Here is a 115,343-nt window from a genome sequence, read left to right on the forward strand (position 1 = left end):
GATATTGGTTATGGAGTAATAATAAGGGGGATACGCCATGAGAGGGGGGAGGTCTCTCATGGCTGGTATGTATGTAATTGTTGCAGGCGTCGGAAAGAAGACAAGATTTGTGAAAATATAATTATGAAATATAGAAAAATAATATAGAGTTTATGTCATGAGTCAGATTGAAGAAATACGTGCTTTTGTGACGGTTGTGGAAACAGGAAGCCTTACGCAGGCAGCGGAACGTCTTGGTATCGCTGTTTCTGCTGTAAGTCGTCGTCTGAAAGATTTGGAGCTTCGTCTTGGGGCGCCATTGATCCAGCGTTCGACGCGCCGTATGTATCTGAACGAGACAGGTCAAAGATTTTTCAGCCGTTGCCGTACTATTCTGGACGAGTTGGAAGCGGCGCAGCAGGAAGTCCAGAATACCGAAGGTATTTTGAGTGGTGTCTTGCGACTGAATGCGCCTTTATCATTTGGCATCACGCATATCACACCACTGATTACTGACTTCATGAAGGAAAACCCAGACGTGCGGATCGATATAGATCTGTCGGATAAACGCATTGATCTGATCGCCGAGGGATTTGATCTGGCGATACGTATTGGTGCGTTGCAGGATTCCAGCCTGATTGCCAAAAAAATATCAACCGCACGGCAGGTGCCTTGTGCATCGCCAGATTTTATTGCCAAACATGGTGCGCTAGACAATCCAGAAGCTCTCAATGATATGCCTGGGCTAATCTATGCAAATTCCCGAACACCATCGGATTGGACTTATGTAACACCCGAAGGTAAGGCAGGAACAGTGCATGTAAGCCAGCGTCTGTCGGCTACGAATGGTGATGTGTTGCGCGATGCGGCCATTGCCGGACTTGGTGTGGTTAATTTACCGACATTTCTGCTTTTTGAAGCCATTAATGATGGCACGCTGGTACCGTTGATGGCTGACCATGACTGGTCCGAGCTTGATATTTTTGCCGTTTATCCAAAAACAACAATCTTGCCGCGCCGGACGCGTGCATTCGTTGATTTTATGGCCTGGCGTTTTGATAAGAACCCGCATTGGAACCAGATCACGCCAAAAGCCTAAAATTTGCTAGGCAGTGATGTTGACAAATCTGTCGCCAGAGGCCAAGTCTTCGGCCTATGTTAAAGCTTCAGAACCTATTTTTTGCTATTGATGGCAAACCCCTGCTCGAAAATGCGTCGGCCACAATTCCGGCTGGCCATAAAGTGGGCATCGTCGGGCGTAATGGAACTGGCAAGACAAGCCTGTTCAGATTGATCCGAAATGAATGGGCGCTTGATTCAGGTAACATCGAATATCCAAGTTATTTTCGGGTTGGTGGCGTTGATCAGGAAGCCCCCGCATCCAGCATTAGCCTTCTTGATACGGTTTTGGCGGCTGATCTGGAGCGCGATGCCTTACTTCGTGAAGCCGAAAGTGCAACGGACCCTATGCGGATTGCTGACATTCATATGCGCCTAACTGATATTGATGCGCATTCTGCCGAGTCACGGGCGGCGACAATTCTGGCTGGTCTTGGGTTTGATGCGGTGGCACAAGCACGTGCCTGTGCCGAATTTTCAGGTGGTTGGCGGATGCGGGTTGCGCTTGGTGCGGTGCTGTTTTCACAACCCGATCTGTTGCTTCTCGATGAGCCAACAAACTATTTGGATCTGGAAGGTGCCGTATGGCTGGAAACCTTTCTGGCCAAATATAGCAAAACCGTTTTGGTGATTTCGCATGATCGCGGTTTGCTGAATAGATCGGTGACCGGTATTTTGCATTTAACCGATCGTAAATTGACATATTACGGCGGCAGCTATGACCAGTTTGATGCCGAGCGCCGGTTGAAACTGGAACAACAGCAATCAATGAAACGTAAACAGGACGCCCAGCGTGCACATATCCAGAGTTTTGTTGATCGCTTCCGTTATAAAGCGTCCAAGGCTCGTCAGGCACAATCACGTCTGAAACAACTGGAAAAAATGCAACCTATTGCCGCCTTGTCGGAAAGTGCTGTATCCGAATTTCAGTTTCCGTCACCAACGCCACTCCCGCCGCCACTTATGGTGATCGAAAATGCGTCAGTTGGCTATGATGGCAAAGCTGTATTGCGTAAAATTGATATCCGGCTTGATCAGGATGACCGTATTGCTTTACTGGGCGCTAATGGCGAAGGCAAATCAACCCTGTCAAAATTAATTGCTGATCGGTTGGCGCCGCTTGAAGGTGATATTCAGAAATCAGGCAAGTTACGCATAGGTTTCTTTGCCCAGCATCAGTTGGATGAGCTGGTTCCAGGTGAAACGCCGTTCCAGCATATGGCGCGGTTGCGTCCGGATGAATTACCAACCAAATTACGCGGCCGTCTTGGGGCGGCAGGGATTGGCGCAGACATTGTCGAAAACCCGGTTGAACGTCTGTCAGGCGGCCAGAAAGCCCGATTGTTGATGGCTATGGCGGCAATTGATGCGCCGCATATATTGATCCTTGATGAGCCAACCAACCACCTTGACATAGAAAGCCGAGAAGCGCTTATCCATGCGCTGAATGATTATAACGGCGCGGTCATTCTAGTGAGCCATGATCCGCATCTGGTTGAAACGGTTGCTGATATCTTGTGGATTGTGCGCGATGGTGCGGTTGTGCCATTTGATGGTGATATGGATGATTATCGCAAATTGCTTTTGAAACAGCGATCGGGCAAAGGCAAAACGGCAAGGCACGACACGAACGCTCTTAAAACGGCAGATATAGACAGCCTGCCGCCAGCCCGGGCTTTATCCGGCAAAGAAAAGCGACAAAATACGGCGCAGGTTCGAAGCGCCATTACTAAAACCGAAAAGATGCTGGAAAAACTGACAAAACGGAAAGCTGATATTGAGCAGGAAATGGCAGAGCCCGGTTTCTTTGAGACGAAAAATCAAAGTCGGGCAGCTGATGCAGGTAAAATGCTTGCTGATGTGGATGAGGCCATAGCGCGGGGCGAAGAAGAATGGCTTTCATTACAGGAAACTCTGGCCATCGCACTCGAAGCATAAGCATGCACAATCCTGTTACCACTTTTGTAATTTAGCTATGTGGGCTTTGACCTCTGTTATTACTTGACCTTACGCTTGCGTCTCTAACTTTTAGTCAGGGGGGCTCTGCTGGCCACATAACAGAGGAGGATGAAATGCCAGCTCATCATAAAATTGACTATGTTGAATTTTCCGCAAGTGACATTCCGGCAAGCAAAGCTTTTTTTGAATGTGTCTTTGGCTGGATATTTGAAGATTTTGGTGCCGAATATGTTGCCTTTGCCAATGCCGGCATTGAAGGTGGTTTTTTTGCTAATAATGCCTATAGCCGCACCGAGCATGGTAGCGCACTGATTGTTCTATATAGCGACGATCTGGAGCAAAGCTATGCCGATATCGTGGCGGCGGGGGGGATCATTGCAAAACCGATTTTTGCGTTTCCGGGTGGCCGTCGGTTTCATTTTTTCGAGCCATCAGGCAATGAATTGGCAATCTGGTCGGACGTGTCGCGATAAAGGCTTTCGCCCGGTAAAAAAGTGGCGTTAGATAGCACCTTGTTTGTCTGGTGGATGCCAGATGACCGGGTGGTGAAAGGCGCGAACATACATGCAGTCAATGATCGATGTGATCCGTTTTGGTTTGCTATGTGCGATATGGCTGGTGGCTTTGATCCAGATTATTGCGGGTGAGCAAGCCACAGCTTTGAGTGATGTTGGCGTTATAATGTTTGTGATTTTCGGTCTTTTGACAGTGCCGAAGATGCGGCGTGACAGTTTTATAATTCTGCTGTTATTGGGATTTGTGGCATGGCTGTTACTCGATCATCTGCCGACAAGCGATGAATGGTTTGAAGCGGGACGAAGAATACTCATTTTTGCCGCGTTATTGCCAACCATGATCCTTGTCCGCGCGACAGCTGAGACCATGCCGTCGGTTCACAAGACCCAGCAAGCGTTGGCAACCTTACCGCCTGAGGCGTCATCAGGTGGCTTGCAAATGGCCGGCCATGTATTTGGTGGCGTTATCAATACGGGTGCCTTTGCGATGTTATCGGCGGCTTTGCCGCCTAACAGCGATATGCGGCGTCGGCGCATGGCTGCCGAGGCGGCGTTGCGGGGCATGGTGTCATCCTGTGTCTGGTCGCCCTTTTTTGTGGCCTTTGCCATCGGCCAGATATTTGTGCCGGTTGCGCAGTCATGGATTGCGATTGCGCTGGGCTTGGTCACGGCGATTATTTTTGCCTTGATAACGGTACCTTTGTTCAGTCAGCAATTCAGCTTTGCGCAACTACGGATGTCACTGGCATGTTTGCAACCGGTCAGTATGCGTTTGTTGGTTGTGTTGATGACCGTTATTGCGGCAGCGGTTATGTTTAATCTGACAGCTTTATCAACTGTTGTGATTGTGATGCCATGTCTGGTTGCGATCCAATTTGTGCGGCACCGAGCCAATATTCCCGTGATCATGACACAAACGCGGCACGCGATGACAAATATTGGTGATGATATAATTATTATTACGGTTGCCATGATTGTGGGTTTTTTCGCCACCCAGACCAATGTCCTGCAAACATTAGTGGCATCCTTTTATGTGGGGGTCATTCCGGGTTGGTTTGCCTTGATTGCGACACCGACTTTGATGATGATGGCATCGGTGGTGGGGGTGCATCCCGTTATAACAAGCACGGCGCTTTTAGCGATATTCAGTCGTGGTGGTGCCGATGTACAACCTGCCTTGCTCATGCAATCACATCTGATTGGGTGGGGCGCGGGAACAATGGCGTCAGTTGCATCTTTATCAGTGATCACCTGCGCTAGTTTGTATAATGTAACCTCGCGGGACTTGGTGTTGGGGTCAAATTTGCCAACAGCTTTCTGCTATGCTTTTGGTGGGGGAATCATTTTGGCACTGGTCAATATGTTTGTTTAACGGATAAACTATGAAGACGTAAAAGTTTCTGGCACGATGCCAGTGGTAAAGAGGTAATCAAGCCATGATTTTTAGACAACTTTTTGACAATGTGTCATCAACCTATACCTATTTGATCGCCAGCCGCAAAGGCGGTGAAGCGTTATTGATTGATCCGGTACTCGAAAAAACCGAGCATTATCTAACCTTGATGGAACAACTAGATCTCAAACTTGTTAAAGTTCTGGATACGCATGTTCATGCTGATCATATTACAGCGATGGGGGCTTTGCGGGACCGGACAAGCTGCGTGACTGTGATGGGTGAACAATCGCCGGTTGATGTTGTATCGATGCGCGTATCCGATGGCGATGCTGTAGATATCGAAGGGTTCAGTCTGACCGCGATGTACACACCTGGCCATACTGATGACAGTTATTGCTTTCGAACCGATGATAGGATTTTCACAGGCGATACCTTGTTGATTCGCGGAACTGGACGTACTGATTTTCAAAATGGTGATGCAGGGCGACAATATGACTCGCTATTTAATGGCGTTTTGAAACTGCCGGAATCGATGCTGGTCTATCCGGCGCATGATTATAAAGGTGATACGGTTTCAACACTTGGCGAAGAGATTGCCTATAACCCGCGTTTGCAGGTCAAGTCGCGTGAAGAATATATTGATGTGATGAACCAGCTCAATCTTCCCAATCCAAAAATGATGGATGTAGCGGTTCCTGAAAATATGAAAGTTGGCCTGAATTTAGAGCGACAAAGACAGGTGCCAACGATTGAAGCTGGCGCTTTGCTTGGCCGCGAGGTGGACAAGCTTATTCTTGTTGATCTGCGCGAGGATACTGAGCGCGCGCGGTTTGGCGTGATTCCGGATTCGATTCATGTCCCCTATGGTCAGCTTGAAATGCAACTTGCGACATTGGCGCAGACCGATGGCCGACCTGTGGTCTTTTATTGTGCGGTTGGTGAACGCTCAGCGATGGCGACGCGTCTTGCTCATGCCAATGGTATTGATCATTGTGCGCATGTGCCTGGTGGCTTTCAGGCATGGCAGTCTGTTGGCGGTGCTATCAAAGAGGTTTAGAAAATGCGGGCTGAGCACAGCAGAATAATGTCGCATTAACATTGCCGTGTGCAGACGAACAGGAGTCGTCAATGGGAAAAAATATAGCCGTTATAGGTGGTGGTATTGTTGGCGTTTGTTCGGCACTTGATCTGCAGCAAGCCGGGCATCACGTGACGCTTATCGATCGCAAGCAACCTGGTCGCGAGACCTCGTATGGGAATGCAGGCGTTCTATCAGAATCGTCGGTGCTGGTTATGAATAATCCCGTGCTGTTACGCAAACTTCCGGGCTTGTTGCGTAACCAAAGTACGGGGTTGCGTTACAATCCCTTATTCGTACTGAAACGGTTACCCTGGGTGCTTAAATTTCTGTCCTATTGTACCAAGTCGCACGCGAAGCACGCCGCCAAGGCGTTGCGTGCCTTGCAAGTGCTTTCACTTGGACATCATAAAGCATGGATTAATGAAGCAAATGTCACTCATTTGCTTCGCTATGCAGGCTGGATGAAACTGTTCCGCACGCAGAAAGGATTTGACGGATTTGCAGCGGAAATAGAAGCGATGCAGGAAACGGGTGTAAAATTCACCATTTATGAGCGTGAACAGATACGCCAACTTGAGCCCGGTTTAGAACCGATCTACGAAAAAGCCGTGCTGATGGATGAAACATGCGGCGTTTCCAGTCCCGCCGAATTGACCGATGCCTATATAGCCATGTTTATCGCCGCAGGTGGCACAGTTACAAAAGCCGATGTCACCGGTCTGGTGCCGCAAAATCCCGGATTTGAGGTGAAGCATAGCGAAGGCGCTTTGGTCTTTGACCAGGTTGTTGTGGCGGCAGGGCCATGGTCGGCAGATGTTGCAAAATGGCTTGGATATAATGTGCCGTTGGGTTGGGAACGGGGCTATCATATGCATCTTGAGCCTGGTGACGTGCCGCAGCTTGGCCGCGCCGCATATGATGTCGAGGGTGGCTTTGCTATAGCACCGATGCGCCAAGGTGTGCGGATTACCTCTGGCGTTGAATTTGAACATCGTGATGCCCCGCCAAATTATACACAAATCAGGAAGGCTGTCGCCGAAGCCCGCAAAATACATAAAATGAAGGGCGAGATTGATGCCGAGCCATGGATGGGTCGTCGCCCGACATTGATCGACTCACTCCCCATTGTCGGACCAGCACCGCGTCATAAAGGATTATGGTTCAATTTTGGGCATCAGCATCTAGGGCTGTCGATGGCGCCCGGTTCGGCCAAATTGATTACATCGATGATTGACGGTGGAACGCCGCCGATTGATGCAAGTCCCTATCGGGCTGATCGCTTTCCGGTTTAGCGTGGAGTCAATTATGGGTGTGGCAAAATCAGAACATGCCAGATCTGCCCTATTTGCGCACCAACCCCGCACATCCAGCTATGATGTGATCATTATCGGAGGCGCGATGCTGGGCTCATCAGTTGCCTGGTTTTTATCGCAAAATTCTGATTTCAACGGATCAGTGCTGGTCATCGAAAAGGATGCAAGCTATTCGATGTGTTCTACCGCGCACACAAATAGTTGTATGCGTCAGCAATTTTCCACCGAACTCAATATCCGTATTTCGCAGTTTGGTGCTGATTTTGTGCGCAATTTCCAAAGCTATATGGGGGATGATCCAGACATACCCGAATTAGCCTTTCAGACTTTTGGCTATATGTATTTGGCAGATAATCAAGGTTTTGCTGATATCTTGCGCGCCAATCAGAAAATTCAGCAGACATGCGGTGCGGGCACCAAAATCATGTCCCCTGACGCGATCGCCGAAGCTTACCCCTTTTATAAGCTGGATGACATTATCCTTGGCAGTCATAACCTTGTTGACGAAGGTTACTTTGATGGGCATTCGCTTTTTGACTGGTGGAAACGCAAAGCGCGCAAGAACGGTGTCGAATATATCGAGAATGAAGTGATCGGCATCGATGTCGAGGGTGAAAAAGTTATCGGCGTTAGGCTGGCATCTGGCGAGCAGATCAGTGCCGGCCATATTGTCAATGCGTCTGGCCCACGTGCCGTTTTGACGGCGCGAATGGCGGGGCTAAACCTGCCAGTGGAACCGCGTCGGCGCTATAGTTTTATTTTTGATGCTGAAACACGCCTTGACCGTGATTTGCCGCTAACCATTGATCCGTCAGGTGTGCATGTGCGATCGGACAGTGTCTATTATCTGGCTGGTTGTCCACCCGATCATGACACTGATGTTGATTATGATGATTTTGCAATGGATCACGACATATGGATTGATAAAGCATGGCCAGCGATAGCAAACCGTGTGCCTGCATTTGAAGCTGTTAAATTGATCAATAGCTGGGTTGGACATTATGCTTATAACAAGCTTGATCAGAACGCGATTATCGGCGCGCATCCTGAACGCCCAAATTTCATGTTTATCAATGGCTTTTCTGGACATGGGTTACAGCAATCACCCGCGATGGGGCGGGCAATGTCCGAATTATTGACCTATGGTGAATATCGTACGCTTGATCTTAGCCCGCTTGGATATGAACGTGTTATGCGGAATGAACCCTTGCTGGAAAAGGCCGTTATTTAGGTGCGTGAATAGCATTGGCAACATCCAAAGTGCTGGTTTGATCATTATCAAAGCGAATCACGAAAGCTGATTTACTAAACCCCTAAATTATATTGAATGTGAGTAGCTTTGTCTTTTATTGCAAAAATATTTCAGTAATTGATTTATCTTCAATGATTCCCCCAACGTTCAAAAATGCAAACTAAACTGGCGGTTTTATGCCATTTTTTGGGACTATGCGTTCATTTTTATCACGTGAATAAACGTTTTTGCCAAAAACGGCACAATCAATTTCAAAATAAGTAATTGATTGGATTATCGAGAGTGTTAGTTTTGCTTAACTAATAATCCGGTTTTAAGATCGGAAATTTCAAACGGAGGAATTATAATGAGCGATAGTCGTAGAAATTTTCTTACTGGAGCGGCTGTGATAGGCGCAGCTGCTGCGGGTTACGCGGTTGGTATTGGTGGCAAAGACGAAAAAAAAGATACGCTATCTGCACCGGCTGTAAACAAAAATGAAGGTGTCAGTCTCAAGATGCAAGCATCTTGGGGCGGTGGTATTTTCTTGGAAAATGCCAAGTCATATGTTGACCGCGTGCATGCCATGGCTGGTAAAGATCTGAAGATTGATCTGCTTGCTGTTAACGCCGTGGTAAAAACAAGCCAGATGCAGGATGCTGTTCATCGCGGCGTTCTTGACGCAGCGCATTATGTACCTGCTTACTGGTATTCAAAGTCAAAATCAGCTTCTTTGTTTGGAACTGGTCCTTGCTTTGGCTGGTCTTCACAGGAAGTTCTTGGCTGGGCGCATTATGGCGGCGGTATGGAGCTGTTTAATGAGCTTATGGAAAGCCTCGGCTTGAACGTTGTTTCATTCTTTAACAGTCCAATGCCTGCACAGCCACTTGGTTGGTTCAAAGAAGAAATCAAAGACGCATCACAGATGGACGGACTTAAGTATCGTACAGTTGGACTTGCGGCTGACGTGCTTATGGAAATGGGTATGTCTGTTGTGCAGCTTCCAGGTGGTGAAATTCAGCCAGCAATGAAGTCTGGTCTGATCGATGCGGCTGAGTTTAACAACCCGACATCTGACCGTGACTTTGGTATGCAGGACGTGTCAAAGGATTACCATTTGGCATCATTCCACCAGTCACAGGAATTCTTCGAAGTGACCTTCAACAAGGAGAAGTATAACTCGCTTCCATCAGAGCTTCAGGCAATCTTGAAGCATGCGTCAGAAGCCGAAAGTTCAAACTTCTATTGGCACAACACAAAGCGTTATGCTGATGACCTGGTTCGTCTGCAGAACGAAAGTGGCGTTAAAGTCCACCGGACACCTGACTCAGTGATGGCTGCCCAGCTTAAAGCTTGGGACGTTGTTGTAGATCGTATTTCGGCTGAAGATCCTTTCTTTGCAAAGGTTATTGAATCACAGAAGGCCTATGCCAAAGACGTGATGAACTATCTGAATCTGAATCAGCCTGACTACAAGCTGGCTTACAACCACCACTTTGGCTAGGTTGTAATTTCGAAAGATTATTTATCAGGAGGCCTAATGGCCTCCTGACTTTTATTTAATTTTAGAACTATTAGCGGAGCCTGCCATGACGCAGTTCATCTATGCTATCGAAAGCCTTAGTGTCTGGGTGGGTCGTGCCTTCGGATGGTGTATTCTGGTACTTACCTTCTCGGTATCTTACGAGGTGTTTGTTCGCTACGTATTGAACTCACCAACAGTCTGGGCCTTTGATGTGATGGTACAGATGTATGGCGCGCTATTTCTTATGGCTGGCCCCTATGCGCTGGCACAAGATTCGCATGTGCGCGGTGATGTCTTATACCGTTTATTTTCGGTAAAATGGCAAGCGCGGGTCGATTTCGTTCTGTATTTGCTATTTTTCTTCCCTGGTATTCTGGCGTTGTTCTGGTTTGGATGGGAAATCGCCTCGGATAGCTGGCGCTATGAGGAAGTGAGCTGGAATTCACCAGCCCGTATCCAGATTTATTTCTTCAAGACATTGATTCCATTAGCAGGTTTTCTGCTCATTCTGCAGGGTCTCGCCGAGCTGGCGCGGTGTTGGCGGGCAATGCAATCAGGTGTCTGGATGGAACGTCTTTCCGATGTCAAGGAAACCGAAGACATGCTGATGGAACAATCTAACTAGGTGATGACGCCTGTGTCATGCACGTTACATATTGCCAATAGGGCAGATTATTTTTGAAAGTTAAGTTGAGATGACCGATCCACAAGTTGCCATTTTAATGTTGTGCCTGTTTATTGTGCTGGTACTGCTCGGGTTTCCCATTGCATTCACTTTGTTGGCGATGGGTGTTGGGTTTGGTTACTATGCCTATTATCAGGGCGGTATCGAAACCTTTGGTGATTTATTCAACAATAACATTTTCTATCTGTTGAACCAGAATACCTATTCGGTCATGGAAAATGATACGCTCGTGGCAATACCGCTATTCCTGTTTATGGGCTATGTGGTTGAACGTGCAAATATTGTTAACCGCTTATTTTATTCATTGCAGATGGCCGCACGAAATTTGCCTGGTTCAATGGCGATTGCGGCACTTATTACCTGTGCTGTGTTTTCAACCGCGTCAGGTATTGTTGGTGCGGTGGTAACCTTGATGGGATTGCTGGCTTTTCCAGCGATGGCAAGCGCTGGATATAACAAGCAGTTTGCATCAGGCGTGATCTGCGCTGGTGGTACGCTTGGTATTCTTATTCCACCATCAATCATGCTGATCGTTTATGCCGCTATTGCCGAATTATCGCCTTTACGTCTCTATGCGGCGGCCATGTTCCCCGGGCTCTTACTTGCCAGCCTTTATATACTTTATGTGGTTGTGCGGGTGATGTCGCAACCAAGTCTGGCGCCGAAACCGCGTGATGAGGACGTGCCGCCTGCCAGTAAAATATATTGGGATTTGATCGTTTCCTTTGTGCCGCTAACAGCCCTTATTGCCACCGTTCTGGGGTCAATTCTGGGAGGGCTTGCCACCCCTGCCGAAGCGGCTGCTATGGGCGCGCTAGGCGGTTTATTTCTTGCGCTTCTATATCGCTCTCTTAGCTGGGAAAAGGTCAAGGAGTCAGTATTCCTGACAGCCAAGGCCACCGCGATGGTGTGTTGGCTATTTATCGGTTCATGGACATTTGCGTCGGTGTTTTCATATCTTGGCGGGCATGATGTGATCGAACATTGGGTGTTGTCATTCGATCTGGAGCCTTGGCAGTTCCTGGTGCTTGTTCAGATCATCATCTTTGTTCTGGGCTGGCCACTGGAATGGTCCGAAATTCTGATTATCTTCGTGCCTATCTTCCTGCCGATGCTCGATAATTTCGGTGTTAATCCATATTTCTTTGCGATGCTGGTGGCACTCAATCTGCAGACGTCCTTCCTGACGCCGCCAATGGCGATGTCGGCCTACTATCTAAAAGGCGTACTGAAAGACCAGATTGAATTGATGGACATTTTCAAGGGTATTTTGCCGTATCTGGCAATTGTTATCTTCTCGATGGTGTTGCTCTATCAATTCCCGGGTATCGCTTTGTGGCTTCCGGACTATCTGTTTGGTGAATATATTCAATAAGGTTGGCAAGATCACAACTTTATCAGAAACGGAAACGATATGACATCTGCTGTGGAAATGGTGCGCATGGTGCGTGACGGGCAGGTAACGTCAGTTCAGCTTGTTACTGCCTGTCTTGACAAGATCGAAGCGGAAAATGACCAGCTCAAGGCATGGGCGCATATTGACCGTGAAGCGGCATTGGCGCGTGCTGGCGAGATGGACTACATCCGTTTAACTGGCCGGCCTATGGGTGCCCTGCATGGCGTGCCGGTCGGGGTAAAGGATATTGTCGATACACGTGCCTTTCCAACTGAATATGGCACACCTGTTATGTCGGGACGTCAGCCAGATCATGATGCCCGCGTCATTGCCCAACTTCTTGATGCTGGTGCGATCATTATAGGTAAAACGGTGACAACGCCATTCGCGTTTCTTGATCCATCCGCAACGCGTAACCCGCATAATATAGCCTTTTCGCCAGGTGGATCATCATCGGGTTCGGCGGCGGCTGTTGCGGCGGGGCATGTACCGATTGCGATTGGGTCACAAACCAATGGGTCAGTGATCAGGCCAGCGTCTTATTGCGGGGTATTTGGGTTCAAACCAACTTCTGGCATTCTGCCGCGCACAGGGGTTTTGCAAACCTCGCAAACATTGGACCAACTAGGCGTGTTCTCGCTATATCTAGAAGATACGGCCTTGCTTGCGGACGTTCTGGCTATGTATGACCCTGCCGATACAGCTTCATATCCATGGCCACGGCCACATATGCTGTCAGGTGTGCAAGAAGATGTGCCAATCGAACCGAATTTTGTCTGGCTTGAAATGCCATATTTCGGAACGCTTGATGATGATGCCCGCAAAGGCATGAACGAAGTCATTGATGCGCTTGGTGGACAAATCGAAGTCATTGATGCCGAACAGTCGTTCAAGGACATGCCTGAGGCGCATAAAATCATTCAGGACTATGAAATTTCGCGTAACCTTGAATGGGCGTTGCGCGACCATGAAGACCAGCTATTTGACAAATTTGCAGATATGTTACGTCGTGGCACCAAGATCAGCGACGAAGATTATCAGGAAGCTTTGAAATTCCGCACGGCGATGATTGGCTATTTTGCGGCATTTTTCAAAGATTATGATGCAATCTTGACGCCAAGCTCATCTGGACAAGCAACCAAATTTGACGACGGCACGGGTGATCCAATTTTCTGTACCTATTGGACCCTGTGCGGCTTACCATGCGTAACCTTGCCCATTTTAACCTCAGGCGAGGGTATGCCGGTTGGTGTGCAGCTTGTGGGTAATCGCGAAGAAGATAATCGATTAATGCGGTCAGCACGGTGGATGTTGAATAAGTTATCTGCTCCACTTGACGAACATGACGGCACCAGTGAAACTGGTGAAAGGAGCGGATTATGATTTCAAGAACCACAAAAATGATATCAACTTTTATTGCAACCATTCTGGTTATGACATTTGTCTTTGGCCTTGCTGAAAGCATTAGTTCAGGCTTTGCCGGCTTTTATGGCGGGCTTCCATTCTGGATTATTGCAATTGTGGTGATGGGTATGGCGTTTTACGACATGTATGATGAGGCCTTCAAAAAGAAGTAGGCTTCTCACGCCAAGATTATTCGAGGCTTTTATATATGTTGAGCTCGTTCCAGTATTTTTCAGTCAGAATATTGGTGTCTTTCAAACGCAGTGAAAGGCTTCTTATTATGGCAATGATGACAGGGTCGCTTTCTTTGAGTTTCTGACGCACCTGCTCGCTATCGATAATGTTTATGATGCAATTGGTATCGGCAATAACCGTCGCTGACCGCGCAGAATTGGTGACTGGTGCAGTTTCACCGAAAATTTCACCAGGCCCAAGTACGGATAACAGCAAACCATTTTTGCTGATGATCGATACATTGCCGCTATGGATGAGATATAGCTCGTCGCCTGCATCACCAACGTTATAGACCACGTCCCCTTTTTTGAACGGACGAGACTGATATTTGCGAGATGATCGGCTCATAGGCCTGCCCCTGTAAAATTAATACTAGCTGGGTTTCGAATGATTATCTTCATATATCCCCTACATTCTGAGATTAACATATTACATTTGATTAATACACAGATTGAAACAAAACCTTCATAAAGCTGGCTGTTATTCAACCCATGTACGGCTTCTGCGCGGGCCTAGATCACGGCTCATCCATTCGCTCATGGCATCAGCAAGATTCTTTGTGCGTTCCCGGTTTTTCTTCAAATCAACATCAAGCGGGATGACGATATCGCCGTCCAGACGAACGCGGGGTGGCGTATAGTCAGAGAAGTTTTTTAACAGAACCACCAAAGCGTCCATAAGCGCAGATTCCTGCGTCGCTAGATCACTGGTTGTATCATCAAAATCGGCATCGGGTAATAAGGCGTTGGTGGCGCGGCGACTATCAGTTGTCATAATATCTCCTATCTTAATATCGGTCGTTATTCAGCCCAGATAAAGTCTATGTTACTCAGATAAGATGGTTGCGAACATTGAATTATGACGCGCGCACCATATCTATAAATCATCAATTAGTCATGGCGTATGCAAAAAATGATCCAAATCTATTATGATGGAAAATGTGGGCTCTGTAGCAAGGAAATCCAGCATTATAAGCATATCGCGCCAGCGGGTATCTTTGCTTGGCATGATGTTGCTACCGACCCGTCACCATTAATGCCGCTTGGGGTTGCGCAAGCCGATGCGTTGCGTCGCCTTCATGCCAAGGATAGCCAAGACAAAATGCATATTGGTGTTGATGCGTTTATTGTGATTTGGCGACATCTGCCACGCTGGCATTTGCTGGCGACATTCATATCAATTCCCGGGATCAGGCATGTTACGAATTTTGCCTATGCACGCTTTGCCGATTACCGGTTTAAACGGTTACCACATTGCCAGTTATCCTAGGCAATATTGACCGGATCGCTTATTGCCAACATGTTTGATGAGTGACTTTTCGGTCAAGGTACGAAGGCAGCGGAACAAGGTTGCGCGCGGTATTAATCGGATGTCGGTTTTTGATAACGTTAAATCAGCAAGTGATGTATTGGCGCCACTAGACAATTCATTATAGGCAATAGCCAATAAGATAGCTGTTTCTGATGCTGTTAAGTGACTTATCCCTAAATGATTATTTAAGTTATCAAGTGATCTAACAAGATCTAAATATTCGGCAATTACGTTACTAGCTACCATAATTTGAAATTCCAGAATTAAGCCCTTTTATGATTATTTCAAAATAATGCAAAAGACGACATTTTTCTAGATAAAATACGTTAAAGACCGATAATTATTAGCCATTTTGGTCGTTTTTATTGTCATTTTTTGCATGGTTAAGTGAATTTTTGGCTATGTATCAAAGCTTGTATTAACCTCAAAATATGCCTAGGATTTTTCCATGACGAATAAAGATTGGTTGCGTATTGTCACACTTGGCGTTTTATGGGGAAGTAGCTTTCTATATGCCGAAATACTTCTGCGCTATTTAAACCCACTTATGATCGTGTTTCTGCGCGTTAGTCTGGCGGGCTTAATCCTGCTTCTGATATGTTTGATAAAACGCATGCCAATACAGCTGACAGGTACTGATCTGTTCACTATTGGTGTTATGGGCGCCTTAAATAATGTCATCCCTTTCAGCCTGATTGTATGGGGTCAGCAAACTACAACAGGTGGACTGGCTTCGATTATCAATGCCTCGACAGCTTTCTTTTCGATTTTGCTGGCGGCGCTTTTTATTCCACAGGAACGCTTGACCTGGAATCGGGTTGGCGGGGTGCTGATTGGCGTAACGGGTGTTGCCATGGCGGTTGGCCCAGCAAACATACTGCAATTTTCCGGAAGCGATAGCGGTAAATATATGATTTTACTAGCAACGATTTCCTATGCCATTGCCGGCGTTTGGGCCAAGATGAGAATGCAGAATTTACCATCAATGATATCGGCAACAGGTATGTTGGTGGCTAGCGCAATGATGATGGTGCCGTTATTATTTGTGACAGATACTTTTCAGATCGCGCCAATCGACTTGTATGTGTTTTTCATAGCGTTTCAATTTGCGGTGATCTGCTCAGTTTTAGCCTATCTGCTATATTTCAAAATTCTGGAAACGATGGGTGCGGGCAATTTATTGATATGTACGATTATTGTGCCGCCGTCAGCCATTCTTCTTGAGGTGCTGGTGCTGGATGAGGTGATTGGCCTGAATGAACTGGCTGGGCTTGCGATTGTGACAGCTGGGATGATTGTGCTGGATGGACGCCTTTTACCTCGCAGATAATTTTCAAAGATCGCTCGCATGTAAAACCCGTTATTTGTATTTGGCTTTTTCCATATTTGAGTCATGCTGATAGGTAACCATTCAGGGTGGAGTCAGCATCTCTTTACCAAGCTGACCTTGCTGTCAGGTAAGAATCAAATGTTGGTTGCAAGGCGCAGTGTGACACAGGTCACCATCTTTTTACGGGGGAGACAATAGGTTTCTTCGGTACCTGTTTCCTGAAAGCCAAGCTTGTTCAATACATGCGCTGACGCTTCATTGCCGGTGATGTAGCTGGCTTTGATATAGGTGGCATCTAGCGTCTTTTGCACAATATCAAGAAAAGCCCTTGCGGCTTCGGTTGCATATCCATGTCCCCAATGTGACGCGCCAAGCCAATAGCCCAGTTCATAAGATTGGGTATCGGCATCGGTGGTTAGCACAACACCACCAATTAATTTATGCTGTCTGAAAATATTAATATTGAATGGCTGGTCTTTTATGATGTGCAGAAATTCGTCAGCATGATGCTCGGTATAGGGATAGGGAACCCGTGTAAGCCATCTGGCAACATCCCATGCGCCAATTTCCCTGACAAGAGTGCTTTTATCGCGCGATGTCGCTTGACGCAATATGAGGCGTTTGGTGGTGATTTCAGTCATATTACAAGCTAGTTTAAGGGTATTAATATTTGATGGAACCGGTTTGTGCTATGACGGGCATAAAGCCACAATGTCGGATTCATATTCCGGAAAATAGCGCGCAATTACGGGCAATTCAAAGCATGCCAAAATGGATGTGTTTGGTTCGCGTGCCAATAGAAAATCAAACGACAAAGCTACAAGCTGTTCTTTGGATATAACACCCTTGGTCAGTGTGTGATGATACTCATCGCTGACGGTTACGATATGTGACGTGCGGGTGGATGCGGTGATCGTGACCGCAAAGGTGACGTCGCTCTGGGCTTTTATATCAATAGACATGCTTCATGGTACCGCTATATGTAAATATACAGGTTCATAATAAGGGAGGCCATAATGTTTAAAAACCCGAAATATCTTGAATGGTTTGGTGTTGTCACCGCCATCACCTATTCGATGCTGGTCGCCCTGAATATAGGCCAAGAATTTGTTGGTTTTACATTGCTATTTATATCTGCCATTTCAATTGGTTTATGGGCCTATGCAGGCAAGCATAGAGGCATTTTGTTTCTGCAGTTTTTTTATGCCGCCGCCGGAATTGTTGGCATGTTGCGATGGTTTTAGGTTTTTGTAAAAATTTGCCCAGCGTTAATGTTGTCATTTTAGACCTTCCTAACTTGGCGAAGGCCACGTCCACGTTGTTCCTATTATAAACAGACTTCTGTTTTGGTGCCTAAAACGCTAGCATATAGAGCGTGCTGGTTTGATGGCATGCTTTGCTGTGCGAAATCGCCCCGTTAGGAGAAACAGATGCTAGAAGACATTATACCAGATCACATTATCCGTAACGGTCTGGTCATTGATGGCAGTGGCACTGCGGGTGTGAAGGCTGATATCGCTATTGCGGGTGACCGGATTGTTGCCATTGGTGATCTGGCGCATAGTGACGCCGTACAGGTGACCGATGCAAGCGGGCTGGTGGTTGCGCCGGGTTTTATCGATGTGCATACGCATGATGATGCCGCGCTGATTATCAGGCCTGATATGGAAGCCAAGCTAAGCCAGGGCGTGACCACGGTGATCTGTGGTAATTGCGGCATTAGCGGTGCACCCTATGATCTGGATAGAGAGCCCCCCGGTTTGCTTCGGCTGGTGTTCAAATCCGAAGAATTTGTCGCGCCTGATCTTGCCAGCTATATGGCCAAGGTCGATGCTGCACAGCCCTCGGTCAATAGTGCGTTTCTGACTGGCCATACAACATTGCGTATGAATGCGATGGGCGAGGATCTGGATCGTCCCGCCACGCCTGATGAAATTGACTATATGAAAAGACAGCTTGCACAGGCACTGCGTGACGGGTCTATCGGCCTGTCAACGGGACTATTCTATGATCCGGCACATGCCGCGCCAACCGAGGAAGTTGTCGCCCTTGCTAGCGTGCTGGCGGATTATGACGGTATTTATACAACGCATATGCGTGACGAAGCCGATCATGTTGTCGAAAGTGTCGAAGAATCTCTCTATATTGGTGCCAGCGCCAACGTACCTGTGGTCATTTCGCATCATAAATGTCAGGGGAAACAGAATTTCGGACGTAGTGCCGAAACCCTGAAAATTATGGCGGCGGCGCGTAAAACCCAATCCGTAGCGCTGGATATATATCCCTATGAAGCCTGTTCAACTGTATTGAATGAAACCAATGTCATGGGCGCGTTACGCACCATCGTTACATGGTCTGATCCACATCCCGAGATGAGTGGTCGTGATCTGGATGATATCGCCGATGAGCTTGGCCTGAGTCCGCTTGAAGCGATGAAAAAGCTGATGCCAGGTGGTGCTATATATTTCATGATGGATGAAGCTGATATTGACCGGATCATGACGTCTGAAAATGCGATGATAGGGTCAGACGGCCTGCCTGAGGACGCACATCCGCACCCTCGCTTATGGGGTACCTTTCCGCGGGTGCTTGGGCATTATGTGCGTGAAAAGCAGCTTATGCCGCTATATGAAGCGGTGCATCGTATGACTGGCTTATCGGCAGGTAATTTCATGCTGAAAGACCGCGGTCTGATCATGCCTAGCTATTATGCCGACATCACGATTTTTGATCCTGATACAGTGATTGATAAAGCAACCTATGAAAAGCCAAAGCAATATGCATCGGGTATTGAAGTGGTTATTGTCAATGGTCAGATAGCCTGGCAGAATGGTAGCGCCTCAAATGCGCGTGCTGGTAAAGTGTTAAAACGAACCGCTGCCTGATTGGCTGATTCAGGAATTGCGGGTGATTAAAAAGGTGTAATCCTCTTTCACCTCGCGCGTGGCGATCGCACGGGTAGGGCCAAAACGGGCACTTGCCTTGCTGATAAAATCATCGCGGTTAGCGTAAAAAATATTGTTGCTGATCTTGGTTTCAGGCGCGCATAGAAGATTAAGCGCCATGCCCATGCGGCTGTTCTGCCAGCAGGAATCCAAACAGGCAAACATATAGGCTTCCCAGCGCCGGGTATCGTCAATATGGCACAGGTTGAAGGTGCCTGAAAACACACTGAAATCGACAATTGAAACGGGCTTTTTGCCACATGTGAACAGATGTGACGCGGTTGGAAAATTATCCTGACATGCGGCGATCATCACTGGATTAATATCTAGCCCCATATAGCGAAGATGGGCAAATTGTGGATGTGTGTTGATAAATTCTAGCATGGCACCGTATCCACAGCCGATATCAGCGATGCTAAGGGTGCGGGGGGCTGGCTTTTTCCATGCCACATGCCCGGTCACAACGGATAAAAGCGCTGCAAAGCGTACCATCTGATTTTGTCGTGAATTCCAGAACACGCCTTGCGGGGTACTGCCGCGTTCGTCTAACCGATCAGCATAGGCCTTGTTGAGGCTTCGTTCGATAAATGACTGGCTGATAGTGCGAAAGAGAGTTGGGAGCATATTTTGCCTAACCTGACTTTAGTGGCAGGGCATAATCGTCAAGCCGGTCTCGCAGGAATGCATAGTCACGGCGCGCATCACGCATCATGCCTTTATTGAGCGTCACGAATTTGAAATCTTCATGTGTTTCTGCAAATGTGACAGGCGCAATGGTGTCATCCATCCACGGCCAGCAGAATAGAGAATGGCCATAATCTGAACCTGCACGATTAAGCGACATAAAAAACACCTGGTTCTCAATAGCGCGGGTTGTTGCAAAGGCATGCCACGACGGAAATGATGGATCACGGAAATAGGCGCCAGAATGCAAGATGACATCGACATCATGATCAACTGCCAAAGTACGAGTTAGTTCGGGCATACGAATATCATAGCAGATGATCGGGGCAAGACAGAATCCCTTTACCCTGAAGGTGAATAAATGCGAACCACATGAGAAATAGTCCTTTTCCATCGACGCACCATAATGTGCTAAATGGAGTTTGTCATAATGCCCGATGAGTTCACCATCCGGATTGACAATTGCCACGCAAATGAAATAGCCGTTCTGATCCTTTCGGGCAAAGCTGTAGCTGATAAATACGCCAAATTCGCGGGCGACATCGCGCCAAATTTCAAAAGATACACCCGTTAGTGGCTCGGCAAGCTGGTCTAAACAGTCAAAGCTTGCACGTGCGTAATCAATGCTTGAAAGTTCAGGCAAAACAACAAGGTCAGCATGCTGATGTGATAACTGGTGCCGAATTTTTTTAGCCGTTACGGCTAAGTGCGTATCGCGCTCGGCGGCTAAGGTCATTGCCGGGATGTCAATTTGGCATCCCAACAGTGTCATTGTATCTTTCGCTGTCATATCTGTTACCCTCTAAAGTGATAGAGTAGCTATGATTTTGCGGCGATTATCGTGATTTCGACAAGTAGTTCTTCCGAGGCCATTTCGACACGGCCACAGGCACGTGCAGGCGCGGCGCCATCGGGAACCCAGGCTTCCCAGACTTTATTCATGGCATCAAAATCTTCCATTGATTTTAACCATACGACCGCCTGTAACAGATGCCGCTTTGAACTACCGGCTTCGGCTAGCAAGGCATCGACTCGTGACAAAGCTTCGGTGGTTTGGGCTTCGATTGTGTCACCGCGATTGCCAACCTGGCCACATAGATAGATGGTTTCATTATGCGTTACGATTTTGCTCATACGCTGGCTGGTATGCATACGTTCAATGGTCATCTGGTAAACTCCTGTAACAGCTAACTGCTTTTTAATGGTAAAAGCCAAGCTATACTAATGTGAAAGATATGCCTAGATTGTGTTTGATATGCGAAAAGGGAAACGCATCTCGAGTAGCTGATGACCTTTCATAATAATTTAATAATGCGGTGGTGGCACGTCCTCATCGGCGGTCAGAATACCACTGTCAGTTGGAACATTTTGTAATTTGCTTTTGAGGTTGCCTATGTCTATGCGCAGGCGTTCAATTTCCTTTTGCTGGGCATAAAGCTCGTCGCTCATCTGCGATAGTTCAGCTTGCAGGATGGCAGTTTGCTCTTCAAGGTTTTTGATTTTTGTGTCCATAGCCCTTTTTAGCATTGTTCAGCGACTGTGCAAGATGTGACATATATAACCAAGCGCCAAATGGTAATGTTTTTTGCGTGACTTGACGGCGCGCATAACCATATGGTTTTTGTAATCATGCCGGATGTCCGGTGACTGACATAGGAAATCGATATGGACTGGCGTACTAAATTACTTGATCCAACCCCACAAGCACGTAATGACTTCACCGCTTTGACCACACCTATCTATCGGGGCTCAACGGTTGTTTTTGACAGTCAGGAAAAGGTAAGTGACGATTGGCAACATGCTGAGAATGGCTATTCCTATGGGCTTTATGGAACGCCAACAACACTTGAACTTGCCGCGCGCATCGCCACTATCGAGGGGGCGCATCGCACCTTTATCGTCCCTGGTGGGCAGGCCGCCATTGCGCTTGTCTATATGGCATTCTGCAAAGCGGGGAGTCATGCGCTTGTCCCTTTTTCAGCCTACGGCCCTAACCGAGAAATGGCCGAAGGGATGTTGCGTGATTTTGGCGTAGAGGTTGAAGCTTATGATCCGTTAATCGGTGGTGATATCAGCACTCTGATCCGGGATAATACAACGCTGATCTGGTGTGAAAGTCCCGGGTCGGTGACGATGGAAGTTCAGGATGTCCCCGCCATTGTTGCGGCAGCCCATAGCCGAGACGTTTCGGTGGCGCTTGATAATACCTATGCCGCTGGCGTGCTGTTTGATGCCTTTGCGCATGATGTTGATGTCAGTATTCAGGCCTTAACCAAATATGTTGGCGGGCATAGCGACTTGCTTTTAGGGTCAGTATCATCACGTGATGCGCGCGCTTATAATGCACTAGGTTCAGTTTATCGCCAGCTGGGTCTGGCGGTATCGCCAGATGATTGTTCACTGGCGTTACGTGGCTTGCAGACGTTGGCGGTGCGCCTTGAACATCTTGAAAAATCGACATTGAAGGTGGCGCACTGGCTGGCGGATCATAAAAGTATCGCCAAGGTGTTTCATCCTGCCTTGCCAACCTGTCCGGGGCATGCACAGTGGCAACGCGATTTCAAAGGCTCGGCAAGCGTATTTTCTTTTCTATTTAATGATGATGCTACCCCACAACAGGTCGTGAATTTTTTGAATGCCTTGGCTATTTTCAAAATAGGCCTTAGCTGGGGTGGTGTAACAAGCCTTGCGGTTGTTTATCCTGACCTTGATCGACCGGGACAAGATTTTGGTGGCAGGTTGGTTAGGTTGAACATTGGTCTGGAAAGTCCTGATGATCTGATAGCTGATCTTGAGCAGGCTATTGCTGGGTAATTTAATCAGACCCTATCATCAGGCTTTTCATCAGTGATAAACACTCTTGGATGCGAGCTGTCTAGCTTTTGGATCCCATGAGGCGCTTGACCAGCATGACTTGAAATATGGATGCCTTATGCATTATCCGACGCTGGCATTGTTAGGTGCCAGTTATGATTATTTAAGAGGTGAGTCAAAGATGTATTAGGTTTGGCTAAACATCCTTTGCTACAATATGATATAATCCAGACCGAACTGAACCAACTTTTTTGATGAACCCGTTTTTGATCAGTGTCTGGAATGACCGGTACAATGTCGGGCTGGGAATAGACTGAGTCAGTCCATGATTGCGAATATCATCAAGATGCACTGGTTGGTCTTTGTCGCCTTTAAGCAACACCAATGTTGAAATGACCTTTTTATCAATTTCGGTCAGCGCAGAAATTTGAAGATCATGTTCCATCTCAGCAAGCAGTTGCCGTAAATTTGCATAATGGGTGAATGAAGACATTTCTATCTCCTCATCTATTTTCGAAATATCTACCATAACGAAATAGTATAATGAGGACAAACATTGAAACGATAAGACCTAAAGTATCACCAATGATATATATTAAGCTAAGCTCGACTATTCTGCCAATATTCAAACTGTCATCTGTAAAGTAAATACCACTTAACAAATTAATAAATGACGCCAAAAAGCCAGCAAATAAGACGTTGCGCCAGCTTTTCATTTTACCCGATGGATAGACATTCATTTTCATTAGTTTGAGAAATTCAAAAGCAATGACCGCTGACGCCGAACTCACTAAGCAATGTATATAAAGCGCCGGCTCGTGATGCGTTACGGGTGCATAGAGATACGTGCTAATCATTGTCGCGGGAAAAAGTGCCAGAATGGCTTTGGGGCCAAGTAACCAAGCAGAGATTACGCGAACCGAATGTGGTAGAAATAATATACTGGCATATGATGTGGGCTCACCAAAAAAGGCTCGTTGAAGCGGGAATGTAACACTCGCCTGTAAAACAAACAGGCCAATATAGGTGATTATGACGACAACAAACCAATGTGTGCTGATCGCGGTTAGTGTGGATTTGATAATGTTATATGAAATTTTAATCTTGTGCTTCATTTAACTATAGTATGACTAAAAGTTAATATTAAATTTGAGGCCTAGCATACTATGATCATGTATTGGTGTGTCAACTTATATGGCTCTATATGATGTTAATTTTAGAAATATGTCTAATTTATAATGTAAAAATAAATCTAATTCTGAATTAGTGCGGCGCTCCATTCGCGTAGAAAATGCGCTTTTTTCATTCGATCAAGAAATACCAGCAAGCCTGAATCAAGCCGGATTGGTTTGCGGTTAGCCAGCTTGTCTATGACCGAATTATTCAAGGCAGGTAATTTGGCTTCTGTATCAAGGATTGATTGCCCGTCAGGACTTACTAGAAAATCTAAAAAGCGGATGCCGCCAACTGGGTTTTTCGATGTTATGGGAATAATAGCTGTGCGAAGAAGGATATGCGTATAGTCTTCAAACGCGACGATCTGTGCATTGCTGTCGGCTGGCAGGGTGGCGTTGGCGTAACTACCCAGAAGATTATAGGCAAGTGCCAGATCGCCCTTTTCAACAGCTTCGATCATTTTGCTGGTACAGCAATAAAGCTTGGCATTGAGCCGCCCCATCACCTCGGCTAGGCGCCAGAAGGTGTCAGACTGGCGCGCATCCTGTGTCGAAAACAGATAGCCTGCCCCTGATGTTTCGGGATTATAGGTGCCAATCCGGTCTTTGAAGATGCTCGCATTGTTTCGAATAAGTGCTAGCATTTCACGGCGTGTGCGGGGCACAGGCAGATTGGCAAAATCCTTTTTTGAAATAAGCATGACAACAGGCTCAAGCGCAAAACCAAACACTTCGGTGCGCCAGCGTGCCCAGCTTGGCACCAAGCTGGTTTGGGTTGAATTAACGGCCTTTGTAAAACCGTCATTGGCAAGCTTCATTTGCAAATCCATGGCCGAGGAAATAACCAGATCAAAAGGCTGCTTTTCGGAGGCAATAGCCGCATAAATATTAGCGGTCGATGCGGTGACATAATGCACGCCAAGATCGGGATTGCGTTTAATAAAGCCGTTTATTACTGGTTTGAAACGGTCACTATCTGTCGATGACAAAATACGGATAACCGAAGCGGCATTGCTAGTGCCAAAGCGTTCCTGATACTCAATTTCAAAAGCCATAGCAGACTGGATGCCAGTCAATAAGCATAGCAGACCTAACAGACTGGCAAATACAGAACTGCGCATGCGCCATCTCCCTTGTTATTTTTAAGTGTGAACGTGCCATGTAATGCGGTGCATATTTCCCAAACAATTGCCAATCCGAGCCCGGAGCCAATAACATCATCAACATTACTGCCACGTTTAAAACGCTGTTTCAGTCCTCTTTGATTGACACCTTTGATACCGCGCCCCTGGTCTCTGACAGTGATTTTAGCCATATTATTGCTGGTGCCTAAAGACACATGAATGGTCTGATCTGGCTCAGAATATTTGATCGCATTGTCTAGCATATTGCGTAGCGCCACCTCGACAAGCACCCTATCAGCCATGATAAAAATAGAAGCATCAGTGTCAAAATTAGAGGTAATGTTAATGTCCCTTAGACTGGCCACGGGTTGGATATTTTCGACAATATTTTGAATGACAAGGTTTAGATCAAGCCGCAATTCATCCGCTTGTTCTGCACGGTATAGGACAATGGCGTGGTCAAGTAACTGGCTGGCAGACCGGCTGCTTTGATCAACCGCCTGCATAATATTGCGCAGATGCTCACGACTATGTACATTGGTTGATTTGCTCAATGCCAGCTGACTTTCTGATTTTACAAGGGATAAGGGGGTGCGGATATGATGTGCCGCTTCAGCAATAAAGGTTTCGGTTTGTCGCAAAGTTGTTCTTAGGCGGGCAATAAAGCCATTCAACGATTGCACAAGCGGCGCTAATTCTTCAGGTGTTGGGTGGCGTACAGGGCGCAAATCATTGGGCCCGCGGCGGCTAACAGCGTCAGCTAGTAATTTGATAGGGCGCAAAAATGAAGTTGTCACAAATAGTGCCATGAAGATGGCAAAGCCGAAAAAGCTAATCCCAATGATGCTGGCTGTGCGCGAAATATCTCGGATAATTGTTTCCTGAAATAATTGTGTTTGGGCAATTGTGATGCGCACAAATTTGGTTTTACCGCGCACCACGAAACCGCGATGAATGGTTGCTTGCCGAAGTTTGCTGTCGCGAAAAACAACCGAGCTGAAAACAGGACGATCTTCCTGCTGCGGCATGATGTTCGGTGCGAGATCCTCGTAGCCGGTCAGAAACGCACCATCAAGATCGATTCGGTAATAGACCTTATCTTCACTGGTTGCCCCAAGCATGGTGAAAATATGATAGGGCAAATCGATCTCTACATCATCTTCAGTCGTGCGGGTCTGTTCGAGGATCGACAAGGCAGCGGTTTCAAGTAGCGCATCCTGTGTTGCCTGAACCGCGTGGGTTGTGACATTGCGCATGGTGAAAAACAGTAAAGCCGAAATAACGATGGCGGTCACGACCAGTGGCAGTAAAAGCCGCCAACGTAGCGAAACAGGTTTTCGTTCAACTGATTTCATGCCCAATGGTTTCATACCCGCTGGTTTCATGTCCGGTGATGTCATGATTGAGTTAACTTATAACCGATGCCGCGCATGGTCTGGATATAGACATTACAACCAACCAGTTTTTTCCGAACACGTGCAATATAAACTTCGATTGCATTTTCGCTGATCGTCTCGGAAATGTTGAAAATGCGGTCTGTCAGTTGTTCCTTTGTGAACAGGATATCCGGTGCATTCATGAATATCTCTAACAGACGTAACTCACGGTTGCGCAGCATATGGCTGGTTTCGGGCGTTTGTAATTCGGCGGTTAGAGGATTCAAAGCAATATCACCAAAGACAAGTTGTGTTTGAGTGGTGCCCGTATGACGTCGCAGAACCGCCCGACAGCGCGCTTCAAGCTCGGCAAAGTCGAATGGCTTGATGATATAATCATCTGCGCCAATATCCAGCAGATCCACCTTGTCGGACACTTCGGATCGTGCGGTCATCACAATGATGGGCAATGATATTTTTTGTGATCGAAGCGAACGCAGAAATGTTCGCCCATCTCCATCAGGAAGCATAATATCGAGCAACATAATATCATAATGCGTGAGTGATCTGAGCTCTTCGGCAAGTTTGACGGTTTCCGCGATGTCGGCATTATGGCCTTGCAAGGTGAAATGATCAGCCAGTGATTTTGCCAGTTTTGCTGTATCTTCGACTATTAATATTTTCACATCTAATTTATTTCGTGTCAGGTTTATGTCAGCTTCGTAGTGAATAGTATGAAAGAGTCCTAATTTGTCAAAATAAATTAGGCTATTTTTAGTGGAGGGATAACTAATGAAAATAATTTCAAAAATGGCTCTGGCAGCTGTATTCAGTGTCGGCCTTGTCGGACAGTCTTATGCTGCTGAATGTATTGCACCAGCTAACCCTGGTGGTGGTTGGGATTTCACATGCCGTAGTATCACCAAGATCATGCATGATATCGGTGCGGTGGATGACCCGATTCAGGTGACGAACATGGCTGGCGGTGGCGGCGGTCTCGCCTTTACGCATGTTGTGAATGAGCGCAATAGCGATGACGCGCTGATTGTGGCTGCATCTACAGCTACAGCTACGCGTCTGGCGCAGAATGCCTATTCAGGCATGACATCTGATCAGGTTCGTTTTCTTGGCGCCATTGGTGCTGATCCGGGCGTGATTGTTGTTGCCAAGGACTCACCTTATAAGAATTTGAATGATCTGCTGGATGCGGTAATTGCGGATCCGTCAAAGCATGCTTTTGCAGGTGGATCAGCTGCAGGTGGTTATGACCATCTTAAAGTTCTGATGGCGCTTAAGCGTAAAGGCTTTACCGATATCAAAAAGGTGAAATATATCGGCGTTGATGGAGATGCCGATGCGATCACCCAGACAGTTGGCGGTTTTACTGCTGCGATGACGGGTGACATTTCAGGCGTTGTTGGTTTCATCAAATCTGGTGATGTAAGAGTGCTTGCTTCATTTACTGACGAGCGCATTCCGGGCTTTGAGAACATTCCGACTGCCAAAGAGCAGGGCATTGACGTTGTTGCTGTGAACTGGCGTGGTCTTTATACTCCAAAGGGTGCGTCGGACGCATCTTACAAGCAGTGGACCGAAGCCCTTCGCAAAGTTGGCGCTTCGGCTGAATGGAAAGAAGCCATGATGGCGAATGGTCTTGCACCGTTCAACAAAGTTGGTGGTGATTTCCAGTCATATGTTGATGGCGTGATCGGCGAAGTCCGTGCCATGTCAACCGAACTGGGTGTCATGAAGTAATGTCCGACCGTATAACCGGACTTATTGTTGCTGTGCTAGCGCTTGCATTTTTTGCAAGCGCTAGTCAGCTTGAGTCACCCTTTTTTGCCGATCCTGTTGGCCCAAAGACCTTTCCCTATATCATTGCATCAATCGCTTTTATTTCGGGCGTAACGATGGTTGTGTTACCTGACCCCGAACCGAAATGGCCGGGTTTGGCGATGTTAGGCAGAATTTCGATAGCGGTGGTCGTTTTGGTTTTCTATGCCTATGCGCTCAAGCCACTAGGCTTTTTGCTGCCCACTGCCCTAGCGGCTGGGGCGCTATCCTATCAGATCGTTCCAAACCGACTTGCATCGGCATTGATAGGCATTGGCCTGTCGGGTGGTTTGTTTATCGTTTTTAAATTCGCGCTGGGCCTTGGGTTATTTGCCCTGCCGCGCTGGTTGTGGAGCTAGAGGCTTATGGATCTGCTTGCAAATCTTGCGCTGGGTTTTTCAGTTGCGCTAACACCTACGACGCTGGCTTTGGCGGTGGCGGGATGTATTCTGGGCACGATGATTGGTGCCTTGCCGGGGCTTGGCCCGTCAAATGGTGTTGCCATTTTGATTCCGTTATCATTTTCTTTTGGGCTGGATGCGACCCAGGCGCTGGTATTGATGACAGCGGTTTATTACGGTGCCATGTATGGTGGCCGTATTTCATCGATTCTACTGAATATTCCAGGTGACGAGCCGGCGATGATGACAACCTTGGATGGCTATCCAATGGCCAAACAGGGTCGTGCTGGCGATGCGCTTGTGCTGTCGGGTGTTGCCTCATTTGTTGGTGCGCTTCTGGCTACAGTGGGATTGATGCTGCTTGCACCTATTCTGGCGCGAGTGGCTTTCCTGTTTGGGCCCGCTGAATATTTTGCACTTTACTTATTGGCCTTTTGTACATTAGGTGGCATTGGATCAAAGAATCAGGCAAAAGCAGCGATAGCGGTTTGTCTTGGTCTTGGCATTGCCATGATTGGTGTTGACAGTTCGACAGGCTTAACGCGGTTCACCGGTGGTAGTCTGCATTTGTTTGATGGTGTTGATTTTCTGGTAGCCATTGTCGGTCTGTTTGCCGTGGCTGAGGTGTTTGTCTTTATTGAAAGTCATGGCAAGGACTCGGCGATTGGTGTTCAGCTTGAAAAAGTTACGATACCTGTTCGTGACATCATTGCCACGCGCTGGACGATGTTGCGTTCGACTGTCATCGGATTTGTTGCGGGTCTCTTGCCGGGTGCTGGCGCGTCATTAGGCAGTTTTCTTGCCTATATGAGCGAAAAAGCCATAGCGCCGGATAAATCCAATTTTGGCAAAGGTGATCCGCGTGGTGTTGCGGCACCCGAAGCGGGTAATAATGCCGCGGCAGGTGGGGCATTGGTGCCGATGCTAACATTAGGCGTTCCGGGATCGGGAACGACTGCCGTCTTGCTGGCTTTGTTGATGACCTTGAATATCACGCCGGGGCCATTGCTATTTACCGAGCGTCCTGAGGTTGTCTGGGGGCTTATTGCATCTTTGTTGATTGCCAATTTTGTGTTGTTGATCCTCAATGTTCCGCTTGTGAAGATGTTCAGCCGCATTCTGCAAGTGCCTGCGGCAGTCTTGTTGCCTGCGGTGACGATGATTTCCTTTGTTGGCATATTTTCGCTGTCAGGCAGTCATTTTGATCTTTTGCTGATGATCGGCTTTGGCCTGCTTGGCTATGTATTGCGTAAATTGTCAATTCCAGCTGTGCCAGTGATCCTTGGTATTCTTCTGGGGGGACATATGGAAGTCAGCTTACGTCGCGCCATGGTGCTATCGGATGGTGATTGGGTCTATCTGTTTTCGTCGCCTATTTCGATTGGCCTATGGATAGCTGCGTTTTTGGGCTTTATTGCACCGTTGTTTCTGCGTTCCTATCTGAAAGCACCTAAGTCGCCTGTGGACAAAGTCTGATGCCAACGCGCGTTCTGGTTCCGTCAGGTGTTTTGGGGCTAGGCTTTGATGTAAAAGCATTGGAGCGCGGTATTGCCGCCAAGCCAGATATTATCTGCATTGACGGTGGCTCGACCGATAGTGGCCCCTATTATCTGGGTACGGGTACGTCAAAATATGCCCGCGATGTTTGTAAGGCAGAATGGCGTCATTTGATGCAGGCGCGAGCTGTGGCTGATGTGCCATTGGTGATTGGATCATGTGGCACCTGCGGCACCAATAGTGCCGTTGACTGGATGTATGATATCACCGTTGAACTGGCCAAAGAGTTAGGTCAGACCTTGTCAGTGGCGCGGCTGTATGCGGATCAGTCGCCACACCAGATTGCCAACGCCTTTGACGCTGGTCGCGTGACGCCACTTATGCCAGCACCCGACATTGATGCAGATGATATTCGCGGGTTTAGTAATATTGTCGCTTTAGCAGGTGCCGAAGCCATTACGGCGGCTTTGGCAAGTGGGGCTGATATCATATTAGCCGGACGCACCACCGATACCGCCGTGATTTCGGCTTTGCCCATAGAAAATGGTGATCATGCGGGTGCCGCGTGGCATGGTGCAAAAATCGCCGAATGTGGTGCCTTTTGTTCGACCAACCCTGGCAGTGGCGTGATCCTTGTCGAATTTGACGAAAGCGGATTTACCGTTGAGGCGATGGCCAAGGATGCGATTTGCACGCCACATTCGGTATCGGCGCATATGCTGTATGAAAATGTTGATCCCTATATTCTATATGAACCAGGGGGGCATCTTGATGTGACAGGTGCAACCTATACTGCCGAAAGCAACCGCCGCGTCCGGGTCGAAGGTTCGGCATGGATACCGTCAGATACATATACGGTCAAGCTTGAGGCCGCAAAAATTGCCGGCTACCAGACAACAATGATGGCGATTATTCGTGACGCACATTATGTCAAAAACAGCTCTGTTTGGATTGAACGCCTGACCCGCTTTTTGCATGATAAGATTGCCGATTGTACTGATCTTGGGAGTGATGATTATTCGCTGGAATTTCGATTGATCGGAGTAAATGCGGCACTTGGCGTGCTTGAAAATCGCCAGCCATCTGCCGATGCTATGCCTGTTGAAGTTGGGGTTTTGCTGATCATTACGGCAACTGATCAGATGATCGCGACCGACTTGTCAAAGCTGATTAATCCATTTCTACTCCATTATCCCCTGAGCGAGCAGGAAGATCTGCCAACCTTTGCCTTTCCATATTCACCAGCGCATTCGGATCGTGGCGCGTTGTATGAATTCGCCCTTAACCATGTACTTACACTTGATGCGCCGATGGATGCCTTTACCCTCAAATTGTCACAGATAGCCGAGGTGGCAGATGACTAATCTTGGGTCTGTGGTCACAAAGATACGCTCAAAGAATGCAGGGCCTTTCTGGATCACTGTTGATATTTTCTGCGGATCAGATGCCGTTTTTAATCAGGTTTGCGCGCGCCTGACGCCAGCTATAGTGGCGGCGCTGACAGGACATGATGAGACAGCGGTCAAGCGCTTTGAAATGCGCGACCTGTCAGTGTTGAAACTCAGCTTTGCACGGCATCATGTGCAGGGTAGCCGCTATGACCGCGATATGCATGGCGCCCAGATCGCCACCCTCTTTGCCGAATGGGATATGGGTTAATCTCGTTAAAACCCCGAACAGATATTGCAATCGCTGGAACAAAGTGAGACGGTCTATTCATCGCCTTTGATGAATGGCAAGTCGTGAGCATGTAGTATGGATGTTACATTTTTTGGGGTTCGTGGATCGACGCCGGTATCGGGTAAGGATTATATCGAATTTGGCGGTAGCACCACATCGTTTGAAATCATCACCCCGCAATGCCAGATCATTTTTGACACAGGCAGTGGATTTCGAAACATCAAAATTCGCGACGATCTGCCTGTCTTTATTCTCTACAGCCATTTTCATCATGATCATATTCAGGGGCTGGCTTTCAATCCCAGCTTGTTTGCATGCAGGCAGAATGTCTATGTTTGCAGTGCGCTGACCGACAAGGTTGGTCTTCGTGAAAAGTTGCAAAGCTATTTCAGTGGGAGCTATTTTCCCGTTGATGCGTTCTCGGCACTAAGTCATCTCGAATTTATCGATTTTGCCGCGCTGAATACTGAGTTGCCAGCGGGCCATATGATGGCGTCTATTCAGCTGAACCATCCAGGCGGCGCCAGTGGCTATCGGCTAACCGCAGATGACAGGACGCTATGCTTCTTTCAGGATCACGAACATGAACCTGCCAGTCAGGCGGCATTACATGAATTTGCATCATATTCTGATCTGGTTGTCTGGGATGGGATGTTTACCGATGCCGAGTTGCAAAACAAAAAAGGCTGGGGACATTCATCGGTAGAACAGGGTGTTCAATTTGCGGCTGAAACTTTATGTAAAAGGCTTGCGATAGCGCATCACGCACCCTCACGAACCGATATTGATATCCGCGCCTTACAAGCTAAACATGAAAATGAAATTGTTTTTTTTGCGCGTGAAGCTATGGCGCTGTCGATCTAATACAAGGGTAAGTAAAAATGCGTAAAATTGAATATAGAGCATTACAAAGTGTGTTCAAATCAGGTGATTTGTCCGAGGACATATTTTTCCTGACCAAGGGTGAGGTGGGAATTTTCCTGCCTGATAATAATACCAAGGACCCCAATTTTATAATTGGCGAAAATGAAATTTTTGGTGAAATGGGCGTTATCGAGGATGAACTTCGCATGGGGGAAGCGCGCTGTATGACAGCATGTGAAATCCTTGCGGTTTCGAAAAAGGAATTTGACGACAAGGTATCGCAATCGGATCTGTTTGTACGTGGGGTGTTGCGTATCTTGTCCTATCGCTTGCGGACGCTGCAAAAAAACCGTTAGCTTCGTCCAGACAAAGCCTAGGCCCGTGGCTTTGCAGACACCTGAACAGAGATCTTTAGGTATTCATAGGTAGGCAAAATGGATTTTACCGTGATTGTTGTGGTTTTGCTGGCGGCCTTTTTGCATGCCTTCTGGAATTTTCAGGTCCGTGGAAGTGATGATAAAGCGCTAGGCATAGGCGCGATCATGATAGGGCACCTGCCGCTTGCTATTGCGGGACTGCTATTTGTTGGTTTGCCACCTGTTTCTAGTTGGCCATATCTGCTGGGAAGTGCGGTTTTTCATCTGGGGTATCAGGTGTTTTTGATGAATGCGTATCGGCATGGCGAACTGACGCAGATTTATCCGATTGCGCGCGGTGTTGCCCCCCTGCTTATTACGCTTGTCAGCATGCTGGTGATCAAAAGTGATTTTTCACAGCAACAGCTTGTCGGCATTACAATGGTGTCCGGGGGTATTATCCTGCATGGTATTTTCCAGTTTCACCGAACACAGACACCGTTGACGGGTTTGGCTCTGGCGTTGATTACTGGTTGCTTTATTGCGGGCTATTCGCTGGTCGATGGGCATGGAACACGCCATGCGGGCAGTGCGCTGAGCTTTTATGGGATGGTGACCATCATCAATGGCGTGGTTTTCATGGTATATTTGCGGCTGTTTTATCCCGGGGTTCTCAGTCGTATTTCGACAGAAGGGCGTAAAATTCTCCTGATCGGGGGGAATTTGTCCTATATCGCCTATGTGCTGGTTTTATGGGCGTGTTTATCAGCACCCATCGCCGTTGTATCTGCTTTGCGCGAGACGTCGGTGATTTTTGCGTTGTTGCTTGGCACTATGCTGCTCAAGGAAAAACTAACAGCTATGAAAATTGTCGTGACAATAATCATTCTTGCCGGCGTCATCACTTTACGGCTTGCCTGAGTTATGAATAATAATAATGATGATTATGATCATGATGATCTTCTTCCTCCTCCTCCATGTTATCAGTATGACGTTCAATCAAAGAAAGTATCTTCATAAAAATGATATTGCGACTCATTATCATTTTTATTATTGACAATGCTATTTGAACTATTTAGAAATTAAGAATAATAATCATTCTCATTACTATTCTTAATGTGATGAAAGATGATTTATGATCTTTCGTTGGCTTGGGGTACGCTATACCGATAATAAGTCATCGGGTGATTGATTCATATCTGGCTCCATATAGTAAATGCTGGTGCCGCTATCACGCCAGCTTGTGGCGTTACTACTGACTAGGATTAGTAAAGGAAAATCGACGTGAAGACTTATATATCAAGATTTATCATCAAGCTTGCCATGATTGGCGCTGTCGTCTTTGGGCATGCCGCGGCGCACGCCTCGGAGCTGAATATATACTCGCATCGTCAGGCCTTTTTGATCACCCCGTTTCTGGACGCCTTTACAGCCGAAACAGGCATTAAGACCAATGTGGTCTTTGCGTCCAAAGGTCTGGCGCAACGGCTTGCAGCCGAGGGGGCCAACAGCCCTGCTGATCTTGTGCTTACGGTAGATATTGCCCGTCTTAGTGTGTATGCCGAAAAGGGTCTTTTGGCGCCTGTTCAGTCAGATATTCTCAACCGGGTCATCCCACAACATCTGCGGAGTCAGGATGGCACATGGTTTGGCTTATCAAAACGCAGCCGGATTGTTGGCGTGTCAAAGGATCGGGTTGCTGCTGACGCTGTGCTTCGCATTGAGGATCTGGCTGATCCAAAATGGCGCGGCAAGATTTGCTCGCGTCCAGGATCGCATGTATATAACCGTGCGCTGGTAGCGTCGATGATTGCTGCCCATGGCGAGGTCAAGGCCGAAGCCTGGGCGCGAGATCTGGTTGCTAATTTTGCCCGACGCCCTCAGGGTAATGACCGTTCGCAGGTGAAAGCTATCTTCGAGGGCCAGTGCGATATTGCCATTCTCAATCATTATTATTACGGCAAGTTGCTCACCTCTGATGATGCCGCACATCGCCAGTGGGCTGATTCAATAAATGTTGTTTTTCCCAATCAGGGCGCGGATGATCGTGGTGCGCATGTGAATATTTCAGGTGGGGGCATCGCTATTCATTCCAAGAATAAGGGGGATGCCCAACGCCTTCTGGAATTTCTGGTATCTGAAAAGGCGCAAAGCCTCTATGCCAAAATCAATTATGAATATCCAGTTGATGAAAGCCTGGATCTTCCCGATGATCTCAAGCTTTGGGGCACCTTCAAAGAAGATCAAACCCCCATATCCGAGATTGCCAGACTGTCAGTCACTGCTCAGAAAATTATTGATCGGGTTGGCTGGTAGACCGATCAGTTAATGCGTTTCCCGGTAGGCGAAAAGTGCGCTTACCCAGGCATGATGAGGTTTTGGATACTCCTTTGCTTGTCGATGATTTATCTATAGGCTCAATATATTTATGTAAGTGATGGAGTTGTTTATGCCATTAGCCCCATGTGATGACACTGTCACGATAGCTGACCTGACGTACGACCCTTATCGCTTTTATAAAACTGCGCGACATCACCATCCTGTAGTCAATGTGTCGTCGGTCAAGCGCACCATGCTGACCAAGGCAGAAGACACAAAATTTGTCAAAGATAACTGGCAGATATTCAGTTCGGACGATCCAAGCACGCCTATGAAGCGGGCTTTTCAGGCGCATACGCTTATGCGAAAGGATGGTGCCGAACATATGCGGGAACGCACTGCGATGACGGCGGCCTTTTCACAACGCAACATTCGTGATGTCTGGGTGCCACTTTATGAAAAGATCGTTGATGATTATATCGGTCGTCTGCCCCGTGGTGAGACAGTTGACCTGTTTCATGCGCTTGCTGCGCCGGTATCGGCGCGCTGTCTGTCACATCTCATCGGCCTTGAACATGCATCAGATACTGATTTATGTCGCTGGTCGCAGACACTGATCGATGGGGCAGGTAATTTTGGGTGGGCGGATGCGCCGTTTGCAGCAACCGATAGGGCCAATGATGAGATCAATCAATCGATCCAAAAAACCGTTGATGGCCATGATGCGAATGAAACCCCGCATGCCATTGCTGCTATGCTGAATCTTGAAGTGCCTATGGATATCGATGTGATTCGCTCTAACATCAAAATTGTGATTGGCGGCGGTATCAATGAACCACGTGATGCCATGCTAACGGCGATTTATGGCGTGCTGACGAATCCCGATCAACTTGCCGATGCCAAAAGTGATAACAGTTTGTGGCATCATGCTTTTGAAGAGTCGGTGCGCTGGGTCGCACCCATTCAGGTTAGTTCACGCCGCACACTTGAAGATGTCGAAATTCGCGGATATTTAATTCCCAAAGGTGATGTTGTGATGACGGTTCAGGCTTCGGCAAATCACGATGAAGATATGTATGAAGATGGGCATCTTTTTAACCTGCATCGGCCAAAGCAACCGCATCAGGCATTTGGTAATGGACCGCATTTCTGTCTTGGAACGCATATTGCGCGTCGCACGGTTGCCGATATTGTTTTGCCAAGATTATTCGACCGGTTTCCCAATCTGGCGCTTGATCTGGGTGCGCCAGTTCTATTTCAGGGTTTTGGGTTTCGTGGACCGATCAATTTACCTGTAAAACTTCATTAGGGCGTTTGGTCTGAAATCTAGCCTTGTTTGCGCCGATACCAGAATAGAAGGTTAAGTATCAGTGCCAGAAGTGGCCCTGCTATAATGTTGAAAACGGTTGCTTGCTGGAACAGGGTTTCAACATCCTCGCGCATGGATCGCCGTATCTGCCGCAATTTTTGGCGTAAAGGTAATAGCATGGTTTGCAGGTCACGTATCTGATCCTGCAAATTGCTTGGCAGTTCATCAACTGATTTAGCACCTGTGAGGCTTAGAACTTCGGTGATGCTGTCTTCGACTTTCGCAATCTGGTTGATGAAATTGGATTCGGTGTCTTTATAAATCTGCTGGGCGTTACGCATCATTTCTTCAACAAGGGTGAAAGAGCGCACCAGATTGCCACGTGACCGGATGCCAAGCAGGCGGTTATCACCAGCAAGGAATTCAACCATATTCACCATGAAAGCAAAATTATCATTCAAGGGGCGCAGGAATGCGGCGCCGCCTTCGCCCGAACCTTGCAAACTCATCGGATCATAAATCCAATCAGTATCAGCGATCGCAAAAACAGATGCAGAATCCGCCCTAGAATCGCCGTCAAAGGCTGTCGGCAATCCGCCAGCTACATGCACAGCAACTGAGCGCACACCGCCCTTGTCGGGCTTAAAGCTGGCGGCAAGCTGGTCAGGCGCAGAAGACCGGAATAATGTGCGATCTTGCGAACCGGTTTCGCCGCTTGTGGTGACCAGACTGGTGGCTGTCAGGTCGCTATTTTCATCGGATGACAGACTGAAATAACCAGCTTCGGCAAAGAGTAGTTCGTTCAAATCGGCCGTTGTACTATGGGTGGTTGAGAGCGCATCACGCCGTACGCGAAGCCAGTAGGGATAGTTGATTTGATTGCCATCATTACCCACAACGGTCGCCGCCATAGTGCCATCGCCAATAACCCGGTTTTGATCAAACCTGATTCCATAGCTAGCTAGCAGATCGATGATTGTGAAGATGTCGGTCTGGCTGATCGGCGCCGCCTCTAATTTGGCGTTGCCACGGTTTAGGCGTTGATGTGGGTCAACCATCACCATTAGCCCTTTGCCAGCCATGACATGGCTGTCAATCGCACGCAACATGCCGGCTTTGAGAACGGGGGTGTCAATGACAAGCAACGCATCCAGATCATCTGGCAGGCTATCACCGAAATAAGGGATGATAGCGATATCAAATTGGTTTTTCAGTTCTTCAAGGATAGCCAGTCCCGGGCGTGGTTCATCAACATTCCGTGGAATGAATAATGATGAAAGGATACCTATTTTCGGTGTTGTCTTGCGCCCCAGATTGCTGACAGCAAGGGCAAGATCATATTCCAGTAATTCGGCGCGGCGTTCATCGAAATAGGATATGGCGGCATGTCGGTCGCCAAGCTGGAAAGTTGCGCCAAAATATAAGCTATCGCCAGATGACATAGGCACCCTTTGAATACCGTCAAGAAGGGCGCTTTCTTCGATGACGCTATCTGGTTCAACAGCAATTTTTTTAATTATGATGCCACCATCTGCGTAATTTTCAAATTGGGTCAGCAGACTTTCAACCCGGCGCACATGCTGGCGGATACGTGCCGGTACTGGCGTTTCATCCTTATTATAAAATAATGTGATCTCGATTGGTGTTTTTACATGCGATTGGGACTGCTTCGCAATATGAACTGTTTCGGGATGCAGGCTGAAGCTTTTCTGTTGCGTAAGGTCAAGCGCAATAGGGACGCCAGATAGCAGGCCAGACAAGCCCATGATCGCCATAATACCAACAGTCACCAGACTAAGGCGTGCACAGATGCTGGCAAGATTTGGTGCTACATTGCGCCGGAAACGCGACAGCAAAATAGTTGTTGCTCCCAGCGTCAGGCCTATCAGGGCGGTGAAATAGACCAATCCGGCAAGATCAATCCGTCCATCAGCCATTTCGTCAAGCCAATGGCGTGGACTTGCCAGATACAATGTATCAGCAATCCATTGCAAAGCTGGCGGCAGAATCGTCAATTCACCAAGCCCTGAATCAAGCAACATTAATGCCAGTAAAAACCCCAATCCCAGAACAAAAGCAGCAATCTGGTCTCGGCATAGCGCGGCGGCAAGCATCGCAACAGCATAGGCTGATGCCAATAACAAGCTGGCACCAATATACCCCGCAATGATGATGCCCCAGTCAGGTGACCCCAAATAGGCGATGGTCACAGCAAATGGGAATGTCATGGCAAGTGTGATCAACAGGATAAAACTGCCCGTAAGCCATTTACCTATTGTGATGCTGGCAGCTGATAGCGGCAGGGACAAGGTTAATTCCATAGACCCTTCGTTATTTTGCCCATGAAAAGCCCGCATTGCCAATGCTGGTATAAAGACATTTGCGACCCACGGCAGAAACGTCCATTGCAAATCCATGACCACCAGATCGGTACTGAAAAAGTCACCAATTACAAAAACCGCAGTGGCCAGGGTCAGTAAGAACCCGACCTGAAAAATCAGTGTTAATGGCGAATAGGTCAATTGTCGCCATTCATGTCTGGCGGCCGCCATTATCATGGCCATTTGTGATGACTCAGCGTGGGTTGTTTTCATGATCCAGCCTTATTATCGGTTTTGGCTGGTTGGTCTGTATTGGTGGCGGTTAACGCATGAATTGCGCTTTCAAGTCGTCCATTCTGATCAAGAAATTGCGCTGTTGGTCCGTCGGCAACAAGCTGGCTATCGCGCATAACAACTAGACGCTCGCACATATTCTCGGCTTCTTCCAGAATATGCGTCGACATCAGGATTGTTTTGGTCTGGCCAAGATATTTAAGCTTTTCACGCAATTGCGCTTTCTGGTTGGGATCAAGTCCGTCTGTTGGCTCGTCAAGGATCAGTACAGGCGGATTGTGCAACAAAGCTTGACCAAGCCAGCTTCGTTGTCGCCAGCCTTTAGACAGTGTTCCCAAAAGCTTATGCCGAACGTCACCAAGATCAAGCTGGTCGATTACATTATCGATCAGGGTGCGTTTCTGTGGTTCGGAAAAGCCACGTGATTCGGCGGTAAAGGTCAAAAACTCCCGCACGCTGAGATTGTTAAAACCAAGCGCTGATTCCGGTAGATAACCAAGCTGATGTTGTGCCTGCCGACGTTGCGTGACAATGTCATAGCCATTGATAAAGGCTTGCCCTGCGTCAGGTGTTAGCGAGCCGACAAGCATTCGCATGATGGTTGATTTACCCGCGCCATTACTACCTAACAGACCAATAATCGAGCCCGCCTTAGCGCTGAATGACACATTCTGCGCAGCAGGTTTGGAGGCATAGGATTTGGATAGGTTTTGGACGTCTATTAACACGATGAACCTGCTTCGCTACTTAATACCTGCGTGTCAGCCTATTCATCCGCGAAGATCGACAATGAATCCAGCAATAATAAACAAAATAACACTTACGCCCATAATGCCATATCCCAAGCGGTTAAGCCAACGTCCAAAAGATGTCTTGGGACGCGGTGATTCATTTTTATCAAAGGCAGGTTTGGCAACAGGATGAATATGATTTTTATCACTATTCATATCGACAGTTTTGCGAGTAAAGAATTTTTCTATCGCAGCGGAAAATGTTGCGAGAATGGCACCAATTGTGGCCAGGGTGACAACGACCGGTTTAGCTGAGATAAGGAACAAGAAATCCAGCATGGTCGTTGCCCTGAAGCGTAGCCGCTAGGCTACGCCCTTAGATGTGTTTGCAAAGCTCTTCATCGCTTCTTCATGTAGAATGGCCATTGTTTCACGCTTATATTCAAACGCTTCGGCAGAGGTCAACATGCTGTAATTGCGCGGACGAGGAAGTTTGATATCGATAATTTTTTCAACCTTTGTCGGCTTGTTAGTCAGAACAATCAGATTGTCAGCAAGGAAGATAGCTTCGTCAATTTCCGATGTAACAAATACATTTGTACGACGGTTCTCTTCAAATAGCTGCAGGAAGAATTCCTGCATAAGGCTACGCGACATCGCATCAAGGCCACGGAATGGCTCATCCATGATCATCACTTTAGGCTCGTTGATAAGGGCGCGAGCCAGTTCGGCACGACGCTGCATACCACCAGAAAGCTGGAGTGGGAATTTGCTCATGAATTCACCAAGCCCAACTTTAACAAGTAGCTTTTTGGCTTCTTTTTCAAGATCCGCTGTTTTCATATCACCCCGTAATTTGGGGCCAAAGACAACATTTTCAAAGGTTGTTTGCCATGGGATCAGCGCGGTTTCCTGAAACACCACCATCCGGTCTTTACCCGGGCCAGTGATTTCTTCACCATCAATTGTGATCTTGCCTGAGTCTGGCTCTTCAAAGCCGGCAAGCAAATTCACCAGAGTTGATTTTCCACAACCAGACGGCCCCACAATAACTGTCATTTCACCTGGCGCAATCGACAGACTCAGATTATCGAGAATCTGATCTGACAACCATTCTTCACCATAGGCCTTTGATACATTTGTTAGTTCGATCGTGCTACCTGTCGCTGGCGTACTTGCCGCTTTGTTTGATTTGGTAGCACCGCCAGCACTAGCAGCGCGGGCGATGGAATTACGATTGGTCAACATTGGTATACTCCCTGTAACCTTTAATTGTTCTGTTGCCTAGTATTACAAACGCTGTCTAGAACAGACGCCGCCATGGCATAAAGAATATCCCTAATTTACGAATTGAGCTCGAACAGAGATAGCCCGCGATACCGATGGAAATCATGCCAACGACAATATGCTCAAGTGAACCACCCATATATGAGCTCCAGATGAAGAAGCCGAGGCCACCGCCACCTTGTGTACCACCACCAGAAATCATTTCGGCAGCCAGCACCACTTCCCAGGTGATGCCCATACCCACGGCGGCACCTGTAAAGATTGACGGCAATGTGCCAGGCAGAATGATTCTGTAGAACAGATGCCATTGGCTTGCGCCCATTGACTGCGCCGCACGGAGATACCGTACGTCGATTGCCCGCGCACCACCAAGAACGTTGATCACGATGGTAAAGAACGCCCCCAGGAAGGTCACAAACGCGATAGACATTTCGTTTGTAGGCCAGAAAATCAGTGAAGCTGGCACCCAAGCTAGTGGTGGAATTGGACGAAGAATTTCAAATGGCGGGAAGAAAATCTCCCGGAAATACTTGTTCACTGCCAGCATTAGTCCAAATGGAATACCCACGATCATGGCTACAAGGAATCCAGCCAGAACACGTTGGAAGCTAGCTACCCAGCTTTGCCAATAGCCTAGGTTAGGAACAACATCAGCCCAAGTGATCAGAACATCAACTGGTGGCGGGACAAGCCCGATGCCGAGCATGTCATAACCTGTCCAGTCATCAATCAATGCGCCAAACTGCCACACAACTAAAAACACAAAGATAGACATGATTGCGCGTCTCAATTCAACGCTTTGTATTAGTTTTGAAAATTTAGAACGTTTTTGCACAGTACTATTTCCCATAATTCAATACCTTTCCGATCTGTGGCCTAAGCCATCTCGCGTTCGCCAGCCTGAAAGGCCTTGACTGCTTCTTCGTGGACCGCTTCATTCACTTCGCTCAGCAAGGCTCGGAAAGCTTCGGATGACTGCGTCTCGTATGAACGTGGACGCGGGATATTCACTTCGACAGTTTTCTTGAGCTGACATGGGCGTGTGGTAACCACATGCGCCTTGTCACCAAGGAAAATGGCTTCCTCAAGATCATGCGTGATGAAAAAGATTGTAACCTTTGTTCTGTCATAAGTCTCAAGCAGTGATTCATGCATGATCTGTTTGGTCAATGCATCCATCGCGCGATAAGGTTCGTCCAGAAGCAGAACTTTTGGATCATTGATCAACGCACGTACAATCTCGGCACGACGGCTCATGCCCGAAGACACTTCGCCGGGAAATTTTTTGATCACATCGCCAAGGCCGGCCTCGGCAAGCATTGTGCCAGCCTTATCCATTGCCTGTGCTTTGTTAAGTGCTCCTTGAACCATTGGGCCATAAGCAACATTCTCGACCAGTGTTTTCCATGGAAACAAAGCTCCATTTTGGAACACAACCATACGATCAGCACCCTGATCAGCCTTTTCACGGCCTGGACCACATAGCATCTCACCATCAACGTCGATCTGACCTTCGGTGATAGAGTGGAAACCTGCAATCGCATTCAGCAAAGTCGATTTTCCACAGCCAGACGGACCAACAATCATACAGATCTCGCCACCGGCAATTTCCATTGAACAATTGTCAACAGCCTTAACATTAACCCCTTCTGGGTCATAGATTTTGGTTACATTACGAATACTGATGGCACCTTTTGTAGCCGCCGCACCGTTTTTTGAAGCGTTTTGTTTTGTCATAACCTTATAATCCCTTTTTTAAATCGGTAACGAGGCGCTATTAGCGATCCTGCTGAGCTAGTTCGCGAACTTGCCAGTCCATGAGCTTGTCACCAAGAATACGCACCATGACTGATGTCACATATCCAATGAAGCCGAGTGTGATCATGCCGATCACCATAGGTACGGTAACGTTGTTCATGTAGGCATCAACGATCAGATAGCCCAAACCAAGGTCACCAGAGACCATTTCAGCGGCAACAAGCGAGAACCAAGCCACACCGATTGATATCTGCAATCCTGTAAAGATGAAAGGAAGTGCGCCCGGCACAACGACGTTTTTGAACACGTCCCATTTGCTTGAACCCAGACAACCAGCAGCGCGGAAATAATCATCATCGATTGAGTCCACGCCAAGCATAGCATTCAATGTTGTCACGAACAAAGACGCCAAGGTGGCAAGGAAGATAACAGGCCCCTCAAAACCTGGCAGAAGCAGGATCGATAGCGGTACCCATGCAAGAATAGGAATAGGGCGGAAGAGTTCCAGAAGGGGGAAAGCGAAGTCACGTACCTTTCTAGACCAGCCCATGAATAGGCCAAGTGGCACACCAACACCGGTCGCAATCGCAAAGGCAATGGCGATACGCTGGCAACTTACCCGGATATGTTCGTAATATTCTGCGGTAAAGATCGATATGCCCTGGAACGGCTCAGGTGAGAACCAGTCCTTAGAAATGGCAACTGGGCCAGGCAGTTTGGTAAAACGCCAAACTTCAAGCCCTTCACAAAGTATCCAGTAGGTGAACAGCCACAATCCTACGCCTATTGCGGTTAGATATGGTGTTGGCGTAGATAACGCCTTTACAATTCGATATTGGACTAAGTCCAACCCCTTGGGTGCCTCGGTACGCCGTTGGCGTCCTGTAGCAACTTGTTGTGTGGCCATCTTTGTGAACTCCCAGAATTACATTTTTAAATTCTTCTTAGACTAGTAACAAAATGTCGCACTTTTGCGCGCGCAATCAAAGCGATTCAGTAATAGATCTTTTTTAATAACTAAGTGATGCAATCAATAAGCTGTATTTGGTGTTAAAAAAATAAATAAATAGAATAAGTTATAGAAAAAACACCCTGAGAAAATTAATTCTCAGGGTGTCTTTTTACATTGGTAGCAAATTACTTTGCGTTGATAACACCAACTGGTGAAGTCATGCCGCGGGCGCGAAGAACGTCTTCAGCGAACTGTGGCATAACACCGCCTGAGCGAATTGTAGGTGTCGCAGCAGGCTTTTTCTTCAGTGAGTATAAGAACGCTGTAGCGTCAGCCATCAGGTTACGAGCGCGATCACTGATAACAAAGTCCAGTGTTAGCTTGTTAGAACCAGCGATTGGGCTGTCATACAGAGATGCTTTCAGGATTGACTTGTCAATCTGTTCTGTCTGTGCTTCGGCCATTGTTGCAACAGCGTCTGCGTTAGCTGGATCAGCCACGAAGATCTGCGCATCAAGCTCGGCGTTCAACCAACCAGTAACGGCATCAGGGCGCTGCTCGATCAGATCGTTCAGCATAACCATGAAGGCACCATCAAGTGCGCCAAAATCGATGCCTGAAGCGCCGCGACGTGCGATACCGCTTTCAACCATCTTTGTGGCAGTTGGCTCCCAGATAGCAGCCGCATCCAACTTACCAGCACGGAAGTTAGTTGTGATAACTTCGATGTTCTGGTTCAGGTACTTGCTTGGCTTAATGCCAGACTCAGCGAATGCAAGCTGGGCAAAACGGTCAGTACAAGCGCCGTGTGGTGCAGATGTGATTTTGCCATCCATCCACTTAACAGCGTCTCTACCGTTAGCAAAGTCAGGGGCGTCGTTACGAACTAGGAAGATGTTACACTGCTGCATTGATGTGCCAAGAGCTGCAACAATACGAATGTCTGTACCACCACGCTCAGGGATTACTTTAAATGTAGATGCAATCGCTGGCATGTCACCCATGTAACCAATATGCTGCTTCTCACCAGCCATCGCATTCACGATAACTGAACCTTGAAGACCAACTTGGAAGTCAGCGGTTGAGCCAGCAGGTAGGTGATTCTTCCAGAATGCCATGCCGTTGTTGACAACGCCTGTCCATGATTCTGTGTAATAAGGCTGATAACCAATTACCAAATCAACAGCTTCACCTTCGTTACCAAAATCTACAGTAGCCATACCTGTTAATGGAGACATTGCCATTGCACCAACCGCAATTGCTCCAAGAGTCTTAGATAGCTTGAAAGTCATACTTTCCTCCCATTTTTGAAAAACGGGGAAGACGTAATACAGACGTACATACTTACATTATTTGCTAGACTAGCAATTATAGTAGGCATAGAACCCATAATTCTTCCCCAATAAACATGCTTTTTATTTGTTTGTGCATGATCTTGTACAAAGTAAAGGTTTATAACGCCTAACTATCAAGTCATATCTTTATTGGGTGCTTCAATCAAGTGATAGAACAATGCAATCGATTGTTGGCTACAATGTCATTTTCTTATTTGTTACAGTTCTTTCACAAATATAAAAAATTACTGAATACAAAGTAAAACGGGAAGCGGAAGCCATGCCAACAATCAACGATCAGCAAGAGACAAATAAGTCACAGGCGCCTCATAGCAACTGGATTGATCAGAAGATTTTTTCGGATAGTAATATTTCGACTGAAGAACAGCAAAAAATATTCAAAAATATCTGGGTGCCTGTTTGTCACGAATCTGAATTACCCGAACCTTATGATTTTCGTACATCAAGCATCGGAAACGAGAACATTATAATTCTGCGGGCCGCTGACAACAAGGTCCATGCTTATTTAAATGTGTGTCCGCATCGTGGCATGCTCATCGAGCGCCGACCACAAGGAACGTTCCTTGAAGGGCAGGCATCGGGTAATCCAAAGCGTATTACATGTATGTTCCATGCTTGGCAGTTCGACATGAAAGGCAATTGTGTCTATGTGGCGCGCGAAAAAGAAGGGTATCAGGATCGCTTTTCAAAAGACGAGGCAGGTCTGCGCCGCTTGCGCTGCGAGATAAAATTCGGTGGCTTTATTTGGGTGAATATGAATGACAAGCCATCCGTATCGCTTGAAGATTGGGTTGGTGCGCCACTTAAAGTGCTTACTGGTGCCCTTGATGACGAGCCGTTAGAGGTTTTTCATTATCACAAGGAAATTTTAAGCACCAATTTCAAGCTTAACCACGACAGAACCATCAAATTTCATCAGGATTTTATGAAACAGATCGGTGATTCGTCTGTAACGCCAACACGAAAAAATGATTTTGAATTTGGTCACGCAGTTGCAGGCACCTTTGGCGAAAGCGGAAATGGTCAGGATGCTCTGACATTCCCAAAAATGAAACCAGGTCAATGGTTTATGGTTGATCTATTTCCCGGCTTTAACTTTAGCTTGCATGGATCAGCTTTGAGCGTGAGCACAATCACGCCGCTTGGCCCTAACGAGGTCATGGTTGAATATCGCGGGCTTGGACTGAAAAGCGATAATGCCGAGGCACGAAGCGCCAGAGTAAAGCATCACAATAAAATCTGGAGCCCATTCACCATTGGCGGTTCGGTGGTTAATGAAGCGGAAACTGGCGATGTAGCGCCTAGCGAAGACGCTTTGCGCCACTATTATAATGAGTGGGGGCGCTGGATGAAGCGCAACCCAGAAGATCTGGACAAGGCCTATTCTGCTGCGCCTTCTGAGCCGGCGTCAAAAGATAGTACTGCAAAGACTGGTTATAATGTCGTGGTTGTCGGTGCCAGTCATGCGGGTATTAGTTTTGCTGACAAAATGCGGAAAAGCGGGTTTGAAGGGAATATCACCATTCTTGACCGTCAAAGCGGTGGCCCAATGGAGCGTCCGCCACTATCAAAGGCGTTTTTGATTGATGAAGATGAAAAGGTTAATCCGGTTTTTCTGCTAAAGCGGAAAAAATGGTACAGTGATCAGGACATCACCTTGCGAACCAAAACCAACGTTCAAAAAATTGATCTTGAGGCAAAGTCATTGCTTCTCGAAGATGGCGAGCAAGTTCATTTTGACAAGCTGGTTATAGCCAGCGGGGCTGTGCCACGGATGTTGCCTAGTGCCGAAGGGATGCAGAATGCGTTTATTCTGCGGCAGCCTGCTGACGCCATAGCAATCCGCAACAAGATGAAGGAGGCAAAAAGCGCCATCATCATCGGTGGTGGATATATCGGCCTTGAAGTTGCGGCCTCATTCCGGAAAAAGGGGATCGAGGTTAACGTTATCGAAGCCGCCGACAGAATCCTTGCCCGTGTTGCGAGCCCATCGACAGCTGACTATTTGTCGGACCTTCACAACAGCCATGGGGTGAATTTGTCAACCGGTATCGGCGTTGAAGATATCATGCAGGACAATGGCGCCTTCAGTGGTGTCAAGCTGACTGATGGAACCGTTCTGACCGGTGATATGCTGATTGTCGGTATTGGTGTGGTGCCGGATAGCACATTGGCCAATGATGCAGGCATTGAAACACAGCGTGCAGATGGCGGCGCAATTCTGGTTGATAGCCATATGTATTCAAGTCATCCAGATGTGTTGGCGATTGGTGATGTTGCTTTACAACGTAGCGCTTCGTTAGCCATTGAATCAGTTCATAATGCCCAAGAAACTGGTGCAATAGCAGCTTCTACATTGATGGAAGTCGCACCGCCTACCATTCAGACGCCATGGTTCTGGTCGGATCAGTATGATGCCAAACTGCAATCAGTTGGTGTTGTGCCGGTGGGTGATGAAGAGGTCTATCAGGTTACACGACCAGGTAGCCGCGAGGGGGGAATTTCGTTCTGGAGCTTCAGACAAAAACGGCTTGTTGCGGTAGAGGTGTTCAATGACCCGGCTACTTACATGATGGCGAAACAATGCCTTGATTCTAATGTATCACCAGACCCGGATCAAATTGCCGACATAACCTATTCGCCACTTGATCAATAATGACTTTGGAATTGATAAGTGGCAATTGGTTCGCAGTAAAAAACACGGAACAGGATAACGTCTTAATAAAGCATAGTTAGGGTTCGACTTAACCCTGATTTCAATTGCGAATTACCAACTAAGTCTGAAAAATCTTATGATTTGAGAGCGTTCGCTTAATGAAGCTTTCAAGGCCTAATAACAATATAAATAGCCATCATATGGCGAGAGGAGATGCAATGGGACAGGATATCGAAAAGCAGATTGAAAGAACAATCTATAAAGCGGCTATCGCTTTGGATGAGCTCAATTGGGGGAACTGGTTCGAATTGTGTGATGATTCATTTCATTATTCGATTACGTCTTTCAGCCCTGAAATCAATAAAGAGATGATTTACTTCTCTGGAGATAAAAAAGAGCTTCAAGGTCTGATGGATATGCTACCAAAGCATAATACAGATCATTCACCGCTTCGCCGCCATACATCTGTATATACTGTCGATATTTCTGATGATGGGCAGACAGCAGAAGCTGTAAGTTCGGTTGTTGTGTATCAAAATATGCTCGATGGCATCAATGCGCATCTAGACTCAGGCGAAAGCCGTCTTTTTGTGGTTGGTAAATATCATGACAAATTCACCATTAAAGATGGTGTGGCAAAATTTGTTAATCGTGAAACCAAACTTGATAACCGTCGTATGGACAAAGGGTCGCATTGGCCAATCTAGTCGGTAAAAGCTATTTGCGGTGAAGGTCTGTCAAAGTTTCAAAGATCAGGCCGAATTATGGAAGGAAACCATTGATATGAGCTGGATTAAAGTTTGCGCTACGAGTGAAGTGCCACCAGGTTCAATAAAAAAACTTTGGGCCAGCGTCGGCGGCGGAATTCCGCTTGTGGTCGCGCATCATAAGGCTGGTTTCACCGCGTTACCTCCTATTTGCCCTCATATGGAAGAACCATTGGACGAATCTGGAACAATTCTGGGTTGTAAGCTAACCTGCACAAAGCATTTATGGTCTTGGGACCTGGAAACGATGGAATTGCAGGATGAGGCTGAATTGCCACTTAAAACCTATGATACCAAGATCGAAGATGACAATGTTATGGTTTTCGTGACCGAGCAACTTGAGTATGATTTCAATGAAGAAGACGACATTGATGATGACGAATTCTTTGGCGATGATGACGATGACGATTTTGATTAGGGATATGACAAACTAATCGCTAAATATCTAACAAGTGTCAAAATTGAATAATTGATGCTATGCCATCAGTTTTTATAAACAAAACAGTTGATTGTCTGTATTACATGGAAAAGAATTTCATTTTATTCTATGGGTTGTATAGATGATCATGATGTTTTTAGGGGTTAATTAAGATGGATGCACCAATTAGTGACAATAACAAGGATCCGGTTATTGATCTTCAGACGAATCCTGCGGATGAGATTAAAACCACAACTTGTTACATGTGCGCATGCCGATGCGGGATCAAAGTCTATCTCAAGGATGGCCAGGTACGCTATATTGAGGGTAACCGCGATCACCCCGTGAATAAGGGGGTTCTGTGTGGCAAGGGTGCTTCTGGCATCATGACCCAGGTGTCGCCTGCGCGTTTGACCTCGCCGCTGAAACGTGTTGGCCCCCGCGGTTCAGGTGAATTTGCTGAAATTTCATGGGATGAAGCGCTTGACCTGGCATCAAGCTGGCTTGGTGATGTGCGGGCAAAAGACCCGCGTAAACTTGCCCTATTTACCGGACGCGATCAAAGTCAGGCGCTAACAGGCTGGTGGGCCTCACAGTTCGGCACACCTAATTTTGCCGCGCATGGTGGCTTCTGTTCAGTCAATATGGCGGCTGCCGGTTTATATACATTCGGCGGATCGTTCTGGGAATTTGGCGAGCCTGACTGGGATAAAACCGAATATTTCATGTTATGGGGTGTGGCCGAGGATCATGGTTCAAACCCAATCAAAAAGGCACTTGGCAAGCTGAAAGAACGTGGCGTCAAGGTTGTCGCCGTCAACCCCGTTAGAACGGGTTATGGCGCGATTGCTGATGAATGGCTAGGCGTAAAGCCGGGAAGTGACGGTCTGTTCGTTTCGGCATTGATTTATGAATTGATGCAGGCTGGCAAGGTCGATCTTGATTATCTTGTGCGCTATACCAATTCACATTGGCTTGTTATCCAGAATCCGGGTGCGGCCAATGATGGTCTGATTGCCCGTGATAAAGATGGCGAGCCATTGGCCTGGGATAAAAACCAGAACAAAGCTATTGGTGCCAATACCCTAGAGATCGATCCAGCATTGAACGGGTCATTCAAGCTGGCCGATGGATCGCAGGTCGTACCGGTGATGTCATTGATTGCAGAGCGCTTCCTAGATAGCAAATTTGCACCTGAGTCAGTCGCCGAAGAAATCGGTATTCCGGCTGACACAATCAAGCGTATTGCAAGTGAACTTGCCGAAGCGGCTTTTGAGCGTGAAATTGTTATCGATCAGCCGTGGGTTGACTGGGCTGGCCGCAAACATGACAAGATGATTGGTCGTCCGGTATCAATGCATGCGATGCGCGGTATTTCGGCGCATTCAAACGGCTTTAATACATGCCGCTTGATTCACCTGCTTCAAATTTTGCTGGGTTCAATCGATTGTCCTGGCGGTTTCCGCTACAAGCCACCTTATCCAAAGACGATTCCACCGGGTATCCGTCCAGCAGGTAAAGTTGATCAGGTCAAGCCCAATACACCGCTTCCGGGTCCGCCGCTTGGTTTTGTAAAGGGGCCAGAAGATTTGCTGGTTGATGACAATGGAAAGCCATTGCGTATCGACAAAGCCTATTCGTGGGACGCGCCAGTGTCGGCGCATGGCCTGATGCATATGGTCATCAATAATGCGGGTACGATGGATCCGTATAATATTGATGTGCTGTTCATGTATATGGCCAATATGGGCTGGAATTCGTCGATGAACGTGCCTGATACATTGCGTCATCTGACAGCTAAAAACCCTGATACAGGTGAATATGTCATTCCAAAAATCATCTATTCGGATGCGTTTTATTCGGAAACAGTGCCTTATGCGGATCTGATCCTGCCGGATACGACTTATCTTGAAAGATGGGATTGTATTTCGATGCTGGATCGCCCAATTTCAGAACCTGATTCTGCAAATGATGCCATTCGTCAGCCAGTCATTGAGCCAGATCGTGACGTGCGCCCGTTCCAGACGGTCATGCTTGATCTTGGCGCGCGCCTTGGTTTGCCAGGCATGACCAATGAAGATGGTGCAGCCAAATATCCAGGCGGGTATGCTGATTATATCATCAATCACCAGCGTGCTCCGGGCATTGGCCCGCTTGCAGGGTGGCGTGGTGAAGATGGTTCGAAATATGGTGTCGGCGAGCCGAACCAGAACCAGCTGCAGGAATATATTGATAATGGTTGTTTCCATGCCCATGAACTTGAGCCGGAAATGCGTTATTATAAGCATGCCAATAAAGCCTATCTGGACTGGGCTAAATCGGTTGGGTTTAATGGGTCAACAGACCAGATTGTCTTTGAGCTCTATAGCGAAACCTTGCAGAAATTCCGCCTAGCAGCCCAAGGGCATGGTGATATTCAGCCGGAAGATTCGCATCGTGAGCGAATTACGTCCTTCTTCGATCCGTTGCCATTCTGGTATCCGACTTTTGAAGGCGAAATGGTCAATAAAGATGACTATCCGTTTCATGCAATTACCCAGCGCCCCATGCATATGTACCATTCATGGGGATCACAGAATGCGTGGCTTCGTCAGATCACCAATGCAAACCGTTTATATATGAATCGTGAAAAGGCCGAAGCTCTGGATATCCATGATGATGACTGGGTCTGGCTTACCAGCCACATAGGCCGCGTCAAATGTCAGGTGAGTCTGATGGAAGGCTGTAATCCTGATACATTGTGGACATGGAATGCGATTGGCAAGCGCGGCGGTGCATGGGGTCTTGATAAGGATGCCCCAGAGATGAAGCAGGGCTTCCTGCTTAATCATCTGATCTCGGAATTATTGCCCGCACGTGAAGGTGGCTATCGCTATTCAAATAGTGACCCGGTTACTGGGCAGGCTGCATGGTATGATTTGCGGGTGAAAATCAGTAAAGCTTTGCCAGAAGAAGCAGGCACTACCGAGCCTTATTTCGAGCCGTTCAAGGCGCGTTCCGATGCCCCATTACCTGATGAGTTGGCGTATGGTACGCAATTTAACAAGGGATCAAAATCATGACATCTCTTCCCGCTACTACCAAGAAAAAGCTTGGCCTTGTCATCGACCTCGACACCTGCGTTGGCTGCCAGGGATGTGTGACGTCTTGTAAAGAATGGAACACTTCGGGCTATTCAGCGCCATTGACCGATATTGACCCTTACGGTCAGGATCCGCAAGGCGCATGGCTGAACCGTGTGCATGGCTTTGAGCTAGGCGAAGGTCTGGAAAGCCGGACGGTGCATTTTCCACGTTCATGCCTGCATTGTGAAGAACCTGCTTGTGTGACAGTTTGCCCCACAGGTGCTAGTTATAAGCGTGAAGAAGATGGTATCGTTCTGGTCAATCCGGACACCTGTATCGGCTGTAAACTTTGTTCATGGGCGTGCCCGTATGGTGCGCGTGAATATGATCCATCACATGGTGTGATGAAAAAATGTACATTGTGCGTTGATCGTATTTATAACGAAAATCTGGAACCTGAAGATCGGCAGCCTGCCTGTGTGCGTGCCTGTCCGACAGGGGCACGCCATTTTGGTGATCTGGGTGATCCGGAAAGTGACGTTTCGCAACTTGTTGCCGAGCGTGAAGGGTTCAACCTGCTGGAAGAGTTTGGTTACAAGCCCGTAAATAAATATCTGCCACCACGTAAACGCCGTGATGCAGTCACCTCGCAACCTGCAGCATTGAAAGAAACAGTTGGCGCCAGTGATGGTACCAAGACAGAAAAATTCTTTGCCTGGGCTGACCGCAAGCTTAGCCGATAAGATAAGAGGACAAAAAGATGCATCCCGCTTATTCCGTTATTTTGTTTACCACAGCATCAGGTGCTGGTTATGGCCTGTTGATGTTGCTATCGCTGGCATGCTTTATGGGCGTTTTGCCAGAAAGCCAAGTTTACGGCTTTGTTAGCATGGCACTGTCGCTTGGCTTGATCACCGTCGGTTTGCTGTCTTCAATGGCGCATCTGGGCCATCCTGAACGCTCTTGGCGTGCTGTTTCGCAATGGCGTACATCATGGCTGTCACGCGAAGGCGTTTTTGCCATCGTAACCTATGTACCAGCTGGCATATTCGGTATTTCATGGGTGTTCTTTGGAAAGCTTGATGGCTTTGTGCCTTACGTGGCCTTGCTAACCGCTATCCTATCCGTCGTAACTGTCTATTGCACAGGCATGATCTATGCGTCTCTGCGCACGATCAGCGCGTGGAACCAGAAGATGACCGCACCAAATTACATTATCATCGCGTTGGCTAGTGGGGCGATCTTACAGGTTCTGCTACTAACTATCTTTGATCAGATTAACACCTCGTCGATTGGTCTGGCCTTGATGCTCGCCGCAACAGCTTTGGTTGCTAAATGGCTGTATTGGGTCAAGATTGATAGAACCTCGATCGGTTATACAGTTGAACAGGCCATCGGTTTAAAGGGGCAAGGTAAAATCCGTCAGATTGAACCTGCGCATACACAGCCTAACTATGTCATGCGTGAAATGGGCTATGCCGTGGCGCGCAAACATAGCCGGCAGATGCGGATGCTATCTACATTGCTTTGCTTTATCGTGCCATCGGTTTGCATGGTGCTAAGCCTTGGTATGGCCGAACCTCTGTTCTTTGCCTCAGTCGCGACAGCTAGCCTTGCTGTTGGGCTGGTCATGGAACGGTGGTTGTTCTTTGCCGAAGCTGTCCATGTTGTGACACTGTATTACGGCAGTTCGCAATAATACAAACTGTATTATCCTTATTTTATATGCTGAAAATTTTATAATTTTCTATGTGGAGAAGCGCTTGACCTATAACTGGCCAGATATTTCAACATTTACCAGCCCAGATTATAAAAAAGCGCGGTATGAAGCTCAAAATGCGGTGTTTTGGTTGGCTAGGGGTGCGCATAGCTATCTAGAGCCATTGCCTCAAAACAGGCATTTAGAACTGGAATGGCAAAGTGATCGCGAGACGCTTTGCACAAAGGTATTTGACGGTGACCTTCAAATCGGCCTTAGCATACCTGAACTGGAAATTTTCTTTTGTGAGAATGGTGAAAAGGTCAGGCATAGTTTCTGGTTTGATGACCGTACACCTGCTTATGCCGAAGCCTGGTATCTTGTTGAGCTTTTGCATCGTGACCGTGACCGGTCTAAATTTACCATTGAGCTTCCGTTTGAGTCGAAAGACTTCTTCCTGGGCGATACGGATGAACATGATGCGCCAGCTGTGGCTGTTGAGCTAAAAGCGATGCATGACTGTTTTATCATTGCTGCCGATGTGTTGTCGCAAGTGCAACAAAAGTTAGCCGATAGCGGCGATGTTGTTGCTGAAATAGGGGGCATTTCCTGCAAACCTGAGAATTTCACCCTTAGTTTTGAAATTGTGACTAAGCCAGATGATCATGCCAATGTTCTGGTGGGGATGAGTCTTGGTGATGATCTGCGGCCAGCGCCGTTTTTCTTTGTCAGCAAAAACTATGCAGAATCAGCCAAAAATAACCATGCACTTGATTTTGATGCGGCCAATTTATTGTCGCTAAATAAAATGTCTGAGCAGAAAATGGATAACGCAACTGTCATCAATCAACTGCTTCAAGATGCAAAATCTTGTCTGGGGTGATCAGACACAGGTAAAAGTGACACCCCATAAGGGGTTGTGGTTATTATTGCGATAAGGAAAAAGATGTTTTTCATAGCTTCTGGCTATTAGACAATTCTCAAATATAACAACGAAATTGTTGACACTTCATGCCGAAAAGCCCGAATATGTGTTCAGTTAAATATATTACCGATCGTTGATGGAGGGTTTTATGCCACCAAGAAATCATAAGAAATGGTTAGCCACACCAAAAATCGAGTATATCTCAAGTGAGTGCTATAACAATTATGAGATATATGAGCAGGAAATCGAGCATATCTTCGCCAAAGTATGGGTGCCAATGTGCCACAAAAGTGAGATGGCAAACAAAGGCGATTTCAGATCAAGCCAGATTGCGTTTCAAAATGTCGTTGCTGTAAATCATGGTGATAACATCAAAGTGTATCTATGCCCACAGATCGACAGACTTACTGGCAACGGTATTTCAGTCGATGGTTTGACTGAGCTGCATAGCGGTGTTCAGCATGGTGGTATGGTTTGGGTAACGCTTGATCCTAACCCAACACAGAGCATTGACGAGTGGACATGTGGTGCGTTTGATTGCATCGCTGAAGCTATCGATACAGAAGAAATGGAAGTTTTCCATTATCATAAGTCAATCATTGATACGAATTACAAGCTATGGCACGACACCAATAGTGAGTTCTATCATGACTTCATGCACTATCATAACCGTGTAACGGGCTTCAACGATGCGTATTTTGCACGAAAGAACATCCCTTTCGACAATGGTCACGTGAATGTGAGCAGCTTCACAGTGCAGTATGAAGAGTATGAAGGCTTCGAAGATAGAGGTGAATTGTCATTCCCTAATCTGCCACCGAACCAGTGGTACATGGTTGACCTGTTCCCAGGCTTCAACTTCAATCTAAGAGGCAGTGCCTATCGCAGTGACTCAGTCACACCACTTGGTCCGAACAAAGTTCTGATCGAATTCCGTGGCTATGGTCTGAAGAAAGACACACCAGAAGAGCGTGCGACAAGAATTGAGCACCATAATTCTATCTGGGGTCCATTTGGCCGTAACCTGCATGAAGATCTGATCGGTGTTGCTGGTCAGGGCACAACCATGCGTGAAGGTACAGAAGCCCGCAGAATTCTGCATGGTCGCCATGAAGGTGGAACGATTCATGATGAAGTAGGCATGCGCCATTACTATGCTGAATGGGGCAAGCATCTGGGTGTAAGTCCAGAGAATCCACTTGGTCATGCGGTTGAAGATGACATGGTTGTTGCAGCCGAATAGCAATAATCAGATATATTACGAAAAGGGCTGGTGTGCTTTATGTCACCAGCCCTTTTTTATGATTTAGATATGTTATGGTTTCAGCGCGAAATATAACTGTCATGGCCACGTGATTACAGATAGGTCACGCAGATTTTATCATTGCGCTTGGCTGGCAATAGCAACATGTATGCGCAGTGCTGGAAAGGCACAGAGCGAATAGATGCACGGGTCTGGTGTCCCCGAGGTGAGACAGCTGGAGCTAGTCGAGTCCAGCGGCTTCCTTGATCGCGGCATAGCCTGCAGCATCGTTTTCGTCGTCATCCTCTGGCATGAACTGTTTTGGGCCATAAAGGAAGTTGTGCAATTCACCTGATTCACTTAGTTCTTTTGAAATCTCAACAGCAATGCGGGACATTGGCATTTCGGTTTCGGCCTTAACCCAGAACAGGCCAACATCCTTGCGAACAACTGGGTCTTTTAGCAATAAGACCTTGGTACCATCATGCAGTCCGGGCATACGGGTAAAGTGATAGGGGATAACGGTACATAATTCTGTGTATTGCGTCTGAAACATCAGATGCAGAATCGATTCAGATTCGATTTTCGGAACAACTTCGCATCCTGCTTGTGTGAAGGTGCTGTCGATAATCCGGCGTTCGTGCATGGATTGGCGCAACAGTGCAAAAGGCAACTTTGCCGCATCTCTCCAGGTTATTTCTTCAACATCCTCAAATTCAAATGAGTCTGGTACCAGCAAGCCCCATGTTTCGGTAAAAATGGGCAAGACATTACACCAGCCAAGCGCGTCAGCGTCTTCAACATAGGTGATAGCACAATCAATCGAATAGTTATCAAGGCCAATTTTGATTTCATCATTGCCGACAAATCGCACATCCACTGACAAGCCTGGATATGCTTTCCGAATACGTTGCAGAATAATCGGCAGAACAGGTGACATTGATGGCATCGCACCGATCGATAATTTGCCATGCAAGTTACCCTGCATTTCAGCAATTGAATTACTAAGGGCGTTGAAATTCGCAATGATTAAGCGACCCCATGAGGCCACTTTTTCACCTTCGGCGGTAATGCCGTAAAGCCGTTGACCGCGGCCACGTTTGAACAGGGTTACTCCAAGTTCAAGTTCTAATTGCTTAATGCCGTTCGAAAGGCTTGGTTGCGTCACGTTACATCGCGTAGCGGCACGGCCAAAATGATTCTCTTCGATAACAGCAACAAGATATTCTAGTTGTTTCAAAAACATTAGGCACCCCTCCAAAACTCTAACTTGTTTGACGCTATCTATTAAAAAGACGCTCTAACAAAAATGGCAACTATATAAATCACCGTATACCTGTTTTTTTATAGGTCAAAGCTAAAATTAAATGTTTTCCTTATAGTTGATATGAATTTCATCATAGAAGCGGTCGTACTTTCTCGTTTATGGCGAAGTAAAAGCACGACTTGTCCTATGACTGGTGCTAGCGTTGAGCATCTAAATGGGTGCGTTGTCGTGCTTTAGTAACTGTCTAACTGGTGGATTGCCCATACCACGGATTGCAGATTTGTTACCTTAGGTGTGGGAATGGTACGTGGAACTTGAAGCGACATTATTAGCAGCTTTTACAATGTATCTTGGCTGTGGTTTTCTTGCAGGTGCACTTATTGGCTGCATAGGTATTGGCGGTGTCGTGCTGGTACCGCTTCTTGTCTATTTTGGTGGTGTTGACATCAAGCTGGCAATTTCAGCGGCTATGTTTGCCTATATAGTATCGGGTCTTGTTGGCACGTACATTTATGCTCAAAGCAAATCAATTCAGTGGTCTATGGCTTTGATATTATTCATTGGTGCCGCCCCTGGCGCTTTGCTGGGCAGTTGGCTTGTTGCGGTCATAGATGGTGACTTTTTGAAAGCCTTGATCGGGGTTTTGGCGATCTTGTCAGGCGTGCAAACCCTGCGTGGTGGTGTAAAGACCGACCATGGTGATACCCCATCATTAGGCGCCACACCTCTGATTGGTATTGGCGCGATCACAGGCGTTCTGTCTTCACTGACAGGTACAGGTGGGCCCCTGGTACTGGTGCCGTTGTTAATGTGGCTACGGCTACCAATTCTGCTTGCGATCGGTTTATCGCAAGCTATTCAGCTACCGATAGCGACTTTTGCGACGGCGGCTAACCTCATGGCAGGTAACTTTAGCTGGGTCATTGCTATCAGTCTTGCGATGGGGATTTCAACAGGAAGCCTGATCGGTGCCAAGGTCGCGCATAGATTACCAACAGCAACATTAAAGATAATTGTTGCCGTCGTTCTGACACTTGTTGGTGGTTTTCTGTTCATTGATGTGCTGGGCCTAGGCGTCTGAAACCCCCCTTGTGACACCCCTCAGAAACATAGCCGATGCCACATATCTAATAGGTGTCAGCCATTTATTTGACAGTTTTTCTTATGCCAACGCACAGAAAATTGTAACGTTAGCTCGGGAATAAATACAAACACCCTAACTAACGTGAAATTCACTTTTGGGAATATTAGGAGAGAGAAATGTCAGATACACCGCCACGCAGGAAAGTGACCTATAAAACACTACTCAAGAAAATGGAAAAGGGTGAGCCGATTACACAGCTTGCTGCCTATGATTATCGGACAGCCGTTGTGGCGGATCGCTTGGGTATGGACATTCTTTGTGTTTCAGACACAGGTGGTATGATCCTGTTTGGTCACCAAAGCACTGTTTCGGTCAGCTTTGACGAAGTCATGATGATGTCGCAGGCGATTGACCGTGGGTCACAATATGGTCTGCGTATGGTCGATATGCCTTATTGGAGCTTCCATGTTTCAAAAGAGCAGGCTGTTGAGAATGCTGGCCGCTTCGTTCATGAAGCGAATGCCGAAGTCATGAAATGTGAAGGCAACCGCCATCACGTTCCAGCTATCGAAGCGATTGTGAATGCTGGTATTCCAGTTCAGGGTCATATCGGTATTACCCCGATGCGTATGCCACAGCTTGGTGGATTTATCGCACAGGGTAAAACAGCTGCGCGTGCCCAGGAACTTGTTGACGATGCAAAGGCCATGTATGACGCAGGTTGTTTCTCAATCCTTTGCGAGGTGACAACATCTGAAGTTGCCGAATATCTTGCAGAGACTTTGCCGGTTCCGGTTATCAGCCTTGGTGCAGGTAATTGTGCAGATGGTGTTCACATCATCTCGTCTGACCTGTTCCACCTTTGGGAAGAGCATGTACCAAAGCATTCACGTATCTACACTGACCTGATCCCGATCATGGAAGATGTTATCACAAGATATATGAACGACGTTAAGACCAGAAATTATCCTGGTCCGGAAAACACCATTAACATGCCTGAAGATGAATTGCGTAAATTCGCCAAGGCTATGAAATGGGAGCGCAAGCTCGAAGAGCTTGGCTAAACCATAAGACGTTAATATAGCAGGAACCAATCAGACTATGCTTTGGCATGTTAATCTGACACTTAACGGTTCCTGCTATATCTCATTTATTTTGAGTGATGCTTGTATGTAACATCTGCCACAAAATGTATTCGCATTTGCGATAACATGCTGGCTTGATTGTATATATCAGAATTTACAAACCCCCATATGGCCTGCCCGTATTAGGCGCAAGCTGGCAACGTTGATTAGAAGTTGAGAGACCCTGATGACTTATAAAAGCGATATTGAAATTGCACGTGAAGCAAAGATGCAACCAATCCAGGAGATTGGTAAAAAGCTCGGCATTCCTGAAAAGGATCTTTTGCCGTTTGGTCATGATAAAGCCAAAGTGTCGGCTGAATTTATCGCCTCTAAAAGAAGCGGTAATGATGGCAAGTTGATTTTGGTGACGGCGATTAATCCAACGCCAGCTGGTGAAGGTAAGACCACCACCACTGTTGGTCTTGGTGATGGCCTTAACGCCATTGGCAAAAAGGCGATGGTCTGTATCCGCGAAGCCTCGCTTGGTCCATGTTTTGGTATGAAGGGTGGTGCCGCTGGTGGTGGTTATGCTCAGGTCGTACCGATGGAAGAAATGAATTTGCATTTTACGGGTGATTTTCATGCTATCACCTCGGCGCATAATCTGTTGTCGGCGATGATTGACAATCACATCTATTGGGGCAATGAGCAGGACATTGACCAGCGACGTGTGGCCTGGCGCCGCGTTGTTGACATGAATGACCGTGCGTTGCGTGACATTGTCACCAGCCTTGGTGGCGTATCGAACGGTTTCCCGCGCCAGTCTGGCTTTGATATTACCGTTGCGTCAGAAGTTATGGCGATCCTGTGTCTTGCGCTTGATATTAATGATTTGCAAAAGCGCCTTGGTGATATCATCGTTGCTTACCGGCGTGATCGTAGCCCTGTCTATTGCCGTGACATCAAAGCTGATGGTGCTATGACAGTGCTTTTGAGCCAAGCTATGCAACCTAATCTTGTACAGACCCTCGAAAACAACCCAGCATTCGTCCATGGTGGCCCATTTGCCAATATTGCGCACGGATGTAATTCGGTTGTTGCCACAACAACAGCGCTTAAGCTTGCTGACTATGTTGTAACGGAAGCTGGTTTTGGTGCTGATCTGGGTGCCGAGAAATTCATGAACATTAAATGCCGTAAGGCTGGTCTTGCACCAAGTGCGGTTGTTCTTGTTGCCACAGTGCGTGCCATGAAGATGAATGGCGGCATTGCCAAAGCTGATTTAGGTGCTGAAAATGTTGCGGCTGTTCAGGCTGGTTGCCCGAATCTTGGTCGCCATATCGAAAACCTGAAATCCTTTGGTGTTCCGGTTGTTGTCGCGGTGAACCATTTTGTTACTGATACCGATGCTGAAATTAAGGCCTTGCAAGACTATGTTGTTGAACAGGGTTCAGAAGCCATCGTTTCAAAGCATTGGGAGCATGGGTCAAAGGGATCTGAAGCACTGGCTATCCGCGTCGCGGAAATCGCAGATGCTGGCTTGGCTAATTTTGCACCGATCTATCCGGATGAAATGCCGTTGTTGGAAAAGATCGAGACGATTGCCAAGCGCATCTACCGTGCTGATGAGGTGATTGCTGACCAGAAAATCGTTGCCCAACTCAAGCAGTGGGAAGAGCAGGGCTATGGCCATCTTCCTGTATGTATGGCTAAGACACAATATAGCTTCAGCACGGATCCAAACCTGCGCGGCGCGCCTACTGGTCATAGCGTACCTGTACGCGAAGTGCGCCTATCAGCTGGTGCAGGCTTTATTGTCGCTATCTGTGGCGAGATTATGACAATGCCTGGTCTGCCACGGGTACCGTCAGCCGAGTCGATCATGCTGAATGATGAAGGCCAAATCGAAGGTCTGTTCTAATACAACCTCGGTTATTCGGAAGATTTTAATCTAAATCGTAACAACTTTTACGCGATAATTATTTTCAAAGGGCACTGCTGAGGCAGTGCCCTTTAGTTTTATGCGCATGAAGTTGGAATCAATTTATCGAGGTTAACACAAGGATATACCGCGATTCGTTGATAAAGTGCGACATTCTGGCACAGGCGCGCTTTCCGATTCGCAAAGTTTGTCTAATGGCCTTGACATTGCAACTTCCAGGTGATTCTCTGCATCTAGTTATCGGGTTGCCGATATTGTCTAACCCCAATGAAGGTTGCTTTTGTGAAGAGTATTTCGGGGACTGCCACATCGAAGAAGGGTGTAAAAACCGAAACGTCAACTTTGTTAGGTTGGATCAAAGGACGTTTTCCCCTTAAAATCGGGATTGGCAAGACTACAGCGCCCAATATCTCTGAAGCTTTGCGCCAGCAACGCAAAAGTGACCGCACGGCAATCTATCTTGAAAAAGCAGGCAATACCGAAAATGACGATATCTTTGGTGCGGTTATGGATGCGTTTAATGATGACTCGATCAAGCCCTTCGCAGTCATTGAACCTGACCCTATCGAAGTGCCAGTTGAACCGAAACCTATCCCTAGCGAATTTGTTCTATTTAAACGCAAGCCAGTACGTTCAAAAGGGTAGCTAAAAAATACGAAAACTCGTGAAATAAAGCGAGTCTATCTGGCTATTGTAATCATATTTTAATAATTCTTCATTCAGTGCTAGGCGCAGAATTTCTGTGGCGGCGTCGCGTTTTGGTACCGTATCAAGATCGTCTTCTTTAAATTCGCTAAGATGTCCCAGAATAACCGACCGGAACGCAGGCTCCATATCGGTCATCTCAAGTAAGAAATTATCACCTTCGATATATTTGGCCAGCTTTGCGCAGGCAATTTCAACCGACACCATCTTTTTGCTATTCTTCAAATTCGTCGTAAAAGCCAGTACGAAGGAAAAATATTGATACTCATCGGGCATCATATTTTCGGCTGAGGCATTGTCAGTTGGTATATTGTCACTTGTTGCGTTATCAGCGTCTGCACCTTTCAAATCATCGCCAAGAAGTTCGGCACCCCTCAAAGCGGCGCTGACACTCATGCCGGATTGCTTGCGCAATTCATACGCTTTGCTGATATCGACAGCTGACGGAGATGAATCCGTGAACAAAATGTGGCTACCAATGAATAACACGGCAATGATCATAGCAGGCCCGCCAATAAGCGCAGACATCAACAAGAGCGTCTTGCGCTTTGCTTTTTTCTCGGCAGCTTTTATCTTTTCTTTTTCGGCCTCGTCTTCTTCATCATCGAGGTCGTCAAAATCGTCTGCATCATTCATGAACGTGTGATCCGGCACTTATCAAAATATGTTAATTATGGCCCGATGCCGTGGTGACATCGGTCTTTGCTTATACACCTTTACGGCAGAATTCAGCTTTTTCGTAGGGTAGGTAAAGAAGATACCGAACGCTATGGCTTCACATCAAAAATAGCATCGCATAATTCGTCGAACCATGGCCATGATTTAACAACCCTATCATTGCTGATAAGATAAATATGCCGGTCAAAAATAGGCGCATCTTCAAGCTTGAACAGCTGCCCGCTATCACAATGTGGTTTGGCTAGCTCAACAGGCAAATAAGCCGATCCACCATTTTCCAGTAGATAGTCGCAAGCCCAAACAGATGAACCGATCGAAATGCGGGCTGTTCCGGCGTCACTATAGGCCAATGTATGCTGGCGGGCGAAATTTTCACCCCCATCAACATAAAGGTAATTGGAGTCAAACCGAATAGGACTGTCCTTGCGGGTCGAAAATAAGGCCAGCTTTGTAGTGGCTATTTGACGGCTGGTAAAACTTTCATGCCGCCGAGGTTGAAAGCTTAGCGCCATATCGATGATCCCAGTATCAAGCCATTCATTCATATCACGGGTTTGCCCTGGCCACGCTGCTAGTGCCGTTTGTGGCTGTGTATTGCGAATATGGTCAAACAGACGATGCCCCCAGTAAGGCCAAATATCGGGAATACATCCGATACTACAAATCTGATTAACAGACCCAGGCAAAGCGGTCTCGCTTCGTGCCTTTTGCCATAGGTCAAGCATGGCTTCGGCGTAGCGTTTGAATTTCAACCCTGCCAGTGTCATGGCCGCACCCGACTTTTGGCGGTGTATCAAAGTCTGCCCAAGATTCTGTTCCAAAGCATTAAGACGTGTGGTGACAGTTGATTGCGTAACATGCAGGCGTTCGGACGCGCGGATAAGGCTGCCTGTATCGACGATCGCCACAAAGGTTTTAAGCGTAACAATGTTCATTATTGCCTCATCTAAGATCAGATAATATGTTCGAATAAATCAAACTTAATAATCAGAATAATTCGTTTAACAAATATTGTTTATTTTGTCATTGTCTCATTGGAAATGGATACATTCCTGACAGATAGGTGGCTGGAAATGACGAATGTAGTTGATTATAAAATGCTGGTTGATGGGGTGTGGATTGGCGCGTCAGATGATAAAACTTTTGACAGCATCAACCCAGCAACCGGCCAAGTATGGGCGCGCGTCCCAGAGGCAACGGCGGCAGATGTTGATATCGCTGTGCGGGCGGCTGACCGGGCGTTTCATGATGGACCTTGGGCCAAGATGAGTCCAACTGAACGAGGCCATTGTTTGCGCCGGCTTGCCGAATTGCTGGCTGGTCATTCCGAACAGCTTGGTCATACCGAAGCGGTTGATACAGGCAAGATGCTCAAGGAAACGCGATGGCAGGCAAAATATATTGCTGAATTCTTTCATTTCTACGCGGGCTGTGCTGACAAGATACATGGCGACACTTTGCCGATCGACAAGCCTGATCTGTTTGTCTTTACCGATCGTGAACCGCTGGGCGTTATCGCGGCTGTTGTGCCTTGGAATTCACAACTGTTCCTGAGCGCTGTGAAGATTGGTCCGGCGCTGGCGGCTGGAAACACGGTCGTTATGAAAGCTTCCGAACATGCCTCGGCAGCAATGCTGGAATTTGGCAAGCTTATTAAAGAGGCCGGTATTCCCGATGGGGTGGTTAATATCATAACTGGTCATGGCGACCCGTGTGGCAAGGCGCTTACATCGCATCCGCTGGTGGCACGTATATCCTTTACCGGCGGGCCTATTGCCGCGCGTCATGTATTACATAATTCAGCCGAAAATTTTGCCGAAGTATCGCTGGAACTTGGTGGAAAATCTCCAATCATCGTATTTGATGATGCAAATATTGAAAGTGCGGTAAATGGCGCCGTCGCGGGTATATTTGGCGCTGCAGGTCAAAGTTGTGTGGCTGGATCACGTCTTTATCTGCATGAAGATATTGCCGATGAATTTCTTGCACGAATGAAAACCGCTGCCGAAAGCATCCTGATTGGTGATCCCCTTGCCGAAGAAACGCAGATGGGGCCGCTTTGTACGGTTGGTCAGCGCGATGTGATTGAACGCGAAGTTGCGCATGCGGTCAGTGAAGGTGGCCATATTTTATCTGGGGGAAAACGCCCAGATGGTCTTGATGGCATCTATTTTGAGCCAACGATTATTGAATGTCCGCGTCAGGATCTGCGCATTGTTGATACCGAACTTTTTGGTCCGGTTGTCAGTGTTCTGCGGTTCCGCGACGAAGCTGAGGTTTTAGCGCTGGCTAATGATACTAAGCATGGTTTGGCGGCTGGTATTTTTACGCGCGATAGTGCGCGCTCTATCCGCATGGCAAAGGCTGTGCGTGCAGGCATCGTTTGGGTCAATACGTATCGCGCGGTATCGCCAATCGCCGAATTTGGAGGTGTCAAAGGATCTGGCTATGGCCGCGAAAGCGGATTTCAGGCGGTCTATGATTATACCAGACCAAAGACAATCTGGATGAACACTTCAGACGAACCGCTAGGTGCGGTTTTTGTATCCCGTTGATGAAAAGGAATAGAATATGAAATTCCAACTTGCTGTAAATCTTGAGCGTCTTGATGATTCAATCGATATGGATGCGGTTCAACGCCATACCTTGGAAATGGTGCAGATGGCCGAACAGGGTGGTTTTGATCTTGTATGGTCTGCCGAACATCATGCGCTGGAGATGACAATAGCGCCCAACCCGTTCCAGATACTGACATGGTGGGCAGGGCATACGGATCGTATCCGCCTGGGCACAGCCGTGGCCACAGCCCCTTATTGGCATCCAATCAATCTGGCTGGCGAGGCGGCCTTTACCGATCTGATTTCGGGAGGTCGTCTTGAATTTGGTATTGGATCCGGCGCCTATCAGCGTGAATTTGACCGTATGCGCCCCGGTTTGAAGCAGTCAGATGCATGGCAATATATGCATGAGATGTTGCCTGCCGTAAAAGCGCTCTGGCAAGGCGATTATGCACATGATGGTGAATTCTGGTCATTTCCGACATCGACCTCGGTGCCAAAGCCAGTCCAGCATCCGCATCCGCCTATCTGGGTCGCAGCACGTGCGCCGATCACCTATGACTATGCGGTCAAGCATGGCTATAACATCATGTCATGGCCGCTAACGCGTCCATTTTCCGAAGCCGAGTTATATAAGGGACGGCTTGATGAGGCGATGGCGGCCAATCCGGATGCACAACGCCCAACATTTGCGATGATGCGCCATAGCGCGGTCTATGCCAAAGCCGAAGACTGGACTAAGCCAGTGCAAGCATTGCAAAGAACACTTGGACAATTTGAAAATCTGTTCAAGAATCTGGGTGATGTGGTGAATGGATTTCCAAAGCAGATACCGCTTGATGAACTGGAAAACCGTGATGAGTATAATGCCGATATGCTGCGCGAGAATTTGATGTTTGGTACGCCAGAAGAAGTCATCAACAAGCTAAAGCGATATGAAGCTTTGGGTGTTGATGCCTTCATTTACTATGCAAGCATGAATTTAGACATGGCGTCACAAAAGCAATCGCTAAAGCTGTTCTGCGACGAAGTCATACCTGCCTTTTCGTAAATCATGCCAATTTAAAGCGTCAGCAAGGGGAAGCATATGCCTGTTTCGGGTAATGGTACGGTCTTTGACCTTTATGAGTCTAGTAATCGTGGGTCTGATAACAGGCCGGTTATTACCCTTGTGCATGGGCTGGGATTGACGCGGGCGACATGGGCTGGCCATATCCCACATCTGGCTGAACATTATCGGGTTCTGAACTATGATCTCTATGGGCATGGCGACTCGGCTCCGCCACCACGACGTCCGGATTTGAGCCTGTTTGCAGAACAGCTTGCCGAACTGATGGATGAGTTAGAAATAGCGCAATCTGCTGTGGTTGGCTTTTCACTAGGCGGCATGATTAACCGCCGTTTTGCGATGGATTATCCTGGCCGCGCTTGGGCACTGGCTATTTTGAACTCACCACATGAACGCGGGGCCGAAGCCCAGAAACTTGTTGAAGAACGGGCGGCAAAGTCGGATGAAGGTGGTCCCGGCGCCACACTTGATACCACTATCGAACGGTGGTTCACGCCTGATTTCATCGAAAAAAATGATGATGTAATTTCCCGGATCCGTAGTTGGGTGCTTGCAAATGATCCCAAAGTCTATGCGCAATGCCGTCAGGTGCTGGCGCATGGCGTTCTGGAACTGATACGCCCCGTAGTGTCAATTGATGTGCCATCACTGGTTATGACATGTATGTATGATAGTGGAAGTACCCCGGCCATGTCGCATGCGATTGCCAGTGAAATTGAAAATGCAGATACGATCATAGTGCCCGATCTTCAACATATGGGGCTGGTTGAAAAGCCGATGCTCTTTGCGGCACCGGTTCGTAATTTTCTTGATACGCATAATATGAATAATTCTGGCTGAATGCCATTGGCTGTTGAAAGGTAAGTTTCTTATGAAAAAAATGTCTGGCGGTCAGGCCGCGGTTGAGTCACTCAAGGTCGAAAATGTGTCACATGTTTTCGGTTTGATTGGCTCGGCAACAATGGAAATGTTTGATGCGCTTTATGATGCTGATACGATCAATTTCATCGGCATACATGATGAACGCACTGGCACGCATATGGCAGATGGTTTTGCCCGTGCATCGGGCAAGCCGGGGGTTGTGCTGGCGGGGCAGAATGGCCCTGGTGCTACCAATCTGGTAACGGGACTGGCGCAGGCGTCGGCAGCTTTTTCGCCGGTTATTTCGATCGCAGGGGCGCTGTCATCAGGGCATGTCTATCGCGATGCGTTTCAGGAGGTTGATCAACAGGCGCTATTTACGCCGGTGACGAAAAAAACCTGGACTGTGACCCAAACGGCGCGGGTGCCCGAAATGTTTCGCGAGGCATTTCGTGTGGCTATGGCACCACGTCGGGGGCCGGTGCAAATCAATCTACCGCGTGATATTTTGGCAGAAACGATTGATTTTCCAGCCTTTCAATCGCCCGATACCTATCGTGAACACAGCATGCCTGCCGCCCCGCAAAATGTGATTGAAAACGCGGCCAAGATGTTACGTGACGCCAAAGCACCTGTCATTGTCATTGGTGGTGGCATCAAAAATAGCGGTGGTCAGGCTGACGCTCTGGCTCTTGCCGAAGCCTTGAACGCACCTATCATAATGGCACCAGGTCATGGTGATGCGATTCCCTTTGGCCATCCGCTAAATGCTGGCCAGATGGGGCCAAGGGGCAATCTGGTCGCGTCACGTCTGGCGCGAGAAGCTGATGTCATTCTGGCACTTGGTACGCGTCTTGGCTTTAATTCGACCTTCTATTCATATGATAATATAAACGCCGGTGCGGCGATTATTCAGGTTGAATTGGAAGCTACCGCCATTGGCCGTTATTTCCCGATTGCGCTTGGTATCTGGGCCGAGGTACGCGAGACCGCAAAGCAACTGACCAAAGCGGTTGCAACCTTGCAGGGACGTGCCGAAGTTGATGCCTGGACCGCACAGTTTAAAACGGATCGTGCCGCTTATCTGGCCAAGCGCGATGCTGATGCAGCTTCAGATGTTTTCCCGATCCAGCCATCTGGTTTGTTCAAAGAACTTCGTGGTGTCCTGCCACATGATGCGGCCATTACAATGGATGCAGGCACATTATGTCTGCAAGCAACCGATGCACTGAATTACTGGCAACCACCAAGCCTGTTCACGCCGCTTGATTTCGGGCTTGTTGGATTTTCGCATGCTTGTGGTCTTGGCGTAAAGCTTGCCTGTCCTGATCGTCCTGTTGTCAGCATGATGGGTGATGGCGGTTTTGGAATGACAATTTCCGAGCTAAGTACGGCTGTTCAGCATGGCATTAACACCGTCACAATTGTAATGAATAATCAATGCTGGGGCGCGGAAAAAGCCTATCAGCGAGATTTCTTTGGCGAGAGATATATTGGCGCTGATGTGCATAGCCCGCCTTTTGACAAGGTTGCCGAGCTTTATGGTGCAGCTGGCTTCAAGGCTGAACGAATAGGCGATGTTGGGGATGTGGTAAAAGCCGCTTTGGACGCCAATAAACCGGCGGTGGTTGAGATTGCGGTTGATCCCAAAGCCTTGTTCAGCTTCCGCCGCGACAGTTTCAAACATCGGGGAGGGTGAATTTATGACTGATAATGACGTGTTATTTCCGCATACCGAGGCACATAAAGCCAAAGGTGACTGGAATCCCATCTGGGATAAATTAGCTGAACTGGATGCTGAATTTCTCGAGGCATATCTGGCCTTTCGCAGTGTGCCGCATCGCGAGGGTCCGCTACCCCAGAAATACAAAGAACTGATCATGATTGCGATCAATGCGGCCACAACGCATCTATATGCCCCCGGTGTTCGCCGGCATATGCAGAATGCGCTAAAGGCGGGTGCCACGCAGGACGAAATCTTCGAAACGATTCAGCTGACCACAGTGATGGGCATTCATGCCTGTAACCTTGCGGTGCCAATTCTGATCGAAGAAGTCGAAGCCATGAATAAAGCCAATAATGACAGCTAACCTGTCGGCAGTCTGTTATAGCTACTTATCAAGAGGCGGAAAGCGGGTTTTGGCCGCGGCCACCGTCCAGTCCATATGATTGCGGACATATTCTTGTGCTGCATCGCGAGGTGGGTTGTAATCCCATGCTGTCAGGTCGCCATGTTGCATCGCATTATAGACTGACTGCCGCTGTTTCTGTTTGGCAATGACATCGGTGCGGATAGCGGCGCTGTTCCAACGTGCGACTACCTCGGCGGCAAAGTTATCTGCAATCGTCTGATATGTGGGGTCATCTGCAAGATTGGTCATTTCGGCAGGATCATTGGTGATATTATATAGCTGTGCTGGATCGCCGTCGCAGTGGATATATTTATAGTCGCCACGACGTATCATGAATACAGGATGGCCCGTCATTTCGGCGCAATATTCACCTATAGCATCGCCGTTATCTTCACCAGTGCCTGTGGCCATTGGCCATAGTGAACGCCCATCAATTGGTTGCCCCAATTCAGGCTTGTCATGGCCTGTCTGCGCGGCAATATCGATCATAGTGGGCAGTATATCGACCAATGAACAAGGGCTAGTAACCGTCCCTTTGGCTACATTAGGCCCAGCCATCACCAATGGCACCCGTCCCGAATGTTCAAAGAAGTTCATTTTGTACCATAGGCCACGTTCACCAAGCATATCACCATGATCAGCGGTGATGAAAATGATCGTATTATCAAGTTGACCGGTTTCATCGAGGGTGCGGACAATGTCGCCAACCTTGCTGTCAAAATAGGATGTGTTGGCATAATAGGCGTGTCGCGCGTTACGGATTTCATCCTCGGTTACGGCAACGGTACTGGCCTCAATTCCATCCATAAGGCGTTGTGAAAACGCATCCTGTTGATCGCGTGTCAATGTATAGGCTGGCATATCTATATCTGCCTGATCATAAAGATCCCACCATTCTGGTCGCGCAACATAGGGATCATGTGGGTGAATGAAGCTGGCAACCATGCAGAAAGGTTGGGTTTTTTCACAGGCATACTCCATTAATTTGCGCTTGGCAAAAAAGCACACTTCTTCGTCATACTCGATCTGAAAGGTGGTTGCGGCAACGCCAGCTTCGCGCACCGAATCCATATTATGATACCATTTATCAATTCGTTCATCAGGCAGTTCCCAGTCGGGTGTCCACGCGAAATCTGACGGATAGACATCTGTTGTGATCCGTTCTTCAAAGCCGTGAAGCTGATCGGGGCCAATAAAATGCATCTTCCCTGACAAGCATGTTCGATAGCCCATCGACCGAAGATAATGTGCAAAAGTGGGAATGGATGACGGAAACTCACTGGCATTGTCATAGGCGGCAATGCGGGTCACCAGTTGACCTGACATAAAGCTAAATCGAGAGGGCGCGCATAAAGGGGCATTGCAATAAGCCGCATCAAAGCGCATGCCTCGTTTGGCTAATGCATCTATATGCGGCGTTTTCACAAGCGGATGCCCATAGGCACTGGTGAATTGGGGCGCGAGCTGGTCAGCCATGATCAGCATAATATTTGGTACAGCAGATACGTTATTTTGTGTCATTTTAACCCTTGTGATGCCAATGCGCATGATGGTTTGAAGCGGATCTATCTAATACTGGGAAGTAAAAAGCAGATAGGTCAAATATTTTCTGTTATGCGGCTATCCAAATCGTGATGCTGTGCCGAAGGCATACTATGCTAGCCTGCTGATCTGAACCCGATCAGCCAATGACTCAAAAATCAAAGTAGCGGGGTGTGATGATTATGTTTGAAATTGATGCCAGCAAGATGCGCTGTTTTGGCAATGGCGCTGGGCATGACGTTCTGGCGGCTTATCATGATATTGAATGGGGCGTGCCTGTTCATGATGATCGGTTGTTGTTTGAAATGCTGACCCTTGAGGGGGCGCAAGCTGGCCTGAATTGGGAAATTGTTCTGAAAAAGCGGGCTGGTTACAAAGCCGCGTTTCATGATTTTGACCTACACAAGGTTATCGCCATGACCGATGCCGAACTTGAGGCATTACGTGGCAATAAAGACATTATCCGCAACCGTCTGAAAATCTATTCCGTGCGCAAGAACGCTATTGTCATGGCCAAAATTCAAAGCGAGTATGGCAGTTTTGCAAGCTATCTATGGCAGTTCGTTGATGGCAAGCCGATCAAAAACAGTTTTGCTTCGCTTGATGATATGCCTGCTACCACCCCACTCAGCGATACCATCTCAAAGGATCTGAAAAAACGCGGGATGAGCTTTGTTGGCTCAACCATTATCTATGCTTTCATTCAGGGGGTTGGTCTTGTTGATGACCATATGACAACATGCTGGCGCTACCATGGATCACGATAAACCGCGAGAATATGCAGTTATCATATGCCGTAAGTCTTGCGGCGCATATAATCTGTGGCCAATGTCCGGTTGCCAAGCGCTTTTAATGTTGCGCTGTCGATCGGTTTACGCATTGTGACGTTAACGCTGGTACCCATTGTATTACAGATTTCCCGGAACATAAGTGAATAGCCAAGCGTCAGGCTGATCCGACGGGCTATCTGGAATAAAATTGAGGTGCGCCCATCAAAATAAAACGGCACAGTGGTGGTGTTTTTCTGTTCAGCCAGCCTGGCGGCAAAGGTTTTCCACTCAATATCATACGCAATGCCAAATAGGCGTGGTGCCAGCGAGATAGCCCCTGCTGGGAAAATGATAATCGCGCCATCATTTTTAAGATGCGCCATAGCATCTTTCCTGACCCGTAGATTGTTGGCCAGTGCAGCTTCGGTCTCATCAAAATCGATTGGCAGGATTTTATCATTAATAGCGGGTGCCTGTCTGAGAACACGGTGTGTGATAATCTTATAATCATCTCGCACTTCCGCCATCAAGGCGCAAAGAACAAGACCGTCAATGACGCCATATGGATGATTTGATACGGCGACTACACGGCCGGTTTTGGGTATGTGGGCAAATTGTTCGTGCTGAAGATTAATATCAATATCGAGCCGATCCAGTGCATCTGACCAGAATTGTGATGGGTGCAGATTTTCGCTGACATAATCAAAATATAGCTGGCTGATTTTTGGCTGACCGGTGGCACGTTCCAACGACCGGATGATTTTGTTTGAAAATGATCCCATTTCGGCATCGGCAAAAGAAAACACTGGATGTTCTTCTGCTACCGCTATATTGCTGTGCCTATTCATAGATCATCCATAAATGTCTCTTAAAACTCTGTCAAAATAATAATAAAATATTACAGAATGGTGACATATCTATATATAATTTTTGATACTGCACGATATATTTGTAAGACTTATACTGATGTTTAAACTTGTCTTTAATAAGAAAAATTTACTCTATATCAAATAGTTATATTTTAGTGAAGTGTATTTTTAAGGCTCTATTTATTTCTTAGAAAATATCAAAAACTAGACATCTTTGAAATCCATGTATATAGATATATAAGGTATCGATGATATAAGAAAACTGTCTGGTGGATTTCGAGTTAACTGAAATTCAGGAAACAACCGACAAACTCATCACTGAATTTTGTTTGACGTATCATGTTGATGAGACGGTGTTTCGTAAAGAGGTTGCAGATAAATCTGCCAGCCATGACACACATAGTCACGAATGTGTTACCCAAACCACCTTAAAAGCTACTTGGAATGTTATAGGGGTTAGAGCTAAGAGCTTTGAATTTGCCATTTTAGCGGGATCTAAAATGGCTGAAGCACCCCCGATCCCATTTAGTTTTATGAAAAATTACGCCCCTGACCTGCTTAGTGTGTTTCGGCGTGCCCCATATTTCAAAGCATATCTTCCTGCGGCGGAAATTAAATGCCATGAAACGGCTGATACTTTATCTCTTTATATTAAAGTGCAAGACCCAGGCCATGGTTCATGCTTGCAGATAGCATCTTATTTTACCTTTCTGATCAGGATGGCACGGGTACAAACATCAGAAGCGTTTATTGTTAAAAAACTAGAATTAGACCGGCAATATACAGACTGTCACCAGCTCTCAGACTTTATGGGCTGTGACATAGACTACAGTGGCATAAATTCAATTCATATTTCTAAATCTGAAGCAATTGAGCCTTTTCTAGGAGCCGATGTGGTTATGTGGATGGAGGCAGAAAATGAACTCAGGCGGCGTTCATTTGGCGTTGGAAAATCTGCTCTTTACCAAGAAGTATATAATGTCCTGATGGAAACGCTACCGATGGGTAATGGTAAGTTTGATACAGTCATAGAACGGATGGAGATCAGCAAAAGAACATTACAGCGTCGTCTCAAAAAGGATGGAATTAGTTTCCGCGAAATTCTTGATGAAACACGGTTCTGGCTGGCCACAGAATTTATGAAACAGGGCGATATATCTAAAACTGAAATAGCCTATCGGTTGGGATATAGTGATCCCAACTCGTTTTATCGTGTTTATAAAGCATGGAAAAAGTCGCGTTTTGCTGTCGACCAAACATGAATGTCTGTCCATTCCAACCATTGCAAAAGCTGATCACATTTGCCCAAACCATCAAATTTTGGTCAATTTAGCATTTTAAGATGCTGGATCATGGTTGTTTTGAAATTGATGCAAAATAGTCCTAAATAAGTTTAGTTTTTACTAAAGTACTGAAAAGTATATAATTATTTGTATAAATAGCAAATATCTATCAGTATTGTTGCGAAAATCAGAAAACTGTTTTAATTCATATAAGTTATTGTTAAATAAATATAAAAAACCAATTGCGACCAAGCGTTAGTTAACAAGACGGTTAATTATTGAAGTGTATTAGATTTGATGAATACTGTAAATTTCGTGAACAATGCTGGTTTGGCAAAGTTTGCGCGATCATAATTTAAAAGTGATCAATCTGTTAACGGAGGTTTAAAATGAAGATTATGTCGGGTACTTCAAAGGCGATCTTGGCTGCTGCCACTGTTGCCCTTTTCCCTACAATTGCATTCGCTGCTGACGCAAATCTAGCCAGTGATGACTATGTCGGAATTTCGTTCTGGCTAATTTCAATGGCACTTGTTGCCGCAACAGCATTCTTCTTCTTGGAGACACAGCGTGTTTCTGCAAAGTGGAAGACATCACTGACAGTGTCTGGTCTGGTAACTTTGGTTGCTGCCGTTCACTATTTCTACATGCGTGACGTATGGATCAGTACAGGCGATACACCAACGGTATATCGTTACATTGACTGGCTTATCACAGTGCCGCTTCTCATGGTTGAGTTCTACTTGATCCTGCGGGCGATCACAAATGTATCAGGTGGCGTTTTCTGGCGTCTGATGATTGGTACGCTTGTCATGCTTGTTGGCGGTTATGCCGGCGAAGTCGGTTATATGGGCGCATGGCTTGGTTTCATCATTGGTATGGCCGGTTGGGCGTACATTCTGTATGAAATCTTTGTTGGTGAAGCCAGCCGGATTTCGGCAGAGCAGGCTCCTGAGTCTGTTAAGTCAGCCTTTTCAACAATGCGTTGGATTGTGACTATTGGTTGGGCGATTTACCCGATCGGTTACTTCTACGGTTACTTAGGTACAGGCGATCCAGCTTCTGCTGCTGCATCACTTAACGTTATCTATAACTTGGCCGACGTTCTGAACAAGATTGCGTTTGGCGTAATCATCTGGAACGTTGCTGTTACAGAGAGCGAAGCATCCAAGTAATATATTATGAGGCGGTCTCCGGATCGCCTCATATTCTTTCCGCTGGTGAATATAAACATACAGGGGTAAGCACATGACTAATCTTTCGGTAAAACATAGTTCGATATTCCGGAACGTTACACCTCGTGCAGATGCCGAGGGGGCTAACTCTCAAAGACTTCATGAATTTATTGTAAATAGGTTGCCTAAAGACGGGACCCCGCTTGCTGATGCTGCACGCCATCATTTTGCCAAACCAGGTAAAATGTTGCGGGCAAAGATGGCACTCAGCGCGGCAAAGCTTTTGAAAATTGATCAAGCGGCAGCTTTACATTGGTCAACCTCTATTGAAGTTCTGCATAACGCATCTTTGATCCATGATGATATTTGCGACGGTGATAAAATGCGTCGTGGCCGTGTGGCTGTATGGGCAAAATACGGTCGTGACGTGGCTTTGACTTTGGGTGACTGGCTAATTGCGCTGTCATTCGAGCTGGCAGCCGAGGCGGCGCAACGCGCCAACACACCAATGCTGGTGAAAATTCTGGCCAAACATATGGCAACCACCACAGCTGGCGAGGCGGCTGAATTTTCAATTCAGTCCAGCTATAGCTGGGATCATTATCTGCGGATTGCTGGCGACAAGACGGCGCCGCTTCTCACTGCGCCGCTGGAAGGTATTGCTGCCATGGCCCTACATGGCGACGCAGCAGGGGCCATTGGTTCATATTTCCGTCATCTTGGTGAGGCGTATCAGATCGCCAACGATATCCTGAATTTCCGTGCTGGTGACGGGGCGGCTGATTGTGGGTCGGATTTGGCGCGACGCGCGCCCAATGCGGTTATTGTACTCTATCGTGAGCGCATGGAAGGCGGCGAAGCTCTGGCCTTTGACAAATGGTGCAAGGCAGGTAGCAATGATGGTCTTGCTTTTTGGCTTCAAAAAATAATGGCATCTGACGCCTTGACTCAAAGTGCTGGCCGTATGCAGGGCATTCTCGACGAGTCAATACGTTGTGCAACAGAAATGCCTGTTGAACTGCAAACCGCCATAGCACCGGTACAAAATCTGCTTGAGGCAATATGTCTTCAATCAGTTGCTGGACTTGACCGCTAGGCATCGCCTAAGATTGATTGTAATGTTAATGATAGGTGTTTTATGACGTCACAAATGCCGGTAACGCCTTTGGATAGTGATCCAGGGGCGGGTGAGCATATTCTGGTGATTGGTGCTGGTTTTGGTGGAATTGCGTCAGCCTTGCGCATGCGGGCCAAAGGCTTTGAGGTAACGCTGGTTGATAGATTGTCAGCTATTGGTGGCCGTGCCCAGGTTTTTGAGCGTGGCGGTTTCAGGCATGATGCTGGCCCAACCGTTATTACAGCGCCATTCCTGTTTGACGAGCTATTTGAATTGTTCGGTGAAAAGCGCGAAGACCATCTGGATTTCAGGCCGCTTGACCCATGGTACCGCTTTTATTTTCATGGGGGCAGGCAGTTCGATTACCGCCCCTCGATCGAAGATACAAATGATGAGATTCGTAAATTCTCGGCAGATGATGTCAAAGGCTATGCGGCGCTTCTCAAAACATCGAAAGCTATTTTTGATATTGGTTTTGAAAAACTTGCCGACAGACCTTTTACAAAATTATGGACAATGCTGGCGCAGATTCCCAGCCTGTTAAAACTTAAAAGCTACCATTCGGTGGCTGGGATAGTGAACAGCCATATCAAGCATCCGTTATTGCGTCAGGCGTTTTCAATACATCCGCTTCTGGTTGGCGGCAATCCTTTCACAACCACATCGATTTACAGCCTTATTCATTATCTTGAACGGCGCTGGGGCGTGTTTTTCTGTATGGGCGGCACAGGCCGTCTTGTGGCGGCCTTGCATGATCTTTTGATCCGCGTTGGCGTCAAAGTTGAATTGAATGTCGATATTGCCGAAATCACGATGCAGGGTGACCGCGCAACTGGTGCCATTGCCGAAGATGGCCGCAAATTTAGCGCTGACAGAGTCATCTGTAATGGTGATCCACCAACTATCTATAGCCAGATGTTGCCAGCTGATAAGCATCGTAAAAAGCGGTTATTTCCCGATCGTCTGACGCATTATTCGATGGGGCTTTATGTGTTGTTCTTTGGCACCCGAACGCAATATCCCGATATTGCGCATCATACAATATGGATGGGGCCTCGCTACAAGGAACTTCTGGCCGATATTTTTGATAAAAAAATTCTGGCTGATGATTTTTCCCTTTATCTGCACCGACCAACAGCCACCGATGCAAGTTTTGCCCCGGATGGCTGTGATAGTTTCTATGTATTATGTCCGGTGCCAAATCTGCGTGGTAATATTGACTGGGATACCAAAGGGCCTGAATTGCGTGATCGCATCGTCACCGCCTTGAGTGCCACGATCATGCCTGATCTGGAAACATCTATAAGTGATGAATTCTGGATGACGCCAGAAGATTTCAAAAAAGATTACAGATCAATGCATGGCGCGGGATTTTCGATTGCCCCTATTTTTGTACAATCAGCCTGGTTCCGCTATCATAATCGTGACCCGCATATTCCCAACCTGTATTTTGCGGCTGCTGGGGCGCATCCAGGGGCGGGCATGCCAGGTGTTCTGTGCTCGGCAAAGGTTGTCGAGACATTGATCGATGATGATGTGCGATCGCAAAGGTAAGTTGCATGAGTATTTCGCAAAAGAACACGCATATTAATGAAGACTTATCACCCGAAATGTCGCTTGCCCGTAACGGCAAAAGCTTCAACTGGGCAAAGCATTTTCTTGGCGATGAAATGGGCAGAGATGCGGCAAAATTATATAGTTTTTGCCGTTTGCTTGATGACATGGCCGATGGTGATATTCCAAATGGCAACACAAGACTTGTAGCTATCCGAGGTGGTTTGAAAAACCATCAACCAACGGCAGACCGGACGATGACAGAGTTTTATCCCTTCATGCAGGAAAAGAATATCGACAGGGATGTGGTGCTGGCACTGATTGATGGTTTGCTTCAGGATCAGAATGTTGTTGCGCATGAAAATGAAGATGAATTGTTACGTTATTCCTATCGTGTTGCGGGCACTGTTGGCTTGATGATGTGCAAGGTTCTGAATTGCCATAATCCGGCGGCTCTTGCGCATGCCATTGATCTTGGTATCGCCATGCAACTCACCAATATTGCCCGTGATGTGCTTGAAGACGCGATGATGGGGCGGCGCTATCTACCTGCATCATGGGTGGACAACATCACGGCTGATGAGATTTTAGCCGCAATGCGGTCTGCGGATACGGCCAGAATAGAACTTGTTGCTGCGGGTATTGACCGCTTATTGGCACTGGCTGAAATCTATTACGAAAGTGGCCGCCTTGGTCTGGCCTATTTACCGGTGCGTGCGCATATCTCAATCGCCGTAGCATTGCAGGTATATCGGCAGATTGGTGTGCAGTTGAAAAATCGGGGTACGCCGTGGCAAAATGGACGTCAACATACAAATATCCTGACCAAATTCATCTGTACATCGCAGGCTATGCAAAGTCTGCTATCGCGCCCCGCTAAAAGGCAGGCGCATAATAAAGCCCTTCATCATGCTTTGGCTGGATTGCCCCATGTTAGCTGAGGCCAGATCATCATCCACGTCCGGCACGCCTGATAATGCGCTGGCCAAAACGCATATAGCCATTATCGGTGCCGGTTGCGCCAGCCTGTCACTTGCCGCCTTGGCCAATGAACTACCGCGGACACAGCTTCATATCATCGAACCGTCATATCCGGCACATGCCGATCACGTCTGGGGATTCTGGGCGATGGACTGGCTGGATCGGGTGCGCCCACTGGTGCGTAAAAGCTGGCATAAATGGATGATTGTGACCGAACAATCACATAACGTCATGCACGCGGTACAACATCCCTATCAGGCGATAAGCCGGCATCAATGGCTGGCGCAATGCCGTGACCAGGCTGTTCAGCATGGGGTGACGTTTCATGACAGTTTGGATGCGGCGCGTCTGGAGGCGGCCGCCGATATATTTGATAGCCGACCACCAAAAGTGCCAGATGGAGTCATGCTACAGCATTTTGCTGGGTTTGAGGTGCGCGCCCCGGCAGGCAGTTTTGATGAAAGCACGGCGATATTGATGGATTTCCGCTGTGATCAATCCCATGGGATGCACTTCATCTATTGTCTGCCGTTTTCGGATCGTGATGCGCTTGTTGAATCAACCATGTTCTCGCCGCAACAGGCACCGCAGCCTTTTTATGAAAAGGCGATAGCTGACTGGCTGACTGAGGTTGCCAAAATCTCTAATTTTGACATTACACGTCGTGAAGCAGGTGTTATTCCGCTTGGGTTTTTTGCACGCCATGACCCTGATTTGCGGGGAATTGGGGCTAATGCGGGGGCAATCCGACCATCCAGCGGCTATGCTTTTGGCTTTATCCTGAAACAGATACATCATGCGCTTGCCAGAGTGAAAGAGGGAAAACCACTAGTCTTTATCACGCCGCACCGGATGATTGATCTGTGGATGGATCGTATCTTTTTGTCGGTGTTGCGTTATCAACCCCAAATAGCACCTAAAATATTTAGCGCGATGGCCAGCCGTTTGAGTGGTGATGAATTTGCTATGTTCCTGAGTGGTGAGGCAACGATGGGGCTTCGGTTAAAAGTGATTTTGGCGATGCCGATATGGCCATTTTTGCGCGCATTGTTCCGACCAGAGCCGGATGCGTCATGATTGTTGAAACGCTCACATCTTTTCTGGATGCAACCAGCCTCGGCTGGGCAAGCCTATTGGGGCTTGCGGCGATCATTTTTGTTGGTTTGCCACATGGTGCTTTTGATGGTGCTGTGGCCATGGCGCTTGGCTGGGCAGGAAAGCCATGGATGATGCTGGCCTTTATTATGGGCTATGTGACAATGGCTGCCCTGGTGGTTATCTTCTGGCTGGCATTTCCAGATCTGGCCTTGCTTGCATTTCTGGGCATCAGCCTTGTCCATTTCGGACTGGGTGACGCGATAGGCGGTACAGCTACAGAGCAAGCGATACAGACAATCGCCCATGGCGGCATGGTGATAGTGGGTATCAGCCTGTTCCATAAAGCCGAAGTTGATATCATCTATAGCTATCTGACAGGCGGTGATACCACGATTATCTGGGTATGTGTTGAACAGGCACCCTTTGTCATTGGTCTGGCCTTATGTATTTACCTCGCTATGGCCATTGCGCGTCCCGCTTTGCGCCCGCGGTTGTTTGAGATCGCCTGTCTGGGATTTATCTTTTATATGTTGCCGCCTTTGGCAGGGTTTGCTTTCTATTTCTGCATGGTACATACGCCGCGCCATTTGTTCCGCATCTGGCGTCAGCTAAGTCGCCAGAATTTTAGCCCCAGATCAATGCTGATCATGGCTGCGGGGTTTAGCTGTGCAAGCTGGCTGGCTGGCGGCATCGCGCTGTGGATGTCTCCGCCATCGATGTCTGCTGATGCTCATCTGTTGCGTGTTGTCTTTATTGGCTTGGCGGCATTAACCGTACCTCATATGATTCTGGTAGATGGTCTGTTCCGGCGTCATCACGCACCCATACAAGGGACGACGGATACAATGCCGATAACTGACATCCCTTTCAAAAGTGATAGCGGCCAAGATAACAAACCCCAAGATAACAAGCCCCAAGGACATAATAATGCGTGATCAGACACAACCGATAGCCAATACATCTGACCGCAAAGATACGCATCTTGATCTGGCCATGTCGCCACGGGCACAGGCCGGCGTCAGCAACAGCATGGACAGGTTGCGCCTTACCCATTGTGCAATGCCTGAATGTGATCTGGATGCGATTGACATATCAACGCAATTTCTTGGCTATGATCTTTCGGCGCCGCTTTTCATTGGTGCCATGACAGGCGGCACGAAGCGCGCGGATAGAATTAATGCCGCCCTAGCCGAAACAGCGCAGTCGTGTTCGGTGGCGCTGGCTGTGGGCTCACAGCGCGCAGGGCTGGAAAATGGATCATCGCTCCGGCATTTACGGACGTTAGCACCGGATATCCCGATCATCGGTAATCTGGGCGCGGTACAGCTTGCTGGCAAGGGGGGGCTGGATCTGGCAAAGGCCGCGATTGACGATTTACAGGCAGATGCCATTGCGATTCATCTAAACCCGCTTCAAGAAGCTGTTCAACCTGAAGGTGACCGTGACTGGTGTGGTGTTGCGGCTGCGATCGAGCAGGCGGTAACCGACCTAACGGTGCCTGTAATTGTAAAGGAAGTGGGGGCGGGCATTGGCGCGTCCTTGGCGCACCGCCTGTTTGAAATGGGTGTCATGGCGGTTGATGTTGCCGGTCTTGGCGGCACCAACTGGACGCGGATCGAGGCGGCGCGCATCACTGATGATGACGCTGCTCTTTTTGCACCGTTTCTTGATTGGGGTTTGCCGACACTTGAATGTCTTATTGATGTGTGCAACCGCTGTCCGCATCACCAGATTATTGCGTCAGGTGGCATTCGTCATGGTCTGGATGTTGCCAAGGCGCTGTGGGTTGGTGCGTCAATGGTGTCGATGGCGGGGCCGATGCTCAAAATGCTGATCGATATGTCGGATGATGAAGTGGCGATCGAGACATTATCACCAGATACGCTTTCACAGGCATTGATGGACTGGCAAAAACAGCTTGCCCTCGCCTTGTTTCTGACCGGTTCGGCTGATATTGCCAGTTTGCGTCAGGCTGAAGCCGAATTGATATAGCTATGTCCGGCATGCCCTAGCTAGGCAAAAAGGGCATTCGAGATGATGTCGGCTGACTCGGATAGCAACCTGTATTTGTCGCGGGCATCCTGTTCCGAAAAACGTTGCTTGGGGCCATGCACCGCAAGGGCAGCATAAAAACGGCCTTTAGGGTCGCGTACAGGTACCGCAATGGCAACCATGTCGTCATGGAACTCCTCACGGTCAATCGCATAGCCATTATGGTTGATCTGTTTTAATTCGGCGTTCAGGGAATCAACGGTGGCATGTGTCTGCTGGGTAAAGATTTCCATCTTTAAGCCAGCAATCAGAGCCTGACGTATTTTTGGCTTTAGGTTTGATAGATATACTTTGCCGCTTGCCGTGCAGTGAAAAGGTACATGTGTGCCAATAGGCAAAAGAATGCGAAATGGCCAGTTTGTTTCCACGCGGTCGATATAACGCATACCATCACGTTCCGGCATGACAAAGTTGACCGTTTCACCAACTTCATGCGCGATCTTAAGAAGCACCTGATGTCGCGTTACCTGATTTGCCGATAGGCCAACCAATCCGGAGGTCAGTTTCAAAAGCCGGGTTCCGGTTTGAAGTCGGCGCCCTATTTTTTCCAGATAGCCCTCCGCCACCATCGTTTGACATAGTCGATGCGTGGTTTGTTTTGGCCAGCCAAGATGGTCGGTGATTTCAGTTGGCGTCATGGGTTTGCCAACCTCGGCAAGCACTTCCATGATTCGTAACGTGCGAAGATTGGGCGCGACCTTGTCAGTCGTTTCTGTATCTGGTGACGTTAGGCTATTCATATTCATGCTATCCCGTCTGATCTCAAAAATTAGCTGATTCTATGCTTTTTTGTTGCGCAGGTGAATATTCAATTCACCTATGACACAGATGGATGCAAAAATTTAGCTTGAATCCACCGCCATTATATGGTGAGATTTTCTTCAATATACAAGAAAAGGGACTAAAAGTCTCAAAAAGTGATTAAATATGGTTTTTTCAGTAGATGTGGTGTTTCTGAAAAAATTCTCAAGTGTCTTTTGGGAGGAGATTACTTGAAATTTGACTATATAATTATTGGCGCCGGATCTGCTGGATGTGCTCTGGCGAACCGTTTATCTGCAGATGGTCGAAGCCAAGTGGCGCTTCTCGAAGCGGGCGGGCGTGACCTGAATCCATGGATTCATATTCCTGTGGGTTATTTCAAAACCATGGGTAATTCGTCAACCGACTGGTGCTATAACGCTGAAGCTGATGCTGGTTTGAACGGGCGCGCTATTCCATGGCCGCGTGGCAAGGTGCTAGGTGGTAGCTCTTCGATTAATGGTTTATTATATGTGCGGGGTCAGCCAGATGATTTCAATCACTGGCAACAGCTTGGTAATAAAGGCTGGGGGTGGAAAGATGTGCTGCCCCTATTCAAACGTGCCGAGCATTGGGAAGGTGCCGAAGCGCCGGAACGTGGCAAAAATGGCCCCTTGAACGTGTCTGAAAATAAAGTCGATCGCGACATTGTAACCGCCTGGGTCGATTCGGCGGTTGCGGCTGGCTATAAGCGCACGCTTGATTATAATGGCGAAGATCAGGAAGGCGTCGGCTATTTCCAGATGACGATGAAGAATGGTCAGCGCTGTAGCAGTGCGGTTGCCTATTTGAAGCCAGCACGCCGCCGCAAGAATTTACATATCATTACGCATGCACATGCTGAAAAGCTATTATTTAAGGGCAAAAGCTGTGTTGGGGTTCAGGCACGCATCAATGGTATCTCGCAAGATGTGTATGCAGGTCGTGAAGTGATATTATCTGCGGGTGCGATCGGGTCGCCACAGCTATTGATGGTGTCGGGTATTGGCGCGGCTTCGGAACTAGCCGCACATGGTATTGAGGTCAAAAATGATCTGCCAGGTGTCGGCAAAAATATGCAGGACCATTTACAAGCACGTCCGATTTTCAAAACCACAGCTAGTACGATAAATCTTGAAATTAATAATATTTTTAAGCGTATGCGTATTGCCTTAATCTATGCTGCATCGCGCTCGGGCCCAATGGCGATGGCTGTCAGCCTTGGAACAGGCTTTTTGAAAAGTGACCCGGCGCTTGACCGTCCGGATATCCAGTTTCATATCCAGCCCTTTAGCGCAGACAGCCCGTCAAAAGGGCCACACGCCTTTTCAGCCTTCACGGCTTCGGTTTTGCAGCTTCGTCCGGAGAGCACAGGCACCCTGTCATTGAGGTCGGCATCAATGCATGACGATCCAGTGATCAGGCCAAATTATCTGGCAACCCAGACTGATTGTGACACGATTGTCCGCGGCATTCAGATTGCGCGGAGCCTATGCGATTACGAACCCATTAAATCGCTGATCACCGAAGAATATGCGCCAGGCAAGAATATTGGCCGCGATGACACCGATGGCATTTTGAATTGGGCACGTGATACCGCGACAACGATTTATCATCCTACGGGCACCTGTAAAATGGGACAGGATAATATGGCGGTGGTTGACGAACGTCTGCGCGTGCATGGCATTCAGGGGTTGCGCGTCGCTGATGCGTCGATCATGCCATTTATCACATCGGGAAATACTAATGCACCGGTCATCATGATCGGTGAAAAAGCATCAGATATGATTATGGAGGATGCGGCATGAATTGGGCCATGATCGCTGATATTTTACAGATTATTTTTGCGGATATCATTTTGTCAGGCGATAACGCTTTGGTGATTGGCATGGCGGCAGCGGGTCTTGCGCCTGAATTGCGTCGCCGTGCGATTTTCATCGGCATGATGATGGCGGCGGGCTTGCGTATTGTGTTTGCCGTACTTGCCAGTTACCTGCTTGCCTTTGAAGGTATATTGCTGATTGGCGGCTTGTTGCTGGCGTGGGTATGCTGGCGGTTTTACAATGATTTGCGCGAATTCAACAGCACACCCGAAGCGGTTGATGGTGAAACTGAGTCAACTGGTGACAAACAGGGTTCATCCTTTGCGCGGGCTTTATTTACCATTCTTGTGGCTGATGTGTCGATGTCGATTGACAATGTTGTCGCGGTGGCGGCGATTGCGCGCGACAATACGATGCTTTTGGTTTTTGGGTTGGCGCTGGCAATCACCTTCATGGCCTTGTTCGCGTCTCTGATCATGCGCGTGATGTTGCGTTTTCGCTGGCTGTCATATATGGGCCTATTCTTTTTGGTCTATTTGACCGCCATGATGCTTTATGACGGTGTTAACGAACTGAACCTTCTGGCTGTATTTTTATAGGGGAATGGCCAGATAGATTGATGAAAGATATTTTATGAGCTGAGGTCTGAACATAGCCAAGGCATATAATTTGAAATTTGATCCACGAAAAAAGCTAAGCTGTAATGCCTTCATCAGCACACGCGGATCATAAATGAAGGCAAAACTTGGGAGGATGAATATGTCCACTTTAAAAATGGTAAGAAATGGTATTGCTTCCGTAGGAATCGGTGCCGCTATTCTTCTTGCGCCTGTGGTTGCACAAGCAAAGGAAGTTAATATCCGTGTGCAGGCCGTTATCGGTATGCAGACTACTGAAGTTAAAATGCTGAAAGACTTTATGGCTGACGTTACCGCGCTTACTGGCGGTGAGGTTACTTTTGAAGTTCTGCCAGCTGGTGCAGTGGTTGGTGTTAAAGAAACACTTGACGCCGTTGACGCCGGTCTTGTTGATGGTGGTTTCGCTTGGACACATTACTGGTCAGGCAAGCATCCGGCAGCCATGCTGTTTGGTTCACCTGTTGCTGGTGCCGGTGTTGGTATCGACAACATTGCGTTTCTTTCATGGTTTCTGAATGCTGGCGGTAAAGAGCTTTATGAGCGCCTGTGGGACGAAATGGGCATGAATGTAAAAGGCTTTATGCTTCAGCCAGTTGGTCCAGAGGCACTTGGCTGGTTTAAAGAGCCAATCAACTCAATGGACGACTTCCGTAAGTATCGTTTCCGCACACCTCCAGGTCTGCCTGGCCAGTCATATAAAGACATCGGCGTAGCTTCTGTTGCTATGGGCGGTGGTGACATTCTGCCAGCGCTGGAAAAAGGTACAATTGATGCGGCTGAGTGGTGTTGTCCAAAGCCTGATATGGACTTCGGTTTCCATAAGGTGCTGAAGCACTATTATCTTCAGGGTCTGCACCAGGTTGTTGTGAATGCTGACATGTATCTGAATAAAGATGTTTACAACTCACTGACTGATCACCAGAAGAAGGCTTTTGAAGTTGCTGCTAACGCATCTTTGGTCAAAGGCATGTCTGCACGTATCTATGATAACGGTGTTGCCTTGCATGAGCTGACAACAAAGCATGGTGTTATTCTTCATGATACACCTGCTGACTATTTCCCTGCATATATGAATGCAGCGAAAGCGCTTCTGGAAAAGAACTCTGCTGAAAATGCGTTCTTTGCCGAAGTATGGCAGTCACAGAAGGATTTTGCTGAAATCGCAGTTCCTTTCTGGTCAGGTGCACAGACATCTAATGCCAAGCTAGGCATGGCGTATGCGAATACCCTGAAGTAACTTTCGGGAACTAAATATGGCGGGTTCCCAAATGTTTTGGGGACTCGCTCTCATTATTCATTTTGATATTTCAGTCAGCCGATGCGCTGGCGATTAGCTATTTATAAAATTGTCGACGTAAAGGGGAAAAATCATGGCGCAGAATGAAGAGGGTCAAGAGCTCGATATTTCTGACGAGTTGATTGCGGAACGGCGCGCTGGTGAACCTGGCGATACGCCTGAAAATATGCATCCTTGGATGCGTGTTATTGTTGGTAATATCGACGTGCTCAATAACTGGGTTGGCAAGATCACCTGCTTTATGCTGGTGCCGGTTATTTTTGCGATGATTTATGAAGTCGTCGCGCGCAAGGTGTTTGTGGCACCGACTAACTGGGCCTATGACACAAGCCGCATGTTCTGTGGCGCGATGTTTATGATGGGTGCTGGTTATGCGTTGATGCGCGGTGTGCATATCCGGGCTGATTTTCTGTTTCGTACATGGTCGCCGAAAACGCAGGCGATTGTCGATGCGTCGCTTTATTTGCTGTTTTATTTTCCAGCGTTGTTGTTCTTTTTCTGGGTGTCGATGGATTACACGGTCAAAGCATGGGTAACGTGGGAGCGGTCAATGGATACCGCGCTTATGGCGCCTTTGGCACCGGCACGTTCGGCGATGCCGATTGGCGCGTTTTTACTTTTGATACAGGGTATTGCTGAGTTATTACGCTGTTGTCACCAGATGGGGGGTGAGGCGCAACGTCGCTTATTACAATTCCTGCCTGTCTATATCATTGGTTTAGCATTGATTTTCGGCAATGTATTTTTCCCTGATGTGATTACCCTGGGCGGTATGTTTGACAGTGGCTTGAAAGGAGCTGGTGGCTTATCACAACCCATGATTGGCGTGATCATGATTGCGGTCATGTTGCTGGCCATTTTCATTGGTTTTCCAATTTCCTTTACCTTGATCTTCCTTGGCTTCGCCTTTGGTGCTTGGGGTTTTGGCGGCAAGATGGTGTTCTATCTGCAAACGTTACAGTTCAACAACGTGATGCTTGAACAGACACTCGCCGCGGTACCGCTATTCGTGTTCATGGGCATCATGATGGAACAGGCGGGACTGATGGAACGTCTGTTCACCTCGGTGCAACTGATGTTGTCACGAACCCGTGGCGCGCTCTATCTGGCAGTGCTTTTTGTATCGACCATCTTTGCCGCGGCTACGGGTATTGTGGGGGCGTCGGTGACCATTCTGGGTATCATGGCTGCCAAAACGATGAATCGATCTGGTTATGATGTTCGTCTAGCAGCAGGCACAATTACCGCTGGTGGTACGCTGGGTATTCTGATCCCGCCTTCGATCATGCTTGTTGTGATGGGGCCGGTATTACAGGTACCGGTTACTGATTTATTTGCGGCGGCGATTATTCCTGGCATTATGCTGGCATCGATGTATGCCGCCTATGCGTTGATTCGGTGCTGGCTCAATCCGTCACTTGGTCCGATTTTGCCACCTGAAGACCAGCCGACAACTTCATCTTTCTACTGGTTAGAGGCAACAATGGTGATTTCATCAATCATCATTCTGTTCACTTTAATTGTAAAAGCTTTATCTGGCAGCCTTCAGGGATTTTTCCCGTTTTCGTCAATCCTGATCCCGCTTGGCTGGATGGGCTTGATGTATTACGCCTCGGTCTGGGTTAAAAAGAACAAACCTGCTGGCTTTTTCTTCTCTGATCTCTGGTATGAATTCTTTTTGGGCTTGGTGCCACCATCGGCGCTGGTTGCGTTTGCTTTGGGATCAATTCTGTTTGGCTGGGCAACCCCTACCGAAGGTGCTGGCTGTGGTGCATTTGGTGCGCTGATCCTGACCATTGCCTATCGCAAGCTGACGTCAAAGATGTTCTATGAGGCATTACTGAAAACGCTTGAGATTTCGGTATTGATTCTTTTCCTTGTGGCGGCATCAAACTTCTTTGGTGCGGTATTCTCGCGGCTTGGTACACCAATGCTTCTTACTGAATTCCTGTTGGCATGGGATCTTTCAGCAACAATGGTGCTGGTTATCATCATGGCGCTGATTTTCTTGCTAGGATGGCCTTTGGAATGGGTGCCAATTGTGTTAATCATTGTGCCGATTTTGATCCCGGTTTTGGTCAAACTCGACATCAACCTGACATGGTTCGGCATTCTTGTAGCGGTTAATTTGCAAACAGCGTGGCTCAGTCCGCCTGTCGCGTTGTCGGCTTATTTCCTCAAGGGTGTGGTGCCGGAATGGGATCTGAAAGACATTTACTTTGGTATGATGCAATTCATGGTGATCCAGTTGATTGGACTTGCACTGATCTTCTCATTCCCAGAAATCGCATTGTGGTTACCTGAATATATTTACGGAAAATAGGATTTTAAGACATGACAATTACGTATCTGAAAAAAGCGTCGAAAACCCCGCAAACTGGCACGGACGAAACGCAAAAGATTGTTGCTGATATGCTGGCAACCATCGAGGCAGGTGGTGAAGAAGCGGCGCTTGAATATGGTCGCAAGCTTGATGGGTATAGCGGTAATGCGGTGGTGAGTGCTGAACAGATTGCTGCTGCTGCCGACGCTGTGTCACCGCAGCTTAAAGATGATATTCAGTTCTCGCTTGACCGTGTGCGCACCTTTGCCGAAGCCCAGCGTGACTCGATCAAGTCGTTTGAAACTGAATTATCACCAGGCTTGTGGGCAGGTCAGAAGCTGATCCCGATTGAAACAGCAGGTTGTTATGTGCCAGGTGGCCGTTATGCGCATGTGGCATCGGCGATTATGTCGATCGCAACGGCAAAGGTTGCTGGCGTAAAGCATATTGTTGCATGTTCAGCACCGAATGGAGAAGATGGTCCAAATCCGGCCATTCTCTATGCCATGAATTTATGTGGTGCTGATACGATTTTGTCATTAGGTGGTGTGCAGGGTATTGCGGCAATGGCCTATGGTTTGTTTACCAGCAAGCCAGCCCGTATTCTGGTTGGCCCTGGTAACCGTTTTGTCGCGGAAGCCAAGCGTAGCCTGTATGGCCGCGTGGGTATCGATATGTTTGCCGGACCAACAGAAATTGCGGTGATTGCTGATGAAAGCGCTGATCCTGCTGTTGTTGCTGAAGATTTGGTCAGTCAGGCTGAACATGGTCCGGACTCGCCAGCATGGCTATTCACCACATCCCAGAAGCTTGCCGATGATGTGATGGCTCAGATGCAGACACATATCGAAGCGTTGCCGGAAATTGCACGTAATGCGGCAACGGCGGCATGGCGCGATTATGGTGAAGTTATTCTGTGTGATACCGACGAAGAGGTTGCAGCCATTTCTGACGAATATGCGGCCGAGCATCTCGAAGTGCATACATCCAAAGATGACTGGTTTATGGATCGTTTGCAAAACTATGGATCACTTTTTGTTGGTGAAGAAACGACCGTGACCTATGGCGATAAATGTTCAGGCACTAATCACATTCTACCAACCAAGGGGGCGGCACATTATACAGGCGGCCTGTCAGTGCATAAATTCATGAAGGTTGTCACAACCCAGCGTATGACCCGCGAAGCCAATCGTGAAGTTGGCGCCGCTGCCGCACGCATTTCGCGGCTTGAGGGTATGGAAGGTCATGCACGTGCTGCCGATGTGCGGTTGCGTAAATACTTCCCGGGCGAGAATCTGGCCTAGGCATGAACACCAACGCCGATATCACTGTCTCGCTAGCAGGTAAAACCGCCCTTGTTACCGGCGCCAGCAGTGGTATTGGTGCCTTCATGGCGTCGGAGCTTGGCGAAGCTGGTGCGCGCTTGGTGCTTGTCGGGCGACGCAAAGACCGGCTTGATGACGTTCTTGATGGGCATGATGGCATATCGATCGCGCTTGACCTGACACAAGCTGATGCCATCACTGGCGTGAAAGCCGCTTGTCATGATGCCGGATTACATCCTGACATCATTGTCAATGCGGCGGGGGTTAATCACCGCAAATCGGCGGATGATATATCACCTGAATTATGGCAGGACACAATTCACCTGAACTTGTCGGTCCCGTTTTTGGTGGCACAGGCCTTTGTCTCACATATGAAAACGGCAGGCTGGGGTCGGATTATTAATATCGCGTCTTTGCAATCAACCCGCGCATTTGAGAATGGCATTGCCTATGGCGCGGCCAAGGGTGGCATTGTTCAGCTTACGCGCGCTATGGCCGAAGCATGGTCACAGCATGGCATTATGGCAAATGCAATCGCGCCGGGCTTTTTCCCAACCGAACTGACCGCACCTGTATTTGAAAATGCGGATCTTGCCAATCACCATGCGCGTAATACGGCCATGGGGCGTAATGGCAAGTTAAGCGATTTACGCGGGCCATTACTTTTCTTTGCATCGGATGCAAGCGGGTATGTGACTGGACAGACATTACCCGTTGATGGGGGTTATACGGCAAAATGAAGGCTCTTGTTTATACAGGCACCATGGAAAGTGAAATCCGCGATGTGCCAGAACCCGTCGCTGGTGCAGATGATTCCATCGTGGATCTGGCCTGCTGTGGTATTTGTGGCTCGGACATGCATGCGTGGCATGGTCACGATGCGCGCCGGGTGCCACCGCTTGTTCTGGGGCATGAAGCTGTTGGGCATGTCATTGCGGGCCCTGATAAAGGCAAGCGCGTTGCTATTAACCCATTGATGACCTGTGGCTCATGCCCTGCCTGTGTTGTGGGCGCTACGCATCTTTGCCCGTCGCGCGAATTGATAGGTATGCGGGTGCCTGGTGCTTTTGCCGAACAGGTGGCCATCAAGACCAGCAATCTGACAGTTTTGCCAGATCATCTTGGCTTTGCTCAGGCGGCACTTGCCGAACCGCTTGCCTGCGCGGTGCATACTGTCCGCCTTGCTATGAGGTCAGCTACAAAAGCGCCTGGCGAAAGCCGTCTTGTGGTTCTGGGTGGCGGGGCTATTGGGCTTCTATGTGCGCAAGTTGCCCGTCATTTTGGTTATGCGGATCTATGGATTGCCGAGATTAACCCACTGCGCCGCGACATGCTTGAAAAGGCAAGCGGCGCACGCGCCTATGATCCGCTAAGTGAGACACCAGACGATAAGCCTGTTGATATCATCATTGATGCGGTTGGTGCGGCGGTAACGCGTAAAACCGCTTCGGCACTGGTTACACCGGGTGGCGTCATCGTTCACATTGGCTTGCAAGATAATAATGATGGTCTGGATGCACGGCGCATCACACTCCAAGAAATCATTTTCCAGGGTAGCTATTGTTATAGTGAGCAGGACTTTGCCGACAGCCTGTCATTGCTGGCTGATGGCGTGGTGACTGGTGAGGGTTGGGTCGAAATGCGGCCCCTTGCCGAAGGTGCAAAATCATTTGTTGATATCCACGAAGCTGCCGCACCACCCAAAATCATTTTGGATACTGATCTATAAACAAGACTGGTTGCTGATTTATCGAATTAACAGGAGTGTCCCATGCCAAAGAAATTATCGCCTTTCTCATTCGTGAAACATCTACTGGTATCTTGCCTACTGCTTACAACAGCTGCCTTGGCAACATCGACAGCTACGCGAGCTGATTTCATCGATGGCAATGCGTTACAACTATATTGTACGTCACAGAACCCGACTGATGACGCGATTTGCATTGTCTATATAACGGGGGCTGTTGATGCCTTTACCACGGTTGATCTGTTTAGTGAAAAATCATCGGATAATAAGCGCGTCTTTTGTATGCCTGAGGGGATTCAGCCAGACGCGCTAAAGGCGACAACGATGACTTGGATGCAACGACCCGAGGCTAATCTTGATTTTGCGGCAACATTGCTGATCTGGGGTGCCATGAAAAATAGCTATGGCTGTCCCGAATAAACCGTGAAGTTTGGTGTCTAGAACGCGTCCTTGCGGCGGCGTATTTCAGCAAACACATCAGCATTACGGGCATCCTCCATCCCCAGATGCGCCCTTATTGACGCATCATCAGGGCGCAGAAATGGGTTAGTCGCTTTTTCAACCGACATTATGGTTGGCACCGTGGCGATATTGTTGGCGCGCTGTTTGATGATCTGCGCATGGCGCTTGTTCAGCGCGTCATTTTCCGGATCAATGGTCACGGCAAAATCGGCGTTTGCCTTGGTATATTCATGACTGCAATAGATGACAGTATCATCAGGCAAGGACAGCAATTTTTCTAGACTTTCCCACATCATATCAAAACTGCCTTCAAAGACCCGTCCGCACCCAAGGGCAAATAGCGTGTCACCGGTAAAGACAATCTTTTCTTCAGGCAGATAGAAGTTAATCATATCGGTGGTATGGCCGGGTGTGGCCATCACATGTACCTGTCTATTGGCAAAATCAAAGCTGTCGCCATCCCACAGTGCGCTATCGATGCCGGAAATGGCTGCCGAACGGGGCGGCGGTCCGATAACATGCGCGTTATGCGTCGCTTTTAATGCTGCTAAACCAGCCGTATGGTCGGCATGGTGATGCGTAATGAAAATATGGGTCAATGACCAGCCGGTTTGCGCCAACGCCGCTTCGGTTGCGGCGGCATCACCTGCATCGATACAGGCGGTTGCACCACTGTCATTACAATGTATCAGAACGCCATAATTATCGGCATTATAGGGAAACTGGAAAATTTCTAATCTGGCCATCGGATCGCCCGTTACCATGTGCCTATGTTTTCCATCGACGTCCACGGTTCGCATAGCGGTAAAGCATCCCCTTCTTGAATCAGTTCGATGGAAATATTGTCAGGTGATTTGATAAAAGCCATGCGGCCATCACGCGGGGGGCGGTTAATGGTTACACCATTATCAATCAATGCCTGGCAACTGGCATAGATATCATCAACTTTATAGGCAAGATGGCCAAAATTACGGCCAAAATCATAATCTTCAGGATCCCAGTTATAGGTCAGTTCAAGTTCGGGTGCGGCTTCGGCGTGGCTACGATCCTGATCTTTGGGCGCGGCCAGAAACACCAGCGTAAAGCGGCCAGCCTCAAAGTCTTTGCGGCGCATCTCGACAAGGCCAAATTTGTTGCAATAGAAATCTAGAGAAGCGTCCAGATCTTTAACCCGAACCATTGTGTGAACAAAGCGCATAGCATTATCTCCCGCAGCATATGATGGATTAATCATAGGCGGTGCGCCTTGCCGCTGTCCATGCTTGCCACGCGCCCGCGCAGTATTTTATCCGAATTTTATCCCGATCATGGCGGCACCTGCCAGAAGATTGGGCACAATCAGATGATGTGGCGGGTTGGCTGGCCGCATTGCGGGCGCCAGATCAGGTACCTGTATAACGCGAATGCCTGCGGCAATGGCGGCATTTGCACCATTTTCTGAATCCTCAAACGCCACACAGTCTTGCGGGTCTATTCCCAGTTTGGCGGCCGCATCAAGATATACATCCGGTGCTGGCTTGCCATTGGCAACTTCGTCACCGCCAGTCAGATGCTGAATGAACTCCCAAAGACCAGCCTTTTTCAGTGTTCCCCGCGCCCGCGCACCTGATGACGATGTGGCGACCGCCACGGGCATACCAATCATATGTAGATGTGCCAATAATTGATGCGCACCATCCTTGACTGGCACACCATCATCAACCAGTGCCCGATAGGCAAGCAACCAGTCATTTTTGAAGATTGCCGGATCAAGTGATGACGGCAGAATATCACCCAGAATGCCAAGTCCGGTGACATGGTTCAAACCGATCATCTGCCGGTAATCTGCCATTGTCACGCTGATATCATATGCAGATGCGGTCGTACAGAAACTCTCATAAGACAGGCGCTCGGAATCAAGCAAAAGCCCGTCCATATCAAACAGAATGCCGCGAAAAGATAATTCGGAAGTGGACATGAAAGCCTCATAAAGAAATGAACAACATTCTGCCTTGCCACGGGAAGTGAAGAAAGCAAAATCTTTGCTATTGGCACCTAACGCTTTATGGCATGCTCTATCACGATCAGATAAAGATATGGCATGACGTTTGTGCCACGCCAGATTTATGGAGATACGGCCATGCCGACAGCCTTGATAGCTGAAAATATTCGCCACCTAGTGGTGCATTGTGCTGATACGCCTGATGAAGAGGCGCTGGATGCGCGTGCGATTCATGACATGCATCTTGGGTTTGGCTGGCATGGCATTGGGTATCATTGGGTGATCTGCCGCGATGGCACATTACAAAGCGGGCGCCCTGAATATTGGGTCGGGGCGCATGTCAAAGGCCATAACGAAATCAGCCTTGGCGTATGTCTGATTGGCCGCCAGAATTTCACCGATGCACAAATGCAGACTCTCAAATCTTTGTTAACGCGCTGGCGCAAGGACTATCCGCAAGCTGAAATTTGTGGTCATTGCGATTTTGACTATACTGACAAAACCTGTCCCAATTTTGATGTTGCTAACTGGTGCGTACAACATAATATCTCGGCAAAAGCGGAATGGATATGACCGCCAGCGACACATCAGACATCCTTCCTACCGAAATGCAGGTCAGTTTGTCCTATGTTGGTTTATATGATGCGCCGCGCGATGATGCGGGATTGGATACGCAATGTCTGTTTGGCGAAGGCTTTATCGTAACGGGTGAAGATGGTGATTTTTATCATGGCACCCTATCGACTGATGGTTATCAGGGCTATGTGCCAAAGTCGGGTCTGATGCCATTCATGGCAGTGCCAACACATCGGGTGATTGTGCCGCGGTCGCTTGTGACCCGAACTGCCGATATCAAAAGCGGCACGCAGTTTGGCCTATCACTTGGAGCACAGGTGACGGTGCCTGATAGCGATAAGTCATCAGATGTTCACAATGTGCAAATTCAGACGCCGTATGGCGTTGGCTATTTGCCCTGGCGGCATCTGGTGCCATGCGATCATGTGGCACCTGACTGGGTGGCTATAGCCGAATCATTGACAGGGGCGCCCTATGGCTGGGGTGGCCGTGATAGTGGCGGGTTGGATTGCTCGGCACTGGTACAGCTAGCTTTGCAGGCAGGCGGTGTTTCAGCCCCCCGTGATAGTGGCCCGCAGGCCGCCGCGCTGGGTGATTTGCTGGCTGATGACGCCCCGCTTATGCGGGGTGATCTGATATTCTGGAAAGGCCATGTCGGTATCATGCTAGACGCGAACATCCTGCTTCACGCCAATGCGTATCATATGCAGGTGGCCTCGGAAAATCTATATGATGCCCTGCCGCGTATCACGCGTGAAGCTGGCGATATAACAGCCCGCCGTCGCATGCGCTAAACTCTATGCCACTTTAATAATGAAAAGTGATGTGTATCATCACTAAAATTCATTAGCTACATCCCGTCTGGTTAATGATTTGTTTACCAAACTCCTCGTAAATTCATATGTCTGTCTGTCCAATCGGCAAATCAGGCATAGTGCGTGGAGGGGGTATATAGCGCAGATGGCACAATCATCTTTAAGAAAACATAATAATTGGCGCATATATTTGCCTGATTTTCCACTTGTGATTTGGATGCTGTTTATCACCATTCTGATTGGTATTCTTTTAGGGCTGTCATCACCCGAGATTATCAGAAAATTTAATCAGGGCTGGGGTAGTGCTGTAGGTGAATTTGCGCTCATCCTAATGCCATCATTCACCTTGGCGGCGGTTATTGAAAAACTCCATATTAAGGGATCAAAACCCATTACAGTGAGTCTATCGCCAGTTCTTGGTGCCGCAATGGTTTGCCCTGACACAGCCTATGCCTCGCTGGCACCGATTGTGAAGCAAGCGCGTTTATCCATCGCTTTTGGTGCGTATTCTGGGTTTAAGCTGTTATTCCCTGCTGGCCCTTTGATTGTTGCCACCAGCCTTGGGGTTCAGAGCAATCAGATACTATTTTATTGTGCCGTGATCTTTTTGCCTGTTTGGGTGACAGGCTTGTTGTGGGCGCGGATTTTTGAACAAAGAATGGATGTGACCACGCCTATATCTGAAAAAGCCATAACCGATCATCTGTTCGTTAAATTGGCTCCCTTTATATGTCTTATTACGCTAATTGCATTGGGTATATTAATAGATTTCAGCTTCAATATTTGGCTGGCATTGGCAACAAATCCTAAAGGTGCACTTTTTATATCTGCGGCGTTGGGGTTGGCTATGGTTAACCGGACAGATCGCCGTGCTTGTATCGAAACAGGCATCCGCCGTACTGGCTATCTACTTGTTGTTATCGGTATGGCAAGTGCGTTCAGTCTGTTTTTGACTGAAGCCGTGCCAATACAACAGCTTTTTGTATCAGCCAATGGGATGCTTGCCCTGTTAGGCTTGTTTATGATTTCGGCATTTGTAAAACTGTTGCAGGGGTCTAGCATGGCCACCTTTGCAACAGTCGGCCCAATCGCCGCGCCAATTGTTGTGGCTTCAGGAATAGCACCTGAACTTGCCGTTATTGCGATTTGCCTTGGCTCATTCATTGCCATATTGCCGAATGACAGTTTCTATTGGCTTATTCGCGATAATAAACAGCTAACCCAACGCTATAGCGATCTTAATATCATGGCGATCCTTGGGGGTGGCGCTACTATGCAGGCGGTTGCTGGGTTTCTAGTTTTATGGGGACTATACCTTGTAGGTGCATAGTGCATTCAGCATTTTCCATCCATCCCCGTCCAACAGAAACCTACCCCTTGCCAAGCGATATGCGGTTGCGCAGATACCACAGCAACAGCAATGACGGAATGACCATCAACGCCGTAATCACAAAGAACGTGCCCCAATCTCCATTCAGCCAATCAACCATTGCCCCTGACGATGACGCCAATGTTGTCCGTCCCATTGTGCCGATCGAGGCCAGCAAGGCATATTGCGTAGCTGTGTAGGTGCGATCAACCAGCAGCGAAATAAAGGCGACAAAGGCAACCGTCGCAAAGGCAGCGGCGATATCATCAAGCAGAACGGCAACGGCGAATAACAGCTCGGATTTACCACTCCATGCCAGAATTGAAAACATGACATTTGTTGCGGCCATGGCGATACCGGCGATGAATAAAGCGCGGATCGAACCTGACCGGATCGCAAAATAGCCGCCCAGTAAGGTAAAGCTGATCGTGGTTATCCAGCCAAGCCCTTTTGAATAGATGGCGATCTGGGATTTTGAAAAGCCCATTTCTTTATAGAAAACCAGTGACATTTTGCCCATGAAGGCTTCACCGATTTTGAACAGGAAGATAAAGCTCAGAATACCAATGCCGATTGCTAGGCCATTCTTTTTGAAAAAGCTGGTCAGTGGCCCCAGAATGGCACTTGAGAAAAAGGCAATAATTTGCGAAACCGGATTATTGCCACCAACATGGCTGGCGATAGCGGCTTGGGCTTCGGCCTGGGCTTTGATCCGTTCGTCGGAACTGGCTTCGGGAATAAACAGCAATGCGATATTGGCAAGCAGGATGATGGCCAGAAGCACAAGGAACGTTAGCTGCCAGTAATTGACATGCCCCAGCGCCTCAAAATAATCCGCTGTGAACAGCGTAATCATACCGCCTATTTTATAGCCTGACCACCAGCCAGCCACCGCCACCGCCGCGCCCGCCGCCATGGCACCACGTTCATCATGGCCGATCTGCTCGATCCGCAAGGCGTCGATGGTGATATCTTGCGATGCTGACGAAATCGCAATCAGCAAGCCAAAGGCCATAACCCACCATATATCGGCCGCCGGACTCAGATTGCTCCATGCCAGCACCGAAACAAAAATCACCGCTTGTAGCGAAATGATCCAGGCTTTGCGATGACCAATGCGTTCCGTCAGAACGGGGATACGAATGCGGTCAATCAATGGCGCCCACAGAAAGTTAATCGCATAGACGCTGAAAATCAGACCTGCCCAGCCGATTGCCGAGCGGCTCAACCCATCTTCCTTCAGCCAAAGTGATAGCGATGATCCGATCAGAACCCAGGGAAAGCCGCTTATCGCGCCAAGCAGAAGAATGCGAAGCATTCGCTTATCAAAATATATGCTCAAGGTTGCCTTTTCCGGACTACTCATAATAACTTCCCCCATTTTGGCATTATTCAGGCTCCGAATGCCACTTCATTCATTTTTTCTAAAATAACCCTACAACCAAAAACGGCATCGCAAAAGGTTTATTCAAATTGCTGTTTCTGGGGTAATTTGACAGCTACTGTCAAATATCTATCGGGTAGTGGCATAGGAGACAAACGTCATGCGTAGCTGGTGCGTAAAACAAGTCAAAACAGACACCTATCAACTTGATGCAGGGGCATTGCAGTTTGATTGTATCATTGGCAAGGCTGGCGTTATTGATGCGTCGGCCAAGCGCGAAGGCGATATGGCAACACCGCGATGTGAAATGCCTATCCGTGCGGTTTATTATCGCGCTGATCGGGTGCAAATACCGGCTTTGCCGTTTCCGACATTTCCGATCACCGCGTCATGTGGCTGGTGCGATGCGCCTGAACATCCTGCATATAACCGGCATGTGGATTTGGCTCTGCATGCGCCTTTCGACGCCAGCCATGAGGTGATGTGGCGCGATGATACGGCCTATGACATTGTTGTCGAACTTGGCTTTAACGATGCGCCGGTGATAGCTGGACGTGGCAGTGCTATTTTCATCCATTGTATCGCGCCCGGCAAAACCCATACGGCGGGCTGTGTGGCACTGGTGCATGATGATCTGCTGGCCTTGCTGGCGCTGGCATCGCCGGATCAGCATGTAATTGTTACGTGAGTTTTGATACCTAGCTTTTTGACGCCCTCCCAAGTGCCGCATCAATCAGTTTTTTACGCGCCCGTAATTTGGCGTTGGTCGGCACCATTTTTACCATCAGGCCATCTTTGACAAATCCCATCTGCACCATAATCAGATTAGAGATCATATTGAGACAGATTTTCTGGGCAGTGCCTGCTTTCAACCTTGTCGATCCGGCAATCGCTTCGCCACCAGTTGCCAGCAAAATGGCATATTCGGCCTCATCCAATAGTGGCGTATTCGCATTATTGGCGATCCCGATGGTTAGCGCACCGGCCTTGCGCGCCTGTTGCAGAACATGGCAGGTAAAGGGCGTGATCCCGCTGGCGGCCAGGCCGATCACAACATCATCCCTGCCGATGGCGGATTTTTCCACCTCCTTGGTGGCGGCTATGCTGTCATCTTCGGCATTCTCGACAGCGCGTAACAGCGCGTTATGGCCGCCCGCAATCACAAAGCCAACACGTTCACGCGGCCAGTTAAAGGTTGGAAATAATTCGGCACCATCCTGAACGCCAATGCGGGCGGATGTGCCAGCCCCCGTATAAATCAAACGCCCCATGTCACTGCCCGAAAGCCGTTTATAGGCGGCCATGCCTGCCGTCTCGATCTGATCGAGCGCGCTGGTCAGGGCGGTTATCGCGCCTGCCTGATTATCCAGCATCATTGCCAATGCCGCATGTGGGCTCAACTTGTCGATTGGAACCGGACTTGCGGCCATAATTTCGGTTGCCAGCGTCTTTGACGACGCATCCGTGACGGTTTTATCAGCATCGTCTTTTTGGGCATCGTCTTTTTGGGGTGTATTTGTTTTCTTCATACTGCGATCATAGGCAGGATAAAGGCGCCTGAGAAGAGATAAGATAATCAGAAGAGATAAGATAATCAGAAGAGATAAGATAATCAGAAGAGATAAGATAACGAAACAAAAGCTGAGCAAGCATGCCGACACCATGGATCAAGATAGAAACACCATACATCCTGTTATAGGTTTGATGTCGGGTACCAGTGCCGACGGGATAGACGCGGCCATTCTGCATACTGATGGCAGCCGGTTTCACCGTACCGATTTTGCCGACAGCTTTGCCTATGATCCGGCCTTGCGCACGCGTATTTTTGACGCGGTGCATGATCCTGTGGCTTTTATGGCGGATGCCGCGGCATATACGGCGTTATCACATGCAATAACCGATGCGCATAGTGCGGCGGTCATGGCGCTCGTAGAACAGCTACCAGATGATGCTGATATGCCGCGTTTGATCGGGTTTCATGGCCAGACAATTTTTCACGAACCCGATGCCAACACGTCCTCACCGCTTGGGCGATGCACGATCCAGCTTGGGTCTGGCCAACAGCTTGCAGATGCCACAGGTATGAATGTTGTTTATGACGTTCGGCAGGCCGATATGGCGGCAGGCGGACAAGGCGCACCGCTAGCCCCGGTTTTTCATAGCGCGCTTATCGCCGCGATCGATGCCCCCTGTCCGGCAGTTATCATCAATATCGGTGGTGTGGCCAATCTAACCTATGTTGGCAACGCAAAACAGCCTGATATCATTGGTTTTGATACGGGGCCAGGCAACGGGTTGATGGATGATTATATGCAGGCCCATTTCAACCGGCCTTTTGACGATGGTGGTATGGTTGCGGCACAAGGGCATAGTGACAAAGGTTTTGTCGCACGGGTGATGCAACATGACTTTTTTGCCAGAAGCTGGCCAAAATCACTCGATCGACAGGCATTTGTCCATATTGTGGGTGATGCAGGTTTGCATGATCTGTCCCCGCATGACGCGATGGCCAGCCTTGCCGCGCTGACGGTGGCGGGCATCACCCATGCGGTCACTTCACTGCCCGAAGATGTGCGGCAGATATATATCGCAGGTGGCGGACGGCGTAACCAGACACTCATGCAACAGCTTCGCGCAGTCTTTGGCGATCGTCTGGCTATTGATGATCGCGCGCCATTTGACGCCGATATGCTAGAGGCCGAATTGATGGCCTATCTGGCCGCGCGGCATCGTGCTGGCTTGCCCACATCCTTTCCGGCTACCACCGGATGCGCCATGCCTGTCTGTGGTGGCCGCCTTGCCCAGCCTTCAGATCAGCCGTTAAATAAGCGCGTCTGATCCGGTCACATAGAAAGGCCGATAGGCCGGCGGTGCAGGCACCATCTCGCGGATATCGGTAAAGGGAAAGCGCGCTGCCATCCGATAGGCCTCGGCATAATGGCCATCAGGAGCGTTACATTGTGCGGCACGATATCGGTTCATCAGGGCGCTGGCCGCGGCGAATCTTTCGGGTTCCTGACTGTCATGTGCCATGATGGCGGCTTGTTTGGCGGCAAAAAACGGTGTGATATCGACATAAAAATCGGGTGTAAAGCCTATCCCCATTAATGTTTCGGCAAACAGGATCGGACAGGTAAAACCAACCACATCGGTAACAAAGCGCGATAAAGCCCGATGATCGGGATGATAATCATCTGGCGCATGGGTGACAACAAGATCGGGCTTGCAGTCCGATATGAACCGGGCAATCACCTGCCGCGCATCAGCCGCTTCGGCAAGGCCGCCATCGGGCAGGCCAAGCAAGCTTGGCGTGGCAAGCGCGGTCAGGCCATTAACGGTTTCTTTTGCCCGTGTTGCGGCCAGTTCGGCACCCGGATTATCGCCACCCGCCGCCCCATCGGTGGCAACGCCGATGCTGATATCATCGCCGCGTGCCTTACAGGCGGCCAGAAATCCATAGAAGAAAATTTCCACATCATCGGGATGTGCCCCTATGCCAACAATTTTCATCCTATTGACTCCTTAGATGTTTCCATGACTAGCCTTTTGCCCCAAAGATCGGCTTTAATGGCATATCATAACAATGCGACAGTATGCGTCAATTCATGCAGAGTGCTAGCAAAATGCAAAATAACCGGTTGAAACCTGCAGATCACCTACCATCAGCGCTGACAGGCTATATTGAGGGGTTTTATGGGCATCTGCTGAATTGGGATGATCGCTTGCGGCTTCTGGATAGGCTGGCATCATTGTCGATGAATGCCTATCTCTATGCGCCAAAGGATGATCCCTGCCATCGTTTCCACTGGCGGGTCGAATATGATTCTGACTGGCGCGCTGGCTTTGCGCATTTCTGTGATGCTGCCAGCATGCGCAATATTTCCGTTATTGCCGGTATTGCGCCGGGTCTTGATTTTAACTTTGCCGATCTGGGTAACGCTGATGATTCTCAGAATAATGATTTCATGATTTTATGTGCCAAGGCCGCCCAGCTTCGCGCTGATGGCGCTAATCATATCGCCTTATTGATGGATGACATTGCCGCTGATTTTGCCCAGCGTGCTGGTGACTATGAAAGCGAAGGTACGGCGCATGCCGCGCTTGCCAATCGTCTGGCCGCTTATCTTGATTGTCCAGTTATTCTGGTGCCGCGCATTTATGCAGATGAACTGGTTACCGATGCCGATGCGCAATCTGCAACCTATCTTGATGATCTGGCATCCAGCCTCGATCCGGCATCTGCCATCATGCATTGTGGCAGTCATATTGTTGCGCCTGTCATCGGCAGGGATGATATTTTGGCGCTTTCGCATGCGCTCAGCCACCGTGTTATTATTTGGGACAATATCTATGCACAGGATTATTGTCCGCGCCGCCTATTTACAGGCCCCTATCGCGGGCGTGACGGCGATGGTGATATAATGCTCAACCCAACCGGCATGATCGAAACGGATCTTCTTCTGCTGGATATTATGGCACGTAAACAGAGCTGGCCAGATATCATTAAGGCGGCCAGCATACCCGATGAATTTGTAACATTAGCGGCTTATTTTGACGCCCCATACGGATTTGACCCCGTTTTTGATATGCCCAAAGACGCCGATGCGCTGGCGGCGCTGGAATTGCTGTTATGGTCATGGAAGTCACCCTTACAGCGTGAATGGTATCCATTTTTGATGGGGTTGAAGCATGATATTCTGATGCAGAATGGGGCATTGCCGGCATTGCGCATTACCAAGACCCAGACACCAGCCCTAGCATCGCATATACTATCCTCGCATAATCTGGCATCGCAGAATGGCGCCGACGCAGATAATGAAAGCTAGGCTAAAACCGAATATAGCATCCGTGCCGCGCTGATAATCAGAAACAGTGCAAAGGCGCGTTTCAGCCGCACGGGATCAAGCGCATGCGCAAGGCGGCTTCCCATTGGTGCGGTAAAAATACTGACACTGAACAGCAATATGGCAATCGGCAAATTAATGAAACCAAACGAATAGGGCAGGCGCATAGCCACATCCCAGCCTGACCATATAAACCCTAATGCCCCCGGTAGCGCAATCATGAAGCCAAAAGCTGCCGATGTCCCGATGGCGCGATGCACCGGCACACCAAGCGCGGTCATCACCGGAATCGACATGGTGCCTCCACCTATCCCCATCAAGGCTGAAAAGAAACCGATAAAGCTGGATATCAATTTTTCAAGCGGGCGCGCCTTTGGCAAGATTGTGCCCATTTTGGGTGTGTGCGGCATCATCATATTCATCGCCACAAGAATTGCCAGACAGCCAAAAATCAGCGTTAATGTCGCGCTTTCGATATACTGCGATAGAAACCCGCCGCTACCGGCACCCAGAACAATAAAAGGTGACCAGCGCCGCAAAATACCCAGATCGATACTATCACGTCGATGATGCGCCAATGCTGATGAAATCGAAGTGGGAATGATCGTGGCAAGCGAGGTGCCAACCGCCGCATGCATGATGATATCCGCTGGCACATTCATGACATCGTAAATCAGAAACAGAACCGGTACCAATATGATGCCGCCGCCAATACCAAGCATTCCTGCCAGAATCCCCGCAATCGCCCCCGTAGCCATAAGCCCAAGCACCATCATCAATAGCATTTCAGGTGAATAGGACACAGGTCTGGCTTCTCGTATTGATACGTTGGTGCTGGTTACTTAGGTGCGCGTTGATTATCAGATGCGTTGGAAGAATGCATCCTTTTAGCAGATACAGTGCCTATGCCAACTATTCTTTAACAACTCACGCATTTCACGGTTGGTTCACAGAAATGTGATTGGTATGAGTGCCTTACCATCAATATATTCATTGAGAGTATAAAAAATAAACTGACATGGATAAAGGGCTTATGTCTTCTTGAAGCTATGCCACTTTATCAGAGCGGGATGTAAAGCATGGCAAAAGATACGCTGTCCCGAATTGAAGATCTTGTTATTGAGCGCTGTTTTCCGGCACCACCCGAAACAATATTCGGTTTGGTAACGCAAACGCGGCACCTGCTGACATGGTGGGGGCCTGAAGATGTTCATATTGGTGAACATAATCTTGATCTGTCGCAACCTGGCGCATGGTTTTCGGTAATGGTTAATGGCGACAGCTCAACGCATAAGGTATCTGGCGAGGTGCTGGCCATTGACCCGCCGCATTCGGTGACCTTTAGCTGGGGATGGCATGACGAAGAAGATATACGCGGGCATGAAAGCATCGTGCGTTTTGATATTTCAGCGGTAGGCGCAGCCGCTACCAGCGATACGCGTTTTACATTGACGCACATGAACCTGCCAACCAATGAGTCTAGGCGGCTTCATAAAGGCGGCTGGTCTTCGTCACTGGTCAAACTGGAACATCTGTCTGATCGCGCATAGCGACCTATCAGGCAACTAACAAATCAAGGAGACGACAATGCCAAAATTTTTGTTTGCCTATCATGGGGGCAAGATGCCCGAAACCGAGGTCGAAATCGCAGCAGAAATGCAACGCTGGCGTGACTGGATGGATGGTTTGGGTGACGCGCTGGTTGATCCCGGTAATCCGGTTGGTATGTCCAGCACCGTCAGCATCGACGGCGTTGTCGATAATGGTGGTGCTAATCCGGTATCTGGATATTCGCTGGTCGCGGCTGATGATATGAATGCGGCACTGGCGATGGCCGCAGGCTGCCCAATGGTGACGCAAGGGCATGGGTCAATTGAAGTTGCTGAAACGCATAATATGGATTTCTAAACGCCTTTATGTCAACAAACCTAGCCGGTCTCCCAGATGTCCGATCACCTCTCGGTCGGCATTGGCAAAGGCAAAGCGCAGATACTGTTCCTGCCCATCACCAAAAAAGGCACCCGGAATCGTCAGCACGCCAGCATCGCGCGCCATGCGCTGTGCCACATCGCGTGACCCGATACCGTCAAACGGATGACGGACATAGCCAAAATAGGCGCCGGTGCTGATAAGTTCCCAGCCGTTTAGCTGATTAATAACGTCGCTGAAAACTGAGGCGCGTGCGGCAATGCGGGCGCGGTTTTCGTCGCGCCACGATGCCAGATGTGCCAGCATTGGTGTGATGGCCTGTTGCGGTGCGCGCGGGGCGCAAATCTGGATGTTGTCGATAATTTTGGCCAGCTGGAAAATCATTCCTGTTCCTGATGTTACTGCCCCCAGCCGATGTCCGGGCATACAGTAGGATTTGGAAAAACTGTAAAGCTGTATCAGATGATCCTGCCAGCCATCGGCGGCAAACAGGTCATGCGGCGCGCCGGCTTCAAGCGGCAGAAAGTCACGATAGGTTTCATCCAGAATAAGCCAGATCCCCTTTGCCTTGCATAGTGCCAGAATCTCGGTCAGTAAATCAGCCGGATAGATTGTCCCAGCTGGATTGTTGGGGCTGACTAACGCGATCGCACGCACCTCCGGGGTGATCGCGGCGCTGATATCCGCACAGCTTGGCAACAAGCCATTATCATCATGGCAATCGACATAGCCCACCGAAATACCCAGCATCCCAAGTGATGATTCATGCTTGAAATAGCAGGGGCGCGTCATCAATATGCTTTCGCCACGTCCGGCAACGGCCAAGGCGGCGGCGACAAAGGCCTGATTACATCCGGATGTAATATGTGTGTGTTCTGGCTCGATATTGGCACTGTAAAGCATGCGCAAATGTTCGGCATAGGCAGCGCGTAAATTATCATCGCCTTCAACACGGCCATAGCGGGCATTATCGGCTGATGCAGCGGCGTTAGCTAGCGCGTTCAGCATGTCGGGATGCGCGGGATAGCCAGGCACCGCTTGACTCATATCGATCATCTCGCCATGGCGGCCATCATATGAAGCCTTCCAGTCAAGAACGGTAGATACAGGCGGGGCATTGAGCGCTTTAATTGCGGGATTGAACATGGGTGCACCCATGGGGCGATAGTAAAACAGAACGATCTAACGTAACAGAGTTGAAGCGGCTTCAAAAGCACGGCAGACTAGACTACAGCGATAAAGATGCAAATCGACTATAAAACCGCATCATGAACTTGCCGTGTGAGGGTCAAATGTTTATCCGTGAAAATCTAACTTATGTTGCCGCGCCATTGCCGCATCGGGAACCGCGAGATGATGGGCAAATGGCCGCCGCGGCTCAGGCGTTTCGCGACACCATGGCAACCCGCCATACCGTGCGAGATTTTTCATCGCGCCCAGTGCCAAAAGCGATCATCGAAGATTGCATCCGCACCGCCGGACGCGCCCCTAGCGGTGCCAATCATCAACCATGGCATTTTGCGGCCATTGCCAGCCCGTCTATAAAGGCCAAAATCCGTGCCGCCGCCGAAGCCGAAGAGGCAAAATTCTACGCTAGCACCAGCCATGATGAATGGATCAAAGCGCTGGAACCTATCGGCACCGGACCGGATAAGCCGCATCTGGAAATCGCCCCATGGCTGATAGTCATTTTTGGCGAACGCTATGGCCAGTTTGACGATGGCACACGCTATAAAAATTACTATGTCCCGGAAAGTGTTGGAATTGCGTCGGGGTTTCTGATTGCGGCACTGCATATGGCGGGGCTGTCCTGTCTGACGCATACGCCCAACCCGATGGGATTTCTTGGTGAGATATGCAACCGTCCAGCTTCGAACAAGGCGATGATGATTCTGGCTGTGGGACATGCGGCAGATGATGCCAGCATTCCCGCCGTTGCCAAAATTAAGAAACCGCTTGCTGACATTATGACCTGCTTTGAATAGCTTGATTATCGCAGGCTAATTCTGAAAGTATCTGACAAGATCATCATTAAGCATTTTCAGAGATGCCATACGATCAAATCCAGGTGGATCAATTGCCGCCGTAATATGCTCTATATCTGTCACGCGTTTCGCAAAAGGCGCAATAAAGGCAGAGTGATGCCCTTCGCGAATAGAAAAATCAAAAAGCTTGTCTTTTGGGATGATCTTGCTAAGTGGTTCTGCATGAAAATGTGGCACATTGATCTTGTCGTCGACATACCCTGCGATAAAAACGTGCTCAGCACTGAGCATATTGTCCTCAATCACTATGCCTTGGCCAATCGGTGCGATTAACGCTACCTTCCCATTTATCGAAGGTTTTGACCAAAATTTTGATGGAACTTCCCGTTCTAAAGATGGTGTTTTTACACCGCGTTTCCATTTGATCGACCATCGTGTGATGAAATCTGGTTCGTCGCAGAAATTTGGATCATCATGCTTCTGACAATGGACGTCGACTATTGATTTGTCGATACCGGCACCAGCAGAAGATAATATGGTAACGGTTCCAAGCGAATATCCCAGCGCATGAATGCGCGACAGGTCAATAGCATTCCGAAACATATCAATTTGCAAAACCATCTCAAGCGCGTGATTGAGTTCAACAGTACGCCAGTGCAAAGCCTTAAATGTTTTTGAGGTGCCAACTAGGTGGTCTGCTGCATGTTCGGGGGCTATCACAATGAAACCAGCATCAGCCAGTGCTTTTGCTGTCAAATGATGGTTGCGGAATCTGCCACTATTGCCATGTGACATCAAAATGACTTGGTAATGGCCATGTCTAAGCGGTGCATCAAACGCAAATTTTACATCAAAAGGACCTAGTCGTTCGTCAGTCTCCTCCATATCTGATGGATACCACACACCAATTTTAAGGTGATTATGTTCGAGGCTTTGAAAGCCTGCGGCTACGGCACCTGATATGCTAGCCCACAGCGACAAAGCAAAGAAAAATAATGTCAGTTTCATTGCATGTTTCCTTTATAAAAGGGCAGAGCTTGTACCCGTGGTTGCAAAATTTGGATTTAGCATTGCCACAAATCCTTACTGGTTGTTCTGATTGTTAGTTTGGGGTCGTTAATGTGACTTAACAATATGTGCACTGTCCTAGATGACGTTCTAGGACAATACATTGAAAGGAAATACCGATGACTGACGTGATGGTAATATCTGCACCTATCCCATTTATGTCTGTATTGCTTTGTCTGGGAATAGCTGTGCGTATCTGCGGATTGGATCAGGAGATTTTCAATGATAAGACAAGCAAGTCGTTATTCACTGTTTTATTTCTTATATTTGCTAGCCTATCATTTCTAGCAGGTATCAGATTTGGATATGGTATTGATGACTTCAGGTGGCTGCAGCGCATTCTGCCTTTTACCATAGGCCCGATTATATATTTCGGGTTCTATAGTTTTGCAAAGCCAGGTGCCATTCCAAAAACGATGATCTTCAGACATTTTGGTAGCGCCGCAATATTTATGATCATTTTCGCTTTTGACAGCCACATTATGCCCTTTGTTGATGTAGCAATTGCAGTGTCCTATGCAATTTATTCGGGATTTTTGGTAAGATTGTTTGGCTATGGTGGCGATGAATTTGTCGACATGCCCTTGTCTCGATTTTATGCAATACGCAAATGGGGCATTGGTACCGCCATTCTGCTAATATTTATGCTGATTACAGATAGCGCGGTGTCCTTTTACATTGCTAACGAAGAAGGACAAATAGCAAGAAAATGGTTATCTGCGATTGTTCTTTTTACCAACTTACTTTTATACGGTCTTATTATCTTGCCGCCCTATAAGTTTAGAGAAAATTGGCTTGCAGTTAACAAGAAAAACCTTTTGCCGGTGTCAGATATTGATCGTGATCTGGTTAAAAGAGCAGACGAGTTTCTAACGGCTTCAAAAATTTATCGTGACCCTGAATTAACTTTGGGAAGGTTGGCACGACGTCTTCATGTGTCAGCGCATCAGTTGTCAAATGCGGTTAATCGGGTTGAAGGACAAAATATTTCTCAGTATGTGAACGGATTTCGTATTCGTCATGCGGTAGACGAATTAAAACAAGATGAAAGTACCATTCTGTCGGTGATGGAACGTTCGGGTTTTTTGACCAAATCAAACTTCTACCGTGAATTCAAACGTATTCATGGATTGAGTCCAGCCGAGTTCCGAGTGAAAGCCCGATCCGACGATCTTACCGAATAGCTGGTTCGGATCAGCATTGTCGGTCTGGGGAAACGGCGATAGGGTATATGCAAACGATCTTTCATAATCTGGTGTCCGGAGATAAATCATGAAAACAGTGGCGGTAAAACATATCAAACGTGCAGATGCCGATCTGGCCACACGGCTAGGTGCCGCAGGCGCTTCAACCGTGCATGAAGCCCAGGGGCGAACCGGATTGCTAAAACCCTATATGCGTCCGATTTATCCGGGCGCGCGTATTGGCGGCACGGCGGTGACGGTTCTTGCACAACCGGGTGATAACTGGATGCTGCATGTGGCGATCGAATTATGCCAGCCAGGTGATATTCTGGTGGTGGCCTGTACGACGGCTTGCACCGATGGCTATTTTGGCGATTTGCTGGCAACTTCGGCACAGATGCGTGGCGTCAAAGGGCTGGTGATTGATGCGGGCGTCCGTGATGTGGCTGATCTTCAGGCGATGAATTTTCCGGTATGGTCGCGTGCCATTTCATCACAAGGCACGGTAAAGAATACGCTTGGCGCGGTTAACGTGCCGGTGGTGTGCGCTGGCCAGCTAATTTTCCCGGGTGATGTGATAGCCGCCGATGATGACGGGGTGGTTGTGGTGGCGCGCGCCGAGGCTGAAGACGTGATGGCCAAGACCCAGGCACGCCTTGACGCCGAGGAAGACAAACGTGTCCGCTTACAGGCGGGTGAGCTTGGCCTTGATCTCTATAATATGCGGCCACGTCTTGCCGAAGCGGGTCTTGAATATGTTGATGATCTGGAAACGCTGGGTAGCTTTAACGGCATTGATTGCCGGAACCGAAGTTAGCGTTAAGCGTTGTTCGGCCAGACCACCGGAAACCAGTCATGGCGCAACTGTGCGCCATCCTGCATGTCATGCCCCGGAAAGGGGGGTGATGTAGGGCCGGGTCTTGTCACATAGCGCGCATCATCGCCAACATAGCGCAAGGATAGAGCCCGCCGCCGTGTTGTTGCCATATTGCCGCGTGCACCATGAACAGCACGAAAATCGAAAGCCACCGCATCACCAGGTTGCATCGTCCATTCAAGCGTCGGGAATTTGTCCGGTTCGGCATCGGGGTCAGGTACAGGCAGAAAATCATCATCCCCAGCATAAAAACTATCTTCATAAAAATTATTTTCGGCCAGCCAGCGTACGGGCAATACCATCTTATCCCATTTATGCGATCCGGCGATCACCCGCAGGCTGGCATCATCGACCGGATCAACCGGAATCCAGAAGCTTACTGTCTGGGTGCCTTCAACAAAGTAATAAGGCGCGTCCTGATGCCATGGTGTTGGTTTGCTGGTGCCGGGCTCTTTGACCAGAACATGGTCATGAAAGAACTGGGCATGGTGCGATTGCATCAATGCCGCCGCCACGGCTGGTGCAGGTGATGAAGCCATGATTTCGGCAAAGGCGGGTATCCGTTGCCAGTTGCAATAATCGTCGAAAAAGCGCCCAGCTTCGCCAGCTTGCAGATTTTCCGCCGCATAGGGGCCTGGATTTTCCATATTGGTCGCAATGCCATCTTTAATCACATCAACCCAGTCAGCAAATAGGCCGGGCAGACAGACCGCACCATCGCGGGCAAAAGCATCAATCTGGTCTTGGCTGATATTATGCATCTTTAACGTCCGTTGTTTGGTTGGTTATGTTAATACGACAAGCTACACGTGATTCTATCAATATTCTAAATTAGTAATTCAATTAAATTCAACTATTTAGCCTAAAATTAGCACCCGATTTACAAATTGCTCTATTTGTTCCAGCCTTTATGTATAGACCATTATTTTGGAGGGGGAAATGGCACAAGTTTCACTTAACCTCAATGGCACGCCGATGGAATGTGAGGTTGACGAAAACAGCCTTTTATCAACCTTTTTACGCGAAGATTGCGGCCTGACAGGCACACATATCGGTTGCGATACCAGCCAGTGCGGCACCTGTGTTGTGCATATTAACGGTCAATCGGTAAAATCATGCTCGATGCTGACATTACAGGCAGATGGTGCCGATATCACAACGATTGAAGGCATTGCCGATGGCGATGATCTGCATCCGATGCAGGCGGCTTTCCGCGAACATCATGGTCTGCAATGTGGGTTTTGCACGGCGGGGATGGTGATGAGTGCGATCGATCTTCTGCGCCATCATCCCGCGCCAAGCAAGGCCGACATCCGCGCCTATATGGATGGCAATATCTGCCGCTGTACAGGTTATCACAACATTGTCAAAGCGATTGACGCCGCCGCCAAAGAGATGGCCGCGCGCTAGAGGAGATAGACATGCCAGATGGAACAGAAGCAACAGGTATCGGCGTCTCGGTCAAGCGTAAGGAGGATTATCGTTTCCTCACCGGACAGGGTAATTATACTGACGATATCAACCGACCAAATCAGACCTATGCCTATATCCTGCGCGCACGCGAGGCACATGCCAAAATCACTGTTAAAACCGACAAGGCCAAAAAGGCGGCTGGCGTTGTGGCAATCTTTACGGGTGAAGATATGCAAGTGGGTTCGATTCCCTGCGGCTGGCAGGTTGACTCAAAAGATGGCACGCCGATGCGCGAGCCAGAACATCCACCGCTTGCCAAAGGTGTTGTTCGCTATGTTGGCGATCAGATTGCGGTGGTCATTGCCGACAATCTGAACGCGGCAAGGGATGCTGCCGAACTGATTGAGGTTGACTATAGCCCGCTTCCCACAGCGGTTGATCTGATGGCCGCGGCTCATGCTGATGACAAGGGCGGTGCTTTGGTACATCCCGATTTTGGCACCAATATCTGTTATGATTGGGAGATTGGCGATGAGGCAGAAATCGATGCCGCGCTGGCTAAATCCTATTATGTTACCGAGCTTGAAATCCGCAATAACCGCCTGATCCCCAATGCGATGGAACCACGTGTGGCCATCGGTGATTATGACAAGGCGACTGATCATTATACGCTTTACACCACCAGCCAGAATCCGCATGTGATCCGATTATTGATGGGGGCGTTCGTTTTATCGATACCCGAACATAAATTACGCGTCATTGCGCCGGATGTTGGTGGCGGTTTCGGATCGAAAATTTTTCATTACGCTGAAGAGGCGATCGTCACATGGGCGTCGCATAAAATCCAGCGCCCCGTCAAATGGACATCTGACCGTAGCGAAGCCTTTATGTCTGATGCGCATGGCCGCGATCATCTGTCGCTGGCCAAACTTGGCATGGATAAAACAGGAAAATTTACTGCATTAAAGGTCAATACGATTGCCAATATGGGGGCATATTTATCAACATTTGCATCATGTGTACCGACTTATCTTTACGCCACCTTGCTGGCTGGTGTTTATACAACCCCCTTGATTTATTGTAATGTAAAGGCGGTCTTTACCAATACGGTTCCGGTTGATGCCTATCGTGGTGCTGGTCGCCCCGAAGCAACCTATCTACTCGAGCGTATTGTCGATAAGGCGGCGCGTGAAATGGGTATTGATCAAGCCGAAATCCGGCGCCGTAATTTTATTCCTGCCGATGCTTTTCCCTATCAGACACCTGTCGCTTTGCAATATGATTCGGGAGATTATGAAGCCACCTTGCAACATGCCATGGAACTGGCTGACGTGGCGGGATTTCCGGCACGCCGCAAGGCGGCAAGCGAACAGGGTAAATTACGCGGGCTTGGATATTCGACCTATCTGGAAGCCTGCGGCATTGCGCCATCGGCGGTGGTTGGTTCGCTGGGCGCACGGGCAGGCCTGTTCGAATGTGCCGAGGTGCGCGTCCATCCTACCGGTTCGGTGACGGTCTTTACCGGATCGCACAGTCATGGTCAGGGGCATGAAACTACCTTTGCGCAATTGGTATCGGAATCGCTGGGTTTGCCATTGGATGCAATTGAAATAAGCCATGGGGACACCGCGAATATTCCCTTTGGCATGGGCACCTATGGATCACGGTCACTGGCGGTTGGCGGCGAAGCGATCATGAGCGCCATCGACAAGATCAGGGTCAAAGCCACGCGGATTGCCGCCCATATTCTCGAAGAAGATGTTGATGATGTTGATTTTGACAAGGGGGTATTCACAGGGCGCAAAACCAATGCTAGCCTGACCTTTGGCGATATTGCCCTGGCTGCCTATGTGCCCCATAATTTCCCACATGACGAGCTTGAGCCGGGGTTGGATGAAAAGGCCTTTTATGATCCCAAAAATTTCACCTATCCGGGTGGTTGTCATATTTGCGAAATTGAAATTGATCCGGCCACCGGCGAAACCACTGTTGTGAATATGACGGCGGTTGATGATGTTGGCCGTGTGATCAACCCGATGATTGTCGAAGGTCAGGTACATGGCGGTCTGGCACAAGGCATTGGTCAGGCGCTTTATGAAGCCTGCGTTTATGACGATGATGGCCAGCTTTTAAGCGGTTCCTATATGGATTACACGATGCCGCGCGCCGATCATCTACCTGATTTTCAGGTCGCCACCGAAACCACCTTATGTACGCATAATTCGCTTGGCGTAAAGGGATGCGGCGAAGTAGGGGCGATCGGGTCACCGCCCGCGGTGATTAATGCGGTTGTTGATGCGCTTTATGATCTTGGCGTCAAGGATATCAGCATGCCAGCCACCCCTGAGACGGTCTGGCGGGCGACTCAGTCAACAAATCTCAAAGCCGCAGAATAGGCGAGGAGGCAACGATGTATGCAACATCCTATATAAATCCCGCAAAGACAGCAGAGGCTGTCAAGGCAATGAAACAGGCGTCCGACGGAAAATTTCTGGCTGGCGGCATGACCCTTATCCCGACATTGAAAGCACGGCTGGCGGCACCTGATATGTTGATTGATCTGGCTCAATGTGGCCTGTCAGACATCAATATTAAGGCAGATATTATCGAGATTGGCGCAATGACAAACCATGCAGAGGTTGCGTCATCCGAGTCTGTTGCAGATATGATTCCGGCATTGGCCATACTGGCAGGTGGCATTGGTGACCGGCAGGTGCGCTTTCGTGGGACAATTGGGGGCTCATTGGCAAATAATGACCCGGCGGCATGCTATCCTGCAGCGGCCTTGGCACTCGGCGCGACGATTCATACGCATCAGCGCGATATCGAAGCCCATAAATTTTTTGTCGGCTTGTTTGAAACCGCTTTGAAAGAAGATGAAATCATCACCAGCATTAGTTTCCCCCGCCCTCAAGCGGCTGCTTATGTAAAATACAATAATCCCGCATCGCGTTATGCGCTGGTTGGTGTTTTCGTCGCGCGCTTTGATGATAATGATATCCGTGTTGCCGTGACGGGTGCTGGTGCTGGTGGTGTCTTTAGATGGGAAGACGCCGAACGCGCCTTGGCGCAAGACTTTACCAGTGCGGCACTGGAACGGGTGGTGGCCAATCCTGATATATTGATGTCCGATATACACGCGGCGGCAGATTACCGGGCGCATCTGATAGGGGTGATGACACGCCGTGCGGTGACAAATTGTGTCTAAGTCTTGGATAGTTTAAAAATCAGGTTGGCAGATGCGCCGGAATCTGCCAGCGTCGGCTCTTAATCATGTGCATCACCGATGATGAGAGTAAACTATATGAATACCGAACTGCCCGGATTGCCTCCCGCCGGATCAAAACCAATAAAGCTGATCATATTTGACAAGGATGGCGTCATTCTTGATCT

At 48.2% G+C, this 115,343-nt stretch carries 113 protein-coding genes and 1 pseudogene (1 of these 114 only partly in view); 77 read left to right on the forward strand and 37 right to left on the reverse strand.

Annotated elements, in window-relative coordinates; translation table 11 throughout:
• The first annotated feature begins 157 nt into the window (after nt 1–157).
• The 12 genes from SAR116_RS10530 to SAR116_RS10585 all read left to right on the forward strand — a co-directional run bounded on the left by SAR116_RS10530 (nt 158) and on the right by SAR116_RS10585 (nt 13,776).
• Nucleotides 158–1,078, forward strand: coding sequence for a LysR family transcriptional regulator (locus SAR116_RS10530; RefSeq protein WP_013046922.1), 921 nt, complete (start codon nt 158–160; stop codon nt 1,076–1,078).
• 56 nt (nt 1,079–1,134) lie between these two features.
• Nucleotides 1,135–3,036 carry an ABC-F family ATP-binding cassette domain-containing protein gene (locus tag SAR116_RS10535; RefSeq protein ID WP_013046923.1) on the forward strand — a complete coding sequence of 634 codons (1,902 nt, stop codon included), beginning with the start codon at nt 1,135–1,137 and terminating at the stop codon, nt 3,034–3,036.
• Between the two features lie 134 nt (nt 3,037–3,170).
• The gene (locus tag SAR116_RS10540; protein ID WP_013046924.1) at nt 3,171–3,530 is read left to right on the forward strand and encodes a VOC family protein; all 360 of its coding nucleotides are present in this window, start codon (nt 3,171–3,173) and stop codon (nt 3,528–3,530) included.
• 91 nt (nt 3,531–3,621) lie between these two features.
• The gene (locus SAR116_RS10545; protein ID WP_013046926.1) at nt 3,622–4,944 is read left to right on the forward strand and encodes a hypothetical protein; all 1,323 of its coding nucleotides are present in this window, start codon (nt 3,622–3,624) and stop codon (nt 4,942–4,944) included.
• A 64-nt stretch (nt 4,945–5,008) separates the two neighbouring features.
• A complete protein-coding gene (locus SAR116_RS10550) occupies nt 5,009–6,025 on the forward strand; it encodes an MBL fold metallo-hydrolase (protein WP_013046927.1) in 1,017 nt (338 codons plus the stop codon).
• Nucleotides 6,026–6,096: 71 nt separating this feature from the next.
• Nucleotides 6,097–7,341 (forward strand): NAD(P)/FAD-dependent oxidoreductase, encoded by a 1,245-nt coding sequence (locus SAR116_RS10555; RefSeq protein WP_013046928.1) that lies wholly within the window; start codon nt 6,097–6,099, stop codon nt 7,339–7,341.
• A gap of 13 nt (nt 7,342–7,354) precedes the next feature.
• Nucleotides 7,355–8,593 carry an NAD(P)/FAD-dependent oxidoreductase gene (locus SAR116_RS10560; protein WP_013046929.1) on the forward strand — a complete coding sequence of 413 codons (1,239 nt, stop codon included), beginning with the start codon at nt 7,355–7,357 and terminating at the stop codon, nt 8,591–8,593.
• Nucleotides 8,594–8,960: 367 nt separating this feature from the next.
• On the forward strand, nt 8,961–10,097 hold the full coding sequence (locus SAR116_RS10565; protein ID WP_013046930.1) for a TRAP transporter substrate-binding protein: 1,137 nt from the start codon (nt 8,961–8,963) through the stop codon (nt 10,095–10,097).
• 85 nt (nt 10,098–10,182) lie between these two features.
• Entirely contained in the window at nt 10,183–10,743 is a 561-nt protein-coding gene (locus tag SAR116_RS10570; RefSeq protein ID WP_013046931.1) for a TRAP transporter small permease subunit, read from the forward strand.
• Nucleotides 10,744–10,813: 70 nt separating this feature from the next.
• A complete protein-coding gene (locus SAR116_RS10575) occupies nt 10,814–12,178 on the forward strand; it encodes a TRAP transporter large permease (protein ID WP_013046932.1) in 1,365 nt (454 codons plus the stop codon).
• Nucleotides 12,179–12,217: 39 nt separating this feature from the next.
• Nucleotides 12,218–13,582, forward strand: coding sequence for an amidase (locus SAR116_RS10580; protein ID WP_013046933.1), 1,365 nt, complete (start codon nt 12,218–12,220; stop codon nt 13,580–13,582).
• Nucleotides 13,579–13,776, forward strand: a complete 198-nt coding sequence (locus SAR116_RS10585) for a hypothetical protein (protein WP_013046934.1) — start codon at nt 13,579–13,581, stop codon at nt 13,774–13,776. The genes SAR116_RS10580 and SAR116_RS10585 overlap by 4 nt, the downstream gene beginning before the upstream one ends.
• Nucleotides 13,777–13,792: 16 nt before the next feature.
• Here SAR116_RS10585 and SAR116_RS10590 read toward each other — a convergent pair whose 3' ends face one another.
• A complete protein-coding gene (locus SAR116_RS10590; protein WP_013046935.1) occupies nt 13,793–14,185 on the reverse strand; it encodes a cyclic nucleotide-binding domain-containing protein in 393 nt (130 codons plus the stop codon).
• Nucleotides 14,186–14,317: 132 nt separating this feature from the next.
• A complete protein-coding gene (locus tag SAR116_RS10595; RefSeq protein ID WP_013046936.1) occupies nt 14,318–14,611 on the reverse strand; it encodes a hypothetical protein in 294 nt (97 codons plus the stop codon).
• A 138-nt stretch (nt 14,612–14,749) separates the two neighbouring features.
• Between SAR116_RS10595 and SAR116_RS10600 the strand changes: the two genes are divergently transcribed.
• The gene (locus tag SAR116_RS10600) at nt 14,750–15,106 is read left to right on the forward strand and encodes a thiol-disulfide oxidoreductase DCC family protein (RefSeq protein ID WP_013046937.1); all 357 of its coding nucleotides are present in this window, start codon (nt 14,750–14,752) and stop codon (nt 15,104–15,106) included.
• Here SAR116_RS10600 and SAR116_RS10605 read toward each other — a convergent pair.
• Nucleotides 15,098–15,394, reverse strand: coding sequence for a hypothetical protein (locus tag SAR116_RS10605; protein ID WP_041860920.1), 297 nt, complete (start codon nt 15,392–15,394; stop codon nt 15,098–15,100). The two genes, SAR116_RS10600 and SAR116_RS10605, sit on opposite strands and share 9 nt — an antisense overlap.
• A 202-nt stretch (nt 15,395–15,596) precedes the next feature.
• Between SAR116_RS10605 and SAR116_RS10610 the strand changes: the two genes are divergently transcribed.
• The gene (locus SAR116_RS10610) at nt 15,597–16,478 is read left to right on the forward strand and encodes a DMT family transporter (RefSeq protein ID WP_013046939.1); all 882 of its coding nucleotides are present in this window, start codon (nt 15,597–15,599) and stop codon (nt 16,476–16,478) included.
• A 134-nt stretch (nt 16,479–16,612) separates the two neighbouring features.
• Here the strand turns inward: SAR116_RS10610 and SAR116_RS10615 are convergent, their stop codons facing one another.
• Both SAR116_RS10615 and SAR116_RS10620 read right to left on the reverse strand, forming a co-directional pair.
• Entirely contained in the window at nt 16,613–17,119 is a 507-nt protein-coding gene (locus SAR116_RS10615) for a GNAT family N-acetyltransferase (protein ID WP_013046940.1), read from the reverse strand.
• A gap of 48 nt (nt 17,120–17,167) precedes the next feature.
• Nucleotides 17,168–17,440, reverse strand: coding sequence for a hypothetical protein (locus tag SAR116_RS10620; protein ID WP_013046941.1), 273 nt, complete (start codon nt 17,438–17,440; stop codon nt 17,168–17,170).
• A 54-nt stretch (nt 17,441–17,494) separates the two neighbouring features.
• On the opposite strand from SAR116_RS10620, the gene SAR116_RS10625 reads away from it, so the two are divergent.
• Nucleotides 17,495–17,722 carry a hypothetical protein gene (locus tag SAR116_RS10625; protein WP_013046942.1) on the forward strand — a complete coding sequence of 76 codons (228 nt, stop codon included), beginning with the start codon at nt 17,495–17,497 and terminating at the stop codon, nt 17,720–17,722.
• 186 nt (nt 17,723–17,908) lie between these two features.
• The gene (locus SAR116_RS10630; protein ID WP_013046943.1) at nt 17,909–19,363 is read left to right on the forward strand and encodes an N-acyl-D-amino-acid deacylase family protein; all 1,455 of its coding nucleotides are present in this window, start codon (nt 17,909–17,911) and stop codon (nt 19,361–19,363) included.
• A 9-nt stretch (nt 19,364–19,372) separates the two neighbouring features.
• Here the strand turns inward: SAR116_RS10630 and SAR116_RS10635 are convergent, their stop codons facing one another.
• The 4 genes from SAR116_RS10635 to SAR116_RS10650 form a co-directional block, all read right to left on the reverse strand.
• Nucleotides 19,373–20,047, reverse strand: coding sequence for a class I SAM-dependent methyltransferase (locus SAR116_RS10635; protein ID WP_013046944.1), 675 nt, complete (start codon nt 20,045–20,047; stop codon nt 19,373–19,375).
• 7 nt (nt 20,048–20,054) lie between these two features.
• The gene (locus tag SAR116_RS10640) at nt 20,055–20,897 is read right to left on the reverse strand and encodes a carbon-nitrogen hydrolase family protein (RefSeq protein ID WP_013046945.1); all 843 of its coding nucleotides are present in this window, start codon (nt 20,895–20,897) and stop codon (nt 20,055–20,057) included.
• Between the two features lie 29 nt (nt 20,898–20,926).
• Nucleotides 20,927–21,274 carry a RidA family protein gene (locus SAR116_RS10645; protein ID WP_013046946.1) on the reverse strand — a complete coding sequence of 116 codons (348 nt, stop codon included), beginning with the start codon at nt 21,272–21,274 and terminating at the stop codon, nt 20,927–20,929.
• A 138-nt stretch (nt 21,275–21,412) separates the two neighbouring features.
• Nucleotides 21,413–21,619: a SlyX family protein gene (locus SAR116_RS10650; RefSeq protein WP_041860921.1), complete on the reverse strand. Its 207-nt coding sequence runs from the start codon at nt 21,617–21,619 to the stop codon at nt 21,413–21,415.
• A 153-nt stretch (nt 21,620–21,772) separates the two neighbouring features.
• On the opposite strand from SAR116_RS10650, the gene SAR116_RS10655 reads away from it, so the two are divergent.
• Nucleotides 21,773–22,921, forward strand: coding sequence for a cystathionine beta-lyase (locus tag SAR116_RS10655; protein WP_013046948.1), 1,149 nt, complete (start codon nt 21,773–21,775; stop codon nt 22,919–22,921).
• Between the two features lie 196 nt (nt 22,922–23,117).
• Here the strand turns inward: SAR116_RS10655 and SAR116_RS10660 are convergent, their stop codons facing one another.
• The 4 genes from SAR116_RS10660 to SAR116_RS10680 form a co-directional block, all read right to left on the reverse strand.
• The gene (locus tag SAR116_RS10660; RefSeq protein ID WP_013046949.1) at nt 23,118–23,414 is read right to left on the reverse strand and encodes a hypothetical protein; all 297 of its coding nucleotides are present in this window, start codon (nt 23,412–23,414) and stop codon (nt 23,118–23,120) included.
• Nucleotides 23,415–24,173: 759 nt separating this feature from the next.
• Nucleotides 24,174–25,217: an ABC transporter substrate-binding protein gene (locus SAR116_RS10670; protein WP_013046951.1), complete on the reverse strand. Its 1,044-nt coding sequence runs from the start codon at nt 25,215–25,217 to the stop codon at nt 24,174–24,176.
• Entirely contained in the window at nt 25,187–26,620 is a 1,434-nt protein-coding gene (locus tag SAR116_RS10675; RefSeq protein ID WP_013046952.1) for a sensor histidine kinase, read from the reverse strand. Before SAR116_RS10675 ends, SAR116_RS10670 begins: the two co-directional genes overlap by 31 nt.
• The gene (locus SAR116_RS10680; RefSeq protein ID WP_013046953.1) at nt 26,617–27,282 is read right to left on the reverse strand and encodes a response regulator transcription factor; all 666 of its coding nucleotides are present in this window, start codon (nt 27,280–27,282) and stop codon (nt 26,617–26,619) included. Before SAR116_RS10680 ends, SAR116_RS10675 begins: the two co-directional genes overlap by 4 nt.
• Before the next feature lie 106 nt (nt 27,283–27,388).
• Between SAR116_RS10680 and SAR116_RS10685 the strand changes: the two genes are divergently transcribed.
• The 10 genes from SAR116_RS10685 to SAR116_RS10730 all read left to right on the forward strand — a co-directional run bounded on the left by SAR116_RS10685 (nt 27,389) and on the right by SAR116_RS10730 (nt 36,855).
• Complete coding sequence (locus tag SAR116_RS10685) at nt 27,389–28,351, forward strand: Bug family tripartite tricarboxylate transporter substrate binding protein (protein ID WP_013046954.1); 963 nt, start codon at nt 27,389–27,391, stop codon at nt 28,349–28,351.
• Complete coding sequence (locus SAR116_RS10690) at nt 28,351–28,788, forward strand: tripartite tricarboxylate transporter TctB family protein (protein ID WP_013046955.1); 438 nt, start codon at nt 28,351–28,353, stop codon at nt 28,786–28,788. The genes SAR116_RS10685 and SAR116_RS10690 overlap by 1 nt, the downstream gene beginning before the upstream one ends.
• 6 nt (nt 28,789–28,794) lie before the next feature.
• The gene (locus tag SAR116_RS10695) at nt 28,795–30,306 is read left to right on the forward strand and encodes a tripartite tricarboxylate transporter permease (RefSeq protein WP_013046956.1); all 1,512 of its coding nucleotides are present in this window, start codon (nt 28,795–28,797) and stop codon (nt 30,304–30,306) included.
• Entirely contained in the window at nt 30,306–31,691 is a 1,386-nt protein-coding gene (locus tag SAR116_RS10700; RefSeq protein WP_013046957.1) for an acyclic terpene utilization AtuA family protein, read from the forward strand. The genes SAR116_RS10695 and SAR116_RS10700 overlap by 1 nt, the downstream gene beginning before the upstream one ends.
• On the forward strand, nt 31,684–31,986 hold the full coding sequence (locus tag SAR116_RS10705) for a DUF4387 domain-containing protein (protein WP_013046958.1): 303 nt from the start codon (nt 31,684–31,686) through the stop codon (nt 31,984–31,986). Before SAR116_RS10700 ends, SAR116_RS10705 begins: the two co-directional genes overlap by 8 nt.
• A gap of 96 nt (nt 31,987–32,082) precedes the next feature.
• Entirely contained in the window at nt 32,083–32,871 is a 789-nt protein-coding gene (locus SAR116_RS10710; RefSeq protein ID WP_013046959.1) for an MBL fold metallo-hydrolase, read from the forward strand.
• A 17-nt stretch (nt 32,872–32,888) separates the two neighbouring features.
• The gene (locus tag SAR116_RS10715; protein WP_013046960.1) at nt 32,889–33,227 is read left to right on the forward strand and encodes a Crp/Fnr family transcriptional regulator; all 339 of its coding nucleotides are present in this window, start codon (nt 32,889–32,891) and stop codon (nt 33,225–33,227) included.
• A gap of 78 nt (nt 33,228–33,305) precedes the next feature.
• Entirely contained in the window at nt 33,306–34,148 is an 843-nt protein-coding gene (locus tag SAR116_RS10720) for an EamA family transporter (RefSeq protein WP_013046961.1), read from the forward strand.
• A gap of 363 nt (nt 34,149–34,511) precedes the next feature.
• A complete protein-coding gene (locus tag SAR116_RS10725) occupies nt 34,512–35,543 on the forward strand; it encodes a Fe(3+) ABC transporter substrate-binding protein (protein ID WP_013046962.1) in 1,032 nt (343 codons plus the stop codon).
• A gap of 133 nt (nt 35,544–35,676) precedes the next feature.
• Nucleotides 35,677–36,855 carry a cytochrome P450 gene (locus SAR116_RS10730; protein WP_013046963.1) on the forward strand — a complete coding sequence of 393 codons (1,179 nt, stop codon included), beginning with the start codon at nt 35,677–35,679 and terminating at the stop codon, nt 36,853–36,855.
• 17 nt (nt 36,856–36,872) lie between these two features.
• On the opposite strand, the gene SAR116_RS10735 is transcribed toward SAR116_RS10730, so the two are convergent.
• The 8 genes from SAR116_RS10735 to SAR116_RS10770 all read right to left on the reverse strand — a co-directional run bounded on the left by SAR116_RS10735 (nt 36,873) and on the right by SAR116_RS10770 (nt 45,490).
• Nucleotides 36,873–39,449: a Gldg family protein gene (locus tag SAR116_RS10735; protein ID WP_013046964.1), complete on the reverse strand. Its 2,577-nt coding sequence runs from the start codon at nt 39,447–39,449 to the stop codon at nt 36,873–36,875.
• Nucleotides 39,446–40,198, reverse strand: coding sequence for an ABC transporter ATP-binding protein (locus tag SAR116_RS10740; RefSeq protein ID WP_013046965.1), 753 nt, complete (start codon nt 40,196–40,198; stop codon nt 39,446–39,448). Before SAR116_RS10740 ends, SAR116_RS10735 begins: the two co-directional genes overlap by 4 nt.
• 42 nt (nt 40,199–40,240) lie before the next feature.
• Complete coding sequence (locus SAR116_RS10745; RefSeq protein WP_013046966.1) at nt 40,241–40,540, reverse strand: hypothetical protein; 300 nt, start codon at nt 40,538–40,540, stop codon at nt 40,241–40,243.
• A 24-nt stretch (nt 40,541–40,564) separates the two neighbouring features.
• Entirely contained in the window at nt 40,565–41,449 is an 885-nt protein-coding gene (locus SAR116_RS10750) for an ABC transporter ATP-binding protein (protein ID WP_013046967.1), read from the reverse strand.
• A 55-nt stretch (nt 41,450–41,504) separates the two neighbouring features.
• Entirely contained in the window at nt 41,505–42,338 is an 834-nt protein-coding gene (locus tag SAR116_RS10755; RefSeq protein WP_013046968.1) for an ABC transporter permease, read from the reverse strand.
• Nucleotides 42,339–42,364: 26 nt separating this feature from the next.
• The gene (locus tag SAR116_RS10760; RefSeq protein WP_013046969.1) at nt 42,365–43,225 is read right to left on the reverse strand and encodes an ABC transporter ATP-binding protein; all 861 of its coding nucleotides are present in this window, start codon (nt 43,223–43,225) and stop codon (nt 42,365–42,367) included.
• Nucleotides 43,226–43,265: 40 nt separating this feature from the next.
• A complete protein-coding gene (locus SAR116_RS10765; RefSeq protein WP_013046970.1) occupies nt 43,266–44,153 on the reverse strand; it encodes an ABC transporter permease in 888 nt (295 codons plus the stop codon).
• A 230-nt stretch (nt 44,154–44,383) separates the two neighbouring features.
• Complete coding sequence (locus tag SAR116_RS10770) at nt 44,384–45,490, reverse strand: taurine ABC transporter substrate-binding protein (RefSeq protein WP_013046971.1); 1,107 nt, start codon at nt 45,488–45,490, stop codon at nt 44,384–44,386.
• Nucleotides 45,491–45,812: 322 nt separating this feature from the next.
• Between SAR116_RS10770 and SAR116_RS13515 the strand changes: the two genes are divergently transcribed.
• The 8 genes from SAR116_RS13515 to SAR116_RS10815 all read left to right on the forward strand — a co-directional run bounded on the left by SAR116_RS13515 (nt 45,813) and on the right by SAR116_RS10815 (nt 56,326).
• A complete protein-coding gene (locus tag SAR116_RS13515) occupies nt 45,813–48,209 on the forward strand; it encodes an FAD-dependent oxidoreductase (RefSeq protein WP_013046972.1) in 2,397 nt (798 codons plus the stop codon).
• Nucleotides 48,210–48,427: 218 nt separating this feature from the next.
• Nucleotides 48,428–48,916, forward strand: a complete 489-nt coding sequence (locus SAR116_RS10785; protein WP_013046973.1) for an aromatic-ring-hydroxylating dioxygenase subunit beta — start codon at nt 48,428–48,430, stop codon at nt 48,914–48,916.
• Nucleotides 48,917–48,992: 76 nt separating this feature from the next.
• The gene (locus SAR116_RS10790; protein WP_041861437.1) at nt 48,993–49,394 is read left to right on the forward strand and encodes a Rieske 2Fe-2S domain-containing protein; all 402 of its coding nucleotides are present in this window, start codon (nt 48,993–48,995) and stop codon (nt 49,392–49,394) included.
• Between the two features lie 173 nt (nt 49,395–49,567).
• Nucleotides 49,568–52,456: a molybdopterin oxidoreductase family protein gene (locus SAR116_RS10795; RefSeq protein WP_013046975.1), complete on the forward strand. Its 2,889-nt coding sequence runs from the start codon at nt 49,568–49,570 to the stop codon at nt 52,454–52,456.
• The gene (locus tag SAR116_RS10800; protein WP_013046976.1) at nt 52,453–53,202 is read left to right on the forward strand and encodes a 4Fe-4S dicluster domain-containing protein; all 750 of its coding nucleotides are present in this window, start codon (nt 52,453–52,455) and stop codon (nt 53,200–53,202) included. Before SAR116_RS10795 ends, SAR116_RS10800 begins: the two co-directional genes overlap by 4 nt.
• Before the next feature lie 17 nt (nt 53,203–53,219).
• The gene (locus SAR116_RS10805; protein ID WP_013046977.1) at nt 53,220–54,158 is read left to right on the forward strand and encodes a dimethyl sulfoxide reductase anchor subunit family protein; all 939 of its coding nucleotides are present in this window, start codon (nt 53,220–53,222) and stop codon (nt 54,156–54,158) included.
• 64 nt (nt 54,159–54,222) lie between these two features.
• Entirely contained in the window at nt 54,223–55,041 is an 819-nt protein-coding gene (locus SAR116_RS10810) for a hypothetical protein (RefSeq protein WP_013046978.1), read from the forward strand.
• A gap of 190 nt (nt 55,042–55,231) precedes the next feature.
• A complete protein-coding gene (locus SAR116_RS10815; protein WP_013046979.1) occupies nt 55,232–56,326 on the forward strand; it encodes an aromatic ring-hydroxylating dioxygenase subunit alpha in 1,095 nt (364 codons plus the stop codon).
• Nucleotides 56,327–56,567: 241 nt separating this feature from the next.
• Here SAR116_RS10815 and SAR116_RS10820 read toward each other — a convergent pair whose 3' ends face one another.
• The gene (locus tag SAR116_RS10820) at nt 56,568–57,572 is read right to left on the reverse strand and encodes a LysR family transcriptional regulator (RefSeq protein WP_013046980.1); all 1,005 of its coding nucleotides are present in this window, start codon (nt 57,570–57,572) and stop codon (nt 56,568–56,570) included.
• A 328-nt stretch (nt 57,573–57,900) separates the two neighbouring features.
• Here SAR116_RS10820 and SAR116_RS10825 point away from each other — a divergent pair, with 328 nt between their 5' ends.
• The 4 genes from SAR116_RS10825 (at nt 57,901) to SAR116_RS10840 (ending at nt 62,331) form a co-directional block, all read left to right on the forward strand.
• The gene (locus SAR116_RS10825; RefSeq protein WP_013046981.1) at nt 57,901–58,674 is read left to right on the forward strand and encodes a sulfite exporter TauE/SafE family protein; all 774 of its coding nucleotides are present in this window, start codon (nt 57,901–57,903) and stop codon (nt 58,672–58,674) included.
• A gap of 179 nt (nt 58,675–58,853) precedes the next feature.
• The gene (gene panB / locus SAR116_RS10830) at nt 58,854–59,741 is read left to right on the forward strand and encodes a 3-methyl-2-oxobutanoate hydroxymethyltransferase (protein ID WP_013046982.1); all 888 of its coding nucleotides are present in this window, start codon (nt 58,854–58,856) and stop codon (nt 59,739–59,741) included.
• Nucleotides 59,742–59,988: 247 nt separating this feature from the next.
• The gene (locus SAR116_RS10835) at nt 59,989–61,665 is read left to right on the forward strand and encodes a formate--tetrahydrofolate ligase (protein ID WP_013046983.1); all 1,677 of its coding nucleotides are present in this window, start codon (nt 59,989–59,991) and stop codon (nt 61,663–61,665) included.
• A gap of 303 nt (nt 61,666–61,968) precedes the next feature.
• Nucleotides 61,969–62,331: a hypothetical protein gene (locus SAR116_RS10840; protein WP_148212295.1), complete on the forward strand. Its 363-nt coding sequence runs from the start codon at nt 61,969–61,971 to the stop codon at nt 62,329–62,331.
• Here the strand turns inward: SAR116_RS10840 and SAR116_RS10845 are convergent, their stop codons facing one another.
• Nucleotides 62,332–63,027 carry a flagellar basal body-associated FliL family protein gene (locus SAR116_RS10845; RefSeq protein ID WP_013046985.1) on the reverse strand — a complete coding sequence of 232 codons (696 nt, stop codon included), beginning with the start codon at nt 63,025–63,027 and terminating at the stop codon, nt 62,332–62,334. It abuts the gene before it with no gap.
• Between the two features lie 131 nt (nt 63,028–63,158).
• Nucleotides 63,159–64,004 (reverse strand): LysR family transcriptional regulator, encoded by an 846-nt coding sequence (locus SAR116_RS10850; protein ID WP_013046986.1) that lies wholly within the window; start codon nt 64,002–64,004, stop codon nt 63,159–63,161.
• A 138-nt stretch (nt 64,005–64,142) separates the two neighbouring features.
• On the opposite strand from SAR116_RS10850, the gene SAR116_RS10855 reads away from it, so the two are divergent.
• The 5 genes from SAR116_RS10855 to SAR116_RS10875 are packed head-to-tail and all read left to right on the forward strand — an operon-like array spanning nt 64,143 to nt 69,647.
• Nucleotides 64,143–65,624, forward strand: a complete 1,482-nt coding sequence (locus SAR116_RS10855) for an aldehyde dehydrogenase (RefSeq protein ID WP_013046987.1) — start codon at nt 64,143–64,145, stop codon at nt 65,622–65,624.
• Between the two features lie 16 nt (nt 65,625–65,640).
• Entirely contained in the window at nt 65,641–66,678 is a 1,038-nt protein-coding gene (locus SAR116_RS10860; RefSeq protein ID WP_013046988.1) for an LLM class flavin-dependent oxidoreductase, read from the forward strand.
• A gap of 36 nt (nt 66,679–66,714) precedes the next feature.
• Entirely contained in the window at nt 66,715–67,536 is an 822-nt protein-coding gene (locus SAR116_RS10865) for an alpha/beta fold hydrolase (RefSeq protein WP_013046989.1), read from the forward strand.
• 31 nt (nt 67,537–67,567) lie between these two features.
• Complete coding sequence (locus tag SAR116_RS10870) at nt 67,568–69,256, forward strand: thiamine pyrophosphate-binding protein (RefSeq protein ID WP_013046990.1); 1,689 nt, start codon at nt 67,568–67,570, stop codon at nt 69,254–69,256.
• A gap of 4 nt (nt 69,257–69,260) precedes the next feature.
• Entirely contained in the window at nt 69,261–69,647 is a 387-nt protein-coding gene (locus tag SAR116_RS10875) for a carboxymuconolactone decarboxylase family protein (protein ID WP_013046991.1), read from the forward strand.
• Between the two features lie 21 nt (nt 69,648–69,668).
• Here SAR116_RS10875 and betC read toward each other — a convergent pair whose 3' ends face one another.
• Complete coding sequence (betC, locus tag SAR116_RS10880; RefSeq protein WP_013046992.1) at nt 69,669–71,210, reverse strand: choline-sulfatase; 1,542 nt, start codon at nt 71,208–71,210, stop codon at nt 69,669–69,671.
• A gap of 203 nt (nt 71,211–71,413) precedes the next feature.
• On the opposite strand from betC, the gene SAR116_RS10885 reads away from it, so the two are divergent.
• Nucleotides 71,414–71,998 carry a DNA-3-methyladenine glycosylase I gene (locus SAR116_RS10885; protein ID WP_013046993.1) on the forward strand — a complete coding sequence of 195 codons (585 nt, stop codon included), beginning with the start codon at nt 71,414–71,416 and terminating at the stop codon, nt 71,996–71,998.
• Between the two features lie 20 nt (nt 71,999–72,018).
• Here SAR116_RS10885 and SAR116_RS10890 read toward each other — a convergent pair whose 3' ends face one another.
• On the reverse strand, nt 72,019–72,849 hold the full coding sequence (locus SAR116_RS10890; RefSeq protein WP_013046994.1) for a lysophospholipid acyltransferase family protein: 831 nt from the start codon (nt 72,847–72,849) through the stop codon (nt 72,019–72,021).
• Between the two features lie 290 nt (nt 72,850–73,139).
• Here SAR116_RS10890 and SAR116_RS13355 point away from each other — a divergent pair, with 290 nt between their 5' ends.
• The 8 genes from SAR116_RS13355 (at nt 73,140) to fni (ending at nt 82,070) form a co-directional block, all read left to right on the forward strand.
• Nucleotides 73,140–74,132, forward strand: a complete 993-nt coding sequence (locus tag SAR116_RS13355) for a helix-turn-helix domain-containing protein (RefSeq protein WP_013046995.1) — start codon at nt 73,140–73,142, stop codon at nt 74,130–74,132.
• Nucleotides 74,133–74,542: 410 nt separating this feature from the next.
• Nucleotides 74,543–75,328, forward strand: coding sequence for a bacteriorhodopsin-like (locus SAR116_RS10900; RefSeq protein WP_013046996.1), 786 nt, complete (start codon nt 74,543–74,545; stop codon nt 75,326–75,328).
• 73 nt (nt 75,329–75,401) lie between these two features.
• Complete coding sequence (locus tag SAR116_RS10905; RefSeq protein ID WP_013046997.1) at nt 75,402–76,424, forward strand: polyprenyl synthetase family protein; 1,023 nt, start codon at nt 75,402–75,404, stop codon at nt 76,422–76,424.
• Nucleotides 76,425–76,466: 42 nt separating this feature from the next.
• The gene (gene crtI / locus SAR116_RS10910; protein ID WP_013046998.1) at nt 76,467–77,999 is read left to right on the forward strand and encodes a phytoene desaturase family protein; all 1,533 of its coding nucleotides are present in this window, start codon (nt 76,467–76,469) and stop codon (nt 77,997–77,999) included.
• 5 nt (nt 78,000–78,004) lie between these two features.
• The gene (locus tag SAR116_RS10915; RefSeq protein ID WP_013046999.1) at nt 78,005–78,940 is read left to right on the forward strand and encodes a phytoene/squalene synthase family protein; all 936 of its coding nucleotides are present in this window, start codon (nt 78,005–78,007) and stop codon (nt 78,938–78,940) included.
• Nucleotides 78,930–80,057 carry a lycopene cyclase family protein gene (locus tag SAR116_RS10920; RefSeq protein WP_049757538.1) on the forward strand — a complete coding sequence of 376 codons (1,128 nt, stop codon included), beginning with the start codon at nt 78,930–78,932 and terminating at the stop codon, nt 80,055–80,057. Before SAR116_RS10915 ends, SAR116_RS10920 begins: the two co-directional genes overlap by 11 nt.
• On the forward strand, nt 80,009–81,013 hold the full coding sequence (locus SAR116_RS10925) for a Brp/Blh family beta-carotene 15,15'-dioxygenase (protein ID WP_013047001.1): 1,005 nt from the start codon (nt 80,009–80,011) through the stop codon (nt 81,011–81,013). The genes SAR116_RS10920 and SAR116_RS10925 overlap by 49 nt, the downstream gene beginning before the upstream one ends.
• Nucleotides 81,006–82,070: a type 2 isopentenyl-diphosphate Delta-isomerase gene (gene fni, locus SAR116_RS10930; RefSeq protein ID WP_013047002.1), complete on the forward strand. Its 1,065-nt coding sequence runs from the start codon at nt 81,006–81,008 to the stop codon at nt 82,068–82,070. Before SAR116_RS10925 ends, fni begins: the two co-directional genes overlap by 8 nt.
• A gap of 20 nt (nt 82,071–82,090) precedes the next feature.
• Here the strand turns inward: fni and SAR116_RS10935 are convergent, their stop codons facing one another.
• On the reverse strand, nt 82,091–82,870 hold the full coding sequence (locus SAR116_RS10935) for an IclR family transcriptional regulator (RefSeq protein WP_041861444.1): 780 nt from the start codon (nt 82,868–82,870) through the stop codon (nt 82,091–82,093).
• Nucleotides 82,871–83,122: 252 nt separating this feature from the next.
• Here SAR116_RS10935 and SAR116_RS10940 point away from each other — a divergent pair, with 252 nt between their 5' ends.
• The 9 genes and pseudogenes from SAR116_RS10940 (at nt 83,123) to SAR116_RS10975 (ending at nt 92,483) form a co-directional block, all read left to right on the forward strand.
• Nucleotides 83,123–84,718 carry a GMC family oxidoreductase gene (locus SAR116_RS10940; RefSeq protein WP_013047004.1) on the forward strand — a complete coding sequence of 532 codons (1,596 nt, stop codon included), beginning with the start codon at nt 83,123–83,125 and terminating at the stop codon, nt 84,716–84,718.
• Nucleotides 84,715–85,332, forward strand: a complete 618-nt coding sequence (locus tag SAR116_RS10945; RefSeq protein WP_013047005.1) for a YjbE family putative metal transport protein — start codon at nt 84,715–84,717, stop codon at nt 85,330–85,332. Before SAR116_RS10940 ends, SAR116_RS10945 begins: the two co-directional genes overlap by 4 nt.
• Nucleotides 85,333–85,492: 160 nt before the next feature.
• Nucleotides 85,493–86,608, forward strand: a complete 1,116-nt coding sequence (locus tag SAR116_RS10950) for a TRAP transporter substrate-binding protein (protein WP_013047006.1) — start codon at nt 85,493–85,495, stop codon at nt 86,606–86,608.
• A gap of 325 nt (nt 86,609–86,933) precedes the next feature.
• A pseudogene (locus SAR116_RS13830) lies at nt 86,934–87,308 on the forward strand (TRAP transporter small permease subunit); the annotation flags it as partial.
• A gap of 177 nt (nt 87,309–87,485) precedes the next feature.
• On the forward strand, nt 87,486–88,991 hold the full coding sequence (locus tag SAR116_RS10955) for a TRAP transporter large permease (protein ID WP_407921265.1): 1,506 nt from the start codon (nt 87,486–87,488) through the stop codon (nt 88,989–88,991).
• An 11-nt stretch (nt 88,992–89,002) separates the two neighbouring features.
• Nucleotides 89,003–90,295: a histidinol dehydrogenase gene (gene hisD / locus SAR116_RS10960; protein ID WP_013047008.1), complete on the forward strand. Its 1,293-nt coding sequence runs from the start codon at nt 89,003–89,005 to the stop codon at nt 90,293–90,295.
• Nucleotides 90,296–90,297: 2 nt separating this feature from the next.
• A complete protein-coding gene (locus SAR116_RS10965; protein ID WP_013047009.1) occupies nt 90,298–91,056 on the forward strand; it encodes an SDR family NAD(P)-dependent oxidoreductase in 759 nt (252 codons plus the stop codon).
• Nucleotides 91,053–92,045 carry an alcohol dehydrogenase catalytic domain-containing protein gene (locus SAR116_RS10970; protein ID WP_013047010.1) on the forward strand — a complete coding sequence of 331 codons (993 nt, stop codon included), beginning with the start codon at nt 91,053–91,055 and terminating at the stop codon, nt 92,043–92,045. The genes SAR116_RS10965 and SAR116_RS10970 overlap by 4 nt, the downstream gene beginning before the upstream one ends.
• A 42-nt stretch (nt 92,046–92,087) precedes the next feature.
• Nucleotides 92,088–92,483 carry a Rap1a/Tai family immunity protein gene (locus SAR116_RS10975; RefSeq protein WP_013047011.1) on the forward strand — a complete coding sequence of 132 codons (396 nt, stop codon included), beginning with the start codon at nt 92,088–92,090 and terminating at the stop codon, nt 92,481–92,483.
• Between the two features lie 17 nt (nt 92,484–92,500).
• Here SAR116_RS10975 and gloB read toward each other — a convergent pair whose 3' ends face one another.
• The 3 genes from gloB to SAR116_RS10990 all read right to left on the reverse strand — a co-directional run bounded on the left by gloB (nt 92,501) and on the right by SAR116_RS10990 (nt 94,482).
• Nucleotides 92,501–93,271 carry a hydroxyacylglutathione hydrolase gene (gene gloB, locus SAR116_RS10980; RefSeq protein WP_041861447.1) on the reverse strand — a complete coding sequence of 257 codons (771 nt, stop codon included), beginning with the start codon at nt 93,269–93,271 and terminating at the stop codon, nt 92,501–92,503.
• An 11-nt stretch (nt 93,272–93,282) separates the two neighbouring features.
• The gene (gloA, locus tag SAR116_RS10985) at nt 93,283–93,723 is read right to left on the reverse strand and encodes a lactoylglutathione lyase (RefSeq protein ID WP_013047013.1); all 441 of its coding nucleotides are present in this window, start codon (nt 93,721–93,723) and stop codon (nt 93,283–93,285) included.
• A gap of 87 nt (nt 93,724–93,810) precedes the next feature.
• The gene (locus SAR116_RS10990; protein ID WP_013047014.1) at nt 93,811–94,482 is read right to left on the reverse strand and encodes an HAD family hydrolase; all 672 of its coding nucleotides are present in this window, start codon (nt 94,480–94,482) and stop codon (nt 93,811–93,813) included.
• A 123-nt stretch (nt 94,483–94,605) separates the two neighbouring features.
• Between SAR116_RS10990 and SAR116_RS10995 the strand changes: the two genes are divergently transcribed.
• The 3 genes from SAR116_RS10995 to SAR116_RS11005 all read left to right on the forward strand — a co-directional run bounded on the left by SAR116_RS10995 (nt 94,606) and on the right by SAR116_RS11005 (nt 97,227).
• The gene (locus SAR116_RS10995) at nt 94,606–95,079 is read left to right on the forward strand and encodes an N-acetylmuramoyl-L-alanine amidase (protein WP_238531152.1); all 474 of its coding nucleotides are present in this window, start codon (nt 94,606–94,608) and stop codon (nt 95,077–95,079) included.
• Entirely contained in the window at nt 95,076–95,876 is an 801-nt protein-coding gene (locus tag SAR116_RS11000; protein ID WP_041860922.1) for a C40 family peptidase, read from the forward strand. The genes SAR116_RS10995 and SAR116_RS11000 overlap by 4 nt, the downstream gene beginning before the upstream one ends.
• A gap of 166 nt (nt 95,877–96,042) precedes the next feature.
• Nucleotides 96,043–97,227, forward strand: coding sequence for a GntT/GntP/DsdX family permease (locus SAR116_RS11005; RefSeq protein WP_013047017.1), 1,185 nt, complete (start codon nt 96,043–96,045; stop codon nt 97,225–97,227).
• Nucleotides 97,228–97,267: 40 nt separating this feature from the next.
• On the opposite strand, the gene SAR116_RS11010 is transcribed toward SAR116_RS11005, so the two are convergent.
• Nucleotides 97,268–98,632, reverse strand: a complete 1,365-nt coding sequence (locus tag SAR116_RS11010; RefSeq protein WP_013047018.1) for an AmpG family muropeptide MFS transporter — start codon at nt 98,630–98,632, stop codon at nt 97,268–97,270.
• Nucleotides 98,633–98,810: 178 nt separating this feature from the next.
• On the opposite strand from SAR116_RS11010, the gene SAR116_RS11015 reads away from it, so the two are divergent.
• The gene (locus SAR116_RS11015) at nt 98,811–99,338 is read left to right on the forward strand and encodes a L,D-transpeptidase family protein (protein WP_013047019.1); all 528 of its coding nucleotides are present in this window, start codon (nt 98,811–98,813) and stop codon (nt 99,336–99,338) included.
• A gap of 10 nt (nt 99,339–99,348) precedes the next feature.
• Here SAR116_RS11015 and SAR116_RS11020 read toward each other — a convergent pair whose 3' ends face one another.
• Nucleotides 99,349–100,179, reverse strand: coding sequence for an N-acetylmuramic acid 6-phosphate etherase (locus SAR116_RS11020; protein WP_148212297.1), 831 nt, complete (start codon nt 100,177–100,179; stop codon nt 99,349–99,351).
• Between the two features lie 133 nt (nt 100,180–100,312).
• On the opposite strand from SAR116_RS11020, the gene SAR116_RS11025 reads away from it, so the two are divergent.
• Nucleotides 100,313–101,488 carry an anhydro-N-acetylmuramic acid kinase gene (locus SAR116_RS11025; protein ID WP_013047021.1) on the forward strand — a complete coding sequence of 392 codons (1,176 nt, stop codon included), beginning with the start codon at nt 100,313–100,315 and terminating at the stop codon, nt 101,486–101,488.
• Here SAR116_RS11025 and SAR116_RS11030 read toward each other — a convergent pair.
• The gene (locus SAR116_RS11030) at nt 101,471–102,160 is read right to left on the reverse strand and encodes a PIG-L deacetylase family protein (protein WP_013047022.1); all 690 of its coding nucleotides are present in this window, start codon (nt 102,158–102,160) and stop codon (nt 101,471–101,473) included. The two genes, SAR116_RS11025 and SAR116_RS11030, sit on opposite strands and share 18 nt — an antisense overlap.
• A gap of 95 nt (nt 102,161–102,255) precedes the next feature.
• On the opposite strand from SAR116_RS11030, the gene SAR116_RS11035 reads away from it, so the two are divergent.
• A complete protein-coding gene (locus tag SAR116_RS11035; protein WP_190275445.1) occupies nt 102,256–103,476 on the forward strand; it encodes a beta-N-acetylglucosaminidase domain-containing protein in 1,221 nt (406 codons plus the stop codon).
• Here SAR116_RS11035 and SAR116_RS11040 read toward each other — a convergent pair.
• Entirely contained in the window at nt 103,473–104,297 is an 825-nt protein-coding gene (locus SAR116_RS11040; RefSeq protein WP_238531153.1) for a sulfite exporter TauE/SafE family protein, read from the reverse strand. The genes SAR116_RS11035 and SAR116_RS11040 overlap by 4 nt on opposite strands.
• A 276-nt stretch (nt 104,298–104,573) precedes the next feature.
• On the opposite strand from SAR116_RS11040, the gene SAR116_RS11045 reads away from it, so the two are divergent.
• A complete protein-coding gene (locus SAR116_RS11045; RefSeq protein WP_013047025.1) occupies nt 104,574–105,044 on the forward strand; it encodes an SRPBCC family protein in 471 nt (156 codons plus the stop codon).
• A 37-nt stretch (nt 105,045–105,081) separates the two neighbouring features.
• The gene (locus tag SAR116_RS11050; protein WP_013047026.1) at nt 105,082–105,402 is read left to right on the forward strand and encodes a hypothetical protein; all 321 of its coding nucleotides are present in this window, start codon (nt 105,082–105,084) and stop codon (nt 105,400–105,402) included.
• A gap of 6 nt (nt 105,403–105,408) precedes the next feature.
• Here the strand turns inward: SAR116_RS11050 and SAR116_RS11055 are convergent, their stop codons facing one another.
• Nucleotides 105,409–106,569 (reverse strand): aminotransferase, encoded by a 1,161-nt coding sequence (locus SAR116_RS11055; protein ID WP_013047027.1) that lies wholly within the window; start codon nt 106,567–106,569, stop codon nt 105,409–105,411.
• Nucleotides 106,570–106,715: 146 nt separating this feature from the next.
• Here SAR116_RS11055 and SAR116_RS11060 point away from each other — a divergent pair, with 146 nt between their 5' ends.
• Nucleotides 106,716–107,408 carry a nitroreductase family protein gene (locus SAR116_RS11060; protein ID WP_013047028.1) on the forward strand — a complete coding sequence of 231 codons (693 nt, stop codon included), beginning with the start codon at nt 106,716–106,718 and terminating at the stop codon, nt 107,406–107,408.
• Nucleotides 107,409–107,423: 15 nt separating this feature from the next.
• Here SAR116_RS11060 and SAR116_RS11065 read toward each other — a convergent pair whose 3' ends face one another.
• Nucleotides 107,424–108,416 (reverse strand): alpha/beta hydrolase family protein, encoded by a 993-nt coding sequence (locus tag SAR116_RS11065; RefSeq protein ID WP_013047029.1) that lies wholly within the window; start codon nt 108,414–108,416, stop codon nt 107,424–107,426.
• A gap of 179 nt (nt 108,417–108,595) precedes the next feature.
• On the opposite strand from SAR116_RS11065, the gene SAR116_RS11070 reads away from it, so the two are divergent.
• A complete protein-coding gene (locus tag SAR116_RS11070; RefSeq protein ID WP_013047030.1) occupies nt 108,596–109,660 on the forward strand; it encodes a helix-turn-helix domain-containing protein in 1,065 nt (354 codons plus the stop codon).
• 88 nt (nt 109,661–109,748) lie between these two features.
• Nucleotides 109,749–110,477, forward strand: coding sequence for a 4-carboxy-4-hydroxy-2-oxoadipate aldolase/oxaloacetate decarboxylase (locus SAR116_RS11075; protein WP_013047031.1), 729 nt, complete (start codon nt 109,749–109,751; stop codon nt 110,475–110,477).
• A 2-nt stretch (nt 110,478–110,479) separates the two neighbouring features.
• Here the strand turns inward: SAR116_RS11075 and SAR116_RS11080 are convergent, their stop codons facing one another.
• A complete protein-coding gene (locus SAR116_RS11080) occupies nt 110,480–111,298 on the reverse strand; it encodes a phytanoyl-CoA dioxygenase family protein (protein WP_013047032.1) in 819 nt (272 codons plus the stop codon).
• A gap of 178 nt (nt 111,299–111,476) precedes the next feature.
• On the opposite strand from SAR116_RS11080, the gene SAR116_RS11085 reads away from it, so the two are divergent.
• The 4 genes from SAR116_RS11085 to SAR116_RS11100 all read left to right on the forward strand — a co-directional run.
• Complete coding sequence (locus SAR116_RS11085; RefSeq protein ID WP_013047033.1) at nt 111,477–111,947, forward strand: (2Fe-2S)-binding protein; 471 nt, start codon at nt 111,477–111,479, stop codon at nt 111,945–111,947.
• A gap of 11 nt (nt 111,948–111,958) precedes the next feature.
• The gene (locus tag SAR116_RS11090) at nt 111,959–114,346 is read left to right on the forward strand and encodes a xanthine dehydrogenase family protein molybdopterin-binding subunit (protein ID WP_013047034.1); all 2,388 of its coding nucleotides are present in this window, start codon (nt 111,959–111,961) and stop codon (nt 114,344–114,346) included.
• Nucleotides 114,347–114,360: 14 nt separating this feature from the next.
• Nucleotides 114,361–115,158, forward strand: coding sequence for an FAD binding domain-containing protein (locus SAR116_RS11095; RefSeq protein ID WP_013047035.1), 798 nt, complete (start codon nt 114,361–114,363; stop codon nt 115,156–115,158).
• 78 nt (nt 115,159–115,236) lie between these two features.
• On the forward strand, nt 115,237–115,343 hold the 5' end (the start) of the coding sequence (locus SAR116_RS11100; RefSeq protein WP_013047036.1) for an HAD family hydrolase. 706 nt of this gene lie beyond the right edge of the window; the window shows 107 of its 813 coding nt (coding positions 1–107); the start codon lies at nt 115,237–115,239; its stop codon lies beyond the right edge, outside the window.

The organism is Candidatus Puniceispirillum marinum IMCC1322 (assembly GCF_000024465.1).
Lineage (GTDB): Bacteria > Pseudomonadota > Alphaproteobacteria > Puniceispirillales > Puniceispirillaceae > Puniceispirillum > Puniceispirillum marinum.

Excerpts from the sequence above, each read along its gene's own strand:
- SAR116_RS10530 (WP_013046922.1), top strand. The coding sequence starts at position 158 with ATGAGTCAGATTGAAGAAATACGTGCTTTTGTGACGGTTGTGGAAACA.
- SAR116_RS10535 (WP_013046923.1), top strand. The coding sequence starts at position 1,135 with ATGTTAAAGCTTCAGAACCTATTTTTTGCTATTGATGGCAAACCCCTG.
- SAR116_RS10540 (WP_013046924.1), top strand. The coding sequence starts at position 3,171 with ATGCCAGCTCATCATAAAATTGACTATGTTGAATTTTCCGCAAGTGAC.
- SAR116_RS10545 (WP_013046926.1), top strand. The coding sequence starts at position 3,622 with ATGCAGTCAATGATCGATGTGATCCGTTTTGGTTTGCTATGTGCGATA.
- SAR116_RS10550 (WP_013046927.1), top strand. The coding sequence starts at position 5,009 with ATGATTTTTAGACAACTTTTTGACAATGTGTCATCAACCTATACCTAT.
- SAR116_RS10555 (WP_013046928.1), top strand. The coding sequence starts at position 6,097 with ATGGGAAAAAATATAGCCGTTATAGGTGGTGGTATTGTTGGCGTTTGT.
- SAR116_RS10560 (WP_013046929.1), top strand. The coding sequence starts at position 7,355 with ATGGGTGTGGCAAAATCAGAACATGCCAGATCTGCCCTATTTGCGCAC.
- SAR116_RS10565 (WP_013046930.1), top strand. The coding sequence starts at position 8,961 with ATGAGCGATAGTCGTAGAAATTTTCTTACTGGAGCGGCTGTGATAGGC.
- SAR116_RS10570 (WP_013046931.1), top strand. The coding sequence starts at position 10,183 with ATGACGCAGTTCATCTATGCTATCGAAAGCCTTAGTGTCTGGGTGGGT.
- SAR116_RS10575 (WP_013046932.1), top strand. The coding sequence starts at position 10,814 with ATGACCGATCCACAAGTTGCCATTTTAATGTTGTGCCTGTTTATTGTG.
- SAR116_RS10580 (WP_013046933.1), top strand. The coding sequence starts at position 12,218 with ATGACATCTGCTGTGGAAATGGTGCGCATGGTGCGTGACGGGCAGGTA.
- SAR116_RS10585 (WP_013046934.1), top strand. The coding sequence starts at position 13,579 with ATGATTTCAAGAACCACAAAAATGATATCAACTTTTATTGCAACCATT.
- SAR116_RS10590 (WP_013046935.1), bottom strand. The coding sequence starts at position 14,185 with ATGAGCCGATCATCTCGCAAATATCAGTCTCGTCCGTTCAAAAAAGGG.
- SAR116_RS10595 (WP_013046936.1), bottom strand. The coding sequence starts at position 14,611 with ATGACAACTGATAGTCGCCGCGCCACCAACGCCTTATTACCCGATGCC.
- SAR116_RS10600 (WP_013046937.1), top strand. The coding sequence starts at position 14,750 with ATGATCCAAATCTATTATGATGGAAAATGTGGGCTCTGTAGCAAGGAA.
- SAR116_RS10605 (WP_041860920.1), bottom strand. The coding sequence starts at position 15,394 with ATGGTAGCTAGTAACGTAATTGCCGAATATTTAGATCTTGTTAGATCA.
- SAR116_RS10610 (WP_013046939.1), top strand. The coding sequence starts at position 15,597 with ATGACGAATAAAGATTGGTTGCGTATTGTCACACTTGGCGTTTTATGG.
- SAR116_RS10615 (WP_013046940.1), bottom strand. The coding sequence starts at position 17,119 with ATGACTGAAATCACCACCAAACGCCTCATATTGCGTCAAGCGACATCG.
- SAR116_RS10620 (WP_013046941.1), bottom strand. The coding sequence starts at position 17,440 with ATGTCTATTGATATAAAAGCCCAGAGCGACGTCACCTTTGCGGTCACG.
- SAR116_RS10625 (WP_013046942.1), top strand. The coding sequence starts at position 17,495 with ATGTTTAAAAACCCGAAATATCTTGAATGGTTTGGTGTTGTCACCGCC.
- SAR116_RS10630 (WP_013046943.1), top strand. The coding sequence starts at position 17,909 with ATGCTAGAAGACATTATACCAGATCACATTATCCGTAACGGTCTGGTC.
- SAR116_RS10635 (WP_013046944.1), bottom strand. The coding sequence starts at position 20,047 with ATGCTCCCAACTCTCTTTCGCACTATCAGCCAGTCATTTATCGAACGA.
- SAR116_RS10640 (WP_013046945.1), bottom strand. The coding sequence starts at position 20,897 with ATGACAGCGAAAGATACAATGACACTGTTGGGATGCCAAATTGACATC.
- SAR116_RS10645 (WP_013046946.1), bottom strand. The coding sequence starts at position 21,274 with ATGACCATTGAACGTATGCATACCAGCCAGCGTATGAGCAAAATCGTA.
- SAR116_RS10650 (WP_041860921.1), bottom strand. The coding sequence starts at position 21,619 with ATGGACACAAAAATCAAAAACCTTGAAGAGCAAACTGCCATCCTGCAA.
- SAR116_RS10655 (WP_013046948.1), top strand. The coding sequence starts at position 21,773 with ATGGACTGGCGTACTAAATTACTTGATCCAACCCCACAAGCACGTAAT.
- SAR116_RS10660 (WP_013046949.1), bottom strand. The coding sequence starts at position 23,414 with ATGTCTTCATTCACCCATTATGCAAATTTACGGCAACTGCTTGCTGAG.
- SAR116_RS10670 (WP_013046951.1), bottom strand. The coding sequence starts at position 25,217 with ATGCGCAGTTCTGTATTTGCCAGTCTGTTAGGTCTGCTATGCTTATTG.
- SAR116_RS10675 (WP_013046952.1), bottom strand. The coding sequence starts at position 26,620 with ATGACATCACCGGACATGAAACCAGCGGGTATGAAACCATTGGGCATG.
- SAR116_RS10685 (WP_013046954.1), top strand. The coding sequence starts at position 27,389 with ATGAAAATAATTTCAAAAATGGCTCTGGCAGCTGTATTCAGTGTCGGC.
- SAR116_RS10690 (WP_013046955.1), top strand. The coding sequence starts at position 28,351 with ATGTCCGACCGTATAACCGGACTTATTGTTGCTGTGCTAGCGCTTGCA.
- SAR116_RS10695 (WP_013046956.1), top strand. The coding sequence starts at position 28,795 with ATGGATCTGCTTGCAAATCTTGCGCTGGGTTTTTCAGTTGCGCTAACA.
- SAR116_RS10700 (WP_013046957.1), top strand. The coding sequence starts at position 30,306 with ATGCCAACGCGCGTTCTGGTTCCGTCAGGTGTTTTGGGGCTAGGCTTT.
- SAR116_RS10705 (WP_013046958.1), top strand. The coding sequence starts at position 31,684 with ATGACTAATCTTGGGTCTGTGGTCACAAAGATACGCTCAAAGAATGCA.
- SAR116_RS10710 (WP_013046959.1), top strand. The coding sequence starts at position 32,083 with ATGGATGTTACATTTTTTGGGGTTCGTGGATCGACGCCGGTATCGGGT.
- SAR116_RS10715 (WP_013046960.1), top strand. The coding sequence starts at position 32,889 with ATGCGTAAAATTGAATATAGAGCATTACAAAGTGTGTTCAAATCAGGT.
- SAR116_RS10720 (WP_013046961.1), top strand. The coding sequence starts at position 33,306 with ATGGATTTTACCGTGATTGTTGTGGTTTTGCTGGCGGCCTTTTTGCAT.
- SAR116_RS10730 (WP_013046963.1), top strand. The coding sequence starts at position 35,677 with ATGCCATTAGCCCCATGTGATGACACTGTCACGATAGCTGACCTGACG.
- SAR116_RS10735 (WP_013046964.1), bottom strand. The coding sequence starts at position 39,449 with ATGAAAACAACCCACGCTGAGTCATCACAAATGGCCATGATAATGGCG.
- SAR116_RS10745 (WP_013046966.1), bottom strand. The coding sequence starts at position 40,540 with ATGCTGGATTTCTTGTTCCTTATCTCAGCTAAACCGGTCGTTGTCACC.
- SAR116_RS10750 (WP_013046967.1), bottom strand. The coding sequence starts at position 41,449 with ATGTTGACCAATCGTAATTCCATCGCCCGCGCTGCTAGTGCTGGCGGT.
- SAR116_RS10755 (WP_013046968.1), bottom strand. The coding sequence starts at position 42,338 with ATGGGAAATAGTACTGTGCAAAAACGTTCTAAATTTTCAAAACTAATA.
- SAR116_RS10760 (WP_013046969.1), bottom strand. The coding sequence starts at position 43,225 with ATGACAAAACAAAACGCTTCAAAAAACGGTGCGGCGGCTACAAAAGGT.
- SAR116_RS10765 (WP_013046970.1), bottom strand. The coding sequence starts at position 44,153 with ATGGCCACACAACAAGTTGCTACAGGACGCCAACGGCGTACCGAGGCA.
- SAR116_RS10770 (WP_013046971.1), bottom strand. The coding sequence starts at position 45,490 with ATGACTTTCAAGCTATCTAAGACTCTTGGAGCAATTGCGGTTGGTGCA.
- SAR116_RS13515 (WP_013046972.1), top strand. The coding sequence starts at position 45,813 with ATGCCAACAATCAACGATCAGCAAGAGACAAATAAGTCACAGGCGCCT.
- SAR116_RS10785 (WP_013046973.1), top strand. The coding sequence starts at position 48,428 with ATGGGACAGGATATCGAAAAGCAGATTGAAAGAACAATCTATAAAGCG.
- SAR116_RS10790 (WP_041861437.1), top strand. The coding sequence starts at position 48,993 with ATGAGCTGGATTAAAGTTTGCGCTACGAGTGAAGTGCCACCAGGTTCA.
- SAR116_RS10795 (WP_013046975.1), top strand. The coding sequence starts at position 49,568 with ATGGATGCACCAATTAGTGACAATAACAAGGATCCGGTTATTGATCTT.
- SAR116_RS10800 (WP_013046976.1), top strand. The coding sequence starts at position 52,453 with ATGACATCTCTTCCCGCTACTACCAAGAAAAAGCTTGGCCTTGTCATC.
- SAR116_RS10805 (WP_013046977.1), top strand. The coding sequence starts at position 53,220 with ATGCATCCCGCTTATTCCGTTATTTTGTTTACCACAGCATCAGGTGCT.
- SAR116_RS10815 (WP_013046979.1), top strand. The coding sequence starts at position 55,232 with ATGCCACCAAGAAATCATAAGAAATGGTTAGCCACACCAAAAATCGAG.
- SAR116_RS10820 (WP_013046980.1), bottom strand. The coding sequence starts at position 57,572 with ATGTTTTTGAAACAACTAGAATATCTTGTTGCTGTTATCGAAGAGAAT.
- panB (WP_013046982.1), top strand. The coding sequence starts at position 58,854 with ATGTCAGATACACCGCCACGCAGGAAAGTGACCTATAAAACACTACTC.
- SAR116_RS10835 (WP_013046983.1), top strand. The coding sequence starts at position 59,989 with ATGACTTATAAAAGCGATATTGAAATTGCACGTGAAGCAAAGATGCAA.
- SAR116_RS10845 (WP_013046985.1), bottom strand. The coding sequence starts at position 63,027 with ATGAATGATGCAGACGATTTTGACGACCTCGATGATGAAGAAGACGAG.
- SAR116_RS10850 (WP_013046986.1), bottom strand. The coding sequence starts at position 64,004 with ATGAACATTGTTACGCTTAAAACCTTTGTGGCGATCGTCGATACAGGC.
- SAR116_RS10855 (WP_013046987.1), top strand. The coding sequence starts at position 64,143 with ATGACGAATGTAGTTGATTATAAAATGCTGGTTGATGGGGTGTGGATT.
- SAR116_RS10860 (WP_013046988.1), top strand. The coding sequence starts at position 65,641 with ATGAAATTCCAACTTGCTGTAAATCTTGAGCGTCTTGATGATTCAATC.
- SAR116_RS10865 (WP_013046989.1), top strand. The coding sequence starts at position 66,715 with ATGCCTGTTTCGGGTAATGGTACGGTCTTTGACCTTTATGAGTCTAGT.
- SAR116_RS10870 (WP_013046990.1), top strand. The coding sequence starts at position 67,568 with ATGAAAAAAATGTCTGGCGGTCAGGCCGCGGTTGAGTCACTCAAGGTC.
- SAR116_RS10875 (WP_013046991.1), top strand. The coding sequence starts at position 69,261 with ATGACTGATAATGACGTGTTATTTCCGCATACCGAGGCACATAAAGCC.
- betC (WP_013046992.1), bottom strand. The coding sequence starts at position 71,210 with ATGACACAAAATAACGTATCTGCTGTACCAAATATTATGCTGATCATG.
- SAR116_RS10885 (WP_013046993.1), top strand. The coding sequence starts at position 71,414 with ATGTTTGAAATTGATGCCAGCAAGATGCGCTGTTTTGGCAATGGCGCT.
- SAR116_RS10890 (WP_013046994.1), bottom strand. The coding sequence starts at position 72,849 with ATGAATAGGCACAGCAATATAGCGGTAGCAGAAGAACATCCAGTGTTT.
- SAR116_RS10900 (WP_013046996.1), top strand. The coding sequence starts at position 74,543 with ATGAAGATTATGTCGGGTACTTCAAAGGCGATCTTGGCTGCTGCCACT.
- SAR116_RS10905 (WP_013046997.1), top strand. The coding sequence starts at position 75,402 with ATGACTAATCTTTCGGTAAAACATAGTTCGATATTCCGGAACGTTACA.
- crtI (WP_013046998.1), top strand. The coding sequence starts at position 76,467 with ATGACGTCACAAATGCCGGTAACGCCTTTGGATAGTGATCCAGGGGCG.
- SAR116_RS10915 (WP_013046999.1), top strand. The coding sequence starts at position 78,005 with ATGAGTATTTCGCAAAAGAACACGCATATTAATGAAGACTTATCACCC.
- SAR116_RS10920 (WP_049757538.1), top strand. The coding sequence starts at position 78,930 with ATGTTAGCTGAGGCCAGATCATCATCCACGTCCGGCACGCCTGATAAT.
- SAR116_RS10925 (WP_013047001.1), top strand. The coding sequence starts at position 80,009 with ATGGCCATTTTTGCGCGCATTGTTCCGACCAGAGCCGGATGCGTCATG.
- fni (WP_013047002.1), top strand. The coding sequence starts at position 81,006 with ATGCGTGATCAGACACAACCGATAGCCAATACATCTGACCGCAAAGAT.
- SAR116_RS10935 (WP_041861444.1), bottom strand. The coding sequence starts at position 82,870 with ATGAATAGCCTAACGTCACCAGATACAGAAACGACTGACAAGGTCGCG.
- SAR116_RS10945 (WP_013047005.1), top strand. The coding sequence starts at position 84,715 with ATGAATTGGGCCATGATCGCTGATATTTTACAGATTATTTTTGCGGAT.
- SAR116_RS10950 (WP_013047006.1), top strand. The coding sequence starts at position 85,493 with ATGTCCACTTTAAAAATGGTAAGAAATGGTATTGCTTCCGTAGGAATC.
- SAR116_RS10955 (WP_407921265.1), top strand. The coding sequence starts at position 87,486 with ATGATTGGCGTGATCATGATTGCGGTCATGTTGCTGGCCATTTTCATT.
- hisD (WP_013047008.1), top strand. The coding sequence starts at position 89,003 with ATGACAATTACGTATCTGAAAAAAGCGTCGAAAACCCCGCAAACTGGC.
- SAR116_RS10965 (WP_013047009.1), top strand. The coding sequence starts at position 90,298 with ATGAACACCAACGCCGATATCACTGTCTCGCTAGCAGGTAAAACCGCC.
- SAR116_RS10970 (WP_013047010.1), top strand. The coding sequence starts at position 91,053 with ATGAAGGCTCTTGTTTATACAGGCACCATGGAAAGTGAAATCCGCGAT.
- SAR116_RS10975 (WP_013047011.1), top strand. The coding sequence starts at position 92,088 with ATGCCAAAGAAATTATCGCCTTTCTCATTCGTGAAACATCTACTGGTA.
- gloB (WP_041861447.1), bottom strand. The coding sequence starts at position 93,271 with ATGGCCAGATTAGAAATTTTCCAGTTTCCCTATAATGCCGATAATTAT.
- gloA (WP_013047013.1), bottom strand. The coding sequence starts at position 93,723 with ATGCGCTTTGTTCACACAATGGTTCGGGTTAAAGATCTGGACGCTTCT.
- SAR116_RS10990 (WP_013047014.1), bottom strand. The coding sequence starts at position 94,482 with ATGTCCACTTCCGAATTATCTTTTCGCGGCATTCTGTTTGATATGGAC.
- SAR116_RS10995 (WP_238531152.1), top strand. The coding sequence starts at position 94,606 with ATGACGTTTGTGCCACGCCAGATTTATGGAGATACGGCCATGCCGACA.
- SAR116_RS11000 (WP_041860922.1), top strand. The coding sequence starts at position 95,076 with ATGACCGCCAGCGACACATCAGACATCCTTCCTACCGAAATGCAGGTC.
- SAR116_RS11005 (WP_013047017.1), top strand. The coding sequence starts at position 96,043 with ATGGCACAATCATCTTTAAGAAAACATAATAATTGGCGCATATATTTG.
- SAR116_RS11010 (WP_013047018.1), bottom strand. The coding sequence starts at position 98,632 with ATGAGTAGTCCGGAAAAGGCAACCTTGAGCATATATTTTGATAAGCGA.
- SAR116_RS11015 (WP_013047019.1), top strand. The coding sequence starts at position 98,811 with ATGCGTAGCTGGTGCGTAAAACAAGTCAAAACAGACACCTATCAACTT.
- SAR116_RS11020 (WP_148212297.1), bottom strand. The coding sequence starts at position 100,179 with ATGAAGAAAACAAATACACCCCAAAAAGACGATGCCCAAAAAGACGAT.
- SAR116_RS11025 (WP_013047021.1), top strand. The coding sequence starts at position 100,313 with ATGGATCAAGATAGAAACACCATACATCCTGTTATAGGTTTGATGTCG.
- SAR116_RS11030 (WP_013047022.1), bottom strand. The coding sequence starts at position 102,160 with ATGAAAATTGTTGGCATAGGGGCACATCCCGATGATGTGGAAATTTTC.
- SAR116_RS11035 (WP_190275445.1), top strand. The coding sequence starts at position 102,256 with ATGCAGAGTGCTAGCAAAATGCAAAATAACCGGTTGAAACCTGCAGAT.
- SAR116_RS11045 (WP_013047025.1), top strand. The coding sequence starts at position 104,574 with ATGGCAAAAGATACGCTGTCCCGAATTGAAGATCTTGTTATTGAGCGC.
- SAR116_RS11050 (WP_013047026.1), top strand. The coding sequence starts at position 105,082 with ATGCCAAAATTTTTGTTTGCCTATCATGGGGGCAAGATGCCCGAAACC.
- SAR116_RS11055 (WP_013047027.1), bottom strand. The coding sequence starts at position 106,569 with ATGTTCAATCCCGCAATTAAAGCGCTCAATGCCCCGCCTGTATCTACC.
- SAR116_RS11060 (WP_013047028.1), top strand. The coding sequence starts at position 106,716 with ATGTTTATCCGTGAAAATCTAACTTATGTTGCCGCGCCATTGCCGCAT.
- SAR116_RS11065 (WP_013047029.1), bottom strand. The coding sequence starts at position 108,416 with ATGAAACTGACATTATTTTTCTTTGCTTTGTCGCTGTGGGCTAGCATA.
- SAR116_RS11070 (WP_013047030.1), top strand. The coding sequence starts at position 108,596 with ATGACTGACGTGATGGTAATATCTGCACCTATCCCATTTATGTCTGTA.
- SAR116_RS11075 (WP_013047031.1), top strand. The coding sequence starts at position 109,749 with ATGAAAACAGTGGCGGTAAAACATATCAAACGTGCAGATGCCGATCTG.
- SAR116_RS11080 (WP_013047032.1), bottom strand. The coding sequence starts at position 111,298 with ATGCATAATATCAGCCAAGACCAGATTGATGCTTTTGCCCGCGATGGT.
- SAR116_RS11085 (WP_013047033.1), top strand. The coding sequence starts at position 111,477 with ATGGCACAAGTTTCACTTAACCTCAATGGCACGCCGATGGAATGTGAG.
- SAR116_RS11090 (WP_013047034.1), top strand. The coding sequence starts at position 111,959 with ATGCCAGATGGAACAGAAGCAACAGGTATCGGCGTCTCGGTCAAGCGT.
- SAR116_RS11095 (WP_013047035.1), top strand. The coding sequence starts at position 114,361 with ATGTATGCAACATCCTATATAAATCCCGCAAAGACAGCAGAGGCTGTC.